The sequence below is a fragment of the Ruegeria sp. AG1 genome, assembly GCF_056541705.1.
This window is the reverse complement of sequence record NZ_JBQFYU010000010.1, coordinates 115,344-205,826: the sequence shown is the minus strand read 5'-3', so window position 1 is coordinate 205,826 and position 90,483 is coordinate 115,344. Positions and strand designations below refer to the sequence as shown.

Genomic DNA, 90,483 nt, shown 5'->3' with positions numbered 1-90,483 from the left:
CTTCAAGTTGACACGCGCCGCCGCTCTTAGCGAGTGGCGTCAGCTTTGTTCTGGATAGGTTCACGGTTTCCGCGGTAAACTGAGACTGGTTCGAATTCGTCTGACAGCACCGTTTTGAATGAAGGCTCAACTTGGAAACCAATGATAAACTGTTCAGCGAAAAAGTGTGCTTCCCGCCTACAACTTTCGAATGCCGTGGACCGTCAGTGTGCTGACCAGATCAGCATAGTCTTCACGCGCCTTGGTTCCGGCTCCCGTGTTCCACATGTAATACCAGTTCAGCATGCCGAAAACTGACATTGTGGCTCCGCGCAACTTGGCTTTGTCATCACCCAATGTCTCTGGCGACAGCTCCTGTAGGATATTGTTAATGAAGTTGACCATATCACGCTGGTACTCACGCAGTTTCTTTTGCTGGTCGTCGGCGAGGGCGTTCATACCGCTGATCTGAACCCGGTGCTCGTCATCAGCACCTTGATAGGCGAACAAGATTTCGCGGACAGCCTTTCGAAGTTTCTCTTCAGGCTCAAGCCCTTCGAAATCAACGTTGCAAATGCGGTCACGTAAATCCCGAAGATAGGTCTCAAGGATGTCGTACAAGATGGCATCCTTACTGTCGTAATAATGGTATATGTTCGCCTTGGAGATCCCGCACTCTTTTGCCAACAAGGTCATCGAGGCGCGGTCGAACCCCTGGTCTGCAAAGATTTTCGCAGCTCTTTTGAGAATCTGTTCCCGCTTCTGGTCGTGGTCTTTGGCAATTGTCCGGGCCACGGCTTATTCCTTATCGCGGTTGTCGATGACGCGCTTCGCCTTGCCCTGAGAGCGTTCGACGTCGCCTGGATCACCTACAACAATTTCCGTTGAAACGCCAACAACGTCCTTGATGCGCTTAGTCAGCATTCGGGCTGCGGCAGTCTTTGACATCTCGTCGGTTGAGTCTGCTGACGCTTCGACAAACACCCGCATCGCGTCCATGCGGCCGGATTTGTAAAGTTCAATCTGATAGTAGGGGGCCAGACCTCCCGTCGCCATGACCTGCTCTTCGATCTGGCTGGGGAAAACATTCACGCCCCTCAGGATCATCATGTCATCGCTGCGGCCAGTAATCTTTGCCATCCGGCGCATCGAACGCGCCGTTCCAGGCAACAGACAGGTCAGATCGCGCGTGCGGTAGCGGATCATTGGCAAACCTTCTTTTGTCAAAGTGGTGAAAACCAACTCGCCAGTTTCTCCGTCGGGCAGTACTTCGCCTGTGGCCGGGTCAATGATCTCTGGTAGAAAGTGATCCTCCCAGATCACGGGACCATCTTTTGTTTCGACGCACTCGCTCGCGACGCCGGGGCCCATGATTTCAGACAGGCCGTAGATATCGACCGCGTGCATGTCGAATGCGGATTCAACCTCCGTTCGCATTGCGTCTGTCCAGGGCTCTGCTCCGAAAATGCCAACCTTGAGAGAGCTTTTTCTGGGGTCGAGCCCGGACTTGTGGAACTGTTCAAGGATGTTGAGCATGTATGACGGCGTCACCATGATCCCGTCGGGCTGAAAATCATTTATCAAGCCGACCTGTTTCTCGGTCTGCCCGCCGCTCATGGGGACAACGGTCGCACCCAATCGTTCGATCCCGTAGTGGGCGCCCAGACCACCAGTAAACAGGCCATAGCCATAGGCGTTGTGTACCAAATCGCCCTTACGCAAACCTGCCGCCCGCAACGAACGCGCACCCAAATCTGCCCAGTTATCGATATCAGCTTTGGTATAGCCCACCACAGTTGGCTTGCCGGTTGTGCCGGAAGACGCGTGCAGTCGGATAATCTCACTGCGTGGGACAGCGAAAAGGCCAAAAGGGTAATTGTCACGCAGGTCGTTTTTATATGTGAATGGGAACTTCGAAATATCCGAAAGCTGTTGCAAATCATCCGGATGGACACCCGCCTCATCAAAGCGCTGCTTGTACATCGCCACGTTTTCGTAGGCATGTCGGACCGACCATTTGAGGCGTTCAAGCTGTGTCGCACGGATTTCGTCGATCGATGCGATTTCGATCGGGTCCAATTCAGCTTTGTTGGGGGACAGGGCGTCCATTGCGTTGCTCCTCCAGCGTATTTCTATTCGACAAAATTCTGACCACCAACCGCGCGGGACATGCCCCGGAATTCGGCGACAGTCATGCCATCTTGATTTGTGATGCGTACGTCATAGACGCCGCTACGACCTGCGACAGCGGTTTCTGTCGCGGTTGCGGTAAGGCGGTCTCCCAGGCGTCCAGGTGCGAGATAGCTCATCATTGTATGTTGGCCGACGGTCGCGACGTTGTGACTGTTGCAGGCAAAGGCAAAGGCGCTGTCTGCCAGGGCATGGGTGACGCCGCCATGGCATATGCCATGGCCGTTGCAGTGATGAGTTGCGACGGTCAGTGCCAGAACGGCGCGGCCTTCGTCGACGTCAACGAGTTCCATGCCGAACCATTTGCTGGCCTCATCATTGGCCCACATAGCAGCGGCAGATTTAGCGGCGCGTTCTTTCGGCGTCATCGTCATTTGCCCTGAAAACTTGGTGCGCGTTTTTCGAGGAAGCTGGACACGCCTTCGGCATAGTCCGCACTTTCCCCGCAGATTTTCATAGCGTCCGCTTCGATTTCAAGATGATCAGAAAGGGTGGTGGTCGCCGCGGTCTGAATGCACTGCTTTGTCTTACCCAGCCCAACGGTCGGACCGTTGGCAAATTGGCTTGCCAATGCGCGGGCTTCGGTCATCAACTGATCATCGGGCAGGGCTTTCCAGATCAGGCCCCAGTCTTCTGCTTGTTTTGCTGGCAAAGGTTGTGCCGTAAACGCCAATCCCTTGGCTCTGGCCTCTCCCAACAGGCGGGGCAGATGCCAACTGCCGCCAGTATCGGGGATCAGGCCGACCTTGGCAAAACTCTGAATGAACTTGGCGCTTTCGCCTGCCAAAACCATGTCGCAGGCTAGGGCCAGATTGGCCCCGGCTCCGGCAGCAACACCGTTCACAGCACAAATAACCGGGAAGTTCAGCGACCGGATCAATCGCACCAAAGGCGCATAGAAGGTCCGCACGGTTTTACTCAAATCAGGCGGGCCGTCCATTTTCGATGGATCGCGGTCACCAAGATCCTGTCCGGCGCAAAATCCGCGCCCGGCACCCGTCAAAAGGATGGCGCGCGCGCCGTTGTCCCGGGCGGATTTCAGCGCGTCTTGCAGCGCGTAATGCATCTCATCATTGAATGAGTTCAGTTTGTCAGGACGATTCAGTGTAATCTCAACCCAGGTCCCGTGATCTTCTGCAAGAATCGTATCGCTCATGACTGCTCTGCCAGATGTCGTTTCATTTTTATCATTGCATTAACCGAACGGTTGGTCAATATATAAACAAGACTCGAATCCAGAGCGCTTGAAGGGCACATCCATGTCTCAGACGTCACTTGTGAATGTTGAACTCAAAGGCGATGTCGCCTGGGTCACCATTGACAACCCGCCGGTCAATGCGACCTCGCAAGCGGTCCGGCAGGGGCTTGCAGATGCTGTGGATGCGGTCAAAGGCGCGCGGGTGGCCGTGTTGCGATGCGCTGGCCGGACCTTTGTCGCGGGCGGCGACATGTCCGAATTTGACAAGTCGCCGGTCGAGCCGCACCTGCCCGATGTCGTCCAAATGATCGAAGACAGCGAGGTTCCCTTTATAGCCTGTATGCACGGGAACGTTCTTGGTGGCGGATTCGAAATTGCGATGGCCTGCGCGTGGCGCATAGCAGCGGCGGGCACGGGATTTGGTCTGCCAGAAGTCAATGTTGGATTGATCCCCGGCGCGGGCGGCACGCAGCGTCTACCACGCCTTGTGGGGATGGAAGCGGCAATCGATCTGGCCTGCACAGGCAAAGTGCGGAGGGCCGAGGAGATGCTGCAGCTTGGGGCCGTCGATTTGGTGGCCGACGATCTTGAACAGGCGGTCGAGAGCTTTTTGGCCGATCTGCCGGATCGTCCTGTGCCGGTCAGCCAACGTATTGTCGCTGATTTTGCGCCTGATCTGATCGAGACCTATCGGGCATCGCTGAAAAAGCGCGCCAAGGGGCAGCAGTCGCCGTTGGAGAACCTGACCGCGCTAACCTGGTCCCAGAAGCCGTTTTCCGAAGCACAGCCGATGGAACGGGCGCGCCATCTGGCGCTTCGCCAAACTGCGGAAAGCCGCGCGCTGCGTCATGCGTTCTTTGCGGAACGCAGTGTCTCCAAGCCTGCGATGATCAAAGACGTCCAGCCGCGCAACTTCAGCCGTATTGCTGTGGTGGGCGGCGGCTTGATGGGGGCCGGAATTGCAACCGCCGCTCTGATGGCTGGCCTGTATGTCACGTTGATCGAACGCGACTCCGAGGCCGCATTGGCAGCCCATAATCGGGTTGAAGGCCTGTTGAAGGGCGCGGTCAAACGCGGAAAGATGACCGAAGCGCAATGCCAGACTTGCCTGTCCCGATTTCGCGCCGTTGACAGTTATGCCGAAGCAGCCGATGCGGAATTGGCCATTGAAGCCGTGTTCGAGGACCTATCGGTCAAACAGCAGGTCTTTGCCGAATTGGCGAAGAACATGGGCGCCAACGCAATTCTTGCCACAAATACATCTTATCTGGACCCGGCCGAAATTTTTTCGGGCATCGAAAACCAGACACGGTGCATCGGGCTGCATTTCTTCAGCCCGGCCCATGTCATGAAACTGCTTGAGATCGTGCACACCCCCCAAACCGCCCCCGAATTCGTGGCCACGGGATTTGCGCTGGGCAAGAAGCTGCGTAAGGTTTCGGTGCTGTCCGGAGTTTGCGACGGGTTCATTGGCAACCGCATGCTGGCCGCTTATCGGCGCGCGGCGGATTATCTGCTGGCAGACGGGGCGTTGCCCCATGAAATTGACCAGGCGATGCGGGATTTCGGGATGCCGATGGGGCCGTACGAGCTGCAGGATCTGACCGGGTTGCAAATCGCCTGGGCAAACCGAAGACGCAACGCTGCCACGCGCGACCCGAACGAACGCTATGTCACCATTGCCGACCAGCTATGTGAGATGGAGCGGTTTGGGCAGCGATCCGGCAAAGGCTGGTACAGGTACGAAGACGGAAATCGCAAACCGATCCGCGACCCCGAGGTTGAGGCTTTGATCGAAGGGTATTCCGCTGCGCAGGGCATTACCCGACGTTCGTTTACGGCCGAGGACATATCGTCTCGCCTTCTGGCGGTCATGGCGAATGAGGGAGCTTTGATCATCCAAGAAGGGATCGCCGAAAACGCAGAAGTCGTCGATATAGTTCAAATCCATGGCTATGGCTTTCCGCGTTGGCGCGGGGGGCCGATGAACTATCGCAAGGAAATAGGGAGTGAGGTGTCCCAGTCGGTTATGCTGGCTGTGGCTAAGGAAAGTCCGGCGTCTTGGGCCATCGCGGCCCAAACTATAGCGCTTTAAAAGTGTTGATGGTTACAAAAGCAACCATTAACGCATTCAGAATGCATGTTTCACAGGGAGGAGACAGAACATGAAACTCAGCAACTTGAGCACCTTGCTGGCTTCGGCGGCACTGGCCATTTCAGGCACCGTTGCGATGGCGGCAGAATATACGCTGACTATTTCCAGCTGGGCGCCGCCGACCCATGGCATCAACGCCAAGATGTGGCCGAAATTCGTCGAGATGGTTGAAGAAGCCACCGATGGCCAAGTCACCGCCGAACTGAAACTTGGCATCGCACCGCCGCCGGCTCAGATGGACCTGATCATGGATGGGGCGGCGGATGCCTCGATCATTTTCCACGGCTACCAGCCGGGCCGCTTTGTCACCACCAAGATGATCGAACTGCCCGGATATGAGGGCTCGGCCGAGGCTGCATCGGTGGCCTATTGGCGCGCCTATGACAAGCACCTGAAGGCGGCCGACGAACATCGCGGCGTCAAGGTGATCGCGCTGCATACGCATGGGCCGGCCCAACTGCATTCCAGCAGCCCTGTTACCACGCTGGACGAGGTATCAGGCCTCAAGGTTCGTATCCCCGGTGGCGTGGGTGGAGACGTCGGCACGGCACTTGGCGCGACCGGCATTCAGGTGCCTGCTCCGAAAGTGTACGAAACGCTGGCTTCGAAAGCAGCCGATGGTGTCGTGATGCCATTTGAATCCCGCAAGGGCTTCAAACTGACCGAAGTGGCGCAGAACGTTTACGAAGTTCCGGGCGGCCTGTATCGCGGCTCTTTCGCTTTCATCATGAACGAAGACACATTTGCCGATCTGCCTGCCGAGTTGCAGCAAGCGCTGGAAGAGCAGGTGTTTGGCGAGCCGCTGAGCCGTGAAATTGGTAAAATCTGGGACGAGATTGATGCCATTGGGCGCGAAGCCACCGAAGGCACAGACGGCAACGCGATCAACACCGCATCTGCCGAAGACCTGGAAAAGTTCAACGCAATTGCTGTCGATGTCCGCGCCAAGGTCATTGACGAAGTCAACGGCGCCGGGGTCGATGCTCAGGCCGCGTATGACATGATCGTCAGTGAAATGGCCGCGCAATAACGCGACTTGGTTGGCGGTCTCGCACCGCCAGCCGTTTCGACCGGGCGGGAATTCCTCATGCAATCTCTGGTATCCTTCGCGCGCCGCATCAGTGTTTTTCCGACAGTGATGGCCTGTGTGGCGCTTTTTATCCTCATGGTCATGACGTTTTGCGACGTCATTCTTCGGTCCATGTTCAACGCGCCGATTGAAGCAGCGACCGAGTTGACACGTATACTGATGGCGATCCTTGTATTCTCGGTTCTTCCGATGATTTCGGCGGGAAAAGGTCAGATTGCAGTCGACTTGACGGACGGGTTGTTTGCGCGACTGCGCCTAAGCCGTGCACGGGATGCGATTGTCTATCTGATATCGGGCATCATGCTGTTCTGGCCGATTCAGCGGGTCTGGATCTTGGCTGAACGGGCGCGGGACTATGGTGATGTGACCGAGTACCTGTCGATCCCCGTGTTCTATATCGGCTGGTTCATCGCCGCTTCCACCGCGATCACCGCCGTCGCGATGATCACGACCGGCCTTTTGCATATCTTTGCCCCCCATACTTTGTCGGAGCACCCTCAATGACTGCCGCACTGATCGGCTTTGGCCTTGTTCTTGTTCTAGTGCTTCTGCGCCTGCCGATTGTCTTTGCAATGGGCCTCGTCGGAACGTTGGGTTTTGCATATGAACGCGGCGGCAGCATTCTGTCCGAACGCGGCTTGAAAGCAGCGATGTCAATGGTCGGTCGCCAGATTACGGACACTGCACAGGACTACGGCCTTTCGGTTATTCCGCTGTTTATTCTGATGGGCTTGTTCGTGAACAAAGGTGGGCTGGCGCGCGAGCTCTACGCCGTATCAAACGCATTTCTGGGCCATTTCAAAGGCGGGATCGCAATGGCTACGGTTGCGGCCTGTGGCGGGTTTTCGGCCATCTGTGGCTCGTCCCTGGCAACGGCGGCGACGATGTCCAAGGTCGCCATGCCGGAAATGCGCCGCTATCGCTATTCGGATGAGCTGTCGACAGCCTCGATTGCGGCAGGCGGCACGCTCGGCATTCTAATCCCGCCCTCCGTGATCCTTGTTATCTATGGCCTGTTGACCGAGACATCCATCGGCAAGCTGTTTGTGGCCGGTATCATTCCCGGCGTGCTGGGCATCCTTCTGTACCTGTTTGCCGTTCGCTGGACCGTCTGGCGCAAACCCGACTCCGGACCCGCAGGAGAAAAACACGGCTGGGGCGAGAAGCTGACGGCGTTACGGTCGGTTTGGGCGGTGTTGCTGTTGTTCTTTCTGGTCATCGGCGGGCTTTACGGCGCGTTTGATTTCCATCCGCTGAACCTGACCTTCAGCCCGACCGAAGCCGCCGGCATGGGCGCCATGGGGGCGTTTCTGATCGCCTTGTCCCGCGGTGGGTTGACACTGAGTTCAACCTTCGAGGTGTTGAAAGAAACAACTTTTACCGCCGCGGCCTTGTTCTCGGTCCTGATCGGGGCTCAAATCTTTTCGAACTTCATCAACCTCGCTGGCCTGCCCGAGGCGCTGATTGGTTTGGTCACGGCTTATGACGTGGAACCGTTCGTGGTGATCCTGATGATCCTGGGCATCTACATCATCTTGGGCTGCGTGTTTGAATCCCTATCGATGCTCTTGCTAACTGTGCCGATCTTTTTCCCGCTGGTGACGTCGCTGGGCTATGATCCGATCTGGTTTGGAATCGTGGTTGTTGTCGTGACCGAGATCAGCCTGATCACCCCGCCGGTTGGTCTGAACGTATTCATCCTGAAAGGGGTGGTCGGGGACGTTTCGACCGCAACGATTTTCAGGGGTGTTACTCCATTTTGGGTCGCCGACATTTTCCGTCTGGCCCTGATCGTTCTGGTGCCCTGGCTGGTACTGGTGCTGCCCGAATATATGGGGGCGATGGGTCACTGATGTTTTCCCTGACGGCGCTTCCCGACGGGTTTCACGAGGACCCTTATCCAGCCTATGCCGCGCTGCGCGAGGATATGCCGGTTTGCCCCCAGTCCGACGGCTCGGTGATCCTGTCGCGATACGAGGATCTGGATCTAGTCTATCGGGATACGACGCGGTTTATCTCGGACAAAAAGGCGGTGTTTGGGCCCAAATACGGGGTCGACAGCCCCCTATACGAACACCACACCACAAGTCTGGTGTTCAACGATCCGCCCCTGCACACCCGCGTCCGCAAGGTGATGGTCGGAGCGATGAACCCGCGTGCCTTGGCGCAGATGGAGCCGGGATTGATCCAACTCGTCGACAGTTTGCTGGATCAGATGCAAGCCAAAGGCACAGTCGAGTTGATCGAGGATTTTGCCGGGGCGATCCCCATCGAAGTGATCGGCAACCTGTTGGGCATTCCCAGGTCCGAACGCGAACCACTTCGGGACTGGTCTCTGGCTATTCTTGGGGCTTTGGAACCACAATTGACGCCTGAGCAGGAAGAGTGGGGCAACCGCGCCGTCTCCGAATTCAAAGAATTTCTGCGCCATATCATTGAGGATCGAAAAGCCAACCTGGGCAATCCGGAAACGGATGTTCTGACACGGCTGATGCAAGACGATGCGGATGGAGGCCTGACCGACGTTGAACTGTATCAGAACTGTATCTTTATCCTGAATGCGGGGCACGAGACCACGACAAACCTGATCGGCAACGCACTGGATTTGCTAGATCGGCACCGTGACAAACGGGCTGAGTTGCTGAGCAACCCCGGCCTGATTACCACAGCAGTGGACGAATTCTTGCGCATGGAAAGCCCAAACCAGTTTGGCAATCGCCTGACCACCGAAGACGTGACACTCCACGGCCAAATTATTCCGGCAGGCACGGATATTCACCTGTGCATGGGCGCCGCCAACCGCGACCCGAGGCAGTTTGACCAGCCCGACGGCATGCTGCTGGACCGCCGCCCCAACAAGCACCACGCCTTTGCCGGTGGCCCGCACACCTGCGTCGGCCTGACCTTGGCCCGGATGGAGGGCAGGATAGCGGTCAGCCGGTTTTTGAACCGATTTCCCAACTATCAGGTCACGGAGGGCGCTAAGCGTGGGGGGCGAATTCGCTTTCGCGGGTTCGCTCAGCTTCCTGCACAGGTTTGACGTGACCGAACAAGAAAATGAATCGGTCTTTTCATTGACCGACCGTACGGTAAATATTATGACTATCATAACCGCGCGCTTAGGGCTGCGTAGATCATCTCAGGACTGAGGAGAGGCACATGACGATCCAACAGATTTCAAGTTTCGCGGCCGGTGAGTGGATCGCGCCGGGCGAGGGTGCCCGCAACATTGCCAGTGCTGTGACCGGTGAAGTGATCGCGACCGCTGGCAACAGTAGCTTGGATGTGCAGAGCATGCTGGATCATGCACGAAATGTTGGCGGGCCAGCACTGCGTCAGATGACCTTTCACGAGCGCGCCAAGATGCTCAAGGCGCTTTCGGTGCATTTGGGACAGCACAAGCAGGCCCTGTATGACCTGTCATTCAACACGGGCGCCACCCAGTCGGACCATCTGATCGATATCGATGGTGGGATCGGTACGATGTTCGTGTTTGCCTCGAAAGGCCGCCGCGAAATGCCCGATGGGCACGTTTACCTGGATGGTGACGTCGAACAGCTGTCGCGGAATGGGACCTTTGTCGGTCAGCACATCTGCACGCCGCTGCAGGGCGTGGCGGTTCATATCAACGCGTTCAACTTTCCGGTTTGGGGCATGTTGGAGAAGCTGGCTCCGACCTTGCTGGCCGGTGTTCCGGCCATCGTCAAACCGGCGACTAATTCCTGCTACGTGACCGAACTCTGCGTGCGGTTGATGCTGGAGTCTGGCATTCTGCCTGCAGGGGCGCTCCAGCTTGTGACGGGTGGTCTGGGTGACATGTTGGATCGCCTGACCATGCAGGACGTGGTCAGTTTTACCGGCTCGGCCGATACTGCGCTGAAACTGCGGTCTAACCCCGTCATTCTGGAAAACTCTGTCCGTTTTGTGGCGGAACAGGACAGTCTGAACTGTTCAGTGCTTGGCGCAGACGCCGAGCCGGGAACGCCGGAGTTTGACCTGTTTGTCAAGGAAGTCCAGCGTGAGATGACGACAAAAGCGGGTCAGAAATGTACCGCGATCCGCCGGATCATCGCACCCGAGCGGCATGTGCAGGCGGTGATCGAAGCGCTTTCCGCGCGGCTGGCAAAAACGGTTATCGGCGACCCTAGGCTTGAGACGACGCGCATGGGCGCGCTGGTTTCGAATGATCAAAAACTGGATGTACTGGAAAAGGCTGCGATCATTTGCCAAGAGGCCGAACGTGTGTTCGGCAACCCGGATGACTTTGCCGTTGACGGCGCAGATGCCCAAAAAGGGGCGTTCCTGCCGCCGATGCTGTTCCACTGCGCGAACCCGGATGCGGCACAGCGCGTTCATGACACCGAAGCCTTCGGTCCGGTCAGCACGATCATGGGATATCGCGACACCGATCACGCGATTGAGCTGGCGAACCGGGGGCAGGGGTCTCTGGTCGCGTCAGTCATTACTCATGACTTGGATGTGGCACGCAAATTCACCATGGGGGCCGGGGCGTATCACGGGCGGCTCTATTTCAACAACCGAGATTCGATGAAAGAGGCCACGGGCCACGGCTCACCCTTGCCGCATATGGTCCATGGCGGCCCTGGTCGCGCGGGTGGCGGCGAGGAGATGGGCGGTGTGCGGGGCGTGAAACACTACATGCAGCGCACAGCCATTCAGGGCTCGCCTGACCTGTTGACGGCGATTGGGACGAAATGGGTCTCGGGCGCAACCGAGATCGAAGGCTCGGCGCATCCTTTCACGCGGCGCTACCGCGATCTGGCAATCGGTGAGACAATTCACACGGCGCCGCGCACCGTCACGCTCGAAGATATCGAGCACTTTGCGGAATTCACCGGCGACACCTTCTATGCGCACATGGATGAGGCCGCCGCAGAACGAAATCCGTTCTTCCCGGGTCGTGTCGCGCACGGATACCTGCTGTTGTCGTTCGCCGCCGGTTTGTTTGTCGAACCTAACGAAGGTCCTGTTCTGGCCAATACAGGCTTGGATGGGTTGCGTTTCATGAAACCAGTTGTGGCCGGGGACAGCATCAAAGTGCGCCTGACCGTTAAGTCAAAGACCAAACGCAACGATCAGTATGGCGAGGTTCGCTGGCACGTTACGCTGACACAGCAAGATGATGACCTTGTTGCAGAATACGAGCTGCTGACAATGGTGGCTTACTGACGGTGATGGGCCGGATGGTAATTCGATCCGGCCCGCCTATACTGCGGCCATGAAAGACGCTTCCACAGATTGGTTCGATCTTTGTGTTGGTCATTTGACCTCCCAAGGGTCTCTGCGGGTTTGGTCTGTGCTTGTCACGATCTTTGGCGATCTGGCGCAAAACAAATCCGATCAGATAAGCGGATCATTGATCACTGCGTTGACGAGCCTTGTGGGTATCAAGGCCGAAGCGACCCGAGTGGCGTTGCATCGATTGCGCAAAGAAGGCTGGATCGAAAGTACCCGCGTTGGGCGCGCGAGTGTCCATCGGCTTACGGACTATGGTCGCACTCAAAGTGCAGCCGCTGCGCCACGCATTTACGCTCGCGAAACGGCCAAACCAGACACCTGGCATGTGCTGATGTCGAGCAGCTCGGAAACATCCCGAAAGGAACTGTCCGATCTGTTGCTGACTGGGGAATATATCTCATTAAACCCGTTCACAGCGATGGCAGCGGGACCTATGCCGCGCGATCTGGAAGACCTGCTGGGTTTTGAGATTACAGCGATTTCAGTACCAGATTGGTTAACAGAGCTATGCGGACCAGAGTCGCTGAAAACCGCGTATGACGAGTTTTGGACATCAATCCAGGAGATCGAAGATCTGCTGCCGACGACCGGTGTGGATGATCCGATGAAAACGGCAGCTCTGCGTGTCCTCCTTGTGCACAATTGGCGCCGCATCATCTTGCGACACCCGGCTTTGCCCTCGGATTTTCTGCCCAGTGACTGGAAGGAGCCCGCCTGCCGCGAGGCGGTCTCTAGGATTTTGGACAGGCTGCCCCGACAGCAACTCGCAACCTTGGAAGTAGGGTTGAGCACTTAGGTTTTGGGACAAAATTCCTCCTGATATCGCAAAGGATGGCGGTTTGCTTTAACAGCAAGTCGGGTTCTTTTTATGTTACGAGATTGCCCAGTATTCCCATGATTTGGTAACATAATGCTTGCCTCGAATCGCTGGCGGCAATATAAACCGACCATACGGTCTATAATTAGACGTGGACGTCTAGGAGAATTCACAGATGGATGCATTCATTTGCGACGCGACGCGCACGCCGATTGGGCGATACGGCGGGGCATTGTCGTCGATCCGCACGGATGATCTGGCGGCCATCCCGCTGGCTGCGCTGAAAGAGCGGAACCCGCAAGTCGACTGGTCCAGCGTTGATGATGTCATCTATGGTGATGCCAACCAGGCCGGTGAAAGCAACCGGAACGTCGCCCGTATGGCGGCCTTGTTGGCTGGATTACCGGTTGATGTTCCGGGGACCACCATAAACCGCCTTTGTGCCAGCGGCATGGATGCTGTTGGAATGGCCGCCCGAGGCATCAAGGCGGGTGACTATGATCTGGCGATCGCGGGCGGGGTCGAAAGCATGTCTCGTGCACCCTTTGTGATGCCCAAGGCGACATCAGCATTCACGCGCAGTAGCGCGGTTTACGACACGACTATTGGCTGGCGCTTTGTGAACCCTAAGATGCAGCAGGCCCACGGCATCGATTCAATGCCCCAAACCGCTGACAACGTTGCCGACGAATATGGCATCAGCCGTGCGGATCAGGACATTTTTGCTGCGCGCAGTCAGGCTCGATGGGCCGCCGCGCATGAGGCGGGGCTGTTCGCAGACGAAATCACTCCGGTCTCGGTCCCACAGCGCAAGGGTGACCCGATCGTGGTCGATACCGATGAGCATCCTCGCCCGGGAACAACGGCCGACAAGCTGTCGGGCCTCAAGGGAGTGAACGGGCCGGACAAAACTGTTACGGCGGGCAATGCTTCCGGTGTAAACGACGGAGCCGCAGCCATTTTGATGGCGAATGAGGCGGCGGCTGCAAAGAACGGCCTTACTCCGATTGCGCGGGTTGTGGGAATGTCGGTGGCTGGCGTCGCGCCGCGCGTCATGGGCATTGGCCCTGTCCCGGCCAGCCGCAAAGTTTTGGCCCGGGCCGGGCTAACCATTGAGCAGATGGATGTGATAGAGTTGAACGAAGCTTTTGCGTCGCAAGGGCTGGCAACACTTCGTGAACTGGGCCTTGCTGACGACGCACCGCACGTGAATCCGAATGGCGGTGCCATTGCCATGGGGCACCCTTTGGGCATGTCCGGAGCGCGGCTGGTGTTGACCGCTGCATATCAACTGCGGCGGACAGGTGGGCGGTATGCTCTTTGCACGATGTGTGTGGGCGTCGGGCAGGGCGCAGCCCTGATCCTGGAACGGGTTTGATAGGGAGAGCACTGTTTTGACTGAGGCGATCCAGATAATCGACCACAGCGAACGGGTTGAGCGGCTGTTTGAGCCGTATCAAGATGTTCTCGGCGACGACTACAAGGCTTATCGGGGCCATGTTTATCGTGTGATTACCTATGTCATGCACTTCCTTGGCGGCGATGACACGCATCGTGCATTGGTCGAGACGGCCTTCGTCTACCACGATATCGGACTGTGGACGAAACACGATCTGGCATATCTGGAGCCATCCGAAGAACTGGCTCTGAGGGACAACGCCGAAAAGGGTTGGGGACTGGATCCAGAGCTACTGCGTAATGCCATCCACTGGCACCACAAGGTTACACCCTACCACGGGCCGCATGCCGATGTGGTCAACGCCTGCCGAAAAGGTGACTGGATCGATGCGACGGGGGGCAAGGTGCGAAAAGGACTGTCGCGCGATCAAGTCGCCCAGGTCGAGGCCGCCATTCCCAGCTACGGATTTGCGGATGTTTTACAGCGCTTGGCAAAGGACCTTGGTGGCTCCGCACTAAAAGGAAACATGCGGGTTCTAAGCCACGTATTCAAAATCTGATCCCATCCGAGAGGAGGAAACACGATGTACGCACAAATGGTTAAGTCTGAGGCCACAAACGATGACCCTGAAAAGCTTGCCGAGTTTCAGGCAAAGATTGACGCGGACATCAAGATCGAGCCCAAAGATTGGATGCCGCAAGGCTACCGCAAAACGCTGATCCGCCAGATTGGTCAGCACGCCCATTCCGAAATCGTAGGACAACTGCCCGAAGGCAACTGGATCACCCGCGCGCCCACGCTGGAACGCAAGGCAATCCTACTGGCCAAGGTGCAGGATGAGGCCGGGCATGGGCTTTACCTGTATTGCGCCGCAGAAACGCTGGGCGTCAGCCGGGATGAGCTGACCGAGATGCTGTTGGACGGTCGGATGAAGTATTCGTCGATCTTCAACTATCCCACCCTGAACTGGGCCGATATCGGCGCGGTTGGCTGGCTGGTCGATGGTGCCGCGATCATGAACCAGGTGCCGCTGCAGCGGACGTCCTACGGGCCGTATTCGCGTGCCATGATCCGAATCTGCAAGGAAGAGAGCTTTCACCAACGTCAGGGATACGATGCCATTCGCAAGATGGCCGAAGGCACACCTGCGCAGAAGAAGATGGCGCAGGATGCCCTGAACCGCTTTTGGTACCCGTCGCTGATGATGTTCGGACCCTCGGACAAGGACTCGGTGCATTCGACCCAATCCATGGCTTGGAAGATCAAAATGAACACCAATGATGAGCTGCGTCAGAAGTTCGTCGACCAGACCGTACCGCAGGCCGAATTCCTTGGCCTGACCGTCCCCGACCCGGATCTGAAATGGAATGAAGAACGCGGCCATTACGATTTCTCGGAACCCGATTGGTCCGAGTTCTTTGACGTCATCAAAGGCAACGGGCCTTGCAACACCGACCGCCTGGCCGCGCGCAACAAGGCCTGGGACGACGGGCAATGGGTGCGCGACGGCCTGCTGGCCCACGCCAAGAAGAAACGCGCCGGTCAAGTGGCCGCTGAATAAGCCTGACCTGAGGAGGAAACCCGATGAAAAACGAATGGCCCCTATGGGAAGTCTTTATCCGCGGTCAGCACGGTATGAGCCACCGTCATGTCGGATCGCTGCACGCACCAGACGCGGAAATGGCGATCAAGAACGCACGCGATGTCTACACGCGCCGCAACGAAGGCGTGTCGATCTGGGTGGTCGAAGCTAACAATATCTCGGCCTCATCCCCTAGTGACAAAGGCCCGCTGTATGAGCCCAGCGAAAGCAAGGTTTACCGCCACCCGACATTCTTCGACATCCCCGATGAAGTGGGGGCGATGTGATGACCCGCGACGAAGCCTTCCTACAGTTTCTGCTGAGAATGGGTGACAACACGCTCATCCTTGGCCACCGCGTGAGCGAGTGGTGCGGCCATGCGCCCGTGCTTGAAGAAGATATCGCATTGGCCAATACCGCGCTGGACCTGATCGGCCAAACCCAAATGTGGCTTGGCCTTGCCGGCGAAATCGACGGTGGCAAAAGCGCCGATGATCTGGCGTTCCTGCGCGATGCCTGGGATTTTCGCAATGTTCTGATGGTCGAGGTTCCGAACGAGGATTTCGGCCGGACCCTGATGCGCCAGTTCTTGTTTGATGCGTGGCATTCGATCATGCTGGGGCGTCTGATCAAATCGTCAGACGACCGTGTCGCGGCCATTGCGGCCAAAGCCAGCAAAGAGGTCGCCTATCACCTGGAACGCTCTGGCGACACGGTAGTTGGGTTGGGCGACGGGACGGCGGAAAGCCACGACCGGATGCAAGCGGCGCTGGACTATCTGTGGCCCTATGTGGGTGAGATGTTCGCCAGCGACGATGTGGATACCCAGATGGCAGCCGCTGGTATCGCCCCCAATCCCGCCGATCTGCGCGATGAATATGACGCTTTGGTTCAGCGGGTCTTGGCGGATGCGACGCTAACGATTCCAGACAGCAATTTCGCGCACAAGGGCGGGCGCACCGGGCAGATGCATACCGAACATCTGGGACACTTGCTGACTCAGATGCAGTGGCTGCAACGCGCCTATCCCGGCGCAAGCTGGTAAGCCGATATGGAACGGGTGACCACAGATCAAATTTGGGACTGGCTGGATGCCGTTCCTGACCCCGAAATACCCGTCATTTCCGTGGTTGATCTGGGGATTGTGCGGGATGTGCGCTGGGATGCCGAAACCTTGAAGGTGACGGTGACACCGACCTACTCAGGTTGTCCGGCAACGTCGGTCATCAGTATGGACATTGAAACTGCGCTGCGGGATCACGGGATCGAAGATATCCGGATCGAGACCACCATTTCACCCGCCTGGACCACCGATTGGCTCAGCGACAAGGGCCGTGCGCGGCTGGAAGAATACGGCATCGCGCCGCCGCAACCGGCAGGCGGCCCGGAACGGTGCCCGCATTGTGGCAGCAAGGCGGTTGAGAAGGTTAGCCAGTTCGGCTCGACCCCGTGCAAGGCGCACTGGCGCTGCACCGACTGCCTTGAACCTTTTGACTATTTCAAGTGCATCTGAGGAGGAGCACCGGATGGCACGTTTCCACGACCTGAAGGTCACCGATATCCAAAAAACGATCCGTGACGCGGTGGTTTTGACTCTGGAGCCCATGAATGGTGCCGCGCAAGAGTTTGACTTTACTGCCGGTCAATACCTGACGTTCCGCCGCGAGTTCGACGGCGAAGAACTGCGCCGGTCCTATTCGATCTGCGCAGGCAAGGACGACGGTGTCCTGCAGGTTGGCATCAAGCGCGTAGACGGCGGGGCGTTCTCGGGCTGGGCGAACTCGGAACTGAATGTCGGGGACATCGTGCAAGCCATGCCGCCGATGGGCAGCTTCCACGCTCCGATCCATGCAGATGCCGAAAAGCAATATCTCGGTTTTGCCGGTGGGTCCGGGGTGACGCCTGTTCTGTCGATCCTCAAAACGACTCTCGCCCGTGAACCCCAGTCGCGCTTTACGCTGATCTATGCCAACAAGGGCATCAACACGATCATGTTCCGCGAAGAACTGGAGGACCTCAAGAACCTGTATATGGGTCGCCTCAACGTGATCCATATTCTTGAGACGGATTCCCAGGAAATCGACCTGTTCACCGGGCTGGTCACGCGGGAAAAATGCGCCGAGTTGTTCAAGCACTGGGTCGACATCGAAAACGTCGATACGGCGTTCATTTGTGGTCCTGAACCCATGATGCTGGGTATTGCGGCTTCCCTGCGCGAACACGGGCTAGACGACAGCCAGATTAAATTCGAACTTTTTGCAAGCGCGCAGCCTGGTCGGGCCAAACGTAAGGCCATTGCGGCAGATGCCGGTCGGACAGACAATCAAACCAACGCGTCCATTACGCTGGATGGGTCAACCCAAACCCTGACCATCCCCAAGGACCTGTCCATTCTGGATGCTGCTTTGGAAAACGCGTTGGACGCCCCCTATGCCTGCAAAGCCGGGGTATGTTCGACCTGCCGCTGCAAGGTGCTGGAAGGTGAGGTCGAGATGGTCGCAAACCACGCGCTTGAGGATTACGAGGTCGAGAAGGGCTATGTGCTCAGCTGTCAGGCCTATCCGATAACGGACCGTGTGGTCGTGGATTACGATCAGTAGAGGAGAGGTAGACATGACCGATACGATGACTCTCGACATCTATTTGGCAGCGGGCGGCGTGCTGACCAACCCGTCTAATGTCCCTCCTCGCTATCGTGCGGAACTGCTGAAACTGATGGCAACTTTTGTTGACAGTGAATTAGCAGGCGCTGCCGGTTTTGCTGACGTAATTAACCTCGGGCCGGGAATAAAAGAACGCATCGCTGCCGCGAAGATCGTGCTTGAGAAAACGGATCATGCAAATCGTGTTCTGAACATTATGGGAGAGTTTGGAGCCGACACGGAACGCTATGCAAATCATCATCCTTGGACGGCCCGGCTAAGCCGGGAAGCGGACATTGGAGCAACGCGTTCTGAACATGATATGCGCTTGGCTGTGTTCAACTATCCATTCTCAGGTTGGACGGATGCCGTGATCATGAATCTGCTCATGAGCCGCGCCGTCGCCGAACAACTGGCTGAGTATTCGACGATTTCCTACCAACCCCTGGCCGAGGCGTTCCGCTCAACTGCTCCGATCGAAGCACACCATGGTGAATTGGCTATGGAAGGCGCAATTAAGTTGATCGAACGAGGCGAAACTGAGCAAATGCAGGTTTCGATCGACTATTGGTGGCCTCGCGTCGCGGTGTCTTTCGGGGGCGACGATCCGAAACGGTTCGAGTTATTGAAATCTCTTGGTCTGCGGCGGAATAATAACAGTTCTCTGAGAGAGCGCTGGAGCCAGACGATGGATGACACGCTGAAGGCTTTGGGACTGAAAACGCCTTTGTGAATCGCTTGAATAGACCGAATTTGGGTCCGTCCTCTAGTCTAGGGCGAGGCCCAAGTTTTTGCATGACAGGAAAATAGCGATATAGGGCCGGGCTTTGTCGGACGTGAGCCGGTGACTGATCACAATGGGCCATTCGGTAGCATTTCAGATTCTCGACTATCCGGGGGCTCAGAAATCCGCGCAATGGGGAATGAAAGACCAGTTGGATTATTCGAATTCACAGGCTGAAAATTTGGCTCCTCGCTATTCACAACTGAGAACGCGCCGCAACCAATTTGCCAGCCCGTGGTTATCGTCCCACCGTCATCAGTTTGGGCCAATTCCTAAAACGAAACACTTTTGAGTGAGTTACACATAGCTCGACGAGTACACGCCAAATCCACCAGTCATAGACATTACAAAACGTTTTGCTGAAAACTCACATCGCGGGTACTCTTTACGCTGATCCAGTCATAGCAAGCCCGTCACCCATGAAGCCACAGCTAGACAGCGCATATTTTAAACCGCTTGTGCGGACGAATTTGCGTTCACGATCTGTAGAGGGGTTTTCTCAGGATCTGAAAAAGATTTGCGGGCAGTTTGCTGTCGAGTCCAGTGTTGCCACGCGCGGACGCATTGACGGGGATATCTCCACCTTACCGGTCTCACGCTTTGAGACGGCAATCGTATCGCTCGACGCACAAAGGGTTTTTCGGGACGAGCGTATGATCCGAAAAGACCCGGGAGAGCACTTGTTTCTTCTCATCCAAGACAAGGGAAATTGTCGTATCCACCAGAATGATACATCGGTTTTGCTGGGACCGGGCGACATGTATCTGGTCGACAGCGCGAAACGCTCCGAGTTTGTTTATGACGGGATGAACTCGCGTCAGGTCTCGATCCATTTGCCACGCGACGAGATGGTCCACAGATTCGGTGAGATCTGCACGGGTGGTATCTCAGTAGATCGTAACGACCCCCTGTTTTTCGCCATGCGTGCCGTGCTGGCCAAGATATTTACCGAAGAAGCCGCTGTAGCCCCACATTTGGGCGAAGCCTTTTTGAGCTTGTTAGGTGCGTATTTCCGCTGTGTCAGCCATCAGGAAGACCAACGCGGGCGAGAAGCAAACGCGGTCCTCTCGCGCGCTCTTCAACTGATTGAACAGAACGCGATGGATCCTGCATTCGGACCGCAGGCATTGGCCGAAGCATTGCAGGTTTCGCCTCGGACACTTCAGCGTCATTTTGGAACCCTTGGGGAAACCGCCAGCAAACGCCTTATGACCGTGCGGCTTGAAACAGCGAAAGCCCGGCTAAAAGAGGTGAACTCTGACGTAGGGCGCGACACGATCGCTGCGGTTGCGTATGATTCCGGTTTCAACGACCTGTCGCATTTCTACAAGGTCTTTCGGGAACGATTTGGTGTCTCACCGGGGGCGGTGCGGAAGAATATGTCGTCCTAAGCCATAATATTTGGCGCAAAACCCCAAGACTCGACCGACCGGTCGGATAATAGTACTCCCCAGCCTTGCTGCGTTCGCGCACAGGCATCGCGATTTAGGGAGGACAAGCCGTGATCGAATACGATCTGACTATCGGGGGTCAACCGGTATCTACCGCCACCAGCTTTGACGTATTGAACCCGTCAACCGGTGAAGTCGCAGGGCATGCGCCCAATGCGACACGCGCTGATCTGGATACTGCCGTTAAAGCTGCGAAAGCTGCTTTCGAAAGCTGGTCGGCCAAATCGGACGAAGAACTGCAGGCCGCATGCGAGGCCGTAGCGCAGAAGATCGGAGAGCATTCCGAGGAGCTTGCACAGATTATCACAGCCGAACAGGGTAAGCCGCTTAACGGGCTTGGATCGCGCTGGGAAATGGGCGGGGCAGGGGCTTGGGCAGGATACACTGCCGGGCTGTCCTTACCAATGAAAGTGCTGCAAGATAACAACGAAGGCCGCGTTGAACTGCACCGCAAACCGCTGGGCGTTGTGGGTTCTATCACGCCTTGGAATTTCCCGGTGATGATTGCGATCTGGCATATCATGCCGGCGTTGCGTACCGGCAATACCGTTGTCGTCAAACCCTCGCCGCTGACCCCACTGTCAACATTGCGCCTTGTTCAGATCATGAACGAAGTACTGCCTGCGGGCGTCGTGAACGTGATCACAAGCGACGACAAGGGCGACAATATCGGAGGGGCCATGTCTGCCCATCCCGACATCCGTAAGATCGTATTTACCGGGTCCTGTGCGACAGGGCAGAAGGTCATGGCCTCGGCCGCGGAAACCATGAAACGCCTGACCCTGGAACTGGGGGGCAATGATGCCGGTATCGTTCTGCCCGACGCAGACCCGCAAGCGATTGCCGAAGGTTTGTTCTGGGGCGGTTTCATTAATAACGGCCAAACCTGCGCTGCGATGAAACGTCTTTATGTCCACGAAAGCATCCATGATGAGGTTTGCGACGCGCTGGTGGCCTTCGCCCGCAATATCCCGGTGGGGGATGGCATGGACGACAACGCGATCCTAGGTCCGGTCCAGAACAAGATGCAGTTTGACAAGGTCAGCCGCCTGGTGGCCGATGCGAAAGAACGTGGGCAGGTCTTGCTGGGCGGTGCGCCGGGCGACGGGCTGTTCTTCCCTCCCACGATTATTGCGGGTCTGAATAACGGCGATCCGCTGGTCGATGAAGAACAGTTCGGCCCGGCGCTGCCAATCATCAAGTATTCAGAAGTGGAAGACGCAATTGCGGCCGCCAACGACAGCCCGAACGGGTTGGGTGGCTCGGTTTGGTCGTCCGATATCGACGCCGCCAAGGCCGTTGCCAGCCGCATGGAGTGTGGTTCGGTCTGGATCAACAAACATGGCGCAATTCAACCCAACGCCCCGTTCGGCGGGATCAAATCATCTGGCGTTGGTGTCGAATTCGCGGACGAAGGTTTGGCCGAATACACCGATATCCAAGTCGTATTCAGCTAAGAACAAGACAGGAGAGAAAAAGATGAAGGTCAGAAGTATCCTTGCCACAACTGCACTGGGCGCCGTTTTCGCCGGCAGCGCTTTGGCACATCCCCTAGACGGGTTAACGCCGGACGAACTCCAACAAATCAACACGATCCTGAAAGAAAGCGGCACCGTCACCGACGAGACGCTGTACCCTTTGATTGATCTGCACGAGCCGTCGAAAGCCGAAGTTCTGACTTGGAAAGAAGGCGATGCACTGGATCGCAAGGCGATGGTGCAATACACCACCAACGAAGGATTCAGCGAAGCAATCGTGAACATCACACAAGGCACCGTTGAAGAAAACTTTGCCATCGAAGGCTCGGGTCAACCGATGGTATTGTTTGCGGAATTCATCGGCGCTCTGGAAGGCGCGCTGGGTCACCCGGATATGATCGCGGGGCTCGAAGCGCGTGGCCTGACAAATGAAGACGCGTTCTGTCTGCCGTTGACAGCGGGGAACTTCTTTACTCCTGAATTCGATGGCACCCGCCTGATGAAGGTGCCCTGTTATCAGAACCCGACGGGCTCGAACTTCTACGCAAAACCGATCGAAGGATTGTTCGCAATCTACGACATCGGCAAGCAAGAGGTTGTTGAGGTCATCGACACCGGTGCGATCCCCCTGCCGAAAGACGCCTGGGGTTACACGGCCGAAGAGGTGGCCGCACGGGTCGAGTTGCGCCCGGAAACCAACAAGGTTCTGCTGACGCAGGAAGGTGGCCCGAATTACATTCTGGATGGCAACCATCTGGAATGGGACATCTGGCGCATGAATCTACGCGCGGAAAAGCGTGCCGGCCTCGTTGTCTCCAACATTGATGTCAACGATCAGGGCAACTGGCGTTCAGTCATCTATCAGACGCATCTGTCCGAAGTCTTTGTCCCCTATATGGACCCGACCGAGGGGTGGTACTGGCGGACCTATATGGACAGTGGCGAATACGGGTTTGGGCTGTTCCTGACGCCGTTGCGTGCGGGTGTGGATTGCCCTGAATATGCAACTTTCCTGCCTGCCGTAATCGCGGATGACGCAGGTATGCCGTTGGAAATCCCGGATGCGATCTGCATCTTCGAGCGCAACATCGGTGACCCTGCCTGGCGCCACTTTGAGATCTTTGCTCAGACGCCAGACAACTTTGTGCCTGCTGAGGGCCGCTCGGAAACCGAATTGGTTGTGCGCACTGCGTCAGAGGTCGGTAACTATGACTATCTTATCGACTACCGCTTCAAGCAGGATGGTCAGATGTTCATCAAGATCGGCGCAACCGGTCTGGACGCGGTCAAAGGCGTGGTATCGACCTCGATGAATGATGCGACCGCTGCGGAAGACACCAAGTATGGCACATTGATTGCGCCGCATCTGGTTGCGGCCAACCACGACCACTACTTCAACTTCCGGATCGACTTCGACATCGACCAGCCGGTCAACCACATGGGTCTGATGGAAATCGTTCCGGCCGAAGTGCCTGCGGACAGCCCGCGCAAGTCGATGTGGACGTGGCAGCATGTGATGCCGGACAGTGAGCTGGACGCGCGCTATCGCTTCAGCGCCTCCAAACCGCGTCACGTCCATATCTCGAACCCGCAATCGGAAGGGTATCTGGGCCACACTCCGGGCTGGATGATCCACCACGGCTCGATCGCATACGGTCCGTTCGACTTTGAAAGCGACCCGCCGTTCAAGCGCAACGCCTACATCGAGTACTCCTCGTGGACGACTGTCTATGACCAAGAGCAGCGCTATGCAGGTGGCAAATATGCGATGCAAAGCGACGGTTCTGACACGCTGGCGGAATGGGTCAAAGAGGACAAGACGCTGATGGGTCAGGATATTGTGTCCTGGTTCACCGCAGGGTTCCACCACATCCCGCGGATGGAAGACTGGCCTGTGATGTCGACCGAGTGGAAGACGGTTCACATCATGCCGTTCAATTTTTTCGCGCATAACCCGGCGTTGACGATCCGCGAGTGATTGATGGCAAATGAAATTAAAAAGGGCGGCCTGCAATAGGCCGCCCATTCATTTCTTGTTTTCATTAGTTTTGCTGCATCGAATGCAGACCATCCAGGATCTGATCAGCCTGCTCGATCGATGTACGTTTAGGGGCGGGGGAAGGATGATGTCGTTGGCGTCGATCCGTACCAAAACGCCATCATCGTATGGCTCCTGATAGATCCGACGCATTTCTGGCACGAGTTCAGGGTCTTACGGGGCGAATTGGTTTCTTTGGCCCCAGTACAGCCGAGAAGTTGTCGTGCCAGCAACCAGAAGGTCAGCTATCCTTCGCGGCCTCCAGTGCCTGTTTTAGTGTTTCTCGATCCCCGATGTGGTTGGAGAGGATGAGAATGAGGCGCGCGTTCAGGGCTTCGCTTTCCTCATCCGACAGCCCTTCATGCACTGCGATAAGGTCTGCGTAAAAATCATCCGGGGAATACAGATTTGGTTCGGTAATCAGGGGCATCAGCTTATTCCTTTCCGCAGGCTTTAAGGACTGCTGAACGCAGAGCAGCTTCGTCGTAATCGCGCCAGCGCGCCGCGACATGCTGATCGGGGCGGACGAGGTAGACCGCCTGGCTTTCCGATCCAAGGTAACGTTCCGCTACTGTGTCCGAAGCCGTAAGGGACACGCTTCTGACCGTGATACCGTCGATATCGAGGCTGTTCGGAACTTCGGTGTTGAGTGCCAAAATCACGAAGTCGTTTCCAAGCTGATCCAGAAGGAAGCCGTCGCCAACCGGGGCATCCTTGCATGGAGATCCCACTCTGGACGTGTCAGGACCTCCTGCGAGGTCATCCGCTCCGTTCAGGGACGAGTGATCATAGGTACAGGGCACTGACAGTCGCCCCGAATTCACCAGAGGCCGCGCAAATGTATGGCGTTCGGCCAGACTAAGCACAGCGTCCCGGAAATTCTTGCTCACCTTCGATTTTGGTGTGATGAAATCGGTTGAACGGGTCGAATTCAGGATATTTTCATCCGCTCCGTAGATCCGTTCGTCATCATAGGTGTCCAGAAGGCTTTCCGGTGCCTTGCCCGAGATAACGAGGCCAAGCTTCCAACCAAGGTTGTCGACGTCCTGAAAGCCGGAATTCGCGCCGCGTGCCCCGAAGGGCGACACTTGATGCGCCGCGTCGCCAGCAAAAACAACGCGCCCGTGGCGGAATTTGTTCATACGCCGGCACTGGAAGGTGTAGATGGATGACCAGACCATTTCATATTCGACGTCATCGCCCAACATCGCATCCAGCCGCTTGCGGATGTTTTCCTCTTTCAACTCCTCCTTGCGATCGACATCCCAGCCGATCTGGAAGTCCACGCGCCACACGTCATCAGGCTGTTTGTGCAGCAAAGTCGAGGCGCCGGACTTAAAGTAGGGCTCGAACCAGAACCAGCGTTCTGTCGGGAATGTGTTGTTCTTCATCCGGATATCAGCGATCAGAAAGCTGTCCTGAAAAACCCGGCCTTCGAATCCCAGATCCAACATGTCGCGTGTTGGCGAACTTGCGCCATCGCAGGCGATCATCCAATCCGCCTCAAGCTGGTAAGGCCCGTCCGGAGTTGTGACGGACAGAACAACATGGTCGTCCTTGACGTCTACAGCTTCGACCCGGTTCTTGCCTCGGATTTCAATAGGCGCGCCGCGTTCCTGTTCCGCACAAATCACTTCGAAAATGAACTTTTCGAAATAAGGCTGCTGCAAGTTGATGAAGGCCGGGTTGCGATGGCCGGATTCAGGCAGAAGGTTGAACTCAAAGACCTTTCGGTCGTCCTGAAACACCTTCCCAACATTCCAGACGACCCCTTTGTCGAGCATTGGCGCGCCACAGCCATAACGGTCGGCGATTTCCAGTGTTCGCTTGGCAAAGCAGATGGCACGGCTGCCCATGCCGATCCCTTCGTGATCGTCCAGAACCAACGCCGGAATGCCCTGTCGACCAAGGTCCAGCGCGGCGGCCATTCCGATAGGACCGCCTCCGACGATGACAACCGGGTGGCGCACCGCAACGGGCGCGTCTTGATCTTTTGATTTCTCATAAGGGTAAAGCTTGAAGGCGAGGGAATATCGGTCCTGAAGCATCGAAATACCTAGCTTGTTGAGTTCGGAGGAGATGAGTGAGTTCAGCCTTGCAACTGTTCCCACATTTCCAGATCACGTTTGTCAGTCCAGATGCGAGGGTGGGCGATCCCCCGAGCTTCGTCATAGGCACGGCTGACGTTGAATGGCAGGCAGTGCTCGTAAATCGCGTAGTCCTTGAACTTGTGATCGCAGGCGTCGCGTACGGCATCCCAGGCGTCTTTCAGGCTGCCGCCCTTCATCGCCACTTTCTTGGCGGGCTCGTAGGTTGAGTTGACGAAGTCGCGCGTGCTTTCAATGGCCCGTTCGACCGCTTCTTTACCGATCAGCGCGCCGCCGCGCCCCGGTGCGATGGCGTCGACGTCATAGGCTTTGATATTGTCCAGCGTCTGGCCCCAATCGGCAAAGTGACCATCTCCGCAATAGCAGGCCGAGTGGTCCTCGACGATGTCGCCGGTGAACATGACGTTCTGATCAGGCACATGGATCACCGCATCGCCTGCCGTATGGGCGCGGCCGATCTGTTTGATATCTACGCGGCGGTCGCCCAGATAGACCGTCATGCTGTCGCTGAATGTGGTGGTAGGCCAGGTCAGGCCGGGGATGCTTTCATGACCTTCGAACAGGCGCGGGAAACGCTGGAACTCGCTGTCCCAGTCCTCTTGCCCGCGTTCCACGACCATCGAGCGTGCCACATCCGACATGATCACTTGCGGCGCGTTGAAGGCCGAGGCGCCCAGAACGCGCACCGCGTGATAGTGCGTGAGCACAACATGGCTGATCGGCTTGTCGGTGACTTCACGCACCTTCTCGATCACTTTGTTCGCCAGACGCGGGGTGGCCTGCGCCTCGACAATCATGACGCTGTCGTCACCGATGATGACGCCCGAATTCGGGTCACCTTCGGCAGTAAAGGCCCAAAGGCCCTCGCCGATCTCATCGAAGGTTATTTTCTTTTCTGTCATGTCGCCTTGCGATGCGAATGCTTTAGCCATGGATTTCCTCCGGTGCCCGTAAGGGCGATTTTCGTGTCAGTTGCGTTTGTAGGGATCGTCGAGTGCTGCGAGGACTTGCCCCGTGCATTCGCCGAAACCGATCCGATAGCCGTCGCCTATAGCCGCGCCCGTCAGGGTTAGGGTGTCGCCGTCTTCAACGAAGCTGCGGGTCTCACCGGTGTCGAGCGTAAATGGCTCTTTGGCACCCCAGCTGAGTTCCAAAAGGGATCCGCGATTGTGCTTTTCCGGGCCGGAAATTGTGCCCGAGCCCAGCAGATCGCCGGTATTCATCGGGCACCCGGACGTGGTGTGATGGGCCAATTGCTGAGCTGCCGAATAATACATCTCATTGTAATTGGTGCGGGCAATGGTTGTAGCCGCCTTGCCCTTGGGAGCCAACGTGACCGACAGGTAGATGTCGTACAGCATCGGGCTACAATCCTTCAGGTGGTCCAGCAATTCGCATTCTCGCGCTGGGGTGTTGCAGCGGAATGGCTCAAGCGCAGCTTTGGTCACGATCCAGGGACTGATCGAGGTTGCCGTGGCCTTTGCCTGAAATGGCCCCAGCGGCTGGTATTCCCAAGCCTGAATGTCGCGGGCAGACCAGTCGTTCAGCAGTACATAGCCAAAAATGTTGTTATCCGCCTCTTGCACCGAGATCGGACCATCCGAAGGGGTTCCAACGATGGCGCCCATCTCAAGCTCGATATCGAACCGTTGCGACGGGGCAAACCGGGGCAGGGTGTCGCTTGGACCTTTCAGCTGACCCCAGGGGCGTCGAATGTCCGTGCCCGAAACGACCACTGATGAGGCACGACCGTTGTAACCGATTGGGATGTGCAGCCAGTTAGGGGGCAGCGCGTTTTCCGGCCCGCGGAACATGGTACCAACATTGAAAGCATGGTGTCGACCCGCGTAAAAATCTGTGTATTCGCTAACGGCGAAAGGCATATGCATCTCGGCATCGTCTTGCGCGACGAGCAGCGGTTCGATTTTATCTCGTTCTTTGGCGCCTTCGGCCAACAGGGTTATCAGCCGGTCCCTCAATGCCACCCAAACAGCCGGGCCCTCTTCCATCAATGGATTCCATAAGGGCAAATCGAAAAGGGGTTCGTCGCTCAGCGCAAGCAGGCCTTCGGCCTCGGCGGCAGAGACGTCGAGGATCATATCACCGATGGCCACACCACAACGGGGTTCGCCGCCTTCGGTCGAAAAAACCCCATAGGGCAGGTTGTTCAAGGGAAAGGGATGGGCTTCATTATTGGCCGATGTCACCCAGGAGTTCATCAAAGGCATTTAATATCCAGACTTTTGTCACGAGCGGATTTGTTGTTTCATTTTTTGCCGGGCGTTCCATCGAACTTTTTCTCAAGCGAGGCCCAGCAGTCAATATAGTCGTCCTGCAGCGGCGCCTCTTTTGCAGCAAAGGCGGTCAGATGCTGCGGAAAGCGTGTTTCGAACATGAAGGACATCGTGTGATCCAGCTTGTCCGGCCCCAGATTGGCGTTTGAGGCTTTTTCGAACGCTTCGCGATCCGGACCATGCGGGATCATCATGTTGTGCAGGCTCATGCCGCCCGGAACGAAGCCCTGAGGTTTGGCGTCATACTGGCCGTAGATATTACCCATCAGCTCGGACATGATGTTCTTGTGATACCACGGCGGGCGGAACGTGTCCTCGGCCACCATCCAACGCTCGCGGAACAGGACGAAGTCGATATTGGCCGTGCCGGGCTGGCCCGAAGGCGCTGTCAGGACGGTGAAAATCGACGGATCCGGGTGGTCGAACAAGATTGCGCCGACAGGGCAGTAGGTGCGTAGGTCATATTTGTAGGGCGCATAGTTGCCGTGCCAGGCGACCACGTCCAGCGGGCTATGACCGATCTGAGTGACGTGGAACTGCCCGCACCATTTGATCGTCACGGTCGAGGGCACCTCTCGGTCCTCGAACGCAGCAACCGGCGCTTTGAAGTCGCGCGGATTGGCCATGCAATTGGCACCAATCGGGCCGCGACCCGGCAGTTCGAACTTCTGGCCGTAATTCTCGCAGACAAATCCGCGTGCCGGACCTTCCAGCACTTCAACACGGTAGAGCAACCCGCGCGGCAGGATCGCGATTTCCTGCGGCTCCAGATCAATGATCCCCAGCTCTGTCACAAAGCGCAGGCGGCCGTCTTGCGGCACCACCAGCAGCTCGGAATCGGCCGAGAAGAAATAGTCGTCCACCATCGAGTCGGTGACCAGATAGACATGGCTGGCCATACCGACCTGTGTGTTCACATCCCCCGCCGTCGTCATGGTGCGCATCCCGGTCAGCCACGTTAAAGGGGCGTCAGAATGCGGAACCGGGTCCCAGCGATACTGGCCCAGGCTGATCACGTCCGGATCAACGCATGGTGCCGATTTCCAATAGGGCAGGTCGATTTTCTCGTAACGATGCGAATGCTTGACCGAAGGACGAATGCGGTAGCACCACGTGCGCTCGGGCGGGTTGGCAGTGAACGCCGTGCCGCTGAGCTGTTCGCCATAGAGGCCATAGTTACAGCGCTGCGGGCTGTTCATGCCCTGCGGTAGCGCGCCAGGCAAAGCCTCGGTCTCAAAATCATTGGCCCAACCGGGCATGTAACCCTTAGAAATGGCGTTCCCATCTTCTGCAACGGTCAATCCGCTATGTTTAACGAGTGCATTCATCTGGATCTCCTTATCACTCGATTCGAGAAGATTTTGGGTTCGCAGTAAATATTTGTTGCATTTGCAACGTTGTCAATATTTTTGTTGCAGATGCAATGAAAATCTGAATTCAATAACGCCGAAGGGAAATCGCTGCATGAGCACCAAAAACTTGCCCGAGTTCGATTTGGAAGGGTTCTTGCCATACCGGCTTACGGTGCTGGCGGCTCGACTGAGCGCCGAAATGGCGCAGCAGTATAAACACGAGTTTGGCGTTTCGAACCCCGAATGGCGCGTCCTTGTGAACGTTGGATACGCCGAAAACCCGTCAGTTCGGGACATCGAAAAGCGGGTCAGTCTAGAAAAGTCAAAGGTCAGCCGGGCGGCCGCACGGCTTGAATCCCGCGGACTGATCACCAAGGTTGAAGATCCTGCCGACAGACGACTTGTCAAACTCGACCTTACGGAAAAAGGCGCGGATCTTCTCAGCCAATTGGTCCCAATTGCGCTGTCGTTTCAATCCAGCCTGGAAACCAAACTTGGTGCGTCTGAGGAAGCGCTGAATGCCGCCCTCGATCTGCTGTCGGAAGAATGAATGATAAAACTTTATGACTATTGGCGATCTTCAGCCAGCTATCGTGTGCGGATCGCGTTAGGCCTTGCCCGGGAAAGCTGGGAAACCGTCATCGTAAACCTGCTGGAAGCTGAGCAGCATTCCGACACGCATCTGTCCAGAAACCCTCAGGGCCTGGTGCCGGTGTTGGAAATAGACGGCAATAGGTTCACCCAGTCGCTAGCGCAGATCGAGTATATTGACGAAACCAGAGGCCTTGGCCTTTTGCCCTCGGACCCTGTGGGCCGCGCCGAGGTGCGTGCGTTGTCTTATGCTGTGGCAATGGATATCCATCCGGTTTGCAACCTTCGAGTGGTGAAATGGGCCGTAGAACACTCAGGGAACCAGATTTCGAACGAAGGCTGGATGCAGCATTTTATCGGCGAAGGTCTGGCGGCTTACGAGGAGATGGCGCAGGGCGGTCCGTTTTCCTACGGTGACCGTGTAACGCTTGCCGATGTTTGCCTGATGCCTCAGCTATACAACGCGCAAAGATGGGGTGTTGAATTGGCTGACCTGCCCAAGATTTCTCGGATCAAGGACAGCTTGGATCAGATCCCGGCCTTTCAGAACGCCCATCCGGACAACAGCCCTCATTAACTGTTTTCGTTCTCGCGACTCTGCCTATAGTCAGCCACAGCCTTTTCAAGAGCGCGAAGTCCATCCTTAAGCTTGTCTATGTCCTCATCGCTCATGCGTTCCAAAATCGAGTCAGCACAGTTCTGCACGGCTGGAAAAACTTCGTTGAATAGGGACTTGCCAGCCTCGGTACAGGAGTATTGGCGCAGCCTCCGGTCACTGTCCGCGACGGCGCGGCCAATCAGGCCCTTTTTCTCTAACCTGGTCGCAGCACGGCTTACCTGAACTTTGTCCAACGTGGTGCGCTGCGCTAGTTGGAGCGAGTTCGACTGACCCGCGCTGGCCAATAGAAAAAGCAGACGCCATTCCTCTCGCGAGAGGCCGTAGGTTCGACCATAGACCTGAACAAGCTGGCGAGAAAACGCCTCGGCGGTCGATGCAAGCTGATAAGGGAAATAAGTCTCAAGGTTCATAGGATCGCCTCTTCTGCCAACAATATAAATCGTTGCAAGTGCAACGATTTGATTTAGATCAAATTGCTTCAAGGCGGGCTTGTATAATCATTGCAAATGCAATGAATCTGGAGGAGGTTTCAATGAACGCTCAGAATCTCAAGCTCGACCAAATTCATCACGTCGCATATCGCTGCAAAGACGCGAAGGAAACCGTCGAGTTCTACACCAAGATGCTGAATATGGAGTTTGTTCTGGCTATCGCCGAAGATCATGTTCCTTCGACGCATGAACCTGATCCCTACATGCACCTGTTTCTGGATGCGGGAAACGGAAACGTGCTGGCGTTCTTTGAACTGCCGACCAAGCCTGAAATGGGGCGTGACCCGAATACCCCGAAATGGGTCCAACACATTGCGTTCAAGGTCAAAGACCGTGATACGCTGATCGGATTTAAGGACCACCTTGAAGCCAACGGTATCGACGTGCTCGGCGTCACCGATCACTCGATATTCCATTCAATCTATTTCTTTGATCCCAATGGCCATCGCGTGGAATTGGCCTGTCCTGACCCAGAGGAAGCGGAAATGATCAAACGGCTGGATACGGTGAAATGGGACATGCTCGAAGAGTGGTCGCGTACCAAGAAGGCACCTCAGCATGCGGACTGGCTTCATGCCAAAGAGTTGGGGAAAAAGTGATGCTGAACACCTACGATTTTCCCGAATTTCCTTATGTGCAGTCAGAGGAAAGAAATCCGGCCAGACGGTTCGCCATCCCGTCGTGATCGTCAGGGGCGGGCCGGTTGGATTGACCGCCGCGCTAGATCTTGCCGCGCAAGGGATGAAAGTTGTTGTGCTGGACGACAACAACACGGTTTCAGTCGGTTCTCGGGCTGTCTGCTACGCCCGCTTGTCCGGGCGTGATATCTTAGCCGCCTTCTGCGAAAAAGAGTGGTTTAAGGGGCGGTGGAAACTCCCTTGTGGTGCAACTTGTTTACCCTCGAAGACATGTGCGATTAACTTCTTGAACACTCTGGCGCGCAATAGGATGCCAGCTAACCAAGAGTGACAACACCGTTTTCGACCCATTCGTCAAATTTGGCCAGAACGGCATTGCAAAATGCGGCGTCGTTGATATGGGCGTCCAGCTCAGTCATCGGCACCTGGTCCGGCATGACCTTGCGGGCCTCATCGACCATGTCAGCAAGGGCTGCGGGGTCATGTGCCTCTTCGCCTTCCTTGTCCCATGCTTCAACGCCTTGCAACGGCAGGAAGAAATGAACCGGCCCGGTTGCTGCTTCCAGCCGGTTTGCAAGTTCCCTGATCCAGGCGCGGCGTTCCTCGCCATTGAAGACCGAGCTTTTGATCAGGCGGTTATGTTCGTGAAACGGGCGATCTGCATATTGATCCGGGATCTCTTGCCAGCCCGCGAAATCCAGCAGGTCCAGAGCGCCCGGTGCAACCATCTGCGGCGTGCCAACGCGTCCGGCATTGGTAACGCGATCCTCTCCGCTTGAAACAACGGAACCGGCCAGCAGATTACCAAATTCCTGCATGCAGAAATCCATCACGCAGACAAACGCGTTTTCGGCGGCCAGTTTTTCAAAGGCCATGCCACCCATGCCTGTCGAGTGGAATACCGCAACCTCAAAGCCGCGCTCTTCCAGCGCTGGTTTAAGGGTTTTCATGTAACGCAGGCAGGACGATCCAAGGCTGGTCATGCCAATCAGGGGTTTGCTACGATCCGGCGCGATGGCGGCTTTGGTTGCGCCGACCACGGCCCCCGCAGCCTGTGCCAGAGAAGACCTGCAGATCGAATTCATACCGTACAATCCGCCAGCCCACAGGATCATCTGTATGTCGGGGGCCATCCGATGTGGTGGGATTAACGGTGAGAAACTGACTGTCGAAACGATGTATTTCGGGACCCCCATGGGCAGGGCCTGTGCACAATCCAGCGCAAGGTCGGTACCCATGGTTCCACCAGTGGCCAGCATCCCATCAAACCGGCCATCGGCATAGGCTTTCGCCACGACCTTGGCAGCCCCGGCGGACATGACGCGAAAGGCCTTGTTCTCATCCCCAAGCGCAATCACCTCGTCGATGGTTCTGCCTTCGGCCGCCGCGACGTCATGTTTCGAGATATCGGTCGGTGTTTCAGGATCGCCAAGAACGGAGACGTCCATCGTCAGCACATCTGCTCCTTGCGCCCTTACGGCGTCTTCGATGAACCGCATCTCGGGGTCTTTGGTGTCGTATGTCCCGATCAGCAGGATCGTTTTATTGGTCATGGTTTCCTCCCGTGCGTGCGGTTTATCCGAGGTAGCGCGTTAGCAACTCTTGGGCGGTATCTTTGAACCGCATGTTTCGTGCCTCTGATCCATCTTCGCCCATGCGGGACGAAATCCAGCCGACATAAGTCACCGCGCGCAGGGCAATGAACAGATCAAGATGCTCGGTGTCTAGCGCACGTTCCAACCGGTATCCCTCAAGCAGGGCCGCTTGCAGGGCGTCGTAGTCCGGCTCGCATAGGTTTTTCAGCAGTGTCGTGGCGATATCGAACAGACGGAACCCGAACCCGGCATCGTCGAAATCAATCAGCCAGAGCTTGTCGCCTCGGACCATCACGTTTTCACGTACCAGATCGGCGTGGATCAGGCCGTAGTCCAGTTGGTTTTCGATCTGCAGTAAGTCATTGTAAGCTTTCTCGCGGAACGCAGTGAACAGGGCACGATCCTCGCCAGAAAGCGTGGGGTTTTCCCAGAACCGGTCCCACAATGGGGCATCGCCCAGCAGTCCAGCACGATCCCAGGACCAGCGCTCAAAGTCATCGGGACGCGTCCAGGCATCGCTGACTTCGTGCAGCTTTGCCATCTCATGCCCGAGGGCCCGAAACAGCCCGGTACGATCACAATGGTCGATCCCGGTTTCGGTCGATCCCAGCGGGCGGCCGGGCAACCAGTCAAGCATATCGACCTGGATCCCGTCCAGCAGTTGCAAATAGCGGCCATCCGTGGCCGGCAATGGTGTGGGTACACCGACGCTTTTTAAATCCAGCTCGACGATCCACTGCAGCTCGGACCTCAAGGCGGTATCCGAATGCAAGCCTTTGCGGTGCAGGCGCAGGGCATAGCTTTTCGTGCCGATCTGAACCCGGTAGACGTGATTTTCGCGGGCCGCGATCAGCGACCATTCGGCACCGTCCATGCCCCAAAGGGTCAGGGCTTGCTCGACAATCGGTGTCATAGGGTCAGCGGGGTTTCGGCCAAAACCTCGTCCAATGAGTCAAACAGCAGATCGGCATTCTCTTTTGAGAACGGCATCGGTGGACGGATCTTGAGCGTGTTCTTATGGCGGCCTAGTTTTGAATGGATGACCCCCCGGTGCCGCATCGCGTTGATGACCCGATCGGTGAATTCGCTGGCCGGTTCCTTGGTTTGACGATCCAGCACCATCTCGGCCCCGAAGATCAGGCCCGAGCCGCGCACATCGCCGATGAACTCGTATTTCTGCTGCAAAGATGTCATGCGCGCTCGGGCGTGATCGCCCACGGTCTTGGCATTGGCGACAAGGCTTTTGTCCTCAATCTCTTCCAGTACCGCCATCGCCGCTGCGCAGGACACCGGGTTGCCACCGAACGTGTTGAAGTACCGATACCCCTTGCGGAAGGTGGCAAGGATTTCGTTGCGCGTTACGACACCGCCCACCGGATGACCGTTGGCCATGGGTTTGCCCATGGTCATGATGTCCGGCACCACGCCCATCTTCTGATGCGCCCACATATGGGTGCCGGTTCGGCCAAAACCCGATTGAACCTCGTCGCAGATCAGCAGGCCACCGGCCTCGCGCACCACTTCGGCCACGGATTTCAGCCAGCCGTCGGGATGGTCGGGGAAGCCTTCATTCAGGAAATAGGGACAGAGGACCAAAGCGCTAAAGCCGATGCCGGTCTTTTCATGCTCAGCAATCTGTTCGGCCACAGCATCGGCAAACTTGCTGCCGTCTGGGTCTGGGTTTCGATAGCTGTCTGGTGCGCCCACAAACCGGAAATACCGATCCAGACCAAAGCCAACGGTCGGCACGTTTGATTTGCTCAACTGGCTGACCAGAGAAGTGTTGCCGTGATAGGTTGCATCCGTAGCAATGATACCGCGTTTACCGGTCATGCCTTCGGCCATGCGCAGGGCGATGTCATTGGCCTCGGACCCGGTGCAGGTCAGGATGGCGGTGTCCAGCGAGGCATCCATCGTGCCCGTCAGCTTCTCAACATAGTCAAGAATGCCGTCATGCAAATAACGCGTGTGGGTGTTGAGCGTTGACGCCTGGCGGCAGATCGCCTCGACCACGCGGGGGTTGCAATGGCCGACATGCGGGACGTTGTTGTAGCAATCCAGGTATTTGCGCCCGTCCGCATCCCACAACCAGACCCCTTCGCCCTTCACGATATGAAGCGGTTCGTCATAAAAGGTCGAGACATTCGGGCCCAGCAGCTTGGTCCGGCGTTCAACAAGCTCGGCGGATTTCGCAGGAAGTGTCATTCAGCAGACCTTTGGTCAGAGTTTTATCCAGGCGGTTTTCAGGTCGAGATATTTCTCGAACGCATGCAGGGATTTGTCGTGCCCGTTGCCCGACTGGCGCACACCACCCAGTGGCACGGTCAAGTCAGAGCCGCCATAGGTGTTCACATGCACGACGCCAGCGCGGATGCCAGCGATCATGCGATGCGCGCGACCCAGGTTGGATGTCCACACACCCGAGGAGAGGCCATAAACCGAGTCATTGGCCAACCTGATCGCTTCGTCCTCGTCCTTGAATGGGGTCACGGCCAGAACCGGGCCAAACACTTCGTTCTGGAACAGATTGTCCGTGGATTTGACCCCGGTCATTACGGTCGGGGCCATATAGTAGCCACCGGTTTCCTCAAGGAGGCGCTTGCCACCAGTGCGACGCTCGGCGCCTTCGGCCTCAGCCTTGGTGACGAAGTCCAGATTGGATTCCAACTCAGGCAACGAATGGACCGCGCCGATTTGCGTGTCCAGATCAAGCGGATTGCCAACGCGCATCGCTTCAGCATGTTTGACCAGTTCGGCGACAAAATCGTCGTGGATGCCCTCTTGAACCAACAACCGTGATCCCGCGATGCAGATCTGGCCTGCGTTGCGGAAGATGCCACCTGCGGACACTTTGGCGGCCTCGCTCAGGTCCGGGGCGTCGTTGAATACGATGTTGGGGGACTTGCCGCCCAGTTCCAGATAGCAGCGTTTCATGTTCGAACGCGCCGAATACTCCAGCAGTCGACGGCCTGTAGCCCCCGAGCCTGTGAACACCATGATGTCCACATCCATCGACAGCGCCAGCGTTTCGCCCACAACCCGGCCTGACCCGGTGACGACGTTCAGCACGCCGTCGGGCACTCCGGCCTCGGCGGCCAGTTCGGCCAGTTTCAGCAGCGACAAGGATGCGCTTTCAGCCGGTTTCAACACGACCGAGTTGCCGGTAGCCAGCGCAGGGGCCAGTTTCCAGCTGCCGATCATCAGCGGCATGTTCCACGGCACAATCGCTCCGACGACGCCAACTGGTGCGTGATGGATCAAGCCCAGTACGTTTTCTGCCGTTGGCGCGATCTGCCCGTAGACCTTGTCAATCGCCTCGGCGTAGTAGCGGAATGTGCCAGCTGCCGACATCGGCTCGGCCTTCATGGCCATTGTGATTTCGGTGCCATTGTCGCGCACCCCCAGAACCGCCAGTTCAAGCGCATGTTTTTCAATCAGGTCGGCCAGCTTCAGCAGGACCTTTTTGCGCTCGGCAGGGGACCTGCGTGACCAGCGCCCATCTTCGAAAGCCGCCCGCGCAGCGCTAATCGCGGCCTCCATGTCTGCCGGAGTGCCTTCGGCAATTTGGGTCAGTACTGCGCCATCGACAGGCGATAGCACCTCCCGGTGTCCACCTTCCGAAGCGGCGACCCAACGCCCGCCGATGAAGTGAGATCGAGGGGACAGAATCTGAGAGCGAAGGGCATCAATATCGGATTGGTTCATGGCAGAGTTACCCTTGCTGATTGGGGTGATCAGAGTCGACCGGTTGCGCGGTCGGCTCGGGTTTCAGCTTGTTGCGGAACTCGTAGTATAGCGTGCGGAAATGCAGCAGCAGGATCAGCACGATCAGCGCCGTCAGGATCGCCGCAATCGGGCGGTCGACGAAATCGAGCGGTGATTTGACCCGCGCCATGGCACTGCGCAGTTTGACCTCCATGATCCCGCCCAGAACCATGCCCAGAATGATCGGCACAATCGGCAGGTCCAGCCGTTTGAGGATCAGGCCGAACACACCAAACCCGGCCGCAATGGCGCAATCGGTTATCGAGTTACGCAAACTGTAGACGCCGACGAAGGCGAGGATCAGGATCATAATGCCCAGAAACCGTGTGGGGATCTGGATGATCTTCAGCAGCAGGTTGGTCGAGAAGAGCAGGAAAACCAGAACGATCACGTTCAGCAGTATCAGCGCCATATAGAGCGCCATCACAAAATCCATCTGGTTCTCAAACAGCTGTGGGCCGGGGATGACATTGTGCACGTAGAACACCGACAGCATCATTGCGGTCAGCGCTTCGCCCGGGATACCCAGCGCCAGAAGTGGGATCATGGCTGCGCCGGGCACTGCATTGTTGGCAGCTTCAGACGCCACCAACCCTTCTGGCGAGCCATCCCCGAATTTTTCGGGGTCTTTCGAGGTTTTCTGCGCATAGGTATAGGACAGGAATTGCGAGGTGAATTCACCGGTGCCCGGCACCATACCCATGAACACGCCGATGCTAGAGGACACTGTTGCTACGCGCTTGATGCCCAGCAGTTCCTTGAGGCCGGCGAAGATGTTGCCGCTGACATGCGTTTCGCCGGGTGCGTGGTTCTTTTCAAGCAGCAAAAGCAGGGCCTGACTGATGGCAAACAGGCCTAGAACGACCACGATCAGATCGACGCCCGAAGCCAACCAGCTTTGGTCAAACGTAAAGCGGCGGGTGTACTTCACTGGCTCAAGTCCAACGGTGTTAAGGAAAATCCCGAAAGAGGCCAGCATCCCGGCGGCAAAAATCTGGCCGCGGTGGGCGAGGATCACAAGAATGATGCCCAGAAGGGCGGCCAAAAATATCTCTCGGCTGCCGAAATGCGGTGCGATCAACGCCAGAACAGGCGACAGGATCATTAGGCAGATGATGGCAAAGACACCACCGAAGAACGAAGCGGAATAGGCCAGCGACAGAGCGCGATGCCCCTGACCGCGTTTGGTCATGGGATAGCCGTCATAGGTGGTCAACGCGTTCACCGCCGTACCGGGCGTGTTGATCAGAATGGCGGGGATGGCACCTCCATACATGGACGAGCCATAGATACCCAGCAACAGCGTTAGGCCCACAATGGGTTCAAAAGCGAAGGTGGCAGGCAGAAGGATGGCGATGGCAACCGCAGCGCCAACACCGGGCAGCGCGCCAATAATGACCCCACCGATGGATCCAATCAGAAGAGCAACGATCACCTGCCATTGTGTCAGGATCGCAAGACCGGACAGAAGCGTTTCCATTGGCGAACCTCAGAGATAAGTCAGCGCAAAGGCGCGCACGGAATCGGGTAGGTATTCATAGGCGGCACCGGCCGGGATTTTCACTTGCAGGAAGGCTCGGAAAATAATGGTAACCGCCACACCGAAAGCCGCCGCAAGGCCAATTGCCCCAGCGCTTCGGAACCCGGTTCGGACTGCAAGGAATACCGCGAACAGAACGGTCGAAGGCAGGTATCCAAGAAGCGGGACAACGGCGACGTAGATCAGAAAATAGGCGACGTATTCAAGGGACCGCAGCCAGAACGCGACTTCGGGCCAGCGACCCGGAATGCGGTCTGACATGGCGGAGCTGAGCCAGTGCAGAAAAGCAAAGGCGGCCATTGCCCAGAGCGAGACCATTGGCCAGAAGCTTGGTTGCGCAAACCACTTGGTGCGTTTGACAACTTCGGTCTGCGTTCCCAGTTGGCTCAGCAGAAAAACCGAAAATATCAGGAAGGCCAAAGCAAAAACAACATCGCCGGGGCGGCGGTATCGTTTGAACATGTCTTGCAATGTCTTTGCGATCATTTTGGCCTCCTGCTGGATAGAAAAAGGCCCGACAGTATTGCAATACGCCGGGCCAGTTTCGCGTTATTCGCCTAGAATCTCTTCGATTTTAGAGAACGAGGCTTTGTCCTGTTCGATCTGTGCATTCGAGGCATCCGGATCCTGCCAGTAGATCAATGCTCCGGTTTCTTCGGCAAGTTGCTTGGCCTTGTCAGATTCCAGCGCTTTCTGTGCAGCTGCAGTGATCTTTTCGCGTGCTTCGGCCGGGGTGTCCTTGTGGACGAACAGACCATTCCACAGGGCCAATGGCAGTTCGGGGTGCAGCTCGGTAACCGTGGGTGTTTCCGGGACCAAAGAGATTCGTTCGCCACCGATGCTGGCTAGAACATTCACTTGGTCCAGACAGGGAAGAACAAGTTGAAGCGTCGTGTTGATCACGTCCACGTCGCCCGAAGCCAGTGTGTTGCAGTCCAGCGCGTCGAAGGCGGCTTCGCTGGCGAAGTCAAACCCACTGCTGACTGCGGCCGCAAAGGTGACTTGTGTGGGCGGCAGAACCGAGCCGAAGTGACCAAGCGCGACATCGTTTTCTTTGCCGTGTTCCACCAGTTCTTCCCATGTCGCGAACGGGGCATCCTTGCTGGAGGCAATGACGAAGGGATAGGTCAGAAAAATGCCAATCGGTTCGAACGGGTTGGGGTTGAGCTCGGGAATGCCAATGTCCGGGCCGATGACCGGTACGCCTATGACGAACGAGCCAACGGTGTAGCCATCTGCAGGAGCGGTCGCAACTTCCACCGCTCCGGGGAACGGACCACCGCCGCCACCGGGCTTGTTCACGACGGCGGCAGGTACACCATACATGGCCTGAAATTCGTCGGCGATCATCCGTGTGAGAACGTCTTCCAAGTCACCCGGAGGCCATGGAACGACAAAGGAAACCGGTTTCTCTGGATACTCGGCCAGTGCGGCGGTTGCAGAAGCAACAAAAGCGGCGGCTGTTAGAACTTTCTTCATTGACACCTCCTGTCGGTGGTTCATTATTTGATCCGCGTTAACAATAATAATGTTGCTTTGTTAAGCTTGTTCTGTCAAGTATTACCTTAACAGGAGGATGTGAATCGCATGGGTACTGCCCTGAACGCCCTGAAAATGCTCAACTACTTTTCAAACGCTCGGCCAGAAATTGGGTTGAGTCAGTTTGCGCGCCTGTCTGGATTGAACAAAGCCACGGCGCTGCGCCACCTGCGGGCGCTTGAGGAATACGGGTTGATCGAGCAGAACCCCATGACCAAATCCTATGCGGTCGGACCTGCTGCTTTGCGCCTGGCCGCGTTGCGCCAGATTGCCCGTCCCGGTATCGAGAGCGCCCGCCAGAGAATGCAGGTCGCGATGCAGGACGTTGGTGAAAGCCTGCATCTTTCCTTGCTTGAAAAAGAGTGGCTTCAAACCGCGCTGGTGGTCGAAACGAACCGCCACAGCGTGCGCGTCAGCCTCGACCCCAGCGAGATTCTTCCGATCAATGCGACAGCATCAGGTCTTTGTATGCTCAGCTTCGGGCCATCTTTCTTGCTGGACCGTATCAATCAGAAAGAACAAGTACGGTACACGGACGCCACGCTGACCGACCCGGCCAAGATCAAAGAGCGGGTCGCGGCAATAAGCCAGGCCGGTTGGGCAAATAGCAGTGGAAGCTATGAAGATGGCGTCTATGGCTATGCGGCACCCATCTTCGGCATTGATCAAGTGGCGCTGGGAACCATTGCGATTGCCGTTCCCGAAGGCCGCGCCGGAGACGACCGGCTGCCGGAAATCCTGACCGCCCTGCGCGCCCTCTCAACTGACCTGACCGCAAGTTTTGGCGGTCAACTTCCCGACACTTTCCCAACCGAATTCCACCCGTGAGCGGGTGGGCGAAAAACCCGGAGACCCGAGAAATGAAAGACTCGAACTTTCTCAAAGAAAACAACGCGCGTTACTTCTGGCACCCGATGGCGCATCCCGCCGACAGTCAGAAGAATCCGCCCACGATTCTGAACGGCGGCGAGGGTGTCAGTATTGTCGATGTCGATGGTCACAAGGCGCTGGACGCGGTCGGGGGGCTTTGGAACGTCAATCTGGGCTATTCCTGCGAGCCGGTTAAGCAGGCCATCGCCGATCAGCTGAATGCGCTGCCCTACTATTCGACCTTCCGTGGCACCAGCAACGACAAGGCAATCGAGCTGTCTTATGAACTGGCGCAGTTTTTTGAGCCCGACGGCCTGACCCGCGCATTCTTTACCTCGGGCGGCTCGGATTCGGTTGAGATCGCGCTGAAAATGGCGCGGCAGTATCACAAGGTGCGGGGCGAGGCCGGGCGCACCAAATTCATCAGCCTGAAACAGGGTTATCACGGCACCCATTTCGCCGCCGCTTCGGTTAACGGCAATCAGAAGTTCCGCGCGGCCTATGAGCCGATGATGCCGGGCTGTTTCCATGTGCCCGCGCCGTGGACCTATCGCAACCCGTTCGACGAGACCGAACCTGGGCGTTTGGCGCAGCTTTGCGTCAAAGCGCTTGAGGCCGAGATTTCATTCCAGGGCGCGAACACTGTTGCGGCTTTCATCATGGAGCCGGTTCTTGGGGCAGGGGGCGTAATCCCGCCGCATAAGAGTTTCATGCCGATGGTGCGTGAGGTCTGCTCGAAACACGGCATTCTGCTGATCTCGGACGAGATCATCACCGCTTTTGGGCGTACCGGCAGTGAAAGCGGTGCACGGCATTGGGGGGTGCAGCCCGACATCATGACGACGGCCAAAGCCATTACCAATGGTTACTTCCCGTTTGGGGCGGCGATGATTTCGGGTGCTGTTGCCGAGGTGTTTGAAAATGACACCACCGGCAAGGCGTCGGTAGATCAGGGCTATACCTATTCCGGTCACCCGGTTGGGGCAGCAGCAGCGTTGGCCGCGCTGTCAGAGATCAAGCGCCTGCGCGTCTGGGAAAACGCCGCCTCGCGCGGGGATGAGCTGTTTGCTGGGTTGCAAAAACTGGCCGAGAAATACGACGTGATCGGAGATGTGCGCGGCGGCGAGGGGCTGATGTGTGCGCTGGAACTGGTCTCGGATCGCTCGACCAAGGCACCCATCGCGAAACACTTGCCGCTGCAGGTTCAGAAAGCGGCTTATGAAGACGGTGTGATGGTGCGTGTGTCCGGCAACAACATCATTCTGTCTCCGCCGCTGATCATTACATCTGAGGACGTGGCCAAGATCCTATCCGCGCTGGATACCGGTCTGGCGACGCTTTAAACGTCACCTACCTGACTTCGCCCGTCCCGGGCGGGGTCAGACTTTAACCGCCTGCAACTCTTCAAGAAGGTCCAGGAGTTGGTTCAGCTTATCGCGGCCCATCTGCGCTTCTATATTGTTTGAGATCGCCAGCGACGTGGCAAGGTTGTCTTCCAGAACCGCGCGGCCGGCATCGGTGATCTGAACCATGGTGCGGCGCTTGTCTTGTTTGTCCTGGCGACGGGTGATTTGGCCATCGGTCTCCATCGTGCGCAGAATGCGGGTGAGGCTGGGCAACAGAAGGCAGGCCTCGTGGGCAATTGCGCTTTGCTCAACCTCGCCCAACTCGTCCAAAACCCTCAGGATGCGCCATTTCTGTTCGGTGAGTTGAATGTCATGAAGCATATCTCGGATCGGTGCCATGACGGCTTCCCGTGCGCGCAATAGCGCAATCGGAAGGGATCGGGCGGTACTTTTTGTATGGCTTTGCGTGGTCATGCGGCCTTCTAAATCGGCAATCCCGAAATTGCAAAGATTAACAAGGCAAGTTCTTGACAGCGAGATCGCAAAAAAGTAAACATGTTAACCAATGAGGGAGGGCACATGCCACATTTTCAAGTCGAGTATTCCGGAAACCTAGAGGATAAGGTCGACATGGATGGCTTGTGTGAGTGCATCCGAGCAACGGCTGCTGAAATCGACGCCTTTCCGATGCCGGGAGTTCGTGTCCGCGCTGTGCGTGTCGATCATTTTGCAATTGCAGACGGTAATCCGGCGCATGGCTTTATCGATATCTCGATCCGCCTGCGCGCCGGTCGGTCCGACGAGGTAAAGCAGGATGCCACGCAGCGCATTTTCGAGGCGGTCAAAGCGTATTTGGCACCAGCCTTCAAACATCATTCAATCGCGCTCTCGCTTGAGATGCGCGACATCGACCCGAAGCTTTCGCCCAAGACTGGTACGATCCGCGATCACCTTGGCGCCATCACGCAGGAGACCTGACCCATGAGCGTACTGGACACCAACATCGAAAAACTGGCGGGCTTTCTGGCGCGGTTCAAAGAGGCAGGCATCAAGAACCGTATCGCGGGCGAGGATGTTGCTGGTTCCGCCGGTGTATTTCAGTCTACCTCGCCGGTCGACAAGTCTGTGATCTGCGATGTTGCCCACGGTACCGCTGAAGACATTGACATCGCTGCGAAAGCGGCTCATGCGGCCTTTGCAGACTGGCGCGACATGCCTGCCACCGAACGCCGCCGCATTCTGCTTAACGTGGCCGATGCCATCGAAGCGCGCGCCGAGGAAATCGCGCTGTGCGAATGCTGGGATACCGGTCAGACCCTGCGATTTATGTCCAAGGCGGCTCTGCGCGGAGCCGAGAACTTTCGCTATTTTGCAGATCAGGTTGTGCAGGCGCGCGACGGTCAGCATCTGAAATCGCCGACCCTGATGAATGTCACCACCCGCGTGCCGATTGGTCCGGTTGGCGTGATCACCCCGTGGAACACGCCGTTCATGCTGTCGACCTGGAAGATCGCGCCCGCTCTGGCTGCAGGCTGTACCGTGGTTCACAAACCCGCCGAGGATTCGCCCCTGTCAGCCCGCTTGCTAGTCGAAATCGCCGAAGAGGCCGGATTGCCCAAAGGTGTACTGAACACTGTGAACGGCTTTGGCCCCGATGCGGGTAAGGCGTTGACTGAGCACCCTATGATCAAGGCCATCGCCTTTGTTGGCGAAAGCCGCACAGGTAGCATCATCACCAAACAGGGCGCGGACACGCTGAAGCGGATGCATCTGGAGCTCGGCGGCAAGAACCCGGTCATCGTGTTCGACGATGCCGATCTGGACCGCGCTTTGGATGCCGTGATCTTCATGATCTATTCAATCAACGGCGAGCGCTGTACCTCGTCCTCGCGCTTGCTGGTGCAGGACAGCATCAAGGAAGAGTTCGAGGCCAAGCTGATCGAACGTGTGAACAACATCAAGGTTGGCCACCCTCTGGATCCGGCAGCCGAAATCGGTCCGCTGGTGACGGAAGAGCACTACAACAAGGTGACCAGTTATTTCGACATCGCCAAAGAGGACGGCGCGACCGTCGCAGCCGGAGGTGTGAAGCTGGGTGACGAGGGGTACTTCATTCGTCCGACCCTATTCACTAATGCCACCAACCAGATGCGCATTGCGCGTGAAGAAATTTTTGGCCCTGTCCTGACCTCAATCCCGTTCTCAACTGAGGAAGAAGCGCTGCAGATGGCCAATGACACGCCTTATGGTCTGACCGGGTATGTCTGGACCAACGACCTGACGCGGGCGCTGCGCTTTACCGACAAGCTTGAGGCTGGAATGATCTGGGTGAACTCGGAAAATGTGCGCCACCTGCCGACGCCCTTTGGTGGCGTCAAAGCGTCCGGTATCGGGCGCGACGGTGGCGACTGGTCGTTCGAGTTTTATATGGAGCAAAAGCACATTGGCTTTGCAACCGGTCAACACAAGATCATGCAATTGGGGAAGTAAATTAGCGGCACTGTCCCCATTGGGCGGGGACAAAGCTAGGATAGAAGTAAACGCGCACAAACTGGTCCGGCACTTTACGCTTACTGCAGGACCGAAGGATGTCAGGTAGCTTCAACTTTGGTTGCCAGGCATTACAAATGCGAGGAGGAACTGCCATGGGAAAGATTGTACAGGCCGCGAAGATAACGCATGTGCCAAGCATCTGGATGTCCCACACGATGCCGAAATACAAAGGCATCCGCCAACCTGCCATCGATGGCTATGCGCGCCTTCGTCAGGATGCGATCGACCGCAAGGTCGATACGTTTGTCATTTTTGACACCCACTGGATCACCAATCAGGGGTTCCACCTGAACACGAAAGAGCACCACAAGGGCCGGTTCATTAGTCATGAACTGCCGCACATGCTGGCGGATATGGAGTTCGACTATCGCGGCGATCACGAGCTTGGGGAAACCATCCTTGATGTTCTGCGCGAACGTGGCGAACGGGCCCTTGGGCATTCGCACCCCGATATGGGTATGGAGTACGGCACCCTGCTTCCGATGCACTTCATCAACGAAGGCGTGAATGCGCGGGTTTTGCCCGTGGCAGTCAACCAATTCTCGTCCATCGCTGAAAATCGGGTCTGGGGTGAAGCCATCGCCGAAGGCATCCGACGCTCGGACCGTAACGTGTCGATCCTGGCCTCGGGGTCGTTGAGCCACGACTTCACCCCCAATGAACGCTCGGTCGATGGACTGAACTCGGTAAACGGCGAGTTCAATCGCCAGATGGATATGCGCGTGTTGGATCTTTGGGAACAGGGCCGCTTCGAAGAGTTCCTCGAGCTTCTGCCCGACTACGCCAAGAAATGCGTGGGTGAGTGCGCGATGAACGATACCGCTTTGTTGTTCGGTGCCCTTGGATGGGGCAGCTACAAGGGCAAGATCGACATCTACACCCCGTATTTCGGAAGCTCCGGGACTGGGCAGGCCAATGTCAGCTTCTCGGTTTGAATCCGGAAATACAGGGAAATTCTAATGACTGAACTGCGTCTCAACGATCCCACTTTGCTTGCCGAAAAGGCGCGGGTCGGGTCCAGATGGGTTGATGCTTCAGACAGTGAGCGCGCGATTGACGTGATAAACCCGGCGACGGGTGAGTTGATCGGTCGTGTGCCAAATCTGGGTGCTGCTGAGACGGTCGAGGCGATTGCCGATGCGCAGCGCGCGCAGAAAGACTGGGCCAAACGTACCGCGAAAGAGCGCAGCCAAATCTTACGTCGCTGGTATGATCTGATGATGGAAAACCAGGATGATCTGGGTGCCATTCTAACCGCCGAACAGGGTAAGCCTTTGGCCGAAGCGAAGGGCGAGATCGCCTATGGCGCCAGCTTCATCGAGTGGTTCGCCGAAGAGGCCCGCCGGACCTACGGCGATGTCACACCCGGCCATGCGCCGGACAAGCGGATCATTACTGTCAAGCAACCCATCGGCGTTGTGGCCGCGATAACGCCGTGGAACTTTCCCAACGCCATGATCACCCGGAAGACTGGACCGGCCTTTGCGGCGGGCTGTTCGATGGTGTTGAAACCCGCCAGCCAGACGCCGTTCTCGGCCATCGCACTAGCCGTTCTCGCCGAACGAGCGGGACTGCCCGCAGGTTTGTTCTCGGTCTTAACCGGTTCGGCGCGGGAGATTGGTGGTGAGATGACCTCGAGCCCGATCGTGCAAAAGCTGACCTTCACCGGTTCGACTGAGATTGGAGCGATGCTTTATGCGCAATGCGCCCCGACTATCAAGAAGCTGGGGTTGGAATTGGGCGGCAATGCGCCGTTCATTGTGTTCGACGATGCCGATCTGGACGCCGCAGTCGAAGGCGCCGTGATCGCGAAATTTCGCAACAATGGGCAGACCTGCGTATGTGCAAACCGCATCTATGTGCAGGCCAGGGTTTACGACGCCTTCGCTGAAATGCTAGCTGCAAAAGTTGCGGCCCTGCCAACCGGCAATGGGTTTGATGAAGGTATCGTTTTCGGCCCTCTGATCGACAAAGCTGCCGTGGAAAAGGTCGTCGAACATATCGGTGACGCGACTTCGAAGGGGGCTAAGATCGCGCTTGGTGGTAAACCCCACGCACTTGGCGGCACCTTCTTTGAACCCACCATTCTGACCGATGTGACCTCGGATATGGCGGTGGCGACCGAAGAAACCTTTGGCCCCGTCGCTCCCTTGTTCAAATTCGAAAGCGAAAGCGACGTTGTCGCCGCTTCCAATGATACCGAATTCGGCTTGGCCTCGTATTTCTACTCTCGCGACATGGCGCGTGTCTGGCGCGTATCCGAGGCGTTGGAATACGGTATGGTCGGTGTGAATACCGGTCTGATTTCAACGGCAGAGGCTCCATTCGGCGGTGTCAAAATGTCGGGTCTTGGACGCGAGGGATCTCGATATGGCCTCGATGATTTTATGGAGTTGAAGTACATCTGCATGGGCGGAATTTCCCCTTCTGAGGAGGCTTAGTGTATGAATTGGGACGAATTTTCTCACTGGGGGCAGCAAATCTCCAACTGGGCTGCTGACTACCACAAGACTTTGGCAGTTCGGCCTGTTCGGGCGCAGACAGCGCCGGGTGATATCGCCGCGCAGCTTGAAATTTCTCCCCCGGAATCTGGTGAGCCGATGGCGGCCATCATGGCCGATTTTGAGCGTATCGTGATGCCCGGGATCACTCACTGGCAGCACCCTCGGTTCTTTGCGTATTTCCCGGCGAATGCCGCCCCGCCTTCGATGCTGGCTGAGATGCTGGTGACCACTATCGCTGCGCAATGCATGCTCTGGCAAACCGCACCCGCAGCGACTGAGGTCGAAGGCGTTATGGTGGACTGGTTGCGACAAGCCCTCGGTCTGCCAAATGGTATGACCGGTGTCATTCAGGACAGCGCGTCTTCGGCGACTTTGTCTGCGGTACTGACGATGCGCGAACGCGCTACTGGGTACACAGGTAATCGCCAGGGGCTGAACAGCAAAGGGGCGCTGCGGATTTATTGCTCAGACCAGGTGCATTCCTCGATTGACCGAGCTTGTTGGGTTGCTGGCATCGGCCAGGATAACTTGGTCAAGCTGCCGACGCAGGGACCGACCTACGCGATAGATGCGTCCGCGCTTGAGGCCGCTATCCGCGATGATATCGAAGCCGGTCATGTGCCAGCCGGGATCATTGCGATCACAGGCGGCACGGGCGTTGGGGCCTGTGATGATCTGGAAATTGTGGCTGACATCGCGCGGGAATACTCCCTTTATACCCATCTCGACGCGGCTTGGGCCGGATCGGCCATGATTTGCCCGGAGTTCCGCGAAGAGCTTTGGCCTGGGGCGGGGCGGTATGACAGCATCGTTTTCAACCCGCACAAATGGATGGGCGCTCAGTTCGATTGCGCCATCCAGTTTCTGCGTGACGCCACACCGCAGCTCAACACGCTGAAGATCGAACCCGAATACCTCAAGACAACCGGTGCAGAGGTGACGAATTATTCGGAATGGACGATCCCGTTGGGACGTCGGTTCCGCGCGCTGAAGATTTGGTTCCTGTTGCGCTCTTACGGGTTAGACGGTCTGCGTGCACGAATCCGAAATCACGTCGTTTGGGCCAATGAGGTGGCCGAGAAGATTGGCGCGATGGAGGGGTTCGAGATCACGACTGGGCCGATACTCAGCCTGTTCTCTTTCCGTTGCCCGGGTGACGATGCGAGGCAGCAGCGTCTGGTTGATGCGCTGAATGATGACGGCCGGATTTATCTGACCCAAGGCATGTTTGATGGTCGCAAGATTATTCGTTTTCAGGTCGGACAATTCGATACAACACGCGACGATGTACTGATGGCAGCAGACGTTATTCGTGAGGTTTGGGAGACACTTAAATGAAATTCGCAACCTTCTCTGCCGATGGGCAGACTTACTTTGGTGCGATCACGGATGTCGGCGCAATTGCGTTGAATGATGCTTTCCCAGATCACGCGAGCCTTTATGAGGTAATCGCTGCTGGAACATTTGATCAACTGGCAGCAGTCGCCAATAGTAAGGACGTGACCCACACGAATTTCACCTACGAGATGGTGATGCCCGATGTCCGCCGCATCCTGTGCGTCGGCGTTAACTTCCCGGACCGCAACGCCGAATACAAGGACGGCAGCGCACAGCCCAAATACATGTCGCTGTTCCCGCGGTTCGCCAGCGGCTTCACCGGCCACAACCGCCCTCTGATCCGTCCGCCGGAAAACCACACGCTGGACTACGAAGGCGAAGTGGCGATTATCATCGGCAAGACTGGGCGTCGGATTTCGCAGGAGGACGCCTACGACCACATCGCAGCCCTGACGCTGTGCAACGAAGGTACGATCCGCGATTGGGTGCGCCACGCCAAGTTCAACGTCACGCAAGGCAAGAATTGGGATAATACGGGTGCTATCGGCCCGTGGTTGGTGCCGTTCACCGACGCCGCGCAACTGGACGATGCCCGTCTCCAGACCCACGTGAATGGCGAGTTGCGTCAGGACGACACCCTGAACCGCATGATGTTCCCGATCCGGCGCGAGATCGAATACATCTCGACCTTCATGACCCTGCAGCCGGGCGACATCATCGTCACCGGAACGCCGACCGGGGCAGGGGCGCGGTTTGATCCTCCGAAATATCTGGCCCCGGGTGATGTAGTTGAGGTGTCTGTCGAGGGCATCGGTACGCTACGCAACACAGTTGAGGATGAACAGCAATGACGCCCGAAGATCATGCCCGCGCAGCTGCTGATCTGCTGAGCGCGGAACGGACCGGAGAGCAGATTGGCCTGCTAACACTGCGCCACCCCGAGATGGGAATGGACGATGCCTATAAAGTGCAGAACGCCATCTATCGCCAGAAGCTGGGCGAGGGGCGCAAGGTGATTGGCTGGAAGATCGGTTTGACCTCGAAAGCGATGCAATATGCGCTGAACATCGACATCCCTGACAGTGGCATCCTGTTTGACGACATGGCCTTTGAACACGGTGGAACGGTTCCGGAGGGTCGTTTCATCCAGCCGCGCATCGAAGCCGAGATCGCCTTTGTGATGAAGTCTGCCGTTGGAGGCGAGAACATCACCCACGAGGACATCATCGCTGCCACGGACTATGTAGCGCCTTCCATTGAAATTCTCGACACGCGTATTCTACGCGTGGATCCCGAGTCCGGCAAAGCTCGCACAGTATTCGACACGATCAGCGACAATGCCGCCAATGCAGGTATCGTGCTGGGCGCAGACCGGCACGCCGTGGATGCTTTTGATCTCCGCTGGGTCGGTGCGCTGACCTTCCGCAATGGTGAAATCGAGGAAACCGGCCTAGGCGCGGGCGTTCTGAACGATCCGGTCGAAAGCGTTGTCTGGCTGGCCCGTCGCATGGCGCAATACGGACAATACATCGAACCCGGTCAAATCATCCTGTCCGGCAGCTTTATCCGCCCGGTCGAGTGCCCGTCGGGTACTGAAATCCATGCCGATTTCGGGCCATTTGGCTCGGTCGATATCAATTTCGCCTGAAAGGAAAGCCGCATATGCCTGCGCCAAAGAATACGTTCAAAGCCGCTCTCAAGGCGGGGCAGCCGCAGATCGGCTGCTGGATCGGGATGGCCAACGCCTACACGGCCGAGATCGCAGCAACCGCGCAATTCGACTGGCTGCTGGTTGACGGTGAACACGCGCCGAATGATCTGCGCTCGATCCTCGAACAGGTGCAGGTGATCGAAGGATCAGGTAGCACTCCGGTCGCGCGCCTGCCGATAGGCGAAACCTGGATGATCAAGCAATATCTGGACGCAGGCGTGCAGAACCTTCTGGTGCCCATGGTCGAAAGCGGGGATCACGCGCGTGAGCTGGTTCGGGCAGTGCAATACCCACCGCATGGCGTGCGGGGCGTTGGATCAGCACTGGCGCGGGCATCGCGGTTTTCAGCCATCCCGGACTACCTGAAAACGGCGGACGAACAGATTTGCCTGCTGGTTCAGGTCGAAAACCAAAAAGGTATGGCTGCGTTGGACGATATTCTGTCCTCCGATGTGGATGGGGTGTTCATCGGCCCCTCCGATCTGGCCGCCGATATGGGCCATATCGGCAATGCCGGTCACCCTGACGTGGTTGCAGCCGTGCTGGACGCGCTGGCCCGCATCGTGGCGGCGGGTAAGGCGGCGGGTATCCTGACCCTAGATCCGGCGATGCAGCGCAAATGCCTGGATCTGGGAGCTACATTCGTGGCTACCAATATCGACGTGACCCTATTTGCAACTGCGATGCGCAACGCCGCCGAAGTCGGGCTGGGCCTTCTGCCGGATCAGACCGCCTCGGGCGTTGCGGAAACCGCTGCAGCCAGCAAATATCTGCAGCAGCTGTGTAAACACTGGTCGCACAAGGCCGAGGTGTTTTTTGACGAAAAGAAGGGAAGCGTGGCCTTCGCAGATGGCGACAGCGTGACCCTTGAAGCGAATGACGACAGGCTGACGATTAAAGCTGAGACCGGGCCGCGCGGGGACATGGAGCAGTGGAAAGGCGTGATCGAAGCCCATCTGGTGCGGTTTGCCTTTCGGGAAGAGTTCCGCATCGAATGGTTTAAGTAAGAGCACCAAAAAATGCCAGAACCTATCTATGCCATTGGTGACATCCACGGTCAGTTGCACATGCTAGAGGACGCGCTGGCCCGCATCGAAAAGGACGGTGGGCCTGATGCGCAAATCGTCTTTATCGGTGATTGCACGGATCGCGGCGCCCACAGTCGACAGGTTCTCGATCTATTGGTGAAAGGGCAGTCCGAAGGCAGAAACTGGACATTCCTGCGCGGCAACCACGATCAGATGTGCGCAATGTTCCTTGAGGACTACCCGCGAAACGACGCGCGTCTACTGGTCGGGTATCATTGGCTGCATCCTCGAATAGGCGGCGTTGAAACGCTAAACTCCTATGGCGTTGAGGTTAGCGAAGGGGATCGAATATATCAGGTCCATGCCCGGGCCAAAGCCGCCGTGCCGCAGACCCATATCGATTTTCTGGCAGGTCTGTTGCCCTACTACCTGCACAACGACGTTTTGTTCGTCCATGCAGGCATACGGCCCGGTATTCCCTTGCTTCGTCAGGACCCCGATGACCTGATCTGGATCCGAGAAGAGTTTCTGGACTATCCGGAACCTCACCCATGGCTGGTCGTTCACGGCCATACCCACGTCGCCCGCCCTGAACACCGTGGAAACCGTGTGAACATCGATACCGGGGCGGGATATGGCAAACCGCTGACGGCTGCGGTTTTCGAAGGATCGAAGTGTTGGCTGTTGCACGACGAGGGGCGCAAGCCCCTGACTTACATTGGCTCCCTATAGGTTTTGATAAACCAGAAAACCCTCGTTGCTGAAACCAATTAACGGTCTTGTCAAATTAGCTTTGCTTGAGCGGGGCAGGGCAGTTGCATAGCTTTTGCCCATGTTCAAAACCGAGTACTTCAAGTACTTAAAACTAGTCTTGAGTTCATCCGCCTTGTGACGATACTGTAAATCCGTTTCCCGCTCTCGCTTCGAAATGTCGAAGATCTGCTGCACGAGCGAGGCATTGACGTGAGCCACGAAACTGTCCGGTATTGGTGGAACAGGTTTGGCCTGATGTTTGCTGCTGAGATAAGGCGGAAGCGAGTTCGGTAGTTGCGGGCTTTCTCCAAATGAAAGTGGCACTTGGACGAGGTTTTCTTGAAGATGATTGGCAAGCGGCGTTTTCTCTGGCGGGCCGTAGATCACGCAGGTGATGTGCTGGAAACCTTGGTCACCAAACGTCGATAAAAGCAGGCTGCATTGAAATTCCTCGAGAAATAGAAGCAGCTAAACGGTGAAGCGGAAAACTTCGTCATGGATCATTTCGAATCTGGCAGATGTAAAATAGCTTGCTTCTCTCAAAAAGCAGCAGACGGGTGGGCGAGGACGTGTTTCCGCACATCAGCCTGCCAGAAACCTTTCTATCTGACGGAAAACACTGGTGGCACTGATTTGCGCTACAATTTCGGCGAAGAAGCTGATTTAGCTGGAAACCATTCAGAAATCTCTGAACAAGAGGCGGCGGCATTTCTGGCGAAATTCTGGGCTGCGTCTTTTATGGAACTGAATAATCAATTCGGCCGATCTAATTGACGCCACTCGGCTCACAGACCAAACTAACGTCGCATCTCGGATAGAAGCCAGATCTGTCTTTTCCGAGGGCTGGGCGAAAGCGTCAGATACCCAGCGACCAAACTCCTCTTAGTAACGGTCGCGTTACCGCACCACGTTGTTCGCTTTCAATAAGAACTACCTGGCAAAGCAAAGCAGTTAGATCGACCCTTAGGTTGTTTCGTACACTCTAGGCGTCATTCGTCGAAGTTCCAGATGTCGCGCTGAACCTTCCAGCCGTCTTTGCCTTTTCGGAAGTAAGGAACGTACTTACCAGTATGTACTTGACCTCCCATTGAACCTGTGAGCGTCCCCATCGTAGTTGCTAAGTCTCCACTGACATGAGCTGCTGTCGGATTGGCCAAAACGTTCTCCAAGCCTCCATCAATTGCGGCCTGCCAATATTCTCGAATGGCAGCGTGGCCAGACATTGTAGGAGCACAAGGTGGCATTAGGGGTCCATCCTCGGCGTAAGCCGCTGTCGCCATACCCGCGTCTTTAGCATTTATTCCTTCAATGATGGACGCGTCGAGCGCCTTTACACTTTCAACATCCGACATTTTCTCCTCCTAAGTTTACCCGGTGGTGTTGTCAGACTATCACAATAGCCTGTCTCGATGTTCACCTTCGTATGTGCGTGAAAAATACTTAAGTTTGGGAAAGCCAATTGTCGCTGCTTGGGCCGTCTTGACGCTTTAGGTAAGGCGTTTGATGGATGGCAATTAAGCCGGCAAAGCAGGCATCCATCGCAGATACAGCGAAGGTCCACTTTGAGCCTAAGTTGTCTATTCGGTTTTCTCGCTGCGTGCGCTCGCAGCAGGAGAAACTCTGCATTTGCGAATTTTGTTGAACGCTGCAGCGCTGACACGAAACCAGCCGTTCGCCGTTCGCACGGGATAGATCCAAGCTGCATGGATCAAGTCGCGGGTCATCCTTTTTCTATAGCGCAAGTCAACTATCAATTTGTGCTCGCCTTAAATAACTTCGTATGAGAGGTGGTTTCATGCTCTGTCCCTCCCTGATGCAACCCCGTTCTGGCATCAGCCTTAACTGTTGACGAACGAACCAAGTCAACAAGACCAAGGCCATCGAGTACTCACAGCTTCGACTGTGTTCTAATGTCCATGAGAGATTTTTGCATAGCGACAATGAGAGCGTCTCGCTCTGCGGCGAGACTCCGGAGAGATCGCCCATGTGCCACGTCGTTAATACCTTGAACAAGCGCTTCGATTACGTCGTCATCGAGGTGAAGTTGACCCAATCCGTCCCACCAACCGTTGAACGTGTCCCGAAAGTGTCCACAAAAGGCACGCAATCCGCCATCACCCGCCCCTAGGTTAAAGAGCATCGTCGGGCCCATTGCAGCCCACCTTAAACCAGGTCCAGCCCACATGGCCTTGTCTATATCTTCCACCGATGCCACGCCTTCTATAGCCATGTGCACCGCTTCGCGCCAGACCGCTGCCTGCAATCGGTTTGCTACATGACCAGGCATGCCTTTCTTGATGCGGATCGTGACTTTGCCGATGTCTTGGTAAAACGCTTCGGTTCGCTCAAGTACACCTGTTCCTGTCCGCGCATTCGCAGTGAGCTCTACTAAGGGGATCAGGTGTGGCGGATTGAAAGGATGTCCAAGTATGAAAGGCGCAGGGTCTTTCCAACCCAGTTGCAATGCTTCGAGCGTCATGCCTGAAGTCGAGCTTGAGACAATCGAACCTTCGCTCAGCACCGGTTCAATTTCCGAGTACAAAGCGTGTTTGATCGCTTCTCTTTCTGGGACGTTCTCCTGCACAAAATCGGCACCTTCAACTGCATGGGATGCTGTCGTAGCAAATGTCAAATCGTCCGGGGTTGCCCTTTCGGTCAACCCTAACTCTTCGAGCGTCGGCCAGGCAGTCTCCACGGCCTCGCGGGTTAGCCTTTCCGTGTCTGAAGCCGGGTCATAGACGGTGACCGATCGCCCAGCCGCAAGAAAAAGCGCAGCCCAGCTTGATCCGATAACGCCAGTACCAAGTATCGCTGTGTGGGAGATCTCTGACATCAGAATACTCCGGGGTTGAGAGGCGACGCGGCTGTCATGCCGCCATCAATGGTAAAGAGCTGGCCCGTTGCAAAACCGGCCTCATCAGAGGCGAGCCAGACCGCCATGCGGGCAATGTCATTTGGTTCGCCGAACCGACGAACAGGGTGGCGCGCCAGCGCATCCCTTTTTACCGCGACCGGATCGTTCGCAAGATCTAACCCGGCCTCCAGCATACCCGTGTTGATCCACCCCGGACAAATCGCATTGCATCGAACGTTAGGGCCATGATCCACCGCGATCGACCGTGTGAGCCCATGTACAAAGGATTTTGATGCATTGTATAGCGCCATGGACGGGTCCGCGACCTTGCCGGAGATCGAGCCGATATTGACGATACTGCCACCCGCTCGGATGTTCGGAATGAATGCACGGCAACAGTTGAACACGCCTCTGCAATTGGTGCCAATCACGAAGTTCCAATCCGCGTCGCTGCTTTCCGTAACGGTCTTTTCAACTTGAACGCCCGCGTTGTTGACCAAAATGTCTATCGCACCGACCGCCAAGGCGACTTGTTCTACGGCTCTGGGGTCGCTCACATCAAGACTGTGCCAGTCGTAGGGTAAGGCGTCTGGGGCGTCGCCACGCCCGCACGCGATGACCGATGCGCCCTCGGCGAGGAAGGCTTCGACAATTGCACGTCCGATTCCCTGACGTCCGCCTGTAACGAATGCACGTTTTCCAGCCAACCGCATCAGTGCGCAACCATCACATGGCGGATCGAGGTATAGGCGTCGAGCGCGTAGACGCTCATGTCACATCCGGTGCCAGATCCTTTCATGGCCGCCCACGGCATTTCTGGCGTTCCCACACCATGCGTGTTGACCCAAGTGAAGCCATAGCGCAGACGCGATGTCATCGACATGGCCCGCCCCACATTGGCCGTCCAGACAGAGGACGCGAGGCCATATCGACCCGCGTTGGCAACCTTTATGGCCTCATCAGCATCTGAGAACCGTGAGACCGTGACAACCGGGCCAAAAACTTCATCCGTTGCAATCTCGGCGGCGCTATCAACGTTGGCAACGACCGTCGGCTGATAGAAGAAGCCGGAACCGTCTCCGCTCGCACCGCCAGTGACAATCTCAGACCCCGAGCGCGCACGATCGACAAAGGCTGCCACGCGCTCACGTTGAGTGGATGACACGATGGGTCCCATTTCCGTTTCTTCGTCTTTCGGAGCGCCCAGCTTGATCTGTTTGACCTGTGCTTCAACCGCTGCGACGAGCTTTTCGTAGACGCTGTCCTGCACCAGAACCCGGCAAGGTTGTGCGCAATCCTGTCCGGCATTGAAGAAGCTGCCGTAGCGGATCGTTTCGGCCACTGCCTCCAGATCGGCATCCTCGAAAACAATTACCGGAGCTTTGCCTCCAAGTTCGAGATGCACATGGCGGATTTGGTGGCTCGCGGCCCTCATAGCTGCCATGCCTGTTGCTGGGGACCCGGTGACGGTGATCGCTTCGATCTGGGGACTGTTGATCAGTTGATCGCCGATCGTTGGACCGGAGCCGTGGATTACATTCAAAACCCCTTTTGGCAGGACGTCTTGCAGAAGGTCCGCAAGCCGCAAAGTGGACAAGGGCGTAATCTCTGATGGTTTTAGAACAACTGTACAACCAGCTGCGATCGGCGCTGCAATTTTCCAAGCTGCCATCATCAGCGGATAGTTCCAAGGCGCAATCGCTGCCACTGGGCCAACTGGGTCGCGCCGGATCATTGACGTGTGGCCCGCTACGTATTCTCCTGCGGCAGACCCTGTCATAGTGCGCGCGGCACCGGCAAAGAAACGGAAAGTATCAATCGTCAGAGGAAACTCGTCATCACGGGCCGAGGGCCAAGGCTTGCCGACATCAAGACTTTCGAGCTCTGCCAATTCATCCTGTTTGGCCTCAATGATTTCCGCGATCTGCAATAGCAGGGCGGCGCGTTCTACAGGAGGAGTATGGCGGAATGTCTCAAACGCTTCTTCGGATGTCTGAACAGCCGCGTCGACCTGGTCGGCGCTGGCTTGCGGAATCTGAGCGATGGTCTCTCCGGTCGCGGGGTTCAGCACGTCAATCGCGGCTCCGGTCCCATTGACCATTTCCCCATTGATCAGCATTTTTGTCTGCATGTTTTCCACTCCCCCGATCAGAAGTTTACCCGGTCCGCGCCCTTGAGCGCCAATCGCTCCCGCGCCTCGGCGGGTGTTGCGACGGTCAGTCCGAGGTTCTCGACGATTTCCCGTATTTTTCGGACTTGCTGAGCGTTTGACGTCGCAAGTTCACCTTTGCCAATGAACAGGCTGTCTTCCAGTCCAACCCGAAGGTTGCCGCCTAAGAGTGCGGCCTGTGTCGCGAAAGGCATCTGATGACGCCCGGCTGCCAGCACTGACCACTCGTAGTTTTCAGAACCAAAGAGCCGATCTGCGATCGTGTGCATGTGCATCAGGTTGTCAAGATCGGCTCCCACGCCCCCCAGGATGCCGAACACAATCTGGATGAAGAACGGCGGCTTGATGAGCCCTTGGTCCACGAACCATTTCACATTGTACAGGTGACCAAGATCGTAGCATTCAAACTCGAACCGCGTGCCATGCTCCCCGCCGAGTTTCTCGATTGCGTACCGGATTGTCTTGAACGTGTTGGGAAAGATAAAGTCCTCGGTCATCTCGAGGAAAGGGCGTTCCCAATCGTGCTGGAACTCCGTGTATTTCTGCAGCATCGGAAAAATGCCAAAGTTCAACGAGCCGACGTTCAGCGATGCCATTTCTGGACTCGTTTTTAACGCCGCAAGCATCCGGTCGTCCATTGACATACCGAGGCCACCGCCGGTTGAAACGTTGATCACGGCATCGGTCGATTGTTTGATGACCGCCATAGATTGCTGGAACAGCTCCGGCCTTGGATCAGGCCTACCTGTTTTAGGATGGCGCGCGTGCAGGTGGATGATTGACGCTCCGGCTTCTGCGGCTTCAATGCTGGCCTTTGCGATTTCGGCCGGTGTGATTGGCAGATGCGGGCTCATTGTTGGGGTGTGGATACCCCCGGTTGGTGCGCAAGTGATGATCACCGATTTTGGCATGTCTCAACCTCCCGTGACGCAACGAGTCGCAGGTGCTGTCGTGGATTTTGTGGTCGGTAGATGAGATGCGCGCTAGGCATTGCTCCGAACGCATAGCGGCGTGCAGGTGTCTCTGCCTCTTCTACCTTTTTAGGCTGAACAATGAGGTTCATAGGCGCATTTGCTGAACCTGCGCGCTCAGTCCGCCGTCCAAAACCCAGAGTTGCCCGCTGGCATATCGTGCCTCGTCACTGGCCAACCAATTGACGAGGTTAGCAATGTCTTCGGGCGTGCCATAGGTGCGCATCGGATGCACGTCGCACACCGCATGCTGCAGTTGATCAATCGTCTTGCCGCCACCGCCCGAGCCGTCGCCGGTAAAGAAGCTCTGGAGCATTGGCGTGTCAATATACCCAGGGCAAATCGCGTTGACGCGGATGCCTTCGGGCCCGTGATCACAGGCCATGGCCCGGGTCAGCGCGTGAACCGCTCCCTTTGTGGCGCAATAGGCCGCAAGCCCCGGATCCGCGATGAAACCGTCATAAGAGCCGAAATTGACAAGGGAGGCGGGCGAGCCGTCCTTTGCCGCCGCGCGCATCAGCGGCAGCGCGTGTTTAGAGGTCAGAAACGTACCCGTAACGTTCACCGCAAAAGACCGGTTCCATTCATCAAGGCTAGTCTCCTCGATCGTCTTTTCGATCTCGATACCGGCGGCGTTCACCAGAATATCTAGTTTGCCATGTTCCTTGCGGACCTTCTCCATCGCAGCAATGGCCTCTGGCTCGGAGGTCACATCCAACCGAACGAAGCGGCTGCCAGCCTCGACAGCCTCCGTTAAAGAACCGCCTTCGCTCAGGTCGGCCGCGTAGACTATGGCGCCTTCCCGCGAGAGGCGATCCACTATCGCGCGGCCAATACCGCCGCGACCACCAGTCACCAATGCGACTTTTCCGTCTTGAGTACCCACTAGATGTCCTCACCCGTTGGCGGAAAGCGGTAACGCGCGGCTGCCACCGTCCAATCCATGTTATTGCGCACATATTCCTGACTGGCGTCGCGCGGCGGATTGTAGTCCCATGGCTCACTGGCCCCAGCCTCCATTGCCGCGTGAAGCGCACGTCGCGATTTCTGAGTGCGCAAGACGTCCGCTCGAAGGTCTTTGCTATCCCAGCGTTCTACGACCTCCGCGGCGAAGGCAGCTGCCGCTTCAGCGTAAGCGGGATTGTTGACCATATTTGAGCGCTCATCGGGGTCGTTGGACACATCGTAGAGCTGCGGCGGATCGACTTCGCAGTGAATGTACTTTAACTTTCCGCGCCGGATCATGAAGACGGGCCATGGCGTCATCTCGGCGCAATATTCGCCAATTGCGATGTCCTCGGACGCATCTTCACCTCGTGCAAGGGACATCAAGGACCGCCCGTCGATCGGCTCACCCAGCATGTCAGGCCCTCCGCCTGCGACATCGAGGAAGGTAGGCAAAAGGTCGATCAGGGAACAGGCGTTTGACACCGCGCCCGTGGACACACCGGGTCCGGCGAAAATCATCGGAACGCGCGCGGAATGCTCAAAAAAGGTCATCTTGTACCAAAGACCCCGCTCACCGAGCATGTCCCCATGGTCGGCCGTCACGATGATCAGGGAATTGTCGATCTCGCCGGTGTCTTCCAGCGCTTTCACAATCGCGCCGACCTTGCTGTCGAAATAGCTAACATTCGCCAGATATGCGCGACGGGCACGGCGTACTTCTTCTTGGGTCAGTGGCACGGTCGAGGCCTCGATCCCGTCCATTACACGCTTCGAAAACGGATCGTGCTGATCGAGAGGCAAGCCTTCCGGCATGTCGACCTCGTCATCGCTGTAAAGATCCCAGTATTCCGGCTTGGCAACGTAAGGGTCGTGCGGGTGGATAAAGCTTGCCACTAGGCAAAACGGCGTGTCATCGCCTGCGGCCCGATCTCTGCCACGGTCGATCAACCAACGTCGCGCCGCGAATTCAACCTCGTCATCATAGTCGGTCTGGAAGGTGGCAACCGCCACACCACTTTCCTTGACTGTTTGCATGTTGTGGTACCATTTATCGATCCGCTCATCATGGGCCTCCCAGTCCGGGGTCCACGCGAAATCTGAGGGATAGATGTCGGTTGTGATGCGATCCTGAAACCCATGCATCTGGTCAGGTCCGACAAAATGCATTTTGCCCGAAAGGCAGGTCCGATAACCCAGTGCTTTCAGGTAGTGTGCAAATGTCGGCACACTTGCACGAAACTCCGAAGCGTTGTCATAAGCCGCAATCCGGCTGATAAGTTGTCCGGACATGAACGCGAACCGCGACGGCGCACAGAGCGGCGAATTGCAATAGGCGGCGTCAAAGCGTATTCCCCGCGCGGCAAGCGCATCCATATGCGGGGTTTTTGCAGTCTTGTGCCCGTAGGCGCCGATAAAGTGCGGAGCCAACTGATCAGCCATCACTACAACAATATTCGGCCGCGTCATGGGGCAGCCTTTGCATATGCATCGAGGACCAGGCCGTGGAAATGATGTACAGCGTGTTCGGATTTGCCTGATCCGGACGGATCAGAAACAATACGACCTTGCGTAAAAGCCGGTGTTTCCATCCCGCGCTGCACGCTTTCGACAAGGCCGATATCCTCAACTTGCAATACCTCATCCAGATAGCGCATCGCATCGAGTTCCATCGGGTCCGGTTCTGGCGTCTCGAGGAAGAAATCATAGGTCTCCATCGTGCGATCCGGCCCGACGGGAATGATATTTAGCACAATCATGCTGGACCGGCCCGGATATCGCATCAGACATGTCGTGGGCCATAGCCACCAAACGGCATGGGTTTTCACTGTCGCGTTTGAGACGTCATAGGCGGAATTAGCGTTTTTCCCGGCGTCAGCCATGTGGCTGGAATAGATCCCACATGTCGTGACTTGGTACGTGTCCATGTCCACAAGATCGCAAAAATCTTTGTGGGCGGTCGGACAGTGGTAGCACTCAAGAAAGTTGTCGACGACATTCTTCCAGTTGGATTTGATGTCGTAGGTCAGTCGTTTGCCAAAGGTGAGCTTGTCGATATCGGGCGCCCAATGGCGGATCTCTGTCTCAAGATTGCCGGATTGCTCCGCAAGAGAGGCGGCCTGCGGGTCAAGATTGACAAAAACGAAGCCTGAAAATTCCTCAACTTGAACGGAATCCAAACAAATGTCGCGCGGCGAGAAGTCTTCTAGATGATCGGTTTCGGGCGCACGGACAAGCTGCCCGTCAAGCTTATACACCCATGCATGATAGGGGCACATGATACGGGTCGTTTCACCCTCGCCGCTCAACAACTCGTGAGCTCGGTGTTTGCAGACGTTGTAGAACGCCCGCAAAACGCCTTCGCGATCCCTGACCACGGCGATCGGGTGACCTGCAATGCGCGTCGCCAAATAGGACCCGGGCGTGCGCAGCTTTTCGACATGACACACCCACTGCCAGGACTTGGCAAGGATTCCGGCGCGATCCACCTCGTACCAATCCGCGTCCACATAAGCCTCTTTGCGCAATGAGAGCGCTCGATTGGGATCGGGGTCGAAGCCAGCCTTGATTGCTTTGAACGCGCTTTGATCTGGAAACTTGGTCATGGCTGTCCTCGCGGCTGGAATCGGGCTCCATTAAAAACACCATCTCTCGGATCGAAGTGGCAAGCTTATTGCTGATGGCCAAATTTTTAACTTAAGTCGCCACCTATCGCGGTGAGCGGTGCATTGGCCATGCTCGGAACTCGAATGGAATTCGTCCCTGCACACGGTCTTTGCTTGGCGGGAGGCCAAAACGTTCCTTGTATGCCCGACTAAAGTGGACCTGACTCGAAAACCCGCTCGCAAAGGCGATTTCGGACATGCTCAGGTCTGTTTGCGTTACAAGACCACGAGCGCGGTCGAGACGGATGTCACGATAGTAAAGGGCCGGTGCTTTCCGCACAAATTGAGCAAAGAGCCGATCGAGTTGGCGATGTGACAATCCGACATGTCGGCAGACCTCTGCAATGGACAACGGTGTTTCTAAGTTCTCCTCCATGACCTGAATGGCGGCGCGTACACTCGTCGGGACAGAATTGCCTAGTGGTTCTACATCCTCTGGGTATTGCAATGCCCCATGATCGCGGACCGGGGGGGCAAACACATAGCGTGCAGCAGCATTGGCCAGAGCGCTGCCGTGGGATTGCTGGATTAGATGCAAGGCCAGATCAAGCGACGCTGCCCCTCCACAGCAGGTCACGCGACGACGATCGATGACCCAGAGCGCGTCACTGATGTCTGTGTTCGCAAAAAGTTCTTGGAACGCATCAATATGTTCATAGTGGACTGTTGCCGTGTAGTTCTCCAGCAAACCGGCGTGGGCAAGAATGAAGGCTCCGGTGTCTATACCCCCAAGTATCGCCTGACGTTTTGCAGCATTTCTGAGTTCCGCACGAATTGCTGTCGAAATATGTCGCTCGGGTTCCCAGCTTGAGGAAATAACGAGCATGTCTGCCGCACTCATCCCAGCATCCGAGAACTTGGTGGAGTTGACCTCAACGCCATTGCTCGCCGACACTATGCCACCGGTCTCGGACACGATTTTCCAGCGGAACAATGCCATGCCTTCGAGGTAATTGGCGGCGCGAAATGGGTCGAGAAATGTCATCGTGGCCGCCAAATTGAAAAACGGTGTTACAGCGATTCTCAATTCGCTCGCCTTGTCCTTTCCCCCGTGATCGAGCATCTGCCAGTTCCTCCTGCTCAGTTGCTACGGCAGAAAATGCGTCTCACCAAGTAAAATTATCGGCCAAAATCATCCATGTCAGGATCAAGAATCCTGCCTAGCCTGATCGTCAATCAAACTCGACAGGGAGAAGATCGAAGAAAAACAAGATGACCGCTGTCGCTTTTGCGGCTGCACTTGGAACCGCCAGCGCGGCGCATGCGGACTGCGGTGAAGTCTCGATCACCGAAATCGATTTGGCATCGTCGGCCGTGGTCACTCACGTCGCGAATTTCCTCATTGCCAATGGCTACGGGAGCACCGTGCGACTTGTGCCATCCTCCACAACCCCACCAATGGCGTACATTGCTGAAACCGGTGAGCCAGACATTCTGACCGAGCTTTGGGCAAATTCCTCGCCGGTTTAAGAAGACACGGTCGCAGAGAGCAAGTTGGTCGAACTGATGCGCTGAAGAACGCAACGGAGATTATGGACTGGAAGATCTGAAATGAAACTGTCGTAGTTGGTGGACGCTGGATGCGACCGAACTGAGCACATCTATCGAACGAAACGTTGCGGATATCGTTGTGGCCATTCCTATGAAAACAACAAAGGCGCCCTTGGGCGCCTTGTTTCATTGGTCGGAGTGAGAGGATTCGAACCTCCGACCCCTGCCTCCCGAAGGATCGGGCCGGAGCCTAACGCCATGTATTTATTATGATGAGTTGTCATTTGAATGCTCCTTTGTTCACGTTTGCGATGGTCTATTTCCGGAAATGATCCGGATGTCAGATTGCATCCGCCGCCCCGCGCTGATGGTCTGGGTGGTGGTGCCCATAGTTCTTTTCGAGCGTCTCGAGGGTCATCCCCAGAAAGCCGCAGGCGTCCCACTTTGGCGCACCCTTCTGCATGAGCCAGGTTGCGCAAGTGTGCCTCAGAGTGTGCGGCACGACTTTCCGGTCTCCCTGACCCTCGAGGCCAGCCGCAACAACGGCGGATCGAAACGCACGCTTGATATTCTGCAGGGACTTGCCGCGATGGGTGACAACGAATTCGTCTTCCGGAAATCGCCTTCGCCTGCGCAACAAGTGTTTCTTCAGGCGCGCGGGCAACCTTGAGCTCGGGCGCTCCTTCTTGGTCCGTCGACGTCCGACCGGGTTCCAGTAGATGATGTTGCTGTAGAAATCGATATCGGACCAACGCAAGGACAGGATCGCTTCCTTCCGCTGGCCCGTCAGTAAACCGATACGGAGAAACAGGGTCAGGTGTTCGGTTTTTGACTCCGTCGGCACACCATCTTCCAAAGGGGCATCGAAGCTTCGCGAGGCTTGTATCAGTTTTATCGCTTCATCGCACGTCAGGAACCGGATTCGACCTTCAGCCTTCGGTGGAAGTCGAACGACTATCCTGCGCGTGATCAGCTGATCTTCTTCGGCGCGCCGGATAGCGGTCGACAACAGACTGAGTTCTCGTCTGAGCGTGCCGTCCTTGAGTCCCTTTTCACCCCGGCCCTTTCGTCGCTTCTGGCAATACTCCTTGATGAGCGCATCATTGATATCGCCAACGGCATAGCCATCGAAAAACCGGATGATCGGCTTGGCCGCATTGGCCAAGCGCTCCGGATCGGCGACGTCATCAAGCCGTTTTGCCAGGTAGTGCGAAATTGCGTCGGCCACATAGAATTCGTAAGGCTCGACTGCTCGATCTGGCCTAAAGCGCCTTAGCTTCCACTCTGCGAAGTAGAGTTCAGCCTGGTCGCGATCCCCAGTGCCAGTCGAGTGCTCGCGGCTGCGTCCCCCCTCGGTCCAGTAGATGTACCAGTTGCCCTCGGACGGACGCTTGCGGTCGCGCTCAAGGCGCGGCGGGGATGGCTTTCTGGGCATGTTTTCACCGTGAAATTGTCAACGTACCGCTCCCACGCGCCGGAAGGGATTTTCGGATTTCTACGCCCAGGGGCCGTATAGATGTGGTCCAGCATGTCTTCGCGAATCAGGTAGCGAATATTGGACACGGGAATGCCAACGCGCTCGGCCAGTTCTTTCGGGGTTTCCAAGAGCTTTTCCACGCTTCACCTCCTCAAACTCTTTGCTCACAAATCGAGGCAGGTGATTTCATTTTGCGTTCAGAATGAAACAAACATACGCTGATCTTACGTGAATCGAGCGATTTGCCACGATTTATGGTCATTTGTGATTCATATAACCAGTATCGTGGTCAATGCAACCATTAAGAAGGTTTTCAATGACAGTTCCCGGTTTGGGACATCGCCTTGCGGCTGTGCGAAACATGGCAAGCCTCTCCCAAGAGGAGATGGCACAGCGCCTAGGCGCCAGTCGGAGCGCATACCAGTACTATGAACGCAGCCAGCGGGATTTGACGGCTTCACTACTGTTGAAAGTCTACGAGGAATTCGACGTTGATCCACTCTGGATGCTCGAAGGCGACTCGGAAGACGGCAAGAGCCGAAGGCACGAAGAGATCGCCGCCGCCTATCGTAAGATCGGCATCGCAGTCGAGCGCCGGATCAATGAGCGCGGGCTTACTGTGACACCTGAAAAGAAGTGGGATGCCATCGAATTTCTCTTCGATGAGTTCCTGAACACCGATGCCCTGACGATTGAAGGCGGGGAACCGGACACAACAAGGATCGACAGCGTATTGAGGCTTGTAAGCTGATGTTGAATGAAGAATTTCCCGATGAAGTGCTGAAACTACGCCCGCGAAAGCTGCGGCTTGGTCAGGATATAGAGCGCCTGCTCGAAGGCGTATGCGGGGCTGAAGAAGTCCCCGATCGCGAAAGTCAGAAGAAACACCTGCGCCCGAAAGCGGATAGTATCAATGCGGTCCACTGCGCAGCCTGCGGACAGGTTGAGTACATCACACGCGATTATTGCCGTTGTGGCCACTACCTCGCTGGCCAAGTCATGGACGAATTCCTAGCATGGGAGCGCGAATTGGTCGAGAATCATGCCCGGTTGGCTGCGGAAGCCGAGGAAAAGATGAAACCAGTCAAATGGTCAGCCTTGGTTGCCATGCCATTCTTGATTTGGCCTCTTCTCCAAACTTTGCTCCACAGTGAGCAAATGCCATTGGCGACGGGGCTTTGGTTCTTCCCGGGCTTGGTAGTTCTTGGCCTGTGTGCCTTGATCGAAAAGGTTATTACCCGGAAGCGCGACGCCAGCGCATATGCGGTCGAAAGCGCCACCTTCGAACAATTTCTAACTGAGCGCATTCCCGTTTCGAGCAACTAACTTCACGTGAGCAAAGCCCCACAGATCGACGAGTTCATCGCGCGCTGGAAATACACCGGTGCGAGCGAGCACGCCAGACTCGAAGAATTTTGGTCAGAGCTCACCGAGTCGTCACACTATCATGTTCAGGATTTGACGGGAACAAATGCAGTCTTCGGCGGTGATTTTTTCCTTCTGACCACAGATTTTATCTTCAGACGCGTGTCATTTATCCCGCTGACGTCCAAGGCAATTGCCAAATGGTGCGAGAATTATGATTTATGCCCCGTTAGCCAGTAATCCCGCGCTAGAAGGGGATTTGGGCAATCTCGTCTTTACGGGCTTCCTGCTCGTCTGGAGTTAGCACGCGCGCGCCTGAGCTTTCCCTTGCCAGCCGCTGCGTATTCTGACGAAATGCTTTTTCCCGCTTTTGGCGGATAGAGTTCATTTCGTTGGAAATCTTCTGTCCACGCTTTGAAGAGCTGCCAACGACGTGCCGAATTCCCCCGAGGTGGGCGAGCAGGCGAGTTGAAGCCGTATCTATCTGGTCAAGGGTATCGGCGAGTTGGAACTCCTTCCAAAGTTCTTTTGAGCGCAATTCAACTCGCCGAGGGACCACGAGATTGCTGCCAACAACGCCGATACCAGTAATGAAGACCACCTTGTTACCGGTTCGGTATCGAAATTTATGTGATTTCAAGCCACTAGATGCAATAATTTGGCGAACCCTGTCGGTGAACTTCCCAGGAATCGAGTTCCCAGAAATCGTGATGTCGTCGACCCATATACTGTGGTCCAAAGCATGTTCCGCACAGAGTTCAGCAATGGCGTCAAACATCGGCCTGTGCACCAGAGCGGCAAGAACGGGGGTCAACGGCGACCCAAAGCACGCTTGATCGTCAGCGGTTGCAACATGAGCGATCAGACCGGCGACGTCGCCCTCCATCCCAAACTGATCGACGAGCGACCTTCGGATCATACCTAAGGACGTCGAGGGGTAGAATTGTTTGATATCGAGGGTGAGATATTGCTGAGCGTCCAAGTGGACGGCGGCGTTATCACGTTGCGAGCGATCCTTGCGTGGGCTCATTAGATAGCTGGGCTGAATAATCTTGTTGAAATGGAACTTTAGACGCTCGTGGACCGCCCGAAGGTCAGCTACGGGATAGACGAGTTTGCGTGTCTTTCCGCCGGACACGATATCTCGTCGTACCAGGAATTCTTCCTTAAACCGGGGAGTGGCAAACTTTCGCAGATCGTCTCTGGTTTCCTTGACGAGTTTCGCGACATCTCTCTGCGTTGGCTTTTGCGCAAAGGGCGAACGCGTCAGGTCGTAGCGTTCATATGACTTACGAGTTCGTCGTCTTGGCAATGTCGAACTCCGCAGGTTTTAGCTTTTCGAGGAGATCAAGCGCTTTTCGAGCTACGATCAGTCGTCCCCGCCGAACCGGGACTTCGCTTTCGATCTCTTCGGCAAAAAACATGAGCTGAGATTTTCTCACTCCCAACACTTCGCTGTACCGGTTCAGAGTTTCGATAGTGACCGCCTTTGAACCACGTTCAATTTCCGACACCATGGCCTGCGACATGCCAAGCATCTCGGCCAATTCAACTTGAGAATAGCCCCAATAGAGACGAGCAAGCGTTAGAGCCTCATTGATCATTGGTTTTTTTGTTTCAGGCATGAGACAGCCCTTGGGCTGTGAAAGGGTCACCGCCGCCAACCCGCAATACCTCCGAGATCATTCCCAGAAGTCCCAGTCCATGCTCACCAAGCGAGCAATTGTGACCAGAGCGGTCCAAACGAACCGCCGTTTTGAAGGTTTCTTGCGATGCCGCCGCTGGTGCTGAACGTCTTTCTTTCGCATGTCTTTTACTCCTCGATTCCGGCCCAAAATGGCCCCCGTAGGAATGAGGAAGCAGATCAGCAGCGTTTGACCCTTTACATGCCGCACCCAACCCCGGATGGGTGCGGCGCGCGGCCAGCCCCCGTGCCGAGACGCAGGTGAGAGACGAAGGCACTAAGCCTTCACAGGGCCTCTGGCCCCAGGACTCGTCGGGTTCTGCATACGAAAGGTTCATCACGCCAATCAATATAGAGTCGCCGAGCGCGATACGCAAGTACGATATTGCCCACAGCGATATTTTATTTCTAGATATTGTAGGTTGGCTTCGTATCTCGACAAAATTTGGGCTGAAGTCGCATAAGTCCTTGTATGTTGTCCTGAACAGGTCAGTATAAAAAGCTGACCTTCGTGCTCGGCGCAGCATCCGGTAAAGCGGGCTCGGTCGGTGAATCCGCCGCGCGATGCACGAATGCGAGCTACCGGAAATCGCTGCCGTCCGCGTCAGCCTCAGCGAACGGGTAAGGCGCGGACTTTGCCGTCATTCGAATTTGAGCCTTCGCTGAAGCAGCATCTGCTCGCGGTCGCGGCATACTTATTGTTGCGTCGCGGCAAGTGTCACCAATCAGGTCATTCGCAGCCGTTGTATTTGCGTTAACGGGAACCGTACCTTCGCCGCGGCTCGGTCGGACGAGCAAGACGCGGGATATGGCAAGTATTGAAACATTGGTTTTTGCTTCGTGTTTGAACTGATTAGAAACGAGGCATCAAAAGTGTGTTTATTTGCTGTTAAGCTTTTTTGACGAGCATAATCTTGTTTTTCCGATACGGGACTTTACGCTACTGCCGAACCCGATAGCCGGAAGCTATGATCCGGTTAATGAGAAAGGCGACGGCCTGGTGCATATCCTTTTCATCGTTATTGCCGACCGCTGTTTCGTGGGCAGCAGCTGCGTCACGCAGAACTCCCACAATTTCATGTTCGGGCAGAAGCTCACGATCTTTAATTGCAAGCAAAAGCGCTTCACAAATTGAGAGTGCGGCCATTCCTGAATGGTCTTGCCGGTCAGCCATGGTAGACGTCCTTTTCTAACAGGCGTCCAAGCATGGAAGCGCCACGATGAATTGCACCATACTGGCATAGATTGCTGTATACTTAACTGATCGAAAGCAGTCTTGGCGTCGGATAGTTTCGCGGGCTGCTCATCGATGAAGGAAGAACACTTGCGCACTATCAAAAACAGTCCACTCACCCGAAAGCTTTCAAACTTCGTCGCTCTGACTGAGGTTGAACTTGCGGTATTGGCACGCCTGCACAAGCGTCGCAGAACCTTTGAAGCCGGACGTGACCTTGTGCATCAAGGGCAATCAGAGCAGGCGGCCTACATTCTGGCCTCGGGCTGGGTTTGTTCCTACAAAACCCAGACTGACGGGTCGCGTCAGATCGTCGATTTCCAAATACCGGGTGACTTTCTGGGCTTGCGAAGCGTTTTGTTGCACACCTCGGATCACAGCATAGAACCAATCATGGAAATCCAAGCCATTGAAGTAGTAGTGGATGATCTCCTGGAAGCATTTGCGCAGACGCCCCGGCTGGCGACAGCAATTCTTTGGGCGGTATCTCGAGATGAAGCTATGGTGGTTGAGCACCTGGTCAACATAGGACGGCGAGATGCGGGTGAGCGCATGGCGCATTTTCTTTTGGAACTTGGTGTGAGGTTGACTCAGGTCGGGATGGCAAACAAGACGGGATACACTTGCCCCCTGACACAATACCACCTTGCCGATGCGCTGGGACTGAGTGCCGTGCATGTTAATCGTGTCCTACGGCAACTGCGGGAGAAGGGGCTGGTTACTTTTCAATCCGGGCAAGTGGCATTTGATGATTATGACGGACTGGTGACGTTGGCCGGTTTTGACCCCACTTATCTGGATCAGGCCGGGCCACTGTTGAAGCAATAGGTTCACCCCTTCAGCGATGCCGGGATTTTGATGATAGTTACCTGGTTAGAGACGCCATTCGCTTCGGCAGATTTTGGATTTCACCGAAAAAGAAGCGCAAGATAAATACAGTCCGATTGCGGTACTGGATTTCCTGCGCTTCTCAAATACTCGTTAAGAACACGCCAGCAAATATCCCGCCAACACACATCACGTTGCCGGAATCCAAACATCGTTGCACTGACGCAGGTTAGTCAATTTTTGGCGGCACCTGATCCTCGGGCACCAAATGCATTTGAGATTCCAATAAAATCTCAGGTCATTGGCCACAGACTAACATCGATCAGCGCGCGTCTGCCATTTGCACATTATTCTAAATTACAACGCCAGTACTACCGTGGCGCTTACGAGCGTAATCCGCGGCAGATTGCGCGGGGAAGATCCAACAAACTATATGGAGGACTAAGGTGAGCACGAGATCGTCCAGTTCTTTGGTGACGTTTTCAAATCCGTTCTCTTTGTCCGGCTATCCAGATGAACTTCCTGCAGGCGAGTATGAAGTAGTTGTTGAAGAAGAGCTACTGCAGGGCCTGAGTTTCGAAGCATATCGCAGAACCGGAACCTACCTGACAGTTCGGGGCAAAGGCAGCAAGCCAGGCCGCACGGAAATGCGCCCAATTGACCCAGAAGATTTTGAACTGGCGCTCAAGCACGACCAGACCTTGGCCACATCTAACAATGACAGCGATGCGGCGCTTTCCCCGCAGGAGGAATAGATTATGAACACGCCCGAATGGCTTAAACCCGGAATCTACGGTGCTCTGATCGGCGGGGTTTTCGTAGGCGTCGTTGGATTTTCATGGGGTGGATGGATGACCGGCGGTAGCGCGGACAAGATGGCCAACGCCATGTCCCGCGATAATGTAATCGCTGCGTTGGTTCCGGTCTGCGTCGACATGGCGAGAACTGACGCCCAACGCGCCGAAAAAATAACGACGATCAAAGAGGCTTCTTCTTTCAAGCAGAAGGATGCCGTCATGGCGGCTGGCTGGGCAACGGTGCCGGGATCCCAAACTCCTAACAAAGACCTGGCGCAGGCCTGTATCGAGGGGCTGAACCTGGATGGATCGTAACTCAATCACTCAACATTCGGACAACGCCGTTTGCATCAGGGCAAATCGAAAAAATCAGTACCGGTTTTGCGCTCACTTAATGGCTGCGTTGTTTGTTGTCGTCTTCAGCAGTTTGGCGGGCTCCTTTATCTCATCAAGTCCCGCATCGGCCGAAACAAATTCGATCCCGGATAACGCGCATCCCAAAAAGTATGGCGACGGTTGGGAATGCGATTTGTCCTATCGGTTGAAAGGCGAAGAATGCGTGGCCATTGTCGTGCCGGGAAATGCCTACCCCACAAACAGAACCTATGGCTCAGGGTGGGCATGTATGCATGGCTTTGTTGAAGTTGGCGGCACCTCATGCACTGAAGTGATTGTGCCTGAGGGTGGATATCTCGATCCATCAGGTGAGAGGTGGCGGTGCCTGCGTGGATACACAAGAGTAGACGATAGCTGCCAGAAAATCGTGGTGCCGGATAATGCTTACCTAACGAATAGCACTTATGGATCTGCATGGCGTTGCAACCGTGGCTACGAAAAAGACGGAGAAGCATGCGTGGCAGTAGCGGTGCCGGAAAACGCTTTTCTGAACGCATCAACCAGCGGGCGTCCCTGGACGTGCGAGCGTGGGTATTTTGAGCGCGACGGACAGTGCGATGCCGTGTTTGTGCCTGAAAATGCTTTCTACGATGACGCGATCCATGGAGTTGGATGGAAATGCGAACGTGGTTACGAGGCGTCCGGTGATCGCTGCAATGCAATCGAGTTACCAGAAAATGCCCATATCGACCGATCCGGTAATAGGTGGGAATGCCACAGAAATTATCATCAGTCAGAAGGTCAGTGTGTTCTGAACAATTGAGGTTTCAGGCAGAGAGCCCATTTTTCCAAACTTCACAATTTGTGCCCGTTCTTACCAAGGACGGCGCGTTTCACACTCCCAAAAGGAACAGATATGAAACCCCTACCCATTGCGTCGGATGACAGGAAGTTCATTGCCAGCAATGCGCAAAAGCTGCCGCCTGAACAAGCAGTTTTTCCAGAGCTTCACCGCAAGACACTTGTGACAGATACACCGACTGCAATTGTGTATTGCGAAGGAAACTTCGCAAAGATCGATGGCAAGACGGCTAATGGTCTCGTTCGACATTCACAGGCCTATCGCGTTCTTTCGGTGATCGACAGCACGTATGGCGGTTGTGACAGTGGCAAAGTGCTTGATAATATCGCAAATCAGGTTCCCATCTTCGATGATCTTGATGCCGCCGTCGCTAATGAAGCTACGATCCCCGACACGTTTATTTACGGAATGGCACCGGCCAGCGGCAGAATGTCCCTTGAGGATCGCGAAGTTGTTGTGGATGCGATAACGCTCGGAATGAACATCGTCAGTGGGCTGCATGAATTTCTTAGCGATGACAAAGAGCTCGCCGGATTTGCCAAAATTCACGATGTCACGATACGCGACATTCGCAAGCCGCGGCCCAATCCCGACCTGCGCCTGTTAGATGGCAGTATTGGAGACGTCCAGGCGATCCGCATCGCGGTGTTCGGCACCGATTGTGCAATTGGAAAGCGTACAACCGCGACAATCCTGACAAGTGCCCTTAACGCGCATGGGATCAAAACAGTTTTGGTCGGCACCGGCCAGACAGGATTGATGCAGGGCGCCAAGTATGGTGTCGCGATGGATTCGGTACCGCCGCAATTTTGTTGCGGCGAACTTGAGCGCGCTGTTGTTGCTGCATCTGAAGGTGAGAGCCCGGATGTCATAGTGATCGAGGGTCAAGGCGCGCTCAGCCATCCGGCTTTTTGCACGTCAGCATTCATTCTGCGAGGCAGTCAGCCACATGCGGTAATTCTTCAGCACGCGCCCAAGCGAAAACGTCGATGTGATTTCCCCAGCATGACTATGCCGGATCCTTGCGACGAAATCACCCTGATCGAGGCTTTTGCAGACACAGAAGTGATTGGCATGACGATCAACCATGAAGGAATGAATGAAGTTGAGATTTCTAAGGCTATCACAGATTATAACTGCAAATTGTACCTCCCGGTCACTGACGCACTGAAACGTCCATCATCAAACTTGGTGAAGATGGTTCTTTCTGCCTTTCCGCGCTTGCAACCCGTACGTGCTACGACGATTGAATGAGCAAGCTGCGTATCGACGTTGATCTGGACAAAATTCGGTACAACACACGGTTCCTGGTCGACCACCTTAGACCCCGCGGAATTACGGTGACAGGTGTGACAAAAGCCGTTTGCGGTCATCCTGAGATTGCGAATGCCATGCTTGAAGGTGGCGCGACAGGGCTGGCGGACGCGCGGATCAGCAATATCATGCGTATGCGCGATGCTGGAATCTCGTGCTCTATATCCTTGATCCGAACGCCCATGCTGAGCCAGGTCGCGCAAGTCCTTGATAACTGCGATGTCAGCTTCAACACTGAGATGGACATTATCGCCAGCCTGGCCATTGAGGCGCTGGGGAAGAACATTACTCACAATATTATCCTGATGGTGGAAATGGGGGATATGCGGGATGGCATCTTGCCTGAACACCTTGAAAGCACTGTGTCTCAAATTCTTAGAATGGAAGGGATTTCTCTGAAGGGGATTGGCGCAAATTTTGCCTGTCTGGGTCATGTGGCACCCTCTGCAGGAGCAATGGAATTGCTTTCGTCGCTTGCCGCCGACACCGAACTTGCAAGTGGACCCGCTCTGGAAACAGTGTCAGGCGGCGGCTCTGCCAGTTTGCCATGGGCGCTTGGCAAGGGGGCGACCGGAAAGATCAACAACCTGCGTCTGGGTGAGGCCATCCTGCTGGGTACCGATCCCGTTTCGGGGTACGTGATCGACGGGCTTTACACAGATGTTTTTACGCTTTGGGCGGAAGTGATCGAAACGAAGACCAAATCAAATCCAAATCCCTTGCAAATGGTTTATCCTATACCTTCAATGCAGTGTGTGACTTTAGACAGTCCTTCGAATACTCGGTCGATCCTTGCGATTGGACTCCAGGACACTGATGCGGCGGGTCTAATATTCCCTGCTGGCGTCACGTTCGTCGGAGCCACCAGTGATCATATCGTTGTTGAAACCACCAATTGTCTGCTTCGCCTTGGTGGCGAGGTGAAGCTGAAATTGAACTATAGTGCGCTCTCGCGCGGCATGGCTGCACCCGATGTAGCAAAAGTCTTCCATGGTGATGGCGCATTGGTTGACTGCACCGCAGCGAACACTGATCGCCCATATTCGAAGCGAAAGTAGCGCGCCAGGGTTGCCGCCGCCTCGGTTCTGCTTCAGCCACCCGTCTTATTCTACGGCTTTACGTAGTAAATGAGGCCTCCAATCCCTATATTGGTGGTAGCCGCATTCACTTTTCACACCCTATCTGGGCTCGTGGGTGTTGCGGACAATCAAAGGATCAAATTGATGTCTTTCAAAGACCTGACAACCAGAGCGGCTGCCGCACTGAAGGAAAACGATGCGGACGCGCCGAAAAAAGAAGTTACGTCTGAAGCGCCTGACGTCGTCCCCGAAAAACCAAAGCCTAAACCTCAAAACTGATAATACCCTGCCGGGAGTGGGTGGCTTGTTCTTGTCTGCATCTCCGAGCGAGCAGTATCAGCAAAGGAGAACTACCCAAATGAACCAGATAATCAGCAAGACAATCGCAGTCTTTTCCAGGCCGTTTACTTTCCCTGGCTTCGACGAATTACTCCCGGCAGGCGAATACGACATAGAAACTGAGCTTTCCGCACCACCAGATTATTCGGACCCAGAAGCCTGGAAGGCCTCGGTGTTAATCTGTCTGCATCCACGGAAATCTCACCCTGGTCTGGCGCGTACCTTGACCGTTTCTCTTACTGATTTGGAGAGAGCCCGCGCAAAGGATAAATTGTCTTCAAAGCAGTTGTCGCAGTTCTTGCTCGACCAACTTTTGGCCGATCCCATGGTGCAATTGATTATGGAAGCGGATGGCGTTTCAGAGACTCAACTTCGGCACCTCTACTCGGAGTCGCTCATCTCTGAGGCAGACGACATATCATCAGATCAACGAGCCCTACCGCGAGGATGCGGAAACGGTTCTCGGTATACTTTCGCTGTCCAAGCTGCTGAGAACGAAGGAATGCCGGTTCGTCCTACTAAAACCCCTCGGATTACAGGCCGTCCCATTGGACAGACTGAAATGGGCAGTTCCTTCAATCTCAAGGCTTAGGGCTCGGAACTTTCTTTTCCAGTCGCTGTATAAACCAAAACAGAAATCGAGGCTAAGAACTGATGGAAGACTCCGACGACGAAGCAGATACGATCATGGCTCGCGCCCACAATGACGTGCCGCAAGAACGCCCGTGTCTTCGTTGCAGAACTCCATTCTGGAGCGAAGGGTTCGGAGAGCGGATTTGTCGACGCTGCAAGGGGTTGAACGCATGGCGAAATGGCGTATCGGAAAGCCTTGGGCTAGCTCGGCGTCGCTGATAAACTGACGACAGTCTGACCAGCTTTTCTGATCATATCTCATTTTATCTTATTGGTGCTGACCCAGCCCACTGATCCGGGTCTTTTAACGTGGCATCCGATAGTTGATCTGAGCTGAAGACGAAGCGTACGCGCCGTTTGGATTCGAACCGTTTTTCTGCGTATTGATATGGGCTGAAGCCGCCGCATGCAGACGCTTGACCCTCTGCCCAGAGAATCTCGCTAATGACGTGTTCAAATGCATCCATTTCTCAGCAACTCCATCGACCGACTTTCTGTAGATTTATGGTTTTCTTTGTCTTGCCCAATTGATTGCAGGCGTACCGAATGTCAGCAAGGTCCTGCGACTTGTGAATTGCCCGGTCCATCTTCGCTGCAACGAGCATCAATGACCGGTTTTCCCGCCACGTAGCAGCGCCCGAAACTGCGCGATTGCAGCGATTTTTATGCTGCGAGCGCATGCAGCGAGAAATCCGAATTCACAGTCTGGGCTCGCAACTGACCTTCTCTGCGCACACCATGAATGGCCGTTCCGGCGCTAGCGTACTATATCGCCCCCAGCCTTAAGCGACCCCACAAACTCAATCAATGGCTCAAAATCAAACCCATCAGCAGCCCGAAGTGCCGCGATGTAACGTGTGCGGTGGTCACTGTCCGCAGTCAGTGTCCCACTGCCTGACCAGTCGAGGAATATGTCCTGATCAATCGTGGCTAGGTAGGCATCCGCCATGATCCTTGCCCAGCGTCCGTTGCCGTTTGCAAAGGGATGTACCCAGACCAGCTTGTGGTGGAAACGTGCAATGGCTTCGAGCGGCTCGTAGGTGCCGTTCTCGCGCCAGTATCGGGCATCGTCGAGGCAGGTGCGTATCTCGGTCGAAATGTGCCAGACTTGCACGCCGATGTTCTTCTCGGTCAGACGGTAGATGCCAGCCCAATCCCAGACCTGGCCGAACAATCGCTTGTGAACCTCACGGGCAGCATCGTCGGTAAGGATGTCGTAGGACTTGCGTCGCCGATCTAACCAGGTCAGCCCCTCGATGATGTTCTCTCCCTCCAGCTCGTTCAACTCTCCGCGCGAGGTGATGTGCTTGGCCTTGAGGCCAAGCAACTCGTCCGGTGTCAGTGGTGTTGCGCCGGTGGGTTCGTGCAGTTCCAAGGTCACTTCCAGAAATCCCTCGGCATCTCACGTGCGATTTCTCTCGCAAGCTCTTCGATCATCTCTTCCTGGCTACGCAGGCCTTCGATCTGCTCCTCCAAAGCCATGTGCGCGCGGGTGCGTTGTATGATGCGTTTGGCCTTCTTGCGAGCCTGAGCCATGACGATCTCCTCGACCGCTCCTTTGCGCGGAATGATCGCGTAGACCAGTTTGCCGCCCATCGCCTCAGCCATCTTGTCCAGCTGGTTAAGGGAGATTGTTCCAGCTTTTTCCTTCTGAATAGAGCTGTAGACACTGTTCCTGGACACGCCGAGCCGCTCCGCTAGCGCCGGTGCGCTCATGCCGATGGCTTCCTGGAAGGTCGCGATCCAGCCCCCAAGTGGCTTGGCGAAGGCCTGAGCCATCTGTCTAGCCTGATTGATCTTGTCTTCGGCTTGCCTTCGTTTTGCGCGTGTGACGGACATCTGCCAACCTATGGTTTTGCATATTGGACTTTATCGTAATACCATAGTATGGCACAAATTATAAATATGCAATACCATAGTATGGCAATCCTGAAGGAGCACATTCAAAACCGGAGCCGCTCAAACTCGTTGATGTGCTGGGAAGGTTGAGCAGCAATCACGCAGTTTCCACGAGGAAAAATTGCTGTCCAACGGCAATTTCCTTCGCATCAATATCCAACTCCTTGATCGGATAACCTTTATCGCCCCACCAACGGATATTTCGCATGTAGCCATTTCCAGCGACGTCCACAAACAAGCAGCGGATGTTCTGGTAGTCGCCCCAGACACCCGCTACGGCAACAAGCGAAACCCCTTCTGGAAGGCAGGCCACCTTTTCAAAACCGCGATAGTCGATGCCATAGCCGCAGGCCTGATGGTAGCTCATGGTGAAGTGGTCGTGTGCAAAACTCATTGGATTCCCTTCCTCGCTAAAGTTCCAGGCCATGGTTGCGGCCTCGTTCGATCTGCAATTCCTTCAGCTCTGTTTCAGCCTCTCTTCGGCGGCTTTCGCTAAGGTCAAGCTCTCGCTCAACTGCGCGTCCAGCGCGTTGTAGGTGGCCTCTTCGCTCAGCAATCCACGCAACGCCTGCATTGACGCGATCTGCGAGCGTATGAGCAACGTCGCGCAGGCCGCGATACCATCCAACTGGGCTTGCAGCCTCTTCGTCGAGCGCGCCTCTAACCCGCTCAATTCCTGCGCTGAGGTTTCGCAGGCCGTCACCAACCGCTCGACGCAGGCGAGCAAGTCGCGTTCCAAGGCTGTCAGGGGCGTTGTCATTCATCTCTCCTCGATCTTGATGCAAATGACCGGTGCCCCGGCCAGCGTGCAGGTCTTCAGCTCGGTCTGGTCGGGGTCCAGCGTCAGCCAGGTCTGTTCCCCCTGGTCGATCCGCGTCAGGCCCAGTTCCGTCAGCTCCGAACGTGTCAGCAGAACCATCCAAAACCAGCTTGCGGCCATCATCGAGGCGATCCCCGTCACGATCAGCCCTGAGATCACCAAAGGAGAGATCGTCAGCCAGCGCCTGATCTGCTCGGTCCGTGTCTCGAACAAGCTCCTGCTCTCGTTCAGGAAGTGGCGCGTATCGCTCTCGATGGTACGCCGCGCGTCGCTCACAATGGCTGTCAAATCGGTTCTGAAGCTCTCCAGCTGGGATGCCATCGAGGCGGCGTAGTCCTGGCGTATCGTGTCCAGCTCCGCGTTCAGTTTCTCGCTCAGCCGGGTCGGCTTGCCAGTCTTCATGAAAAATCTCTCCTTTCAGGCGCCAGCGTTCGCCGGACTCGGGGTCTTGGGCGGTCAGGTAGGATTTGCCCGCACGAGGTAGGTCGAAGCCCGCGTCGGTGAGCGCCTCGATCATGCTTGCACGATCCTCGATCAGACCCATGGAAATCTGATCGAGGATCCACGCATGCAGTTCGTCGCGGCCTTGGGCGCGGTTCGGAGCTTCGATGGTGTCACGCACCTCTTGGGCGCGCTCCAGTTCCATCGGATCGGCCCAGCCGTGGCGTTGGTTCATCAGGTCGCGCAGGCTGTCATAGGCGTCTTGGTAGCCTGGCGGAGCGATGTTCAGGCTACGCCCGGTGGTCAGCTCCAGGCGCGGGGTGCAGAAATGCAGCTCAACGCGGTCCTCGTGGCTGTGGCGGACCCAGAGCATGTCATATTGCTCACCGTCCAACCCAGCGAAGGCCAGCTGCTCGAAGGCGTCCATGACCTCGGCCTGCTGCGCCTCGCTGGGGGCGTCCTCGGCTGCAAAGCTGATCACGCCCGCACGGTAAGTCCACTGGTGGGGGCTGGCGTCGATCAGCGCCTCGGTGCGGCTTGGGTCGCCGCGCAGCACCTCGGGCAAGGGATCGCGCACCACGGTCAGGGGGTGGTCATCGGCATCGCGGATCAGGTCGCGATTGCCGTCATAGGCCAGCACGCGCTCGGCCACGAGGTAGCCGACCGGTCCCGCGCCCGCGCCCTTGCCGTTGGGGAAGAACTTGTTCAACACCGCCGCGCCTTTTCAAGAAGCTGGTCGAGCTGCCGTTCGATCAACAGCAGGCGGCGCGCGACGGTCAGGCTGTCGAGGTCGGTGCGACCCACCAGCATGGCGCGGTTCAGCCATCTCGCGATCTGGTTGAGGTTGCCACCGACGCGCCCGACCGCCAGCACCAGGGCCGGATCGACGCGCGGCACGGGCTTGCGGCGGCGCGCCTCGGTAAGGCCAAGCGCCTCGCGCAGGAGCGTCGCGGCGGGCAGGCCAGCAGCCTCGGCCTTGGAGCGCAGATCGGCCTTCTCGGTCGCCGTGCAACGGAAGACGAAGGTCTCCGTCAGCGGCTCTTTTGCGCGGGCTTTTCCCGCGCCGGTGGGGTTCGAAGGGGAGGCTTGCCGCCCCTCGCAAGGTCCCGTGTCATCCGCGCCAGCGTATGACACGGGTCGCCTTGCTGTTTGCTCAGACCGCATGGCAGTGCTCCGCGTTTTCTGACGTCTCGCGGATCAAATCTCTGAGCAATTGGAGCTGGTCCTGCCACTCAGCGCTGCCCAACGGGGCCGGTGTTCTCGCTGGAAGCCAGAAGCCCAGATGATGTTCATGCGGTGACAGGGGAAGGCTGCGTTCCAGCGTGGTCATACCTTCCCTGGCCAGCCTCTCGTTCCAGTCCCGGACAAAGCAGATGCCCCTCGGGACGAAGACCAGGTGCTGGCCATCCGGGGCTCGTTTTGAGCGTGTTCCGCCGGATTGCCCTTCATCGGGCAAATCCGGCGCGGACGCGCGCCCTCGTTCTATTCTAAGTTCTTGTTCTCTGTTCGGGGGGCGATCCTGTCCCCCTTTGCCGGACAGTTCTGTCCCGCTTTGCGGACAGGATTGTCCCCCTTTGGCACGGCTTAGCGGGACAACCTTGTCCCCCTCCCGGCGGCGTTCGGTGGCTCGTTTCATGGCCGCTTCGGTCGGACGGTAGCGAGAGGAATTGCCCTTATTGGTCCCGCGTTCGACGGTCATGTAACTCGCCGCCTCGACCTTGTTCAGCGCTCGCTTGACCGACTTGGCGTGTTTGCCGATAGCCGTGCCAATGGTCTCAAATGACGGACGGCTCTCGCCGGTTTCATGATCGGCATGGGCAAGCGCTAAGTAGAGCGCCACGCGCAAGGCGTTGTCGTCCAGCTCGTGGTCGGTGACCATTTCCAGAAGGTATTGCAGCTTGATCTTGCAGAAAGGGAGAACCTCAGACATCGGCCCCTCCAGCGATTGCGATCACGTCCGCGATTTGGTATCCATTCAGTGCAAACTTTTCGATTTGGCCGTTGACACGGGTGCCAGCCCGGTCAGCGGCCTTTCGGTTTCTGAGGTGGCTGGACTCACCGAAACCCGCATCAAAAGCCGCATAATCCGGATCAAATCCGGACAGACCCTTAACAAGGGTCATGACAAAACGGACTAAGTATCTGGAATTATTGGTCGGAGTGGCGAGATTCGAACTCACGACCCCTGCCTCCCGAAGACAGTGCTCTACCAGGCTGAGCTACACTCCGACCGTGGCGGCGGGTCTATACGCGTGGGTTGGGATGCGCAAGGGGGATTCTTGAGGGCGAAATTGGAAAAGTCCTGGCGCGTTCTGCTGAGTTGGGATGAATGCACTATTGCAGTATCTCGGTTCTATACAGGCGAATTTTCGTGCCGCCGTGATCGACGAACGGACCAGTCGGCAGAAAAGGCAGGCGCGTCGCGCGGGCGAGGGCAGGGGCGCTGGTGATTACACCGACGCGCCAACCCTGGAAGCGGTTCGTCAGCGTTTTGCCAAGGCTGCCGTATAGCGACCGCAGACGTTTTTCGTCACCGATCCGTGCACCGTATGGTGGGTTCACGATGACCAAACCAGCGGGGCCGGGGGGTGGTTTGATATCGCTGACTGAACGATGCTGAAATCGGGTGTGCTCCGCCACACCAGCCTGTTCGGCGTTGGCAGAGGCGGCCTCGACAGCGCCTGTGTTTCGGTCGGAGCCGTAGAACTGAAGGGGGCTTTCGGATGGGTGGCACGCGCTCCGCATTGCCTGCCAGGCCGCTTTGTCGAACCCGGATAGCTGTTCGAAAGCGAAGGATCGCGAACGTCCCGGCGCCAGCCCAAGGGCGATCTCGGCGGCTTCAATCACAAAGGTGCCCGAGCCGCACATAGGATCGAGAACTGGCTCCGTCCCCTCGAACCCGCATTCGCGCAGGAACATAGCGGCCATGGTCTCGCGCATGGGGGCTTTGGCGGCAGCGGTTTTGTGGCCGCGCTTGTGCAGCGGCTCGCCTGAACTGTCGATCGAAAGCGTGCAGAGATCCCTTTCGATGCGCAGTAGAACACGCAGATCGGCCTCGGGAGTAATCGCTGCGCCCAAGGTGTCAGAGATCGCGACCTCAATGCGCTGGCGCGCAGCCCCGGCATGGTAAATGCGAGACTTGCGACTGGTGGCTTCGACCTTGACGGGAACGTCGGGGCGCAGAAAGTCCGACCAGGGAAACTTGCGCGCGCGTTTGTCCAGTTGGGCCAGATGGACGGCAGGAAAGCTGCCGATGCGCACCAGGACCTTGTTGGCACCGCGCAGGACAAGATTGGCCCGCCAGACCTCGGACCAGTCGCCCGTACAGCTTACGCCGCCGGGCACGATACGCGCGCCTGCGAATCCGTGCTGCGTGGCCTCGGCGCAGAGCGGGGTTTCGAGGCCCGGTGTTGCCACCAGGAAGATATCAAAGTCTTGGGTCATGCTCATTTTTGTTGCTTACACCGGATGCGGCAGAGGTGCGACCGGCAAAATATCGGTGTGTTAGCGCCAATATGAACATTCGATTAAGACAAAGTGACAAACAATAGATAATTTCGAGCCTAACGGGTTTGCGTTTCTGGTCGTCGGCGCGTAAAGGACCGACATCAGACACACGCCTGCGGATTCCGACCAGCAAATAGGTCTTTGCGACCCGGTCGGTCTATCATCCGCGCTATCAGATGCCTCTTCCAATTGGGCTATGATAGCTGGCGCAGGAGAGAGGCTTGGAAGACAGTAGCGAGATGCAAACTTTCAAACTGAAAAAAGGGCTGGAATTGCCGATTGAGGGTGCCCCGGATCAAACGATCCAGCCAGGGCCGGAATTCACCCAGGTTGCGGCTTTGGGCGGCGACTATTTGGGGTTGAAGCCCCGCATGCTGGTGCAGGAAGGCGACGAGGTGCAGCGTGGTACCCCGCTATTCTGCCACAAGGACGTCCCCGAGGCGATGATGGTTGCCCCGATGACCGGCAAGGTCATTCAAATTAACCGGGGTGCGCGCCGCGTTTTGCAAAGCGTTGTGATTGAAATCTCCGACCCGAATGACGCGGGCGTCGATTTTTCGGGCGTAGGCAATGGCGACACGGCCGAGGGCGTGGCAGAAAAACTCTGCGCCGCCGGTCTTTGGACGGCGTTCCGCACAAGGCCCTATTCGAAGATGCCGGCCCCTGGCACCAAACCGGCGGCGATCTTTGTAACAGCGATGGATAGCGAGCCGCTAGCCGCTGATGCCGCAGTGATCATCGCTGATGCAGGAGAAGCCTTTGCCGCCGGTCTTGCGGCAGTAGCCAAGCTGTCGGATGGCAAGACCTACCTGTGCCACAAGGATGGCGACGCAATCCCCGGCGCAGAGTTTGCCGGAGTGGAAGCGGCGGCCTTCGCAGGTCCGCATCCTGCCGGTCTGGCGGGTACTCACATCCATTTCCTGGAGCCGCTCGCAGGCGACAAACAGGTTTGGACCATCGGATATCAGGACGTCATCGCAATTGGTCGCCTGATGCAGTCGGGCCATCTGGACCCGAATATCGTGATCGCTCTGTCCGGACCGGGCGCACGTCAGCCGCGTTTGATCCGCACCGCAATGGGTGCGTCGACAGATGAGCTGACGAAGGATGAGATCAACTTGGACGGAACACCCCGGATTATTTCGGGCTCGGTTCTGTCGGGCACGCAGGCCGAAGGGCCGACCGCCTATCTGGGCCGGTTCGCGCGTCAGATCACCATCATCCGGGAAGACCACGATCAGATTCCGATGGGCTGGATTCGTCCGATGCCGTCGAAATACTCGGTCCAACCGGTTTTGGGTTCGGCATTGTCCAACAAACTATATAATCTGACCAGCAACCTGAATGGTGGCCGTCGCGCGATGGTACCAACAGGCGTGTTCGAACGGCTGATGCCGCAGGACTACCTGCCCACGCAGCTGCTTCGGGCCTTGCTGGTTATGGACACCGATACCGCTCAGGCACTGGGCGCACTGGAGCTGGACGAAGAGGATCTGGGCCTTGTCGGCTTTGCCTGTCCAGCGAAATATGAATATGGGCTGGCGCTTCGCGACTGCCTCGCCAAGATTGAAAAGGAGGGCTGATCCAAATGGGTTTGCGCAGCTTCTTTGATCGGATCGAGCCAAACTTTACCAAGGGCGGCAAGTACGAGAAGTACTTCCCCATCTACGAGATGGTGGAAAGCTTCATCTACACTCCGAAAACTGTAACAACCGCCGCGCCGCATGCTCGGTCGTATATCGACATGAAGCGGATCATGACCTACGTCGTGATCGCGACGATCCCCTGTATCCTGTGGGGGATGTACAATACCGGCTATCAGGCGAACTCGGCCATTGCCCTGCTGGGGCCTGAATCGGCCACCGGCTGGCGGATTGCTCTGCTGCAGATGTTTGGTATCTCGCTGGACCCGTCCAGCGTCTTTGCCAATGTGATGCACGGGCTCACTTATTTTCTGCCGATCTACATCGTGACACTTGTCGCGGGTGGTATCTTTGAGGTCATTTTTGCCACCGTGCGCGGCCATGAAGTAAACGAGGGTTTCCTTGTTACTTCAATGCTTTATACGCTGATCATGCCCGCAACCGTGCCTCTTTGGCAAGTGGCCTTGGGCATCATCTTCGGCGTCGTGATCGGGAAAGAAGTCTTTGGCGGCACCGGCAAGAACTTCCTGAACCCGGCTCTGGTTGGTCGTGCGTTCCTGTATTTCGCCTATCCGGCGAGCATGTCCGGTGACACGGTCTGGACACCGGTTGACGGCTTCTCGGGCGCAACCGCGCTGTCCGTCTCCGCGTCGCAGGGCTTCCAGGCGTTGGCGGCTGATGGCATCACCTGGTGGAACGCGTTCTTCGGCTCGATCCAGGGCAGTTTTGGTGAAACCTCAACGCTGGCCTGTATGATCGGTCTGGCCTTCTTGCTCGCCACGCGGATCGCCAACTACCGCCTGATTGTCGGCTGTCTGGCCGGTACGATCGGCTTTACCTTGCTGCTGAACCTCATTGGTTCGGACACAAACCCAATGTTCGCGATGCCTTGGTACTGGCATGTGGTCATTGGTGGGTATGCCTTCGGTCTGGCCTTCATGGTGACCGAGCCTGTTTCGGCCAGCCACACCAACATGGGTCGCTACATCTATGGCGCGCTGATCGGTATCATGGTTGTGATGATCCGTGTCATCAACCCGGCTTTCCCCGAAGGCATGATGCTGGCCATTCTGTTCGGCAACGTCTTTGCTCCGCTGATCGACTACTTCGTCGTCCAAGCCAACATCAAACGGAGGGCGCGTCGCCATGTCTGATACGCAATCCCCAGATCAAAACGAGGCACCTAAAGGCGCAATTGCCAAGTTTCTGGCAGCCTCGCCGGACTCTGTCGGCAAGACGATTATCATCGCGGTTGCTGTCTGTCTGGTCGCCTCGATGGTCGTGTCCGCAGCCGCCGTTAGCTTGCGCCCGGTGCAGGAGACCAACCGCCTGAAGGATAAGCAGGTCAACGTTTTGCAGGTGGCGGGCGTTTATGAGCCCGGCATCGACGTGACCGAAGCTTTCGCAGCGTTTGAACCTCATGTGCTGGAGTTGGCGACCGGTGAGTTTGTCGACGATCGGTTTGATCCGGCCACATTCGACGATATCGCCGCCGCTAGCGACCCTGAACTGAGCGTCGCGCTGGATGATGACCCGGCGGGCATTGGCCGCAAGTCGAAATACCGCGTGATCTATCTGCTGCGTGACGATGCAGGTGATCTGGACAAGGTGATCCTGCCGCTGCATGGATACGGTCTGTGGTCCACGCTTTACGGCTTTATCGCGTTGGAGAACAACGGCAACGACATCTACGGGCTGCAATTCTATCAGCACGGTGAGACTCCCGGCCTTGGGGCCGAGGTGGACAACCCACGCTGGAAGGCGCTGTGGAACGGTAAGAAGCTGCGTGACGATAATGGTGATCTGCAAATCACCGTGTCGAAATCCCAACCGGCCGCCGGACCCGACTTCTACATCGACGCGCTGGCTGGGGCGACCCTGACCTCGGTCGGTGTCGATAACCTGGTGAAATTCTGGATGGGCGATGCGGGCTACGCACCGTTTCTGGCCAAACTGCAAGCAGGAGAGCTCTGATGTCCCAGACCAAGAAAGAGATGCTGGTCGACCCGCTTGTCGACAATAACCCGATTACCTTGCAGGTGCTGGGCATTTGTTCGGCGCTGGCAGTGACCTCGTCGCTGCAGGTGTCGATGGTGATGGCGCTGGCGGTTATCTTCGTGACCTCGTTCTCGTCCTTCTTCATCTCATGCCTGCGCAACCAGATTCCTGGCTCGATCCGGATCATCGTGCAGATGGTGATCATCGCCTCGCTGGTTATCCTGGTGGACCAGATCCTCAAGGCGTATGCGTTTGAGATCTCGAAAACCCTGTCGGTTTTCGTTGGCCTGATCATCACCAACTGTATCGTGATGGGCCGCGCCGAGGCGTTTGCGATGAAGAACCCTCCGGTTGCGTCCTTTATCGACGGCATGGGCAACGGTATGGGCTACGGCCTGATCCTGCTGCTGGTCGGCTTCATTCGTGAGCTGTTCGGTGCCGGGTCGCTATTCGGTGTCACCATTCTGGAGACGGTCAACAACGGTGGTTGGTACGTACCCAACGGCATGCTGCTGCTGCCCCCGTCGGCGTTCTTCATCATCGGTCTGATCATCTGGGCCTTCCGCACATGGAAGCCGAACCAAGTGGAAGAACGTGAATACAAAATTCAGCAGGTAGAGGCCCACTGATGGAAGGTCTGATCTCACTGGCCGTAAAGGCCATCTTTGTCGAAAACCTTGCGCTCAGCTTCTTTCTGGGGATGTGTACTTTCATCGCCGTGTCGAAGAAGATCTCGACCGCGCTGGGTCTGGGGATATCGGTCATGGTCGTGCAGGCCATCACCGTTCCTGCCAACAACCTGCTGCTGAACTATTTGCTCAAGCCGGGTGCGCTGTCCTGGGCCGGGTTCCCGAATGTGGACCTAACCTTCCTTGGCCTAATCTCGTATATCGGTGTGATTGCGGCGATGGTTCAAATCCTCGAGATGGTTTTGGATAAGTATTTCCCACCGCTCTACAACGCGCTGGGGATCTTCCTGCCGCTTATCACGGTTAACTGCGCGATCCTGGGTGGTTCGCTGTTCATGGTGGAACGGGACTACAACTTTGCCGAGGCAACCACTTATGGCCTGTCATCGGGCTTTGGTTGGGCACTGGCGATCACCGCAATGGCGGGCGTTCGCGAAAAGCTGAAATACTCGGACATTCCCGACGGCCTGCAAGGTCTGGGGATCACCTTCATCACCGCGGGTTTGATGGCGATGGCCTTCATGTCCTTCTCGGGCGTGAAACTGTAAGGAGGGCAGAATGGAAACTTTTGGTTTAGGCGTTGCCCTTTTCACAGTAATCGTCATCGCGCTGGTGACGATCATTCTGGCGGCCCGTTCGAAACTGGTCTCGACCGGTGACGTGAACATCACGATCAACGGCGAAAAGACCATCTCGGTCCCTGCCGGCGGCAAGCTGCTTCAGACCTTGGCGGCTGAGAAACTCTTCGTTCCGTCTGCCTGTGGTGGCGGTGGTACCTGCGCGCAGTGTCGGGTGAAGGTTCATTCCGGTGGCGGGTCAATCCTGCCGACCGAGGAAAGCCACATCACCAAGCGTGAAGCGGCCTGTGGTGACCGTCTGTCCTGTCAGGTTGCGGTCAAGCAGGACATGGACATCGAAGTCCCCGAGGAAGTCTTTGGCGTTAAGAAATGGGAATGCACCGTTCGCTCGAACGAGAACGTGGCGACCTTCATCAAGGCTCTGACCCTGGACCTGCCCGAAGGCGAGGACGTGAACTTCCGCGCTGGTGGCTACATCCAGATCGAAGCTCCCGCGCACCAGTTGAAATATACCGATTTCGACGTGGAAGAGGAATATCGCGAGGACTGGGATCGCTTCAATCTGTGGCAGTACGAGTCTGTTGTCGCTGAACCGATTGAGCGTGCCTATTCCATGGCGAACTATCCGGACGAAAAGGGCATGATCATGCTGAACGTCCGTGTCGCCTCGCCGCCACCGGGGTCCGACGGCATCCCTCCGGGTCAGATGTCGTCCTACATCTTCAACCTGAAACCGGGTGACAAGGTCACCATCTCGGGTCCGTTCGGTGAGTTTTTCGCCCGCGACACCCAAAAAGAGATGGTCTTCATCGGCGGTGGCGCTGGCATGGCGCCCATGCGCAGCCACATTTTCGACCAGCTTAAGCGTCTGGAAAACCGCGATCGCAAGATCAGTTTCTGGTACGGTGCGCGGTCGAAGAAAGAGATGTTCTTTGTCGAGGATTTCGATCAACTGGCGGAAGAGTTCGACAATTTCGATTGGCACGTCGCCTTGTCGGACGCGCAGCCCGAGGACGATTGGAAAGGCTATACCGGCTTCATCCACAACGTTCTGTTCGAAGAATATCTCAAGAACCATCCCGCGCCTGAAGACTGCGAGTTTTACATGTGTGGTCCTCCAATCATGAACCAGTCGGTCATCAACATGCTGCTGGATTTGGGTGTGGACCGAGAAGACATCATGCTCGACGATTTCGGCGGGTAAGAAACAAACAAGCCGGCGCATCATGCGCCGGCTTTTTTTGTTGGTCTCCAGACCGCGTCAGAGCCTCAAGTCACTCGCGTCCCTTGGCAGGCAGGACTTGATGTCGAACACCACGCTGTTGGGTTTGCCGTAAGCTCGGAATGTTGACGGATCAGCGTCTTTGTATTCCTGATGCGCGACGGCCAGAACGACTGCATCATAAGTTCCGCCCTGAGGGGAACTTGAAAGCGAGAGGCCATATTCAGCCTCGGCTGCGGCGGGGTCGGCATGGGGATCGTGGACATCAACGCTGATGCCATAGCTCTGCACTTCTTCAATGATATCAACGACGCGTGTGTTCCGTAGGTCAGGACAGTTTTCCTTGAAGGTCAGGCCCAGAACCAGAACCCGTGCCGCACCGACATTGATGCCGTTGCGGGTCATGCGTTTGACCAGTTGAGACACAACATAACTGCCCATCCGATCGTTCAGCCGCCGCCCGGCCAGAATGATCTGGGGGTGATGGCCCACGGCCTCGGCCTTATGGGTCAGATAGTAGGGGTCCACGCCTATGCAGTGTCCGCCTACTAGACCGGGGCGGAAGGGCAGGAAGTTCCACTTGGTTCCTGCGGCGCGCAAAACGGCCTCGGTGTCGATCTCCATCCGTCCGAAGATCATCGCCAGCTCGTTTACCAGCGCGATGTTCAGGTCGCGCTGAGTGTTTTCGATCACCTTCGCGGCCTCAGCCACGCGGATGCTTTCGGCCTTGTGCGTTCCGGCGGTGATGATCCGCGCATAGAGCGCGTCGACCAGATCCGCCACCTGCGGGGTCGAGCCCGAGGTCACCTTGCAGATATCCGCGATCCGATGAGTCTTGTCGCCGGGATTGATCCGTTCGGGGCTGTAGCCGGCAAAGAAGTCGGTGTTGAAACTCAGGCCAGAGGTGCGTTCCAGCACCGGTACGCAGTCTTCTTCGGTCGCGCCGGGATAGACGGTGGATTCGTAAATCACCAGATCGCCGGCTTTGAGGACCATTCCCACGGTTTCCGAGGCCGCGAGCAAAGGCGACAAATCAGGTTGTTTGCCTGCGGTGATTGGGGTGGGCACCGTGACGATGAAGGTGTCGCATGCCGCAAGGTCGGATGCTTGCGTGGTGAAACTCAGGCCCGATGCGGCGGCTAGGTCTTCGGGCTCGACCTCTTGCGTTGCGTCCATGCCATTTCGCAAGGCGTCGATACGTGCCGCGTTGATATCAAACCCGACCACGGGGCCGATTTTTCCAAAAGCGACCGCCAGCGGCAGGCCGACATAGCCCAACCCTATCACGGCGATTTTGCGGGCGTCAGGATTGGTTTCCAGCATTCCGGTCTTGGCCCTCTACTTGCCGTGATAGTCGCGGAACCACGCAACAAATTGCGCGATCCCGTCTTTGAAATTAGTTTCCGGGCGGTACCCTGTCAGGTGCTGTAACAGGTCAGTATTGGCCCATGTTGCGGGGACGTCGCCCATTTGCATGGGCATGTAGTTGCGGATGGCCTTTTTCCCGATCGCGGCTTCGATGGCTTCGATGAAATCCATCAGGCGCACCTTGTTACCATTGCCGATATTTACGACCCGGTACGGCGCTACGGGGGACAGACTGTCGCCGTCCTCGATCTCATCGGCGCCGGCGGGCCGCACCGGAGGCACGTCGATCAGCAAACGGATGCCACGGACCAGATCCTCGACATTGGTAAAGTCGCGATACATGTCGCCGTGGTTGTAGATATCAATCGGGCGGTCTTCGAGGATCGCGTCGACGAACTTATAGAGCGCCAGATCGGGCCGCCCCCACGTGCCATAGACCGTGAAGAACCGAAACATGGTGGTCGGCAGGTCCCAAAGATGGGCATAAGAATGGGCCATCGCCTCATTGGCCTTCTTGGTAGCGGCGTAGATCGTGAGCTGCGTATCGGCTTTCTCAACCTCTGTGAAGGGCATGTC

Annotated in this window: 93 protein-coding genes, 1 tRNA gene and 1 pseudogene (1 of these 95 cut by a window edge); 53 read left to right on the top strand and 42 right to left on the bottom strand. The window is 56.5% G+C overall.

The genetic code is table 11. From position 1 onward, the window contains the following. Positions 1-177 precede the first annotated feature (177 nt). The 4 genes from ACR0B5_RS16410 to paaG are packed head-to-tail and all read right to left on the bottom strand — an operon-like array spanning position 178 to position 3,325. Positions 178-774: a TetR/AcrR family transcriptional regulator gene (locus tag ACR0B5_RS16410; protein ID WP_480541860.1), complete on the bottom strand. Its 597-nt coding sequence runs from the start codon at positions 772-774 to the stop codon at positions 178-180. Between the two features lie 3 nt (positions 775-777). Continuing rightward, complete coding sequence (paaK, locus tag ACR0B5_RS16405) at positions 778-2,088, bottom strand: phenylacetate--CoA ligase PaaK (protein WP_170375277.1); 1,311 nt, start codon at positions 2,086-2,088, stop codon at positions 778-780. Between the two features lie 23 nt (positions 2,089-2,111). Next, positions 2,112-2,537 (bottom strand): hydroxyphenylacetyl-CoA thioesterase PaaI, encoded by a 426-nt coding sequence (gene paaI, locus ACR0B5_RS16400; RefSeq protein ID WP_480541858.1) that lies wholly within the window; start codon positions 2,535-2,537, stop codon positions 2,112-2,114. Between the two features lie 2 nt (positions 2,538-2,539). Further along, complete coding sequence (paaG, locus tag ACR0B5_RS16395) at positions 2,540-3,325, bottom strand: 2-(1,2-epoxy-1,2-dihydrophenyl)acetyl-CoA isomerase PaaG (RefSeq protein WP_480541856.1); 786 nt, start codon at positions 3,323-3,325, stop codon at positions 2,540-2,542. Between the two features lie 103 nt (positions 3,326-3,428). On the opposite strand from paaG, the gene ACR0B5_RS16390 reads away from it, so the two are divergent. The 18 genes from ACR0B5_RS16390 to ACR0B5_RS16305 all read left to right on the top strand — a co-directional run bounded on the left by ACR0B5_RS16390 (position 3,429) and on the right by ACR0B5_RS16305 (position 24,002). Then, positions 3,429-5,462 (top strand): FAD-dependent oxidoreductase, encoded by a 2,034-nt coding sequence (locus ACR0B5_RS16390; RefSeq protein WP_480541854.1) that lies wholly within the window; start codon positions 3,429-3,431, stop codon positions 5,460-5,462. A 70-nt stretch (positions 5,463-5,532) separates the two neighbouring features. Then, entirely contained in the window at positions 5,533-6,552 is a 1,020-nt protein-coding gene (locus tag ACR0B5_RS16385; RefSeq protein ID WP_480541852.1) for a TRAP transporter substrate-binding protein, read from the top strand. A gap of 57 nt (positions 6,553-6,609) precedes the next feature. Next, positions 6,610-7,116 (top strand): TRAP transporter small permease, encoded by a 507-nt coding sequence (locus ACR0B5_RS16380; RefSeq protein WP_480541850.1) that lies wholly within the window; start codon positions 6,610-6,612, stop codon positions 7,114-7,116. Then, on the top strand, positions 7,113-8,465 hold the full coding sequence (locus ACR0B5_RS16375) for a TRAP transporter large permease (protein ID WP_480541848.1): 1,353 nt from the start codon (positions 7,113-7,115) through the stop codon (positions 8,463-8,465). Before ACR0B5_RS16380 ends, ACR0B5_RS16375 begins: the two co-directional genes overlap by 4 nt. Continuing rightward, positions 8,465-9,652 (top strand): cytochrome P450, encoded by a 1,188-nt coding sequence (locus ACR0B5_RS16370; protein WP_480541846.1) that lies wholly within the window; start codon positions 8,465-8,467, stop codon positions 9,650-9,652. The genes ACR0B5_RS16375 and ACR0B5_RS16370 overlap by 1 nt, the downstream gene beginning before the upstream one ends. 119 nt (positions 9,653-9,771) lie before the next feature. Beyond that, positions 9,772-11,802 carry a phenylacetic acid degradation bifunctional protein PaaZ gene (gene paaZ / locus ACR0B5_RS16365; RefSeq protein WP_480541844.1) on the top strand — a complete coding sequence of 677 codons (2,031 nt, stop codon included), beginning with the start codon at positions 9,772-9,774 and terminating at the stop codon, positions 11,800-11,802. A gap of 49 nt (positions 11,803-11,851) precedes the next feature. Then, positions 11,852-12,667, top strand: coding sequence for a PaaX family transcriptional regulator C-terminal domain-containing protein (locus tag ACR0B5_RS16360; protein WP_480541843.1), 816 nt, complete (start codon positions 11,852-11,854; stop codon positions 12,665-12,667). Positions 12,668-12,863: 196 nt separating this feature from the next. Next, positions 12,864-14,066 carry a 3-oxoadipyl-CoA thiolase gene (gene pcaF / locus ACR0B5_RS16355; RefSeq protein ID WP_480541841.1) on the top strand — a complete coding sequence of 401 codons (1,203 nt, stop codon included), beginning with the start codon at positions 12,864-12,866 and terminating at the stop codon, positions 14,064-14,066. A gap of 16 nt (positions 14,067-14,082) precedes the next feature. Beyond that, complete coding sequence (locus ACR0B5_RS16350; RefSeq protein WP_480541839.1) at positions 14,083-14,646, top strand: hypothetical protein; 564 nt, start codon at positions 14,083-14,085, stop codon at positions 14,644-14,646. Positions 14,647-14,670: 24 nt separating this feature from the next. After that, positions 14,671-15,648 carry a 1,2-phenylacetyl-CoA epoxidase subunit PaaA gene (gene paaA, locus ACR0B5_RS16345; RefSeq protein WP_480541837.1) on the top strand — a complete coding sequence of 326 codons (978 nt, stop codon included), beginning with the start codon at positions 14,671-14,673 and terminating at the stop codon, positions 15,646-15,648. 23 nt (positions 15,649-15,671) lie between these two features. Then, on the top strand, positions 15,672-15,956 hold the full coding sequence (gene paaB / locus ACR0B5_RS16340; RefSeq protein WP_142639870.1) for a 1,2-phenylacetyl-CoA epoxidase subunit PaaB: 285 nt from the start codon (positions 15,672-15,674) through the stop codon (positions 15,954-15,956). Next, entirely contained in the window at positions 15,956-16,714 is a 759-nt protein-coding gene (gene paaC, locus ACR0B5_RS16335) for a 1,2-phenylacetyl-CoA epoxidase subunit PaaC (protein ID WP_480541834.1), read from the top strand. The genes paaB and paaC overlap by 1 nt, the downstream gene beginning before the upstream one ends. A gap of 6 nt (positions 16,715-16,720) precedes the next feature. Continuing rightward, positions 16,721-17,182 carry a 1,2-phenylacetyl-CoA epoxidase subunit PaaD gene (gene paaD, locus ACR0B5_RS16330; protein ID WP_170718352.1) on the top strand — a complete coding sequence of 154 codons (462 nt, stop codon included), beginning with the start codon at positions 16,721-16,723 and terminating at the stop codon, positions 17,180-17,182. Between the two features lie 13 nt (positions 17,183-17,195). Then, positions 17,196-18,269, top strand: coding sequence for a 2Fe-2S iron-sulfur cluster-binding protein (locus ACR0B5_RS16325; RefSeq protein ID WP_480541832.1), 1,074 nt, complete (start codon positions 17,196-17,198; stop codon positions 18,267-18,269). Positions 18,270-18,282: 13 nt separating this feature from the next. Next, entirely contained in the window at positions 18,283-19,044 is a 762-nt protein-coding gene (locus tag ACR0B5_RS16320; RefSeq protein ID WP_480541830.1) for a Phenylacetic acid catabolic protein, read from the top strand. 470 nt (positions 19,045-19,514) lie between these two features. Next, positions 19,515-20,486 (top strand): helix-turn-helix domain-containing protein, encoded by a 972-nt coding sequence (locus tag ACR0B5_RS16315; RefSeq protein WP_480541829.1) that lies wholly within the window; start codon positions 19,515-19,517, stop codon positions 20,484-20,486. Between the two features lie 110 nt (positions 20,487-20,596). Then, positions 20,597-22,003 (top strand): aldehyde dehydrogenase family protein, encoded by a 1,407-nt coding sequence (locus ACR0B5_RS16310; protein WP_480541827.1) that lies wholly within the window; start codon positions 20,597-20,599, stop codon positions 22,001-22,003. A gap of 22 nt (positions 22,004-22,025) precedes the next feature. After that, positions 22,026-24,002: a copper amine oxidase gene (locus tag ACR0B5_RS16305; RefSeq protein WP_480541825.1), complete on the top strand. Its 1,977-nt coding sequence runs from the start codon at positions 22,026-22,028 to the stop codon at positions 24,000-24,002. Between the two features lie 301 nt (positions 24,003-24,303). Here ACR0B5_RS16305 and ACR0B5_RS16300 read toward each other — a convergent pair whose 3' ends face one another. The 5 genes from ACR0B5_RS16300 to hmgA are packed head-to-tail and all read right to left on the bottom strand — an operon-like array spanning position 24,304 to position 29,792. Further along, complete coding sequence (locus ACR0B5_RS16300) at positions 24,304-24,492, bottom strand: DUF2783 domain-containing protein (protein ID WP_480541823.1); 189 nt, start codon at positions 24,490-24,492, stop codon at positions 24,304-24,306. A gap of 4 nt (positions 24,493-24,496) precedes the next feature. Beyond that, entirely contained in the window at positions 24,497-26,110 is a 1,614-nt protein-coding gene (locus ACR0B5_RS16295; RefSeq protein ID WP_480541821.1) for an FAD-dependent oxidoreductase, read from the bottom strand. Positions 26,111-26,151: 41 nt separating this feature from the next. Beyond that, positions 26,152-27,102, bottom strand: coding sequence for an MBL fold metallo-hydrolase (locus ACR0B5_RS16290; RefSeq protein ID WP_480541819.1), 951 nt, complete (start codon positions 27,100-27,102; stop codon positions 26,152-26,154). Positions 27,103-27,138: 36 nt separating this feature from the next. Next, positions 27,139-28,398 (bottom strand): fumarylacetoacetase, encoded by a 1,260-nt coding sequence (gene fahA / locus ACR0B5_RS16285; protein ID WP_480541817.1) that lies wholly within the window; start codon positions 28,396-28,398, stop codon positions 27,139-27,141. 38 nt (positions 28,399-28,436) lie between these two features. Beyond that, positions 28,437-29,792, bottom strand: a complete 1,356-nt coding sequence (hmgA, locus tag ACR0B5_RS16280) for a homogentisate 1,2-dioxygenase (RefSeq protein WP_480541815.1) — start codon at positions 29,790-29,792, stop codon at positions 28,437-28,439. A 136-nt stretch (positions 29,793-29,928) separates the two neighbouring features. On the opposite strand from hmgA, the gene ACR0B5_RS16275 reads away from it, so the two are divergent. Both ACR0B5_RS16275 and maiA read left to right on the top strand, forming a co-directional pair. Beyond that, complete coding sequence (locus tag ACR0B5_RS16275) at positions 29,929-30,366, top strand: MarR family winged helix-turn-helix transcriptional regulator (protein WP_480541813.1); 438 nt, start codon at positions 29,929-29,931, stop codon at positions 30,364-30,366. Next, entirely contained in the window at positions 30,367-30,984 is a 618-nt protein-coding gene (gene maiA, locus ACR0B5_RS16270) for a maleylacetoacetate isomerase (RefSeq protein WP_480541811.1), read from the top strand. It abuts the gene before it with no gap. On the opposite strand, the gene ACR0B5_RS16265 is transcribed toward maiA, so the two are convergent. Continuing rightward, positions 30,981-31,436, bottom strand: a complete 456-nt coding sequence (locus tag ACR0B5_RS16265; protein WP_480541809.1) for a MarR family winged helix-turn-helix transcriptional regulator — start codon at positions 31,434-31,436, stop codon at positions 30,981-30,983. The two genes, maiA and ACR0B5_RS16265, sit on opposite strands and share 4 nt — an antisense overlap. Before the next feature lie 122 nt (positions 31,437-31,558). Here ACR0B5_RS16265 and ACR0B5_RS16260 point away from each other — a divergent pair, with 122 nt between their 5' ends. Continuing rightward, positions 31,559-32,116 (top strand): VOC family protein, encoded by a 558-nt coding sequence (locus ACR0B5_RS16260; RefSeq protein WP_480541807.1) that lies wholly within the window; start codon positions 31,559-31,561, stop codon positions 32,114-32,116. Next, positions 32,076-32,486 carry an FAD-dependent monooxygenase gene (locus ACR0B5_RS16255; protein ID WP_480541805.1) on the top strand — a complete coding sequence of 137 codons (411 nt, stop codon included), beginning with the start codon at positions 32,076-32,078 and terminating at the stop codon, positions 32,484-32,486. Before ACR0B5_RS16260 ends, ACR0B5_RS16255 begins: the two co-directional genes overlap by 41 nt. Here the strand turns inward: ACR0B5_RS16255 and ACR0B5_RS16250 are convergent. From ACR0B5_RS16250 to ACR0B5_RS16220, 7 genes are all read right to left on the bottom strand, one after another. Further along, a complete protein-coding gene (locus ACR0B5_RS16250; protein ID WP_480541803.1) occupies positions 32,473-33,708 on the bottom strand; it encodes a Tm-1-like ATP-binding domain-containing protein in 1,236 nt (411 codons plus the stop codon). The genes ACR0B5_RS16255 and ACR0B5_RS16250 overlap by 14 nt on opposite strands. A gap of 22 nt (positions 33,709-33,730) precedes the next feature. Beyond that, positions 33,731-34,663: a phosphotransferase enzyme family protein gene (locus tag ACR0B5_RS16245; RefSeq protein ID WP_480541801.1), complete on the bottom strand. Its 933-nt coding sequence runs from the start codon at positions 34,661-34,663 to the stop codon at positions 33,731-33,733. Further along, positions 34,660-35,955, bottom strand: a complete 1,296-nt coding sequence (locus ACR0B5_RS16240) for an aspartate aminotransferase family protein (protein ID WP_480541799.1) — start codon at positions 35,953-35,955, stop codon at positions 34,660-34,662. Before ACR0B5_RS16240 ends, ACR0B5_RS16245 begins: the two co-directional genes overlap by 4 nt. 15 nt (positions 35,956-35,970) lie before the next feature. Further along, the gene (locus ACR0B5_RS16235; protein ID WP_480541797.1) at positions 35,971-37,455 is read right to left on the bottom strand and encodes an aldehyde dehydrogenase; all 1,485 of its coding nucleotides are present in this window, start codon (positions 37,453-37,455) and stop codon (positions 35,971-35,973) included. 7 nt (positions 37,456-37,462) lie between these two features. Then, on the bottom strand, positions 37,463-38,995 hold the full coding sequence (locus tag ACR0B5_RS16230) for a tripartite tricarboxylate transporter permease (protein WP_480541795.1): 1,533 nt from the start codon (positions 38,993-38,995) through the stop codon (positions 37,463-37,465). A gap of 9 nt (positions 38,996-39,004) precedes the next feature. After that, on the bottom strand, positions 39,005-39,541 hold the full coding sequence (locus ACR0B5_RS16225; protein WP_170768371.1) for a tripartite tricarboxylate transporter TctB family protein: 537 nt from the start codon (positions 39,539-39,541) through the stop codon (positions 39,005-39,007). A 63-nt stretch (positions 39,542-39,604) separates the two neighbouring features. Next, the gene (locus ACR0B5_RS16220; RefSeq protein WP_170768372.1) at positions 39,605-40,534 is read right to left on the bottom strand and encodes a tripartite tricarboxylate transporter substrate binding protein; all 930 of its coding nucleotides are present in this window, start codon (positions 40,532-40,534) and stop codon (positions 39,605-39,607) included. Between the two features lie 108 nt (positions 40,535-40,642). On the opposite strand from ACR0B5_RS16220, the gene ACR0B5_RS16215 reads away from it, so the two are divergent. Next, positions 40,643-41,422, top strand: a complete 780-nt coding sequence (locus ACR0B5_RS16215; protein ID WP_170768373.1) for an IclR family transcriptional regulator — start codon at positions 40,643-40,645, stop codon at positions 41,420-41,422. Positions 41,423-41,454: 32 nt separating this feature from the next. Then, positions 41,455-42,807 carry an aminotransferase class III-fold pyridoxal phosphate-dependent enzyme gene (locus ACR0B5_RS16210; RefSeq protein WP_480541792.1) on the top strand — a complete coding sequence of 451 codons (1,353 nt, stop codon included), beginning with the start codon at positions 41,455-41,457 and terminating at the stop codon, positions 42,805-42,807. 36 nt (positions 42,808-42,843) lie between these two features. On the opposite strand, the gene hpaR is transcribed toward ACR0B5_RS16210, so the two are convergent. Then, positions 42,844-43,284, bottom strand: a complete 441-nt coding sequence (gene hpaR / locus ACR0B5_RS16205; protein WP_480541790.1) for a homoprotocatechuate degradation operon regulator HpaR — start codon at positions 43,282-43,284, stop codon at positions 42,844-42,846. Between the two features lie 105 nt (positions 43,285-43,389). Here hpaR and ACR0B5_RS16200 point away from each other — a divergent pair, with 105 nt between their 5' ends. The 11 genes and pseudogenes from ACR0B5_RS16200 (at position 43,390) to ACR0B5_RS16150 (ending at position 53,471) form a co-directional block, all read left to right on the top strand. Next, positions 43,390-43,788, top strand: a complete 399-nt coding sequence (locus ACR0B5_RS16200; protein WP_480541788.1) for a 5-carboxymethyl-2-hydroxymuconate Delta-isomerase — start codon at positions 43,390-43,392, stop codon at positions 43,786-43,788. A 3-nt stretch (positions 43,789-43,791) separates the two neighbouring features. Continuing rightward, positions 43,792-45,300, top strand: a complete 1,509-nt coding sequence (hpaE, locus tag ACR0B5_RS16195) for a 5-carboxymethyl-2-hydroxymuconate semialdehyde dehydrogenase (RefSeq protein WP_480541786.1) — start codon at positions 43,792-43,794, stop codon at positions 45,298-45,300. Between the two features lie 155 nt (positions 45,301-45,455). Then, positions 45,456-46,298 carry a 3,4-dihydroxyphenylacetate 2,3-dioxygenase gene (hpaD, locus tag ACR0B5_RS16190; RefSeq protein WP_480541784.1) on the top strand — a complete coding sequence of 281 codons (843 nt, stop codon included), beginning with the start codon at positions 45,456-45,458 and terminating at the stop codon, positions 46,296-46,298. A 24-nt stretch (positions 46,299-46,322) separates the two neighbouring features. Then, positions 46,323-47,804 (top strand): NAD-dependent succinate-semialdehyde dehydrogenase, encoded by a 1,482-nt coding sequence (locus tag ACR0B5_RS16185; RefSeq protein ID WP_480541782.1) that lies wholly within the window; start codon positions 46,323-46,325, stop codon positions 47,802-47,804. Positions 47,805-47,807: 3 nt separating this feature from the next. After that, entirely contained in the window at positions 47,808-49,205 is a 1,398-nt protein-coding gene (locus ACR0B5_RS16180) for a pyridoxal phosphate-dependent decarboxylase family protein (protein ID WP_480541780.1), read from the top strand. Next, on the top strand, positions 49,202-50,056 hold the full coding sequence (locus tag ACR0B5_RS16175; RefSeq protein ID WP_480541778.1) for a fumarylacetoacetate hydrolase family protein: 855 nt from the start codon (positions 49,202-49,204) through the stop codon (positions 50,054-50,056). Before ACR0B5_RS16180 ends, ACR0B5_RS16175 begins: the two co-directional genes overlap by 4 nt. Then, entirely contained in the window at positions 50,053-50,853 is an 801-nt protein-coding gene (gene hpaH / locus ACR0B5_RS16170) for a 2-oxo-hept-4-ene-1,7-dioate hydratase (RefSeq protein WP_480541776.1), read from the top strand. Before ACR0B5_RS16175 ends, hpaH begins: the two co-directional genes overlap by 4 nt. Before the next feature lie 14 nt (positions 50,854-50,867). Continuing rightward, on the top strand, positions 50,868-51,923 hold the full coding sequence (locus tag ACR0B5_RS16165; protein ID WP_480541774.1) for an aldolase/citrate lyase family protein: 1,056 nt from the start codon (positions 50,868-50,870) through the stop codon (positions 51,921-51,923). A 12-nt stretch (positions 51,924-51,935) separates the two neighbouring features. Next, a complete protein-coding gene (locus tag ACR0B5_RS16160; RefSeq protein ID WP_480541772.1) occupies positions 51,936-52,676 on the top strand; it encodes a metallophosphoesterase family protein in 741 nt (246 codons plus the stop codon). A 100-nt stretch (positions 52,677-52,776) separates the two neighbouring features. After that, positions 52,777-53,123: pseudogene (locus ACR0B5_RS16155) on the top strand (DDE-type integrase/transposase/recombinase); the annotation flags it as partial. A gap of 69 nt (positions 53,124-53,192) precedes the next feature. Beyond that, positions 53,193-53,471 carry a hypothetical protein gene (locus tag ACR0B5_RS16150; RefSeq protein WP_480541770.1) on the top strand — a complete coding sequence of 93 codons (279 nt, stop codon included), beginning with the start codon at positions 53,193-53,195 and terminating at the stop codon, positions 53,469-53,471. Positions 53,472-53,686: 215 nt separating this feature from the next. Here the strand turns inward: ACR0B5_RS16150 and ACR0B5_RS16145 are convergent, their stop codons facing one another. From ACR0B5_RS16145 to ACR0B5_RS16105, 9 genes are all read right to left on the bottom strand, one after another. Beyond that, a complete protein-coding gene (locus tag ACR0B5_RS16145) occupies positions 53,687-54,049 on the bottom strand; it encodes a YybH family protein (protein WP_480541769.1) in 363 nt (120 codons plus the stop codon). Positions 54,050-54,585: 536 nt separating this feature from the next. After that, entirely contained in the window at positions 54,586-55,530 is a 945-nt protein-coding gene (locus ACR0B5_RS16140; RefSeq protein WP_480541768.1) for a 3-hydroxyacyl-CoA dehydrogenase NAD-binding domain-containing protein, read from the bottom strand. Continuing rightward, positions 55,530-56,264: an SDR family NAD(P)-dependent oxidoreductase gene (locus tag ACR0B5_RS16135; RefSeq protein ID WP_480541767.1), complete on the bottom strand. Its 735-nt coding sequence runs from the start codon at positions 56,262-56,264 to the stop codon at positions 55,530-55,532. Before ACR0B5_RS16135 ends, ACR0B5_RS16140 begins: the two co-directional genes overlap by 1 nt. Further along, a complete protein-coding gene (locus tag ACR0B5_RS16130; RefSeq protein ID WP_480541766.1) occupies positions 56,264-57,682 on the bottom strand; it encodes an aminobutyraldehyde dehydrogenase in 1,419 nt (472 codons plus the stop codon). Before ACR0B5_RS16130 ends, ACR0B5_RS16135 begins: the two co-directional genes overlap by 1 nt. A 17-nt stretch (positions 57,683-57,699) precedes the next feature. Beyond that, entirely contained in the window at positions 57,700-58,632 is a 933-nt protein-coding gene (gene kce / locus ACR0B5_RS16125) for a 3,5-dioxohexanoate:acetyl-CoA acetone transferase (RefSeq protein WP_480541764.1), read from the bottom strand. A 148-nt stretch (positions 58,633-58,780) separates the two neighbouring features. Then, entirely contained in the window at positions 58,781-59,578 is a 798-nt protein-coding gene (locus ACR0B5_RS16120) for an SDR family NAD(P)-dependent oxidoreductase (protein WP_480541762.1), read from the bottom strand. Next, entirely contained in the window at positions 59,578-61,107 is a 1,530-nt protein-coding gene (gene betC / locus ACR0B5_RS16115; protein ID WP_480541760.1) for a choline-sulfatase, read from the bottom strand. Before betC ends, ACR0B5_RS16120 begins: the two co-directional genes overlap by 1 nt. Next, positions 61,104-62,243 carry an aromatic ring-hydroxylating oxygenase subunit alpha gene (locus ACR0B5_RS16110; RefSeq protein ID WP_480541758.1) on the bottom strand — a complete coding sequence of 380 codons (1,140 nt, stop codon included), beginning with the start codon at positions 62,241-62,243 and terminating at the stop codon, positions 61,104-61,106. Before ACR0B5_RS16110 ends, betC begins: the two co-directional genes overlap by 4 nt. Positions 62,244-62,346: 103 nt before the next feature. After that, positions 62,347-63,366, bottom strand: coding sequence for a GlxA family transcriptional regulator (locus tag ACR0B5_RS16105; protein WP_480541756.1), 1,020 nt, complete (start codon positions 63,364-63,366; stop codon positions 62,347-62,349). Between the two features lie 149 nt (positions 63,367-63,515). Between ACR0B5_RS16105 and ACR0B5_RS16100 the strand changes: the two genes are divergently transcribed. Continuing rightward, positions 63,516-63,773, top strand: a complete 258-nt coding sequence (locus tag ACR0B5_RS16100) for a glycine betaine ABC transporter substrate-binding protein (protein WP_480541754.1) — start codon at positions 63,516-63,518, stop codon at positions 63,771-63,773. Positions 63,774-64,134: 361 nt separating this feature from the next. Here the strand turns inward: ACR0B5_RS16100 and ACR0B5_RS16095 are convergent, their stop codons facing one another. Further along, positions 64,135-65,229 carry a tyrosine-type recombinase/integrase gene (locus tag ACR0B5_RS16095; protein ID WP_480541752.1) on the bottom strand — a complete coding sequence of 365 codons (1,095 nt, stop codon included), beginning with the start codon at positions 65,227-65,229 and terminating at the stop codon, positions 64,135-64,137. 358 nt (positions 65,230-65,587) lie between these two features. Here ACR0B5_RS16095 and ACR0B5_RS16090 point away from each other — a divergent pair, with 358 nt between their 5' ends. The 3 genes from ACR0B5_RS16090 to ACR0B5_RS16080 are packed head-to-tail and all read left to right on the top strand — an operon-like array spanning position 65,588 to position 66,876. Beyond that, on the top strand, positions 65,588-66,022 hold the full coding sequence (locus ACR0B5_RS16090) for a helix-turn-helix domain-containing protein (protein WP_480541750.1): 435 nt from the start codon (positions 65,588-65,590) through the stop codon (positions 66,020-66,022). Beyond that, a complete protein-coding gene (locus ACR0B5_RS16085; RefSeq protein WP_480541748.1) occupies positions 66,022-66,597 on the top strand; it encodes a hypothetical protein in 576 nt (191 codons plus the stop codon). Before ACR0B5_RS16090 ends, ACR0B5_RS16085 begins: the two co-directional genes overlap by 1 nt. A gap of 6 nt (positions 66,598-66,603) precedes the next feature. Further along, positions 66,604-66,876, top strand: coding sequence for a hypothetical protein (locus ACR0B5_RS16080; RefSeq protein ID WP_480541746.1), 273 nt, complete (start codon positions 66,604-66,606; stop codon positions 66,874-66,876). A 7-nt stretch (positions 66,877-66,883) separates the two neighbouring features. Here ACR0B5_RS16080 and ACR0B5_RS16075 read toward each other — a convergent pair whose 3' ends face one another. From ACR0B5_RS16075 to ACR0B5_RS16065, 3 genes are all read right to left on the bottom strand, one after another. Further along, positions 66,884-67,948: a reverse transcriptase family protein gene (locus tag ACR0B5_RS16075; protein WP_480541744.1), complete on the bottom strand. Its 1,065-nt coding sequence runs from the start codon at positions 67,946-67,948 to the stop codon at positions 66,884-66,886. After that, positions 67,926-68,261: a helix-turn-helix domain-containing protein gene (locus tag ACR0B5_RS16070; RefSeq protein ID WP_353392142.1), complete on the bottom strand. Its 336-nt coding sequence runs from the start codon at positions 68,259-68,261 to the stop codon at positions 67,926-67,928. The genes ACR0B5_RS16075 and ACR0B5_RS16070 overlap by 23 nt, the downstream gene beginning before the upstream one ends. Before the next feature lie 999 nt (positions 68,262-69,260). Then, positions 69,261-69,494 carry a hypothetical protein gene (locus tag ACR0B5_RS16065; RefSeq protein ID WP_170336649.1) on the bottom strand — a complete coding sequence of 78 codons (234 nt, stop codon included), beginning with the start codon at positions 69,492-69,494 and terminating at the stop codon, positions 69,261-69,263. Positions 69,495-69,629: 135 nt separating this feature from the next. Here ACR0B5_RS16065 and ACR0B5_RS16060 point away from each other — a divergent pair, with 135 nt between their 5' ends. From ACR0B5_RS16060 to ACR0B5_RS16025, 8 genes are all read left to right on the top strand, one after another. Beyond that, positions 69,630-70,382, top strand: coding sequence for a Crp/Fnr family transcriptional regulator (locus ACR0B5_RS16060; protein WP_170499212.1), 753 nt, complete (start codon positions 69,630-69,632; stop codon positions 70,380-70,382). Positions 70,383-70,855: 473 nt separating this feature from the next. Continuing rightward, on the top strand, positions 70,856-71,137 hold the full coding sequence (locus tag ACR0B5_RS16055) for a hypothetical protein (RefSeq protein WP_480541868.1): 282 nt from the start codon (positions 70,856-70,858) through the stop codon (positions 71,135-71,137). Positions 71,138-71,140: 3 nt separating this feature from the next. After that, a complete protein-coding gene (locus tag ACR0B5_RS16050) occupies positions 71,141-71,494 on the top strand; it encodes a hypothetical protein (protein WP_170329075.1) in 354 nt (117 codons plus the stop codon). After that, complete coding sequence (locus ACR0B5_RS16045; RefSeq protein ID WP_170759979.1) at positions 71,484-72,338, top strand: hypothetical protein; 855 nt, start codon at positions 71,484-71,486, stop codon at positions 72,336-72,338. The genes ACR0B5_RS16050 and ACR0B5_RS16045 overlap by 11 nt, the downstream gene beginning before the upstream one ends. A 93-nt stretch (positions 72,339-72,431) precedes the next feature. Then, entirely contained in the window at positions 72,432-73,631 is a 1,200-nt protein-coding gene (locus ACR0B5_RS16040) for an N-acetyltransferase DgcN family protein (protein ID WP_480541741.1), read from the top strand. Next, the gene (locus ACR0B5_RS16035; RefSeq protein WP_170738356.1) at positions 73,628-74,749 is read left to right on the top strand and encodes an alanine/ornithine racemase family PLP-dependent enzyme; all 1,122 of its coding nucleotides are present in this window, start codon (positions 73,628-73,630) and stop codon (positions 74,747-74,749) included. Before ACR0B5_RS16040 ends, ACR0B5_RS16035 begins: the two co-directional genes overlap by 4 nt. Before the next feature lie 165 nt (positions 74,750-74,914). Next, positions 74,915-75,049: a hypothetical protein gene (locus ACR0B5_RS16030; RefSeq protein WP_256367863.1), complete on the top strand. Its 135-nt coding sequence runs from the start codon at positions 74,915-74,917 to the stop codon at positions 75,047-75,049. 79 nt (positions 75,050-75,128) lie between these two features. Beyond that, entirely contained in the window at positions 75,129-75,701 is a 573-nt protein-coding gene (locus ACR0B5_RS16025; protein WP_170738357.1) for a hypothetical protein, read from the top strand. A gap of 798 nt (positions 75,702-76,499) precedes the next feature. On the opposite strand, the gene ACR0B5_RS16020 is transcribed toward ACR0B5_RS16025, so the two are convergent. The 9 genes from ACR0B5_RS16020 to ACR0B5_RS15980 all read right to left on the bottom strand — a co-directional run bounded on the left by ACR0B5_RS16020 (position 76,500) and on the right by ACR0B5_RS15980 (position 82,352). Continuing rightward, positions 76,500-77,123 carry a mobile mystery protein B gene (locus ACR0B5_RS16020; protein WP_353392171.1) on the bottom strand — a complete coding sequence of 208 codons (624 nt, stop codon included), beginning with the start codon at positions 77,121-77,123 and terminating at the stop codon, positions 76,500-76,502. Next, positions 77,120-77,581, bottom strand: coding sequence for a mobile mystery protein A (locus ACR0B5_RS16015; protein ID WP_170815858.1), 462 nt, complete (start codon positions 77,579-77,581; stop codon positions 77,120-77,122). The genes ACR0B5_RS16020 and ACR0B5_RS16015 overlap by 4 nt, the downstream gene beginning before the upstream one ends. A gap of 157 nt (positions 77,582-77,738) precedes the next feature. After that, positions 77,739-78,068, bottom strand: a complete 330-nt coding sequence (locus tag ACR0B5_RS16010; RefSeq protein ID WP_353392172.1) for a hypothetical protein — start codon at positions 78,066-78,068, stop codon at positions 77,739-77,741. Next, on the bottom strand, positions 78,052-79,614 hold the full coding sequence (locus ACR0B5_RS16005) for a relaxase family protein (protein WP_480541738.1): 1,563 nt from the start codon (positions 79,612-79,614) through the stop codon (positions 78,052-78,054). The genes ACR0B5_RS16010 and ACR0B5_RS16005 overlap by 17 nt, the downstream gene beginning before the upstream one ends. Then, the gene (locus ACR0B5_RS16000) at positions 79,608-80,036 is read right to left on the bottom strand and encodes a plasmid mobilization protein (protein WP_480541736.1); all 429 of its coding nucleotides are present in this window, start codon (positions 80,034-80,036) and stop codon (positions 79,608-79,610) included. The genes ACR0B5_RS16005 and ACR0B5_RS16000 overlap by 7 nt, the downstream gene beginning before the upstream one ends. Positions 80,037-80,055: 19 nt before the next feature. Next, a complete protein-coding gene (locus ACR0B5_RS15995; protein WP_170815860.1) occupies positions 80,056-80,832 on the bottom strand; it encodes a helix-turn-helix domain-containing protein in 777 nt (258 codons plus the stop codon). Beyond that, positions 80,825-81,025 (bottom strand): hypothetical protein, encoded by a 201-nt coding sequence (locus tag ACR0B5_RS15990; protein ID WP_170815861.1) that lies wholly within the window; start codon positions 81,023-81,025, stop codon positions 80,825-80,827. Before ACR0B5_RS15990 ends, ACR0B5_RS15995 begins: the two co-directional genes overlap by 8 nt. Positions 81,026-81,054: 29 nt before the next feature. After that, positions 81,055-81,131 (bottom strand) — tRNA-Pro (locus tag ACR0B5_RS15985). A gap of 105 nt (positions 81,132-81,236) precedes the next feature. Further along, on the bottom strand, positions 81,237-82,352 hold the full coding sequence (locus ACR0B5_RS15980) for a THUMP domain-containing class I SAM-dependent RNA methyltransferase (protein WP_480541733.1): 1,116 nt from the start codon (positions 82,350-82,352) through the stop codon (positions 81,237-81,239). A 296-nt stretch (positions 82,353-82,648) separates the two neighbouring features. Between ACR0B5_RS15980 and ACR0B5_RS15975 the strand changes: the two genes are divergently transcribed. The 6 genes from ACR0B5_RS15975 to nqrF are packed head-to-tail and all read left to right on the top strand — an operon-like array spanning position 82,649 to position 88,521. Beyond that, positions 82,649-83,992 carry a Na(+)-translocating NADH-quinone reductase subunit A gene (locus ACR0B5_RS15975; RefSeq protein WP_480541731.1) on the top strand — a complete coding sequence of 448 codons (1,344 nt, stop codon included), beginning with the start codon at positions 82,649-82,651 and terminating at the stop codon, positions 83,990-83,992. A gap of 5 nt (positions 83,993-83,997) precedes the next feature. Further along, a complete protein-coding gene (locus ACR0B5_RS15970; protein WP_480541729.1) occupies positions 83,998-85,206 on the top strand; it encodes an NADH:ubiquinone reductase (Na(+)-transporting) subunit B in 1,209 nt (402 codons plus the stop codon). Beyond that, positions 85,199-86,026, top strand: coding sequence for a Na(+)-translocating NADH-quinone reductase subunit C (locus ACR0B5_RS15965; RefSeq protein WP_480541727.1), 828 nt, complete (start codon positions 85,199-85,201; stop codon positions 86,024-86,026). Before ACR0B5_RS15970 ends, ACR0B5_RS15965 begins: the two co-directional genes overlap by 8 nt. Then, positions 86,026-86,679, top strand: a complete 654-nt coding sequence (locus ACR0B5_RS15960) for an NADH:ubiquinone reductase (Na(+)-transporting) subunit D (RefSeq protein ID WP_152460184.1) — start codon at positions 86,026-86,028, stop codon at positions 86,677-86,679. Before ACR0B5_RS15965 ends, ACR0B5_RS15960 begins: the two co-directional genes overlap by 1 nt. Further along, entirely contained in the window at positions 86,679-87,287 is a 609-nt protein-coding gene (nqrE, locus tag ACR0B5_RS15955) for an NADH:ubiquinone reductase (Na(+)-transporting) subunit E (RefSeq protein ID WP_170377273.1), read from the top strand. The genes ACR0B5_RS15960 and nqrE overlap by 1 nt, the downstream gene beginning before the upstream one ends. Positions 87,288-87,297: 10 nt before the next feature. Continuing rightward, the gene (gene nqrF / locus ACR0B5_RS15950; protein ID WP_170554956.1) at positions 87,298-88,521 is read left to right on the top strand and encodes an NADH:ubiquinone reductase (Na(+)-transporting) subunit F; all 1,224 of its coding nucleotides are present in this window, start codon (positions 87,298-87,300) and stop codon (positions 88,519-88,521) included. A 57-nt stretch (positions 88,522-88,578) separates the two neighbouring features. On the opposite strand, the gene tviB is transcribed toward nqrF, so the two are convergent. Together tviB and ACR0B5_RS15940 are read right to left on the bottom strand one after the other, a co-directional pair. Continuing rightward, the gene (gene tviB, locus ACR0B5_RS15945) at positions 88,579-89,862 is read right to left on the bottom strand and encodes a Vi polysaccharide biosynthesis UDP-N-acetylglucosamine C-6 dehydrogenase TviB (protein ID WP_480541725.1); all 1,284 of its coding nucleotides are present in this window, start codon (positions 89,860-89,862) and stop codon (positions 88,579-88,581) included. Between the two features lie 15 nt (positions 89,863-89,877). Beyond that, positions 89,878-90,483 carry the 3' portion of an NAD-dependent epimerase/dehydratase family protein gene (locus ACR0B5_RS15940; protein WP_480541866.1) on the bottom strand. 408 nt of this gene lie beyond the right edge of the window, so only the last 606 of its 1,014 coding nucleotides appear in the window; its start codon lies off the right edge, out of view; it ends in the stop codon at positions 89,878-89,880.

Coding starts and splice junctions, on each gene's coding strand:
- paaD (WP_170718352.1), top strand. CDS start 16,721: ATGGAACGGGTGACCACAGATCAAATTTGGGACTGGCTGGATGCCGTT.
- ACR0B5_RS16070 (WP_353392142.1), bottom strand. CDS start 68,261: ATGCCTGAAACAAAAAAACCAATGATCAATGAGGCTCTAACGCTTGCT.
- paaB (WP_142639870.1), top strand. CDS start 15,672: ATGAAAAACGAATGGCCCCTATGGGAAGTCTTTATCCGCGGTCAGCAC.
- ACR0B5_RS16105 (WP_480541756.1), bottom strand. CDS start 63,366: ATGCTCGATCACGGGGGAAAGGACAAGGCGAGCGAATTGAGAATCGCT.
- ACR0B5_RS16385 (WP_480541852.1), top strand. CDS start 5,533: ATGAAACTCAGCAACTTGAGCACCTTGCTGGCTTCGGCGGCACTGGCC.
- paaC (WP_480541834.1), top strand. CDS start 15,956: ATGACCCGCGACGAAGCCTTCCTACAGTTTCTGCTGAGAATGGGTGAC.
- ACR0B5_RS16380 (WP_480541850.1), top strand. CDS start 6,610: ATGCAATCTCTGGTATCCTTCGCGCGCCGCATCAGTGTTTTTCCGACA.
- ACR0B5_RS16200 (WP_480541788.1), top strand. CDS start 43,390: ATGCCACATTTTCAAGTCGAGTATTCCGGAAACCTAGAGGATAAGGTC.
- pcaF (WP_480541841.1), top strand. CDS start 12,864: ATGGATGCATTCATTTGCGACGCGACGCGCACGCCGATTGGGCGATAC.
- ACR0B5_RS16035 (WP_170738356.1), top strand. CDS start 73,628: ATGAGCAAGCTGCGTATCGACGTTGATCTGGACAAAATTCGGTACAAC.
- hpaE (WP_480541786.1), top strand. CDS start 43,792: ATGAGCGTACTGGACACCAACATCGAAAAACTGGCGGGCTTTCTGGCG.
- ACR0B5_RS15975 (WP_480541731.1), top strand. CDS start 82,649: ATGCAAACTTTCAAACTGAAAAAAGGGCTGGAATTGCCGATTGAGGGT.
- paaZ (WP_480541844.1), top strand. CDS start 9,772: ATGACGATCCAACAGATTTCAAGTTTCGCGGCCGGTGAGTGGATCGCG.
- ACR0B5_RS16165 (WP_480541774.1), top strand. CDS start 50,868: ATGCCTGCGCCAAAGAATACGTTCAAAGCCGCTCTCAAGGCGGGGCAG.
- nqrF (WP_170554956.1), top strand. CDS start 87,298: ATGGAAACTTTTGGTTTAGGCGTTGCCCTTTTCACAGTAATCGTCATC.
- ACR0B5_RS16305 (WP_480541825.1), top strand. CDS start 22,026: ATGAAGGTCAGAAGTATCCTTGCCACAACTGCACTGGGCGCCGTTTTC.
- ACR0B5_RS16255 (WP_480541805.1), top strand. CDS start 32,076: ATGCGGACTGGCTTCATGCCAAAGAGTTGGGGAAAAAGTGATGCTGAA.
- ACR0B5_RS16185 (WP_480541782.1), top strand. CDS start 46,323: ATGACTGAACTGCGTCTCAACGATCCCACTTTGCTTGCCGAAAAGGCG.
- ACR0B5_RS15970 (WP_480541729.1), top strand. CDS start 83,998: ATGGGTTTGCGCAGCTTCTTTGATCGGATCGAGCCAAACTTTACCAAG.
- ACR0B5_RS16375 (WP_480541848.1), top strand. CDS start 7,113: ATGACTGCCGCACTGATCGGCTTTGGCCTTGTTCTTGTTCTAGTGCTT.
- maiA (WP_480541811.1), top strand. CDS start 30,367: ATGATAAAACTTTATGACTATTGGCGATCTTCAGCCAGCTATCGTGTG.
- ACR0B5_RS16210 (WP_480541792.1), top strand. CDS start 41,455: ATGAAAGACTCGAACTTTCTCAAAGAAAACAACGCGCGTTACTTCTGG.
- ACR0B5_RS16225 (WP_170768371.1), bottom strand. CDS start 39,541: ATGATCGCAAAGACATTGCAAGACATGTTCAAACGATACCGCCGCCCC.
- ACR0B5_RS16065 (WP_170336649.1), bottom strand. CDS start 69,494: ATGGCTGACCGGCAAGACCATTCAGGAATGGCCGCACTCTCAATTTGT.
- ACR0B5_RS15990 (WP_170815861.1), bottom strand. CDS start 81,025: ATGACCCTTGTTAAGGGTCTGTCCGGATTTGATCCGGATTATGCGGCT.
- ACR0B5_RS15980 (WP_480541733.1), bottom strand. CDS start 82,352: ATGAGCATGACCCAAGACTTTGATATCTTCCTGGTGGCAACACCGGGC.
- ACR0B5_RS16110 (WP_480541758.1), bottom strand. CDS start 62,243: ATGACCAAGTTTCCAGATCAAAGCGCGTTCAAAGCAATCAAGGCTGGC.
- ACR0B5_RS16100 (WP_480541754.1), top strand. CDS start 63,516: ATGACCGCTGTCGCTTTTGCGGCTGCACTTGGAACCGCCAGCGCGGCG.
- ACR0B5_RS16300 (WP_480541823.1), bottom strand. CDS start 24,492: ATGCCCCTGATTACCGAACCAAATCTGTATTCCCCGGATGATTTTTAC.
- ACR0B5_RS16275 (WP_480541813.1), top strand. CDS start 29,929: ATGAGCACCAAAAACTTGCCCGAGTTCGATTTGGAAGGGTTCTTGCCA.
- hmgA (WP_480541815.1), bottom strand. CDS start 29,792: ATGAATGCACTCGTTAAACATAGCGGATTGACCGTTGCAGAAGATGGG.
- ACR0B5_RS16150 (WP_480541770.1), top strand. CDS start 53,193: ATGGATCATTTCGAATCTGGCAGATGTAAAATAGCTTGCTTCTCTCAA.
- ACR0B5_RS16095 (WP_480541752.1), bottom strand. CDS start 65,229: ATGCCCAGAAAGCCATCCCCGCCGCGCCTTGAGCGCGACCGCAAGCGT.
- ACR0B5_RS16370 (WP_480541846.1), top strand. CDS start 8,465: ATGTTTTCCCTGACGGCGCTTCCCGACGGGTTTCACGAGGACCCTTAT.
- ACR0B5_RS16060 (WP_170499212.1), top strand. CDS start 69,630: ATGAAGGAAGAACACTTGCGCACTATCAAAAACAGTCCACTCACCCGA.
- ACR0B5_RS16175 (WP_480541778.1), top strand. CDS start 49,202: ATGAAATTCGCAACCTTCTCTGCCGATGGGCAGACTTACTTTGGTGCG.
- ACR0B5_RS16015 (WP_170815858.1), bottom strand. CDS start 77,581: ATGTCCGTCACACGCGCAAAACGAAGGCAAGCCGAAGACAAGATCAAT.
- hpaR (WP_480541790.1), bottom strand. CDS start 43,284: ATGACCACGCAAAGCCATACAAAAAGTACCGCCCGATCCCTTCCGATT.
- ACR0B5_RS16090 (WP_480541750.1), top strand. CDS start 65,588: ATGACAGTTCCCGGTTTGGGACATCGCCTTGCGGCTGTGCGAAACATG.
- ACR0B5_RS16135 (WP_480541767.1), bottom strand. CDS start 56,264: ATGCGGTTGGCTGGAAAACGTGCATTCGTTACAGGCGGACGTCAGGGA.
- ACR0B5_RS16260 (WP_480541807.1), top strand. CDS start 31,559: ATGAACGCTCAGAATCTCAAGCTCGACCAAATTCATCACGTCGCATAT.
- ACR0B5_RS16290 (WP_480541819.1), bottom strand. CDS start 27,102: ATGGCTAAAGCATTCGCATCGCAAGGCGACATGACAGAAAAGAAAATA.
- betC (WP_480541760.1), bottom strand. CDS start 61,107: ATGACGCGGCCGAATATTGTTGTAGTGATGGCTGATCAGTTGGCTCCG.
- ACR0B5_RS16325 (WP_480541832.1), top strand. CDS start 17,196: ATGGCACGTTTCCACGACCTGAAGGTCACCGATATCCAAAAAACGATC.
- ACR0B5_RS16295 (WP_480541821.1), bottom strand. CDS start 26,110: ATGCTTCAGGACCGATATTCCCTCGCCTTCAAGCTTTACCCTTATGAG.
- ACR0B5_RS16215 (WP_170768373.1), top strand. CDS start 40,643: ATGGGTACTGCCCTGAACGCCCTGAAAATGCTCAACTACTTTTCAAAC.
- ACR0B5_RS16045 (WP_170759979.1), top strand. CDS start 71,484: ATGGATCGTAACTCAATCACTCAACATTCGGACAACGCCGTTTGCATC.
- ACR0B5_RS15995 (WP_170815860.1), bottom strand. CDS start 80,832: ATGTCTGAGGTTCTCCCTTTCTGCAAGATCAAGCTGCAATACCTTCTG.
- ACR0B5_RS16265 (WP_480541809.1), bottom strand. CDS start 31,436: ATGAACCTTGAGACTTATTTCCCTTATCAGCTTGCATCGACCGCCGAG.
- kce (WP_480541764.1), bottom strand. CDS start 58,632: ATGCCAAAATCGGTGATCATCACTTGCGCACCAACCGGGGGTATCCAC.
- ACR0B5_RS15965 (WP_480541727.1), top strand. CDS start 85,199: ATGTCTGATACGCAATCCCCAGATCAAAACGAGGCACCTAAAGGCGCA.
- ACR0B5_RS16010 (WP_353392172.1), bottom strand. CDS start 78,068: ATGGCCTGGAACTTTAGCGAGGAAGGGAATCCAATGAGTTTTGCACAC.
- hpaH (WP_480541776.1), top strand. CDS start 50,053: ATGACGCCCGAAGATCATGCCCGCGCAGCTGCTGATCTGCTGAGCGCG.
- ACR0B5_RS16230 (WP_480541795.1), bottom strand. CDS start 38,995: ATGGAAACGCTTCTGTCCGGTCTTGCGATCCTGACACAATGGCAGGTG.
- ACR0B5_RS16085 (WP_480541748.1), top strand. CDS start 66,022: ATGTTGAATGAAGAATTTCCCGATGAAGTGCTGAAACTACGCCCGCGA.
- ACR0B5_RS16245 (WP_480541801.1), bottom strand. CDS start 34,663: ATGACACCGATTGTCGAGCAAGCCCTGACCCTTTGGGGCATGGACGGT.
- ACR0B5_RS16390 (WP_480541854.1), top strand. CDS start 3,429: ATGTCTCAGACGTCACTTGTGAATGTTGAACTCAAAGGCGATGTCGCC.
- ACR0B5_RS16240 (WP_480541799.1), bottom strand. CDS start 35,955: ATGACACTTCCTGCGAAATCCGCCGAGCTTGTTGAACGCCGGACCAAG.
- ACR0B5_RS16160 (WP_480541772.1), top strand. CDS start 51,936: ATGCCAGAACCTATCTATGCCATTGGTGACATCCACGGTCAGTTGCAC.
- ACR0B5_RS15960 (WP_152460184.1), top strand. CDS start 86,026: ATGTCCCAGACCAAGAAAGAGATGCTGGTCGACCCGCTTGTCGACAAT.
- fahA (WP_480541817.1), bottom strand. CDS start 28,398: ATGCCTTTGATGAACTCCTGGGTGACATCGGCCAATAATGAAGCCCAT.
- nqrE (WP_170377273.1), top strand. CDS start 86,679: ATGGAAGGTCTGATCTCACTGGCCGTAAAGGCCATCTTTGTCGAAAAC.
- ACR0B5_RS16145 (WP_480541769.1), bottom strand. CDS start 54,049: ATGTCGGATGTTGAAAGTGTAAAGGCGCTCGACGCGTCCATCATTGAA.
- ACR0B5_RS16250 (WP_480541803.1), bottom strand. CDS start 33,708: ATGACCAATAAAACGATCCTGCTGATCGGGACATACGACACCAAAGAC.
- ACR0B5_RS16025 (WP_170738357.1), top strand. CDS start 75,129: ATGAACCAGATAATCAGCAAGACAATCGCAGTCTTTTCCAGGCCGTTT.
- ACR0B5_RS16040 (WP_480541741.1), top strand. CDS start 72,432: ATGAAACCCCTACCCATTGCGTCGGATGACAGGAAGTTCATTGCCAGC.
- ACR0B5_RS16050 (WP_170329075.1), top strand. CDS start 71,141: ATGAACACGCCCGAATGGCTTAAACCCGGAATCTACGGTGCTCTGATC.
- ACR0B5_RS16220 (WP_170768372.1), bottom strand. CDS start 40,534: ATGAAGAAAGTTCTAACAGCCGCCGCTTTTGTTGCTTCTGCAACCGCC.
- paaK (WP_170375277.1), bottom strand. CDS start 2,088: ATGGACGCCCTGTCCCCCAACAAAGCTGAATTGGACCCGATCGAAATC.
- ACR0B5_RS16130 (WP_480541766.1), bottom strand. CDS start 57,682: ATGCAGACAAAAATGCTGATCAATGGGGAAATGGTCAATGGGACCGGA.
- paaA (WP_480541837.1), top strand. CDS start 14,671: ATGTACGCACAAATGGTTAAGTCTGAGGCCACAAACGATGACCCTGAA.
- ACR0B5_RS16235 (WP_480541797.1), bottom strand. CDS start 37,455: ATGAACCAATCCGATATTGATGCCCTTCGCTCTCAGATTCTGTCCCCT.
- tviB (WP_480541725.1), bottom strand. CDS start 89,862: ATGCTGGAAACCAATCCTGACGCCCGCAAAATCGCCGTGATAGGGTTG.
- paaI (WP_480541858.1), bottom strand. CDS start 2,537: ATGACGCCGAAAGAACGCGCCGCTAAATCTGCCGCTGCTATGTGGGCC.
- ACR0B5_RS16180 (WP_480541780.1), top strand. CDS start 47,808: ATGAATTGGGACGAATTTTCTCACTGGGGGCAGCAAATCTCCAACTGG.
- ACR0B5_RS16320 (WP_480541830.1), top strand. CDS start 18,283: ATGACCGATACGATGACTCTCGACATCTATTTGGCAGCGGGCGGCGTG.
- ACR0B5_RS16360 (WP_480541843.1), top strand. CDS start 11,852: ATGAAAGACGCTTCCACAGATTGGTTCGATCTTTGTGTTGGTCATTTG.
- ACR0B5_RS16030 (WP_256367863.1), top strand. CDS start 74,915: ATGTCTTTCAAAGACCTGACAACCAGAGCGGCTGCCGCACTGAAGGAA.
- paaG (WP_480541856.1), bottom strand. CDS start 3,325: ATGAGCGATACGATTCTTGCAGAAGATCACGGGACCTGGGTTGAGATT.
- ACR0B5_RS16140 (WP_480541768.1), bottom strand. CDS start 55,530: ATGTCAGAGATCTCCCACACAGCGATACTTGGTACTGGCGTTATCGGA.
- ACR0B5_RS16315 (WP_480541829.1), top strand. CDS start 19,515: ATGAAGCCACAGCTAGACAGCGCATATTTTAAACCGCTTGTGCGGACG.
- hpaD (WP_480541784.1), top strand. CDS start 45,456: ATGGGAAAGATTGTACAGGCCGCGAAGATAACGCATGTGCCAAGCATC.